Source organism: Microcoleus sp. AS-A8 (assembly GCA_039962225.1).
Lineage (GTDB): Bacteria > Cyanobacteriota > Cyanobacteriia > Cyanobacteriales > Coleofasciculaceae > Allocoleopsis.
The window spans coordinates 57,672-173,014 of sequence record JAMPKV010000013.1; the positions used below are offsets into that span (position 1 = coordinate 57,672).

The 115,343-nt window shown below is 46.7% G+C and carries 94 protein-coding genes and 4 pseudogenes (3 of these 98 running past the window's edge); 42 read left to right on the forward strand and 56 right to left on the reverse strand.

The features are described from left to right. A protein-coding gene (locus NDI48_20690; GenBank protein MEP0833587.1) for an acylase crosses the window boundary here: on the forward strand, nt 1-576 show its final stretch. 1,446 nt of this gene lie to the left of the window's left edge; 576 of the gene's 2,022 nt are visible here — the last part of the coding sequence; the start codon falls outside the window, past its left edge; the stop codon is at nt 574-576. A gap of 438 nt (nt 577-1,014) precedes the next feature. Beyond that, on the forward strand, nt 1,015-1,230 hold the full coding sequence (locus NDI48_20695) for a hypothetical protein (GenBank protein MEP0833588.1): 216 nt from the start codon (nt 1,015-1,017) through the stop codon (nt 1,228-1,230). A 461-nt stretch (nt 1,231-1,691) separates the two neighbouring features. On the opposite strand, the gene NDI48_20700 is transcribed toward NDI48_20695, so the two are convergent. Both NDI48_20700 and NDI48_20705 read right to left on the reverse strand, forming a co-directional pair. Next, nucleotides 1,692-2,789 (reverse strand): HAMP domain-containing histidine kinase, encoded by a 1,098-nt coding sequence (locus NDI48_20700; protein MEP0833589.1) that lies wholly within the window; start codon nt 2,787-2,789, stop codon nt 1,692-1,694. Between the two features lie 70 nt (nt 2,790-2,859). Beyond that, entirely contained in the window at nt 2,860-3,012 is a 153-nt protein-coding gene (locus NDI48_20705; protein ID MEP0833590.1) for a hypothetical protein, read from the reverse strand. Here NDI48_20705 and NDI48_20710 point away from each other — a divergent pair. The 3 genes from NDI48_20710 (at nt 2,989) to NDI48_20720 (ending at nt 5,071) form a co-directional block, all read left to right on the forward strand. After that, nucleotides 2,989-3,675 carry a Uma2 family endonuclease gene (locus tag NDI48_20710; GenBank protein MEP0833591.1) on the forward strand — a complete coding sequence of 229 codons (687 nt, stop codon included), beginning with the start codon at nt 2,989-2,991 and terminating at the stop codon, nt 3,673-3,675. The genes NDI48_20705 and NDI48_20710 overlap by 24 nt on opposite strands. 116 nt (nt 3,676-3,791) lie before the next feature. Next, a complete protein-coding gene (locus NDI48_20715; protein MEP0833592.1) occupies nt 3,792-4,040 on the forward strand; it encodes a helix-turn-helix domain-containing protein in 249 nt (82 codons plus the stop codon). Between the two features lie 44 nt (nt 4,041-4,084). After that, complete coding sequence (locus tag NDI48_20720) at nt 4,085-5,071, forward strand: site-specific DNA-methyltransferase (GenBank protein ID MEP0833593.1); 987 nt, start codon at nt 4,085-4,087, stop codon at nt 5,069-5,071. Nucleotides 5,072-5,089: 18 nt separating this feature from the next. Here the strand turns inward: NDI48_20720 and NDI48_20725 are convergent, their stop codons facing one another. Next, entirely contained in the window at nt 5,090-5,683 is a 594-nt protein-coding gene (locus NDI48_20725; GenBank protein ID MEP0833594.1) for a restriction endonuclease, read from the reverse strand. A gap of 192 nt (nt 5,684-5,875) precedes the next feature. Between NDI48_20725 and NDI48_20730 the strand changes: the two are divergent. Beyond that, nucleotides 5,876-6,037 (forward strand): annotated as a pseudogene (locus NDI48_20730) (Uma2 family endonuclease). A gap of 26 nt (nt 6,038-6,063) precedes the next feature. Here the strand turns inward: NDI48_20730 and NDI48_20735 are convergent. After that, nucleotides 6,064-6,765: a response regulator gene (locus NDI48_20735; protein MEP0833595.1), complete on the reverse strand. Its 702-nt coding sequence runs from the start codon at nt 6,763-6,765 to the stop codon at nt 6,064-6,066. 258 nt (nt 6,766-7,023) lie between these two features. Between NDI48_20735 and NDI48_20740 the strand changes: the two genes are divergently transcribed. Further along, on the forward strand, nt 7,024-7,848 hold the full coding sequence (locus NDI48_20740) for an EI24 domain-containing protein (protein MEP0833596.1): 825 nt from the start codon (nt 7,024-7,026) through the stop codon (nt 7,846-7,848). Nucleotides 7,849-7,906: 58 nt separating this feature from the next. Here the strand turns inward: NDI48_20740 and NDI48_20745 are convergent, their stop codons facing one another. Next, nucleotides 7,907-8,455 (reverse strand): NUDIX domain-containing protein, encoded by a 549-nt coding sequence (locus NDI48_20745; GenBank protein MEP0833597.1) that lies wholly within the window; start codon nt 8,453-8,455, stop codon nt 7,907-7,909. 36 nt (nt 8,456-8,491) lie between these two features. Here NDI48_20745 and NDI48_20750 point away from each other — a divergent pair, with 36 nt between their 5' ends. Then, nucleotides 8,492-9,529, forward strand: a complete 1,038-nt coding sequence (locus tag NDI48_20750; protein ID MEP0833598.1) for an aldo/keto reductase — start codon at nt 8,492-8,494, stop codon at nt 9,527-9,529. A gap of 414 nt (nt 9,530-9,943) precedes the next feature. After that, on the forward strand, nt 9,944-13,672 hold the full coding sequence (locus NDI48_20755) for a CHAT domain-containing protein (GenBank protein ID MEP0833599.1): 3,729 nt from the start codon (nt 9,944-9,946) through the stop codon (nt 13,670-13,672). Between the two features lie 118 nt (nt 13,673-13,790). Here the strand turns inward: NDI48_20755 and NDI48_20760 are convergent, their stop codons facing one another. Both NDI48_20760 and NDI48_20765 read right to left on the reverse strand, forming a co-directional pair. Beyond that, a complete protein-coding gene (locus NDI48_20760; protein ID MEP0833600.1) occupies nt 13,791-14,315 on the reverse strand; it encodes a chemotaxis protein CheW in 525 nt (174 codons plus the stop codon). A gap of 128 nt (nt 14,316-14,443) precedes the next feature. Then, complete coding sequence (locus tag NDI48_20765; protein ID MEP0833601.1) at nt 14,444-18,391, reverse strand: response regulator; 3,948 nt, start codon at nt 18,389-18,391, stop codon at nt 14,444-14,446. Nucleotides 18,392-18,477: 86 nt separating this feature from the next. Here NDI48_20765 and NDI48_20770 point away from each other — a divergent pair, with 86 nt between their 5' ends. Then, nucleotides 18,478-18,687 (forward strand): hypothetical protein, encoded by a 210-nt coding sequence (locus NDI48_20770; GenBank protein MEP0833602.1) that lies wholly within the window; start codon nt 18,478-18,480, stop codon nt 18,685-18,687. Here the strand turns inward: NDI48_20770 and NDI48_20775 are convergent. The 4 genes from NDI48_20775 to NDI48_20790 all read right to left on the reverse strand — a co-directional run bounded on the left by NDI48_20775 (nt 18,680) and on the right by NDI48_20790 (nt 24,419). After that, entirely contained in the window at nt 18,680-21,460 is a 2,781-nt protein-coding gene (locus NDI48_20775) for a methyl-accepting chemotaxis protein (GenBank protein ID MEP0833603.1), read from the reverse strand. The genes NDI48_20770 and NDI48_20775 overlap by 8 nt on opposite strands. 232 nt (nt 21,461-21,692) lie before the next feature. Next, the gene (locus NDI48_20780; GenBank protein MEP0833604.1) at nt 21,693-22,241 is read right to left on the reverse strand and encodes a chemotaxis protein CheW; all 549 of its coding nucleotides are present in this window, start codon (nt 22,239-22,241) and stop codon (nt 21,693-21,695) included. Between the two features lie 506 nt (nt 22,242-22,747). Continuing rightward, complete coding sequence (locus tag NDI48_20785) at nt 22,748-23,113, reverse strand: response regulator (GenBank protein ID MEP0833605.1); 366 nt, start codon at nt 23,111-23,113, stop codon at nt 22,748-22,750. Between the two features lie 91 nt (nt 23,114-23,204). Beyond that, nucleotides 23,205-24,419, reverse strand: coding sequence for a response regulator (locus NDI48_20790; protein ID MEP0833606.1), 1,215 nt, complete (start codon nt 24,417-24,419; stop codon nt 23,205-23,207). 1,086 nt (nt 24,420-25,505) lie between these two features. Here NDI48_20790 and NDI48_20795 point away from each other — a divergent pair. Further along, nucleotides 25,506-27,053, forward strand: a complete 1,548-nt coding sequence (locus NDI48_20795; GenBank protein MEP0833607.1) for a DEAD/DEAH box helicase family protein — start codon at nt 25,506-25,508, stop codon at nt 27,051-27,053. Nucleotides 27,054-27,430: 377 nt separating this feature from the next. On the opposite strand, the pseudogene NDI48_20800 reads toward NDI48_20795, so the two are convergent. The 5 genes and pseudogenes from NDI48_20800 to NDI48_20820 all read right to left on the reverse strand — a co-directional run bounded on the left by NDI48_20800 (nt 27,431) and on the right by NDI48_20820 (nt 36,704). Beyond that, nucleotides 27,431-27,541, reverse strand: a pseudogene (locus NDI48_20800) (calcium-binding protein). 213 nt (nt 27,542-27,754) lie between these two features. Further along, nucleotides 27,755-28,375, reverse strand: a pseudogene (locus tag NDI48_20805) (M10 family metallopeptidase C-terminal domain-containing protein). A gap of 1,265 nt (nt 28,376-29,640) precedes the next feature. Further along, a complete protein-coding gene (locus NDI48_20810; GenBank protein ID MEP0833608.1) occupies nt 29,641-34,914 on the reverse strand; it encodes a CHAT domain-containing protein in 5,274 nt (1,757 codons plus the stop codon). A 213-nt stretch (nt 34,915-35,127) separates the two neighbouring features. After that, nucleotides 35,128-35,895 (reverse strand): hypothetical protein, encoded by a 768-nt coding sequence (locus tag NDI48_20815; protein MEP0833609.1) that lies wholly within the window; start codon nt 35,893-35,895, stop codon nt 35,128-35,130. Nucleotides 35,896-36,062: 167 nt separating this feature from the next. Next, nucleotides 36,063-36,704 (reverse strand): pentapeptide repeat-containing protein, encoded by a 642-nt coding sequence (locus NDI48_20820; protein MEP0833610.1) that lies wholly within the window; start codon nt 36,702-36,704, stop codon nt 36,063-36,065. Nucleotides 36,705-37,023: 319 nt separating this feature from the next. Here NDI48_20820 and NDI48_20825 point away from each other — a divergent pair, with 319 nt between their 5' ends. Then, complete coding sequence (locus tag NDI48_20825; protein MEP0833611.1) at nt 37,024-37,713, forward strand: ABC transporter permease; 690 nt, start codon at nt 37,024-37,026, stop codon at nt 37,711-37,713. 84 nt (nt 37,714-37,797) lie between these two features. Here NDI48_20825 and NDI48_20830 read toward each other — a convergent pair whose 3' ends face one another. Then, nucleotides 37,798-38,325, reverse strand: coding sequence for a GNAT family N-acetyltransferase (locus NDI48_20830; protein MEP0833612.1), 528 nt, complete (start codon nt 38,323-38,325; stop codon nt 37,798-37,800). Nucleotides 38,326-38,375: 50 nt separating this feature from the next. Then, nucleotides 38,376-38,975 carry a tRNA isopentenyl-2-thiomethyl-A-37 hydroxylase MiaE gene (locus tag NDI48_20835; GenBank protein MEP0833613.1) on the reverse strand — a complete coding sequence of 200 codons (600 nt, stop codon included), beginning with the start codon at nt 38,973-38,975 and terminating at the stop codon, nt 38,376-38,378. 400 nt (nt 38,976-39,375) lie between these two features. Here NDI48_20835 and NDI48_20840 point away from each other — a divergent pair, with 400 nt between their 5' ends. After that, nucleotides 39,376-40,122 (forward strand): serine/threonine protein phosphatase, encoded by a 747-nt coding sequence (locus NDI48_20840; protein MEP0833614.1) that lies wholly within the window; start codon nt 39,376-39,378, stop codon nt 40,120-40,122. Between the two features lie 157 nt (nt 40,123-40,279). On the opposite strand, the gene NDI48_20845 is transcribed toward NDI48_20840, so the two are convergent. Continuing rightward, nucleotides 40,280-41,128: a M48 family metallopeptidase gene (locus tag NDI48_20845; GenBank protein MEP0833615.1), complete on the reverse strand. Its 849-nt coding sequence runs from the start codon at nt 41,126-41,128 to the stop codon at nt 40,280-40,282. Nucleotides 41,129-41,547: 419 nt separating this feature from the next. Here NDI48_20845 and NDI48_20850 point away from each other — a divergent pair, with 419 nt between their 5' ends. After that, nucleotides 41,548-42,072, forward strand: coding sequence for a DUF4330 domain-containing protein (locus NDI48_20850; GenBank protein ID MEP0833616.1), 525 nt, complete (start codon nt 41,548-41,550; stop codon nt 42,070-42,072). Nucleotides 42,073-42,174: 102 nt separating this feature from the next. Here the strand turns inward: NDI48_20850 and NDI48_20855 are convergent, their stop codons facing one another. Further along, a complete protein-coding gene (locus NDI48_20855; protein ID MEP0833617.1) occupies nt 42,175-43,089 on the reverse strand; it encodes an alpha/beta hydrolase in 915 nt (304 codons plus the stop codon). Nucleotides 43,090-43,509: 420 nt separating this feature from the next. Between NDI48_20855 and NDI48_20860 the strand changes: the two genes are divergently transcribed. Both NDI48_20860 and NDI48_20865 read left to right on the forward strand, forming a co-directional pair. Next, the gene (locus tag NDI48_20860) at nt 43,510-44,091 is read left to right on the forward strand and encodes a hypothetical protein (GenBank protein ID MEP0833618.1); all 582 of its coding nucleotides are present in this window, start codon (nt 43,510-43,512) and stop codon (nt 44,089-44,091) included. A gap of 142 nt (nt 44,092-44,233) precedes the next feature. Beyond that, nucleotides 44,234-44,947, forward strand: coding sequence for a hypothetical protein (locus NDI48_20865; protein ID MEP0833619.1), 714 nt, complete (start codon nt 44,234-44,236; stop codon nt 44,945-44,947). Between the two features lie 93 nt (nt 44,948-45,040). Here the strand turns inward: NDI48_20865 and NDI48_20870 are convergent, their stop codons facing one another. Further along, complete coding sequence (locus tag NDI48_20870; GenBank protein MEP0833620.1) at nt 45,041-45,511, reverse strand: hypothetical protein; 471 nt, start codon at nt 45,509-45,511, stop codon at nt 45,041-45,043. 113 nt (nt 45,512-45,624) lie between these two features. Between NDI48_20870 and NDI48_20875 the strand changes: the two genes are divergently transcribed. Together NDI48_20875 and rpoD are read left to right on the forward strand one after the other, a co-directional pair. Beyond that, nucleotides 45,625-46,329, forward strand: a complete 705-nt coding sequence (locus NDI48_20875; GenBank protein MEP0833621.1) for a polysaccharide deacetylase family protein — start codon at nt 45,625-45,627, stop codon at nt 46,327-46,329. Nucleotides 46,330-47,234: 905 nt separating this feature from the next. Continuing rightward, on the forward strand, nt 47,235-48,356 hold the full coding sequence (gene rpoD, locus NDI48_20880) for an RNA polymerase sigma factor RpoD (GenBank protein ID MEP0833622.1): 1,122 nt from the start codon (nt 47,235-47,237) through the stop codon (nt 48,354-48,356). A gap of 286 nt (nt 48,357-48,642) precedes the next feature. Here the strand turns inward: rpoD and NDI48_20885 are convergent, their stop codons facing one another. After that, nucleotides 48,643-48,795 (reverse strand): chlorophyll a/b-binding protein, encoded by a 153-nt coding sequence (locus tag NDI48_20885; protein MEP0833623.1) that lies wholly within the window; start codon nt 48,793-48,795, stop codon nt 48,643-48,645. Nucleotides 48,796-48,983: 188 nt separating this feature from the next. Here NDI48_20885 and NDI48_20890 point away from each other — a divergent pair, with 188 nt between their 5' ends. Both NDI48_20890 and NDI48_20895 read left to right on the forward strand, forming a co-directional pair. Beyond that, nucleotides 48,984-52,286 (forward strand): glycoside hydrolase family 15 protein, encoded by a 3,303-nt coding sequence (locus NDI48_20890; GenBank protein MEP0833624.1) that lies wholly within the window; start codon nt 48,984-48,986, stop codon nt 52,284-52,286. A gap of 137 nt (nt 52,287-52,423) precedes the next feature. Beyond that, nucleotides 52,424-52,798: a DUF1257 domain-containing protein gene (locus tag NDI48_20895; GenBank protein MEP0833625.1), complete on the forward strand. Its 375-nt coding sequence runs from the start codon at nt 52,424-52,426 to the stop codon at nt 52,796-52,798. 142 nt (nt 52,799-52,940) lie between these two features. On the opposite strand, the gene NDI48_20900 is transcribed toward NDI48_20895, so the two are convergent. Both NDI48_20900 and NDI48_20905 read right to left on the reverse strand, forming a co-directional pair. Continuing rightward, entirely contained in the window at nt 52,941-54,551 is a 1,611-nt protein-coding gene (locus NDI48_20900; GenBank protein MEP0833626.1) for a diguanylate cyclase, read from the reverse strand. A gap of 278 nt (nt 54,552-54,829) precedes the next feature. After that, nucleotides 54,830-55,186 carry a hypothetical protein gene (locus NDI48_20905; protein ID MEP0833627.1) on the reverse strand — a complete coding sequence of 119 codons (357 nt, stop codon included), beginning with the start codon at nt 55,184-55,186 and terminating at the stop codon, nt 54,830-54,832. Between the two features lie 453 nt (nt 55,187-55,639). On the opposite strand from NDI48_20905, the gene NDI48_20910 reads away from it, so the two are divergent. Then, a complete protein-coding gene (locus NDI48_20910; protein MEP0833628.1) occupies nt 55,640-56,371 on the forward strand; it encodes a thermonuclease family protein in 732 nt (243 codons plus the stop codon). A 217-nt stretch (nt 56,372-56,588) separates the two neighbouring features. Here NDI48_20910 and NDI48_20915 read toward each other — a convergent pair whose 3' ends face one another. The 3 genes from NDI48_20915 to NDI48_20925 form a co-directional block, all read right to left on the reverse strand. Continuing rightward, entirely contained in the window at nt 56,589-62,066 is a 5,478-nt protein-coding gene (locus NDI48_20915; GenBank protein ID MEP0833629.1) for an AAA family ATPase, read from the reverse strand. A 470-nt stretch (nt 62,067-62,536) separates the two neighbouring features. Next, the gene (locus NDI48_20920; protein ID MEP0833630.1) at nt 62,537-62,791 is read right to left on the reverse strand and encodes a lipopolysaccharide assembly protein LapA domain-containing protein; all 255 of its coding nucleotides are present in this window, start codon (nt 62,789-62,791) and stop codon (nt 62,537-62,539) included. 61 nt (nt 62,792-62,852) lie between these two features. Then, entirely contained in the window at nt 62,853-64,292 is a 1,440-nt protein-coding gene (locus tag NDI48_20925; protein MEP0833631.1) for a phosphoglucomutase/phosphomannomutase family protein, read from the reverse strand. 357 nt (nt 64,293-64,649) lie between these two features. Here NDI48_20925 and NDI48_20930 point away from each other — a divergent pair, with 357 nt between their 5' ends. After that, nucleotides 64,650-65,198, forward strand: a complete 549-nt coding sequence (locus NDI48_20930) for a hypothetical protein (GenBank protein ID MEP0833632.1) — start codon at nt 64,650-64,652, stop codon at nt 65,196-65,198. 284 nt (nt 65,199-65,482) lie between these two features. Here the strand turns inward: NDI48_20930 and NDI48_20935 are convergent, their stop codons facing one another. Together NDI48_20935 and NDI48_20940 are read right to left on the reverse strand one after the other, a co-directional pair. After that, a complete protein-coding gene (locus NDI48_20935; protein ID MEP0833633.1) occupies nt 65,483-65,635 on the reverse strand; it encodes a hypothetical protein in 153 nt (50 codons plus the stop codon). A gap of 119 nt (nt 65,636-65,754) precedes the next feature. Next, a complete protein-coding gene (locus NDI48_20940) occupies nt 65,755-65,934 on the reverse strand; it encodes a hypothetical protein (GenBank protein MEP0833634.1) in 180 nt (59 codons plus the stop codon). A gap of 264 nt (nt 65,935-66,198) precedes the next feature. Here NDI48_20940 and NDI48_20945 point away from each other — a divergent pair, with 264 nt between their 5' ends. Further along, entirely contained in the window at nt 66,199-68,319 is a 2,121-nt protein-coding gene (locus NDI48_20945) for a protein kinase (GenBank protein MEP0833635.1), read from the forward strand. Then, the gene (gene tsaB, locus NDI48_20950; protein ID MEP0833636.1) at nt 68,319-68,996 is read left to right on the forward strand and encodes a tRNA (adenosine(37)-N6)-threonylcarbamoyltransferase complex dimerization subunit type 1 TsaB; all 678 of its coding nucleotides are present in this window, start codon (nt 68,319-68,321) and stop codon (nt 68,994-68,996) included. The genes NDI48_20945 and tsaB overlap by 1 nt, the downstream gene beginning before the upstream one ends. Nucleotides 68,997-69,183: 187 nt before the next feature. Here tsaB and NDI48_20955 read toward each other — a convergent pair whose 3' ends face one another. After that, the gene (locus NDI48_20955; protein ID MEP0833637.1) at nt 69,184-69,330 is read right to left on the reverse strand and encodes a hypothetical protein; all 147 of its coding nucleotides are present in this window, start codon (nt 69,328-69,330) and stop codon (nt 69,184-69,186) included. A gap of 664 nt (nt 69,331-69,994) precedes the next feature. Between NDI48_20955 and NDI48_20960 the strand changes: the two genes are divergently transcribed. The 4 genes from NDI48_20960 (at nt 69,995) to NDI48_20975 (ending at nt 75,799) form a co-directional block, all read left to right on the forward strand. Further along, entirely contained in the window at nt 69,995-71,605 is a 1,611-nt protein-coding gene (locus tag NDI48_20960) for an efflux RND transporter periplasmic adaptor subunit (GenBank protein ID MEP0833638.1), read from the forward strand. A 110-nt stretch (nt 71,606-71,715) separates the two neighbouring features. Beyond that, nucleotides 71,716-74,871, forward strand: coding sequence for an efflux RND transporter permease subunit (locus NDI48_20965; GenBank protein ID MEP0833639.1), 3,156 nt, complete (start codon nt 71,716-71,718; stop codon nt 74,869-74,871). 185 nt (nt 74,872-75,056) lie between these two features. Then, nucleotides 75,057-75,476, forward strand: a complete 420-nt coding sequence (locus NDI48_20970) for a XisH family protein (GenBank protein ID MEP0833640.1) — start codon at nt 75,057-75,059, stop codon at nt 75,474-75,476. Beyond that, complete coding sequence (locus tag NDI48_20975) at nt 75,461-75,799, forward strand: XisI protein (protein ID MEP0833641.1); 339 nt, start codon at nt 75,461-75,463, stop codon at nt 75,797-75,799. Before NDI48_20970 ends, NDI48_20975 begins: the two co-directional genes overlap by 16 nt. Before the next feature lie 168 nt (nt 75,800-75,967). On the opposite strand, the gene NDI48_20980 is transcribed toward NDI48_20975, so the two are convergent. Together NDI48_20980 and NDI48_20985 are read right to left on the reverse strand one after the other, a co-directional pair. Continuing rightward, nucleotides 75,968-76,270, reverse strand: a complete 303-nt coding sequence (locus NDI48_20980; GenBank protein MEP0833642.1) for a hypothetical protein — start codon at nt 76,268-76,270, stop codon at nt 75,968-75,970. A gap of 156 nt (nt 76,271-76,426) precedes the next feature. Then, the gene (locus NDI48_20985; protein ID MEP0833643.1) at nt 76,427-76,672 is read right to left on the reverse strand and encodes a helix-turn-helix domain-containing protein; all 246 of its coding nucleotides are present in this window, start codon (nt 76,670-76,672) and stop codon (nt 76,427-76,429) included. Nucleotides 76,673-76,793: 121 nt separating this feature from the next. Here NDI48_20985 and NDI48_20990 point away from each other — a divergent pair, with 121 nt between their 5' ends. Next, a complete protein-coding gene (locus NDI48_20990; GenBank protein MEP0833644.1) occupies nt 76,794-77,042 on the forward strand; it encodes a hypothetical protein in 249 nt (82 codons plus the stop codon). A 122-nt stretch (nt 77,043-77,164) separates the two neighbouring features. Continuing rightward, a complete protein-coding gene (locus NDI48_20995) occupies nt 77,165-77,518 on the forward strand; it encodes a hypothetical protein (GenBank protein ID MEP0833645.1) in 354 nt (117 codons plus the stop codon). Between the two features lie 263 nt (nt 77,519-77,781). On the opposite strand, the gene NDI48_21000 is transcribed toward NDI48_20995, so the two are convergent. The 10 genes from NDI48_21000 to NDI48_21045 all read right to left on the reverse strand — a co-directional run bounded on the left by NDI48_21000 (nt 77,782) and on the right by NDI48_21045 (nt 85,482). Continuing rightward, complete coding sequence (locus NDI48_21000; protein ID MEP0833646.1) at nt 77,782-78,507, reverse strand: DUF2259 domain-containing protein; 726 nt, start codon at nt 78,505-78,507, stop codon at nt 77,782-77,784. Nucleotides 78,508-78,715: 208 nt separating this feature from the next. Beyond that, nucleotides 78,716-78,916 carry a hypothetical protein gene (locus NDI48_21005; protein MEP0833647.1) on the reverse strand — a complete coding sequence of 67 codons (201 nt, stop codon included), beginning with the start codon at nt 78,914-78,916 and terminating at the stop codon, nt 78,716-78,718. A 365-nt stretch (nt 78,917-79,281) separates the two neighbouring features. Beyond that, nucleotides 79,282-80,103 (reverse strand): hypothetical protein, encoded by an 822-nt coding sequence (locus tag NDI48_21010; protein MEP0833648.1) that lies wholly within the window; start codon nt 80,101-80,103, stop codon nt 79,282-79,284. Between the two features lie 79 nt (nt 80,104-80,182). Further along, nucleotides 80,183-80,581: a heme utilization protein HuvX gene (locus NDI48_21015; GenBank protein ID MEP0833649.1), complete on the reverse strand. Its 399-nt coding sequence runs from the start codon at nt 80,579-80,581 to the stop codon at nt 80,183-80,185. Nucleotides 80,582-80,670: 89 nt separating this feature from the next. Further along, nucleotides 80,671-81,627: a PhoH family protein gene (locus NDI48_21020; protein MEP0833650.1), complete on the reverse strand. Its 957-nt coding sequence runs from the start codon at nt 81,625-81,627 to the stop codon at nt 80,671-80,673. Between the two features lie 249 nt (nt 81,628-81,876). Continuing rightward, nucleotides 81,877-82,287 (reverse strand): KH domain-containing protein, encoded by a 411-nt coding sequence (locus tag NDI48_21025; GenBank protein MEP0833651.1) that lies wholly within the window; start codon nt 82,285-82,287, stop codon nt 81,877-81,879. Beyond that, nucleotides 82,262-82,510 carry a 30S ribosomal protein S16 gene (gene rpsP, locus NDI48_21030; GenBank protein MEP0833652.1) on the reverse strand — a complete coding sequence of 83 codons (249 nt, stop codon included), beginning with the start codon at nt 82,508-82,510 and terminating at the stop codon, nt 82,262-82,264. Before rpsP ends, NDI48_21025 begins: the two co-directional genes overlap by 26 nt. 112 nt (nt 82,511-82,622) lie before the next feature. Further along, a complete protein-coding gene (ffh, locus tag NDI48_21035) occupies nt 82,623-84,068 on the reverse strand; it encodes a signal recognition particle protein (GenBank protein ID MEP0833653.1) in 1,446 nt (481 codons plus the stop codon). Nucleotides 84,069-84,305: 237 nt separating this feature from the next. Further along, nucleotides 84,306-84,956, reverse strand: coding sequence for an ABC transporter permease (locus tag NDI48_21040; protein ID MEP0833654.1), 651 nt, complete (start codon nt 84,954-84,956; stop codon nt 84,306-84,308). A 127-nt stretch (nt 84,957-85,083) separates the two neighbouring features. Beyond that, the gene (locus tag NDI48_21045; GenBank protein MEP0833655.1) at nt 85,084-85,482 is read right to left on the reverse strand and encodes a response regulator; all 399 of its coding nucleotides are present in this window, start codon (nt 85,480-85,482) and stop codon (nt 85,084-85,086) included. 184 nt (nt 85,483-85,666) lie between these two features. Here NDI48_21045 and NDI48_21050 point away from each other — a divergent pair, with 184 nt between their 5' ends. After that, nucleotides 85,667-88,027: an NACHT domain-containing NTPase gene (locus NDI48_21050; protein MEP0833656.1), complete on the forward strand. Its 2,361-nt coding sequence runs from the start codon at nt 85,667-85,669 to the stop codon at nt 88,025-88,027. 172 nt (nt 88,028-88,199) lie between these two features. Here NDI48_21050 and NDI48_21055 read toward each other — a convergent pair whose 3' ends face one another. Continuing rightward, nucleotides 88,200-88,565, reverse strand: a complete 366-nt coding sequence (locus tag NDI48_21055; protein ID MEP0833657.1) for a hypothetical protein — start codon at nt 88,563-88,565, stop codon at nt 88,200-88,202. Between the two features lie 254 nt (nt 88,566-88,819). On the opposite strand from NDI48_21055, the gene NDI48_21060 reads away from it, so the two are divergent. Then, nucleotides 88,820-89,164, forward strand: a complete 345-nt coding sequence (locus tag NDI48_21060) for a hypothetical protein (GenBank protein ID MEP0833658.1) — start codon at nt 88,820-88,822, stop codon at nt 89,162-89,164. Between the two features lie 73 nt (nt 89,165-89,237). Here the strand turns inward: NDI48_21060 and NDI48_21065 are convergent, their stop codons facing one another. Together NDI48_21065 and NDI48_21070 are read right to left on the reverse strand one after the other, a co-directional pair. Then, complete coding sequence (locus tag NDI48_21065; protein ID MEP0833659.1) at nt 89,238-89,852, reverse strand: class I SAM-dependent methyltransferase; 615 nt, start codon at nt 89,850-89,852, stop codon at nt 89,238-89,240. Further along, on the reverse strand, nt 89,849-90,646 hold the full coding sequence (locus NDI48_21070; protein MEP0833660.1) for a tryptophan-rich sensory protein: 798 nt from the start codon (nt 90,644-90,646) through the stop codon (nt 89,849-89,851). Before NDI48_21070 ends, NDI48_21065 begins: the two co-directional genes overlap by 4 nt. 634 nt (nt 90,647-91,280) lie before the next feature. Here NDI48_21070 and NDI48_21075 point away from each other — a divergent pair. Beyond that, entirely contained in the window at nt 91,281-91,844 is a 564-nt protein-coding gene (locus NDI48_21075; GenBank protein ID MEP0833661.1) for a cyclic nucleotide-binding domain-containing protein, read from the forward strand. Nucleotides 91,845-92,101: 257 nt separating this feature from the next. Here NDI48_21075 and NDI48_21080 read toward each other — a convergent pair whose 3' ends face one another. Continuing rightward, nucleotides 92,102-92,305: a hypothetical protein gene (locus tag NDI48_21080; protein MEP0833662.1), complete on the reverse strand. Its 204-nt coding sequence runs from the start codon at nt 92,303-92,305 to the stop codon at nt 92,102-92,104. Nucleotides 92,306-92,529: 224 nt separating this feature from the next. Next, entirely contained in the window at nt 92,530-95,379 is a 2,850-nt protein-coding gene (locus NDI48_21085) for a penicillin-binding protein 1A (GenBank protein ID MEP0833663.1), read from the reverse strand. 414 nt (nt 95,380-95,793) lie between these two features. Between NDI48_21085 and NDI48_21090 the strand changes: the two genes are divergently transcribed. From NDI48_21090 to NDI48_21100, 3 genes are read left to right on the forward strand one after another with little or no spacing between them, the layout of a single operon-like run. Next, nucleotides 95,794-96,054 carry a SemiSWEET transporter gene (locus NDI48_21090; protein ID MEP0833664.1) on the forward strand — a complete coding sequence of 87 codons (261 nt, stop codon included), beginning with the start codon at nt 95,794-95,796 and terminating at the stop codon, nt 96,052-96,054. Between the two features lie 32 nt (nt 96,055-96,086). Beyond that, nucleotides 96,087-97,724, forward strand: a complete 1,638-nt coding sequence (locus NDI48_21095; protein MEP0833665.1) for a B12-binding domain-containing radical SAM protein — start codon at nt 96,087-96,089, stop codon at nt 97,722-97,724. Nucleotides 97,725-97,753: 29 nt separating this feature from the next. Then, nucleotides 97,754-99,112 carry a hypothetical protein gene (locus NDI48_21100; GenBank protein MEP0833666.1) on the forward strand — a complete coding sequence of 453 codons (1,359 nt, stop codon included), beginning with the start codon at nt 97,754-97,756 and terminating at the stop codon, nt 99,110-99,112. A 32-nt stretch (nt 99,113-99,144) separates the two neighbouring features. On the opposite strand, the pseudogene NDI48_21105 reads toward NDI48_21100, so the two are convergent. The 4 genes and pseudogenes from NDI48_21105 to NDI48_21120 all read right to left on the reverse strand — a co-directional run bounded on the left by NDI48_21105 (nt 99,145) and on the right by NDI48_21120 (nt 104,593). After that, nucleotides 99,145-101,262, reverse strand: a pseudogene (locus NDI48_21105) (tetratricopeptide repeat protein). A 355-nt stretch (nt 101,263-101,617) separates the two neighbouring features. Next, on the reverse strand, nt 101,618-102,214 hold the full coding sequence (locus NDI48_21110; protein MEP0833667.1) for a Uma2 family endonuclease: 597 nt from the start codon (nt 102,212-102,214) through the stop codon (nt 101,618-101,620). Nucleotides 102,215-102,351: 137 nt separating this feature from the next. Next, entirely contained in the window at nt 102,352-103,551 is a 1,200-nt protein-coding gene (locus tag NDI48_21115) for a caspase family protein (protein ID MEP0833668.1), read from the reverse strand. A 268-nt stretch (nt 103,552-103,819) separates the two neighbouring features. Further along, nucleotides 103,820-104,593 (reverse strand): carbonic anhydrase family protein, encoded by a 774-nt coding sequence (locus tag NDI48_21120; GenBank protein ID MEP0833669.1) that lies wholly within the window; start codon nt 104,591-104,593, stop codon nt 103,820-103,822. Between the two features lie 440 nt (nt 104,594-105,033). Here NDI48_21120 and NDI48_21125 point away from each other — a divergent pair, with 440 nt between their 5' ends. After that, entirely contained in the window at nt 105,034-105,891 is an 858-nt protein-coding gene (locus NDI48_21125) for a prohibitin family protein (GenBank protein MEP0833670.1), read from the forward strand. 64 nt (nt 105,892-105,955) lie between these two features. Here the strand turns inward: NDI48_21125 and NDI48_21130 are convergent, their stop codons facing one another. Together NDI48_21130 and NDI48_21135 are read right to left on the reverse strand one after the other, a co-directional pair. Then, a complete protein-coding gene (locus tag NDI48_21130) occupies nt 105,956-107,071 on the reverse strand; it encodes a glycoside hydrolase family 3 protein (protein ID MEP0833671.1) in 1,116 nt (371 codons plus the stop codon). A gap of 55 nt (nt 107,072-107,126) precedes the next feature. Beyond that, nucleotides 107,127-108,791: a DUF111 family protein gene (locus tag NDI48_21135; protein ID MEP0833672.1), complete on the reverse strand. Its 1,665-nt coding sequence runs from the start codon at nt 108,789-108,791 to the stop codon at nt 107,127-107,129. 105 nt (nt 108,792-108,896) lie between these two features. Between NDI48_21135 and NDI48_21140 the strand changes: the two genes are divergently transcribed. Next, on the forward strand, nt 108,897-109,550 hold the full coding sequence (locus NDI48_21140; GenBank protein ID MEP0833673.1) for an L-threonylcarbamoyladenylate synthase: 654 nt from the start codon (nt 108,897-108,899) through the stop codon (nt 109,548-109,550). A gap of 94 nt (nt 109,551-109,644) precedes the next feature. Here the strand turns inward: NDI48_21140 and NDI48_21145 are convergent, their stop codons facing one another. After that, nucleotides 109,645-109,782: a hypothetical protein gene (locus NDI48_21145; GenBank protein ID MEP0833674.1), complete on the reverse strand. Its 138-nt coding sequence runs from the start codon at nt 109,780-109,782 to the stop codon at nt 109,645-109,647. A gap of 372 nt (nt 109,783-110,154) precedes the next feature. Between NDI48_21145 and NDI48_21150 the strand changes: the two genes are divergently transcribed. After that, nucleotides 110,155-111,393, forward strand: a complete 1,239-nt coding sequence (locus NDI48_21150) for a HetZ-related protein (protein MEP0833675.1) — start codon at nt 110,155-110,157, stop codon at nt 111,391-111,393. Between the two features lie 418 nt (nt 111,394-111,811). Then, nucleotides 111,812-112,522, forward strand: a complete 711-nt coding sequence (locus tag NDI48_21155; protein MEP0833676.1) for a PHP domain-containing protein — start codon at nt 111,812-111,814, stop codon at nt 112,520-112,522. A gap of 83 nt (nt 112,523-112,605) precedes the next feature. Here NDI48_21155 and NDI48_21160 read toward each other — a convergent pair whose 3' ends face one another. Together NDI48_21160 and NDI48_21165 are read right to left on the reverse strand one after the other, a co-directional pair. Then, a complete protein-coding gene (locus tag NDI48_21160; protein MEP0833677.1) occupies nt 112,606-113,742 on the reverse strand; it encodes an acyl-CoA dehydrogenase family protein in 1,137 nt (378 codons plus the stop codon). A 70-nt stretch (nt 113,743-113,812) separates the two neighbouring features. Then, nucleotides 113,813-114,145, reverse strand: coding sequence for a nucleoside triphosphate pyrophosphohydrolase (locus tag NDI48_21165; protein ID MEP0833678.1), 333 nt, complete (start codon nt 114,143-114,145; stop codon nt 113,813-113,815). Between the two features lie 465 nt (nt 114,146-114,610). On the opposite strand from NDI48_21165, the gene NDI48_21170 reads away from it, so the two are divergent. Further along, nucleotides 114,611-115,343, forward strand: the 5' portion of a protein-coding gene (locus NDI48_21170) for a glycosyltransferase (GenBank protein MEP0833679.1). Its footprint extends 20 nt past the window's final position; 733 of the gene's 753 nt are visible here — the first part of the coding sequence; it begins with the start codon at nt 114,611-114,613; its stop codon lies beyond the right edge, outside the window. Continuing rightward, nucleotides 115,335-115,343: the 5' end (the start) of a polysaccharide deacetylase family protein gene (locus NDI48_21175; GenBank protein MEP0833680.1), read on the forward strand. Its footprint extends 771 nt past the window's final position; 9 of the gene's 780 nt are visible here — the first part of the coding sequence; the start codon lies at nt 115,335-115,337; its stop codon lies beyond the right edge, outside the window. Before NDI48_21170 ends, NDI48_21175 begins: the two co-directional genes overlap by 29 nt.

Below are 115,343 nucleotides of genomic sequence, written 5' to 3' on the forward strand. Positions count from 1 at the left end.
TTAGCGAATCAGGCGGCTGATGTCTTGCAAGCTTGGGATCGCAACGCGGATGCCGAGAGTCGGGGAACCGCACTCTTCGCCGCTTGGGCACGAACCATGCCTGCTCAAAACCGATACGCCAATCCCTGGAACGAAAATTCTCCCCTCACCACACCGAACGGTTTGGCTGACCCTGAAGCTGCCGTCAAGGTGCTGGAAACTGCCGCAACCACGGTAAAATTACTCTACGGAGCTATGGATGTGCCATGGGGTCAGGTGGCTCGGCTACGGTATGGGAAGGTGGATTTACCGGCGAGTGGTGGCCCAGGCATGTTTGGCATTTTTCGGGTGATCGATGTAATCCCTTCTTCAGCGGATGGACGCTTCCAATCCTTTGCGGGTGATACTTATATTGCCGCCATTGAGTTTGCTAATCCTATCCGGGCAAAAGTTCTGAACACTTACGGGAATGCGACTCAGCCAAATTCACCACATGTTGGCGATCAACTGGCTTTGTATGCCCGCAATGAAATGCGACCCGTTTGGCGTACCCGCAAGGAAATAGAAGAACATTTGGAATCGCGCCAAGTTTTTTAGTCTGTCCTTGTATTTGTTGGTATAGCCGCGTTTTCCAACATGGTGTTGGCGAATTCGGATAAATTCTGTAGGGGCACCCCTTGTGAATGCGCTGATTGTGGGTGCCCTAGATCTCGGTATAGGTAGGGCAGGCACAAGACCTGCCCCTACAGCCCCTAATTTTGTGGCGCTTAGGGTCTGACCCCTCGTGAATTGACCAACAGCTTCTTTCTCATCCCTAGGGCTTAGTGCAAGATCTGAGTCGATTAACTTTCTTTTCTCCATCAAAACCTCGCACTGTTCCACCCCATCTGAGGATTTTGGGTAAGCAACCGCTGAAGAATTAGCGGGATTATTCCCTTGAAGCCGAAAGAATTAATACAGCCGTCCAAGTCATGAACCTGTGCCGCAGAAGATGAATGATTCAGGCGTGATTTATTTTATGAGGAGAGATAAATAATGACGATTAATTTTAACCCCAATCTTCTTCCTAACGATGGTCCTAGTGATGAACTGATTGCTGAAAAATTAGGAGCTTTATTGCTGGGCGACCCCGATGCATTTCAGGAGGAGACCGAGTTGCCAGCAACTAGAGGATGGGATGCAGCAACCTTTAACTTGATTTTTGACGAAGATGAAGATGAGGATGAGGAAATAGAAGTGGAAGCGGCATGACTCTACCCCCAGAGAGTGGCTTGTTTCCAGTGAAAGCATTATCTTTCAGGATAATGGGTTAATACTGATGGTAGATACAATCCCCATCTGCCTAGGCGGTGGGGGAGTTGAAGTCGTCGCTATTGGAGAATCGTTATGTCAAAAGAGAAAAAGAGCAACAAAGAAACTAAAAAGCCTAAAAAAGAAACTGATGGGAGTAAAAAACAAAAGAAAGACCCCAAAAGATATGATGGGCTGTAACACGCTGAGCTAGACAAAAGTACACCCTTTCACAAGAAGCAGGTAGCAGGAAAGAAGCGCGATTAGCTGTCATCCAGCGTTCAAGGGGCGATCGCACAACTGGGAACAAGAGCGATCGCCTTCCCCAATTCGGTAGGATGAGCATAGGTTTACCCGAACTGCGGCTGTATGGTTAAAACACCCTCTCAGCATTGGACAATTCCTCCCCTGGAAAATGGGGATTAACAGGGTAATTTAGGCAACTTAACGATAAAGCTTGTCCCCTTGCCCTCCTCACTTTCCACTTCAATCGTCCCTTGATGCGCCTCAATAATACTCTTTACTAAAAATAATCCTAATCCCCATCCCGTTTGATCCTCCGCAGAGGTGGTTCGACGAAATTGTTGAAATAGGATGGATTGAGCATCTGAGGCTATCGGATTGCCTTCATTATGGATAGTAAGGCTGATCTGCGTTTCAGTTTGCTGGAGCGTGAGTGTAATCGGCGTGCTAGGAGCACCATATTTCACAGCGTTAATTGCTAAATTTTCAATCACCCGCCGTATTTCTTTACGGCTGCAATAGCTCCTGATATCAGAATCACAGACTACAACAAACCGCTCTCCATAAGTGAAGCTCAAATCCTCCACTACGTCTTGGACTAGCCTGTCTAAATAGCATTCTTCAAATTCAAGCTTTAAGCCCTGTCCTGCCCGCAGCCGACTCGCATCGAGCAGATTTTGAATCATCGAATCCAGCCGATCGATCGAACTGATCATCCTCGCTGCCACATCAACGTGGGTATCTCCTCGTTCAAGCCGACGCAGAATCAGTTGAGTTCCCATTTTTACAACATTAAGGGGGCCTCTCAGATCGTGAGTTAACGTCACCATAAATAACTCTTGAATATCTTGCAGCGTCTGGGAGAATTGAGTGGCAGCGTCGTTAACGGCTTGCTCAATGGAGCCGATAATGATGTCTCGTTCCCTCACTCCTAAAGGTGCTTCTTCCTCTAAAACTTGAAAGATTACTTGACGGAGGATGTGGTACTCGAAAATGAGTTGACTCATGGAGTAGTCAGCATAGCCCGCCCGTTCATGCCCATGCTGCTTGCCAATGCGAGTGCTTTGTGCCTTATCGGCTTCTATTCGGACAGGTGTCCTGACAATCCTGTTTGAGAGTTCATCTACCAGTTGGTTTAAGTACTTAGGTAGTGAATTTTGCAAGACAAGAGAGTCCTGATGCATCGATGCAGCAACTTCATCACGCGCCCGCCGCTCCCACAGTTGCATAATTCTTTCACCATTTTGCTTAAGACGGTCAGAAGCAGCGTTAGACATAGATTGCAGGAGAACCAAAACGAGGAAAGAGTCAGCTTTAAGCTCCCTGAGATTGTAACAATATCTTGATTCAATTCCAGCCAGACTTAACCAGCATTGAAGCTTGTTGCATCAGCATGGCGGGAGGTAGCTGTGAAGAAGCGCGATCGCCTTCCCCAATTCGGTAGGATGAGCATAGGTTTACCCCAACTGCGGCTGTATGGTTAAAACCCCTTCCCAGCATTGGACAATTCCCCCTTTAGAAAATGGCGATCGCTTAAACCGTTACGAATTCGAGCGCCGCTACAATGTCATGCCCAACTTGAGAAAAGCCGAGTTAATCGAAGGGATTGTCTACATACCTGCTGCTGTGCGCTTCAAGAGTCACAGTCAACCTCATGGTTGGATTGTGGCATGGCTAGGAACCTACGAAGCTATGACTCCCGGTGTTGCTTTGGGAGTCCAACCAACGGTGCGTCTCGATATCGACAACGAACCACAACCTGATGCTGTACTCCTAATCATGCCAGAAGTCGGTGGGCAGTCACGACTGAGTGAGGATGATTATATTGAAGGTGTTCCAGAGTTGGTTGTGGAAATTGCCGCTAGCAGTGTAGCCATCGACCTTCACGCTAAAAAACAAGCCTATCGCCGTAATGGTGTCAAGGAATATATCGTCTGGCAAGTGTTCGATCAAACAATTAGCTGGTTCTATTTAGAAAAGGGTGAGTATCTTGATTTACCCACTGATACCGATGGAATTATCAGGAGTCGAGTCTTTCCTGGGTTGTGGTTAGCGGTTTCAGAGTTATTAGCTGGGAATATGCAGCATGTCTTGGCAGTTTTACAAGAGGGAATAAAATCTCCTGAACATGGGGCATTTGTCCAGAAATTAGCTAGCGATTAATCAGCCAATTGTGAGGTAATTTTGATGGGTCTTTCTTGCCAAACTTGAGTGACGCTTGAGGGTGCAGTAAGTAAAAAACTTATTTTTGGGATTTCAGGAATTTTCAATCTATCGTTATGACAAACTTCAGTTCAAATGACAGCACCGAATTACTCTCTATAGCCCAAACTGCAAAGCTACTAAGTGTTACTCGTCAGCGAGTTCACGACTTAATTAAAAATGGTCAGGTTATAGCTCGTAAACTTGGACGTTATTATTATATAGAGGCTGGTGAAGTAGAGAGATACAAAAATCAGCCTACCGGAAAACCTTATCAACCACGTCGTACAACTTCTCAAGAAAACTCTATTGACAACTGTCAATAGAATTCGTAGACTCAAGCTATACTAAGGTAATCAAGGTTCAATGAATGCTCCCTTTTCAACTGATTGCAACTAATGTTGCCACTCAACAAGGGCTAAAACAGGTTTATACAAGTGAGTATGGCGTTTTATATCAGGGAGACTGCCTTAAACTGCTGTTAGCACTACCTGATGAGTCTGTGGATCTCGTATTTGCTGACCCACCCTTTAATCTTGGCAAAGAATATGGTGAAGGTGTCAGCGATCAGATGGAGACAGATAGATACTTAATCTGGTCACAACAATGGTTGAGTGAGAGTATTCGGGTACTAAAAGAAGGTGGCAGTCTATTTGTATTCAACTTGCCTAAGTGGTGTATAGAGTACGGTGCATACCTCAATCAGCAAGGAATGTTGTTTAGGCATTGGATTGCTTGCAGAATGCCGAAAGCTTTTCCTAGAGGTAAAAAGATGTCTCCTGCTCATTACGGACTACTCTATTACACCAAGGGGCAACCAGCAGTTTTCAACAAAGTTTACACACCTATTCAAGTTTGTCGGCATTGCGGCGGAGAAATTCGTGACTATGGTGGTCATCGAAAAAAACTCAATGAGAAAGGGATTAATTTGATGGATGTTTGGGATGCGCCAGAAGATGTTTGGGAGGATGCTCATGAAGCTGATCCTACTGAAGTTTTATGGGCGTTGGCAGAAGAAATGTGGGCTGATATTCCACCAGTTCGGCATCGTCGGCACAAAAAACGAGTTCCAAACGAACTCGCTCCCATTATGCTAGAGCGAATTATTGCAATGGCATCTAATTCAGGGCAAATTGTAGTTGATCCGTTTGGGGGTTCAGGTACTACATTTTATGCAGCAGAAAAACTACATCGTTATTGGATTGGTTCAGAAATTGGAGACATAGATCCAGCCGTAGAACGACTGACTGATCTAGCTAACGGAATTATGGAGCAATGGGAATCGGCAAGGGGAAGTAAGAAATTGAAGCCATGCAAAGCAACGGCATCACAACTGCAAATTCCTTTCTCTACATAGCTTTTCTTTTAGACAAACTCAGACCAATGCACGACCGTCTGTTCCCTTGGTAATCGTTGGTACATTGTTGTCTACCCGATCGTGTTCAATCACAAAGATTGCCAGGAAACCTGCTTCAATCCGAACTGCCCGCCAAACATCAAAGTATGGCTCTAGTTCTTCATAGTTACCGATTCGATCCGTTAGGTAAGGATAAATTTTTCTACTGGGGAGTACTAACGCAGCACCCAGAAAAACACCCCGTAGTAATCCAAGCATTATTTTATTAACAGATCGATGGCTTGAGGAAATATTCCCAGTTTCCCACTCAAGAGCGAAAAGATGATTATCAATAACCTTTGTTGCATCTACTTTTCCTGGCGATTTGGTTGCATAGTTAATTGAAGTTTCAAGTCCCCACGCAAATCGATCCTTCAACGCAGTCATGCAAGCTGCTTTAATGGGTTTAACACCATTTCCATGCTTTTTGGGATTGATTGTAAAGTCGGATGTCCCAGGAGGATGCACAATCAAAGAGATAGCATCACGAATTTCAGCACGAATGATAGACCAATCGCTTGATTCTTCAAAACTGCCAACACTGATTAAAGAAACCTCTTGAACAATCTTCATACTGACTACTTACCTAACTTCGCTACGCAAGAGTAGTGCAGTTTTGCCTGTTTATTCTGAGAGTTAAGCTTAGTTTCTACATTGTTCTACAGATTTACGGTGGTTTCCGGTGGTCTCTTTCTTACCCTCACCCTCCTTTGATTTCGGTAGGATGAGCATAGGTTTACCCCAACTGCGGCTGTATGGTTAAATGTACTCCTGATCATGCCAGAAGCTGGTGGGAAGTCGCGACTGAGTGAGGATGATTATATTGAAGACGCTCCAGAGTTGATCGTCGAAATTGCCGCTAGCAGTGTAGCCATCGACCTTCACGCTAAAAAACAAGCCTATCGCCGTAATGGTGTCAAGGAATATGAAGAATTAGCCTCAGCCTTCAGGAGTCACAAGGGCACTTGAAGACTGGAGTGACCTATTTTCTGACCTTTTCTTTGCCAAGAGGCAGCCTTCATCACGCCACGATTACTCATTTCCTTGCTGATAGTTGAAGGATTGGCCAAGCCTTGCAACGGCTGGGAACGTCTCTTGGTGGATTGCCATTTCTCCTTACATCGGTGGTTGCCTGATAGTAGAAAAGCCCTGACAACTTCTGTTAAGTCAGTGAAACAGAGAGTTTTGAAAATGTAGGCGATCGCGCCTAAGTTCATGGCTTGGTCTTTCTTGTCCACATCGCTAATTATCACAATGGGTATGTGTATCAGTTCAGGCTGCCGCTTGATCCAAGACAGTAAGCAAAGACCGGATAGATGAGGCATTGTTACACTGATCAGTATCAAATCAGGTAGGGGATAACACTGCTGATTAGCCTCATTTTTTTTGCCCTTTAGGTAATTTATCGCTTCCTCTTTGTTCTCAACCAATTTGACGGAAAGACCTAACTCTGTACCTTCACCAACCGATGAAATAGGAGGGTAAGAAAGGTCTATTTTGTTCAAACTAGAGGAATTATAATTCGCCGTCTTTTCCATAGGCTTTGACCAAGCCGCGAATAAGTTAACCTTATTCAGGAGACGCTTATTGAGGGCACGCTGAATCAGAAATTGATCGTCAGGATTATCTTCGACTAACAGAATGGTACTATTCATTCGCACCCTCAACTTGGAGATGATTATGGAAGATTCAGCAACCTGGATTAATAAGTAACAATCACTACAAAGAATGAGTGTTCTTACCGCTCTCTTGTAACCTAAAGGTTGTTTTTATCTCCAACCTCTGCTGTAAGAAGGAGGTCAATGTTAAGTCAGGGAGTGATTCTGGATACACAGAACCCATGACAATGGCGTCAATTCATGCGCTAGAGTCGGGGCGTTATCAACTGCAACACCTGACTTAGCAACGGAATTATGTGGAAAGCATTGAGTGGATTTGGATTGCTGACAGGGGCGACTTACCCGTTTCGGGTTCTAGCGGTTTTCAGGCGCACCCCCCGTCTCTGGGGGTATGTCGCTATACCGATTCTGGTCAATTTTATCGTCGGTGTTGTCCTGTATACGGGATTACTCTTCTTTGGTTGGGACAGCGTGGCGTATCTCATGGGAAGTCTGACTCATTGGATAGACTCCCTCATCACCCACCTTCCAAGATGGCTGGGTATTTTAGATTATTTAATTATTGGTATTGGCTGGTTGCTGCGTTTGCTACTGGTAGTCGGATTACTGCTGCTGACTGGCTTTGTACTCGTGCAATTTGGAGTGTTGCTGGGTGCGCCGTGGTATGGTCAACTTTCTGAGCAGTTGGAGGAACTTCGCACAGGTCAGCTCCATATAGTAGAAGTGGGCATTGTGCAAGATATTGGACGAGCCATCTTATTTGAGTTGAAAAAACTGGTGCTAGCTGTGGGCGTGGGGATTGTATTGCTCCTGTTGAACTTAGTACCGGGAATTGGGACGTTAGCCGCTACAGTCGGTGGCTTTGCACTGGCGACAACCCTTGTCTGCCTCGACTTTATGGATGCACCCCTCGAACGCCGACGCCTGCGCTTTCGGGAAAAGCTGAGAATTGTATTCCGCAGTTTACCGGCGAGTGCTAGTTTTAGTTGGGTTTGTTTGGCACTGGTGAGTGTGCCACTGTTGAATCTTCTAACAATTCCGCTGTGTGTGGCATCGGGAACGTTGTTTTTTTGCGATCAGGTTTTACCGGGTGGCGTAGGCGATCGGGTTTTAAGCTAACGCGCATTTATAGCAGAACGCAGAAGGCAAAAGGCAGAAGGCAGAGGGAAGAAGGGAATTACCTAGACTGACTTTGCCACTCTAAAAGTACCGCTCGACACTGGAGGCAAGTTAAATCTTGAAGTAAGCTGCGAATGCCTTCCGATGTCGTGGGATAGGTAGCTGCCAAAAGTTCAGGGTTTACCGATATTGTCGGGTCTATTTCTGCTACAAAACCGTAGAGTTTTTGGTTGGAGAACGAACTATTAATCGCCCAGCCGCTAGGGTTAAGGAGAGTAAGGTGTGCGATCGCATCCTCCGTTAAGCCCAATTCCTTCTCTAAAATTTTCGGCACCACCGTTTCTGGTGTTCGCCCCTCACTGACGCGCCCACCCGGAAAATCGAGCGTCGCTTCTCCCAATCCAGGGCGATAATTCAGCCGGGGAAACAGTAGCTGACCGCCCTGAAGGGTCAAAATAACTACGGAATCTGTTTTTTCCACCCGCCAATAATCTATAACTTGCTGGCGATCGTCTTCTAGATGTTCACCCAATAGCGTGAACCAAGGGGAACGGATTTCCAAAAAGCGGTCTAGGGTTTTCCAGTGCTGTTGGCGAGTTTCATCCATAATATTTTTCAGTAGATTTATCCGGTATTGAGGGTAATGGAATATAAAAAACTCGGCGATAGCGATTTGTTAGTATCTGAAATCTGCTTGGGAACGATGACGTATGGTCATCAGAACACGATAGAGGACGCCAGCCAGCAACTCGACTATGCGGTTGCCCAAGGCATCAACTTCATCGATACTGCCGAGATGTATCCGGTACCGGGACGTGCCCAAACTCAGGGGAAGACAGAAGAATATATTGGTGAGTGGTTAGTTCAGCAGCCGCGAGACAAACTTATTATCGCCACCAAGGTAGCAGGCCCCTCCTCTCGCTTAAGTTGGATTCGAGGGGAAAAACACCAAATTGACCGTCCCAACGTCGAGCAAGCCGTAGAGGACAGCCTCAAGCGTTTACGCACAGATTACATCGACCTCTATCAAATTCACTGGCCCGATCGCTATGTTCCCCTATTTGGTGCACCGGATTACGACAAGGCGCAGGAACGAGATACGATACCCATTGCCGAACAACTGGAAATTTTTGCCGACCTGATCAAAGCGGGTAAAATTCGCTACTTGGGTTTGAGTAATGAGACACCTTGGGGGGTATGTGAGTTTTGCCATTTAGCGAAACAGTTGGGATTGCCGAAAGTCGTCTCGATTCAGAATGCTTTCAACTTAATGAACCGGGTGTTTCAGATTCACCTTACCGAAGCGTGTCGGTTCAATAATGTAGGTTTGTTGGCTTATAGTCCTTTGGGATTTGGTGTTTTGACGGGAAAACATCTAGGTGGCAAAGCGGGAAATTCTCGGATGGCTTTGTTTCCGGGATTTGGTCAGCGCTATGACAAAACCAATATGATGGAAGCGGTAAGGGCTTATGTGGAGATTGCCCACAAACATAACCTGACGCCGGCACAGTTAGCGTTGGCATTTGTGCGATCGCGCTGGTTTGTTACCAGTACCATTATTGGGGCAACCACGATGGGACAGCTTAAGGAGAATCTCAGTAGTTTAGAGGTGACGCTGGATAAAGATATTTTGGCAGAAATCGATACGGTTTATGCTCGGTATCCTAATCCCACTCCATAAGCGATAAGTCTTCGATCATCAACGGTTTGCACCCATCACGCAGGAAAATATTCTCCCCTTGTTTCACCTGCTTCCCCGGTCTGTTTTCAAGTCAGGCGCTTCTCCTAAAATTAAACATCTCCCCTAGGTTAGGTTAACGCTCTTCCCAATATCAATTCATCGATTAAACTTTGATGGGTTTTGCTATTGCTCTAGCCAACCTACAAATCTGAGCCTTCGAGTACCTTGTAAGCTTTCGGGTGCATCCTGCTGGGGAAATATATCTCCTCAGCTCAAGGTGGAATGAAGTATACAGATTGGCGCAAATTGCGTCTTGATTCTCGTGGAAATGCCCCCTAAGCGGGCACTTTTTGGGTGTAGCTACGACTTGATTCTTACCCTAACCAAAAGGTGGCTACCAAAGGAGATTTAATTATGATCAGAAAAATCTTTACACACAATATTCATCCCTGCCCTAACTTTTTCCGAAAAAAGAATAGGGCACAACAGGAAAAAATCCTGGCTTTTTTTCTATTGCCTTTGGCTTATTTTTTTTTACCTTCTTTAGTACGGGCACAATCCATTGTTCCAGCGGCTGACGGCACTGGCACGGTTGTAACGCCTACTGGCAATCAACTCGACATCACGGGCGGACAAACCTCCAGTGATGGGGCAAACCTTTTCCACAGTTTCTCTCAATTCAACCTTAATCAAAACCAGATTGCAAACTTCCTCTCCAATCCATCCATTCAAAATATTTTGGGTCGAGTCAGCAGTGGAGAGGCTTCCATTATTAATGGTCTAATTCAGGTTACAGGGGGTAATTCCAACTTATTTTTGCTCAACCCCGCCGGCATTGTTTTTGGTTCTAATGCAAGCCTAAACGTACCTGCGTCTTTTACTGCCACTACGGCTACAGGTATGGGTTTCGGCAATCATTGGCTCAATGCCACGGGTGTTGCTGACTATCCAGCACTCGTCGGGACGCCCGATACTTTTGCTTTCAATACCTCCACCCCTGGCGCAATTGTCAATGCTGGCAACCTGGCAGTGGGACAAGGACAAAACTTAACTCTTTTAGGAGGTACGGTAGTCAGTACCGGGCAACTATCTGCCCCCGGAGGACATATCACCGTCGCCGCCGTACCAGGCTCCCATTTTGTGCGCCTGAAGCAACCTGGAAGCGTACTGAGCTTGGACATTCAACCGCAGACGGGCAGTGGTAGTCAACCGGAGAACTGGACTTTACCCATTGCCTCTCTACCGGAACTGCTCACGGGTGGCAATGTCGGAAATGCCACGGGATTAACGGTCAACAGCAATGGAACCGTGCAACTCACGAGTTCCGGCATGGCTGTAGAAACTGGGGATGTGGTAGCGCAGAATGTAACCGCTCAAACGGCAACACTATCCGCTAACCGCAATTTAACCTTAGTGGAAAGTCAACTCGTTACGTCTGGGAATATGACCCTTTTGGCAAAGGATACGGTACGAGTGCGGGATAGCGTGACAAATCCGTTTATGGCTCAGGCAGGGGGAAAACTCTACATTCAGGGCGATCGCAATATCGATATTTTGGCACTCAACCATCCCCAGACTCCGTTTACTAGCGGTGGTCAACTTAGTTTAGTCAGTAATGGTGATATTTCCGGCGATGCTCACTTTGCCAGTAATGGCTTCTCGATTCTCAACTTGGCAGGCGCTCCTGGTAATTTTGTTAGCCTTTACGACCCTATTATTAGTTCAAATGGTGATGTCACGTTTGGAAATTACACAGGTACCGCACTTAAGGTAGAGTCCACAGGCAGCATCACGGCTGGGAATATCAGAATTACTGGCCCGGATACGGCTTTGTTGGCGGGTTCTGATCCAGATATTCCAATTTTGCAGAATAGTCCAGCCCTAATTTTGCGAGCGGGTTTGACGACCTTAGCCAATTCCCCGAATGTTCCTACTCAAGTAGGGCAAACAGCCTTTACCCCTTCTGGAACCTCGTCATCTCCGGCAACTATTACTGTCGGGAATATCGACACCTCGAATCAAGGTCAAGGCAGTGCTGGCCCTGTTATATTATCGGCTCCCGGCAACATTACCACCAACAACATTACTTCCAACGATCAGGGACAGGGCGATGCTGGTTCTGTAACGTTGACTAGCACCCAGGGCAACATTAGCACAGGTGATATACTTGCCAACGATCAAGGCCCAGGCGATGCGGGTTCGATCACGCTGAGGGCTGGAGGTACGAATACCATCGGCGTCCCCAATGTCCAGAATCAAGGTCCTGGTAATAATGGCACTTTGTCCATAGTACCCAGTCCGAATCCTTCACCCAGTCCCAGTCCCTCACCCAGCCCCAGTCCCTCACCGAGTCCGAATCCTTCACCAAGTCCGAGTCCTTCACCAAGCCCAAGTCCTTCCACCAGTCAAAATCCCATACCCGTTCCCACTCCGTCACCCACCTCAAACTCTTCAACAGGCAATACAGGTAGTGGTGGCTCAACCAACAATACAGGTAGTGGTAGCACAACCAGCAATACAGGTAGTGGTGGCTCAACCAGCAATACAGGTAGTGGTGGCTCAACTAGCAATACAGGTAGTGGTGGCTCAACCAGCAATACAGGTAGTGGTGGCTCAACCAGCAATACAGGTAGTGGTAGCTCAACTAGCAATACAGGTAGTGGTGGCTCAACCAGCAATACAGGTAGTGGTGGCTCAACCAGCAATACAGGTAGTGGTGGCTCAACCAGCAATACAGGTAGTGGTAATGTCAACTCGCCTGGAGGGGATGCAACGAACACCGATGCTAGAACGGAAGAACCGACTCAACCGAGTACTAATGCAGATCGCAACAATGTGGATGCTACGTCGGCTTCCACGGAGGCTGCATCACAAATGTTTTCCCGGCTGGAAGGGCTTTTCTCGCAACAATACCAGCAGTATTTGGACTTACCTGCTGATACACCAGTTTCAACCCTGGCAGATGCCCGTAACATTCTCCTGAATATTGAGCAAGCCACTGGCGTGAAACCGGCACTCATCTATATCGCGTTTGTACCCCAGAATCCAAGCCGTGAGAATCCTGCTTCGCAAGAGTTGAGTCAGGAAAATCCTCCCTCCCAGAGTAAGAATAGCGATCGCTTAGAATTGCTGGTGGTGACGGCTCAAGGAGTGCCGATTCGCAAGCCGATTGAGGGAGCGACGCGATCGCAAGTCATGAAAGTTGCAAATGAGTTTCGTTCGGAGGTAACCCGCTCCCGCAGGGATAAGAGCTATCTAACTCCAGCGCGACAACTCTATCGATGGTTAGTGGCTCCTGTGGAAGCCGATTTACAAGCGCGAGGCATTGAGAACGTGACAATGGTGATGGACATGGGCTTGCGTTCTCTTCCCATTGCCGCTCTCCATGATGGTCAACAGTTTCTGATCGAGAAATACAGCGTTGGCTTGATGCCCAGTCTGACGCTGACGGATACCCGCTACAAGGATATTAAAAACTCGCAGATTCTAGCGATGGGGGCGTCGCAATTTGTTGAGCAAAAACCGTTACCGGCTGTGCCGCTAGAATTATCCACGATTACTGATTCTGTATGGCAAGGCGAATTCTTTCTCAACGAGGCATTCACCCTAGAAAACCTTAAGGCACAGCGACAACAGCAACCGTTTGGGATCATCCACCTGGCTACTCATGCTTCTTTCCAAGCGGGAAGTCCCAGCAACTCTTACATTCAACTTTGGGACAGCAAACTGCGGCTGAACCAACTACGACAATTAGGCTGGAATAACCCACCCGTCGAGTTATTAGTCTTGAGTGCCTGTCAGACAGCGTTGGGGAATCATGATGCTGAATTAGGCTTTGCAGGGTTAGCTGTGCAAGCTGGGGTTAAGTCAACTTTGGGCAGTTTGTGGTTTGTGAGTGATGAGGGAACGCTGGGGTTAATGACAGAGATGTATCAGCAGCTAAAGCAGGCACCGATTAAAGGAGAGGCATTGCGGCAAACACAACTGGCAATGCTCAAAGGACAGGTGTATTTCAAAGGGAGCCAATTAGTCACGAGTCGTCAATCAGTGCCTCTTTCAGGAGAACTCGCCGAGATAGGAGACAAGAGTTTTGAACATCCTTATTTTTGGGCTGCTTTTACGCTCGTTGGTAATCCTTGGTAATGCTGTTTGTGGCTAGAACAATGGATTCAAAACTTACACCAATCGGCTTTTAAGGAGTTATGTCGAATCCGTTGGCATGGGAATCATATTTTTTTAACCGATGCAAATGGAAATGATATTACAGTTGAGCCGCAAGTTCTTGGAAAATTGGCAGGAGTCGGTCAACATCCAGGACAAAAATAGTGAGTGGTGTTTCATTTTGGGGAATAACTGCCACATGACTCGCGACATCTAGCGTATCCGCCCGGCGGTAAGATTCTGGTAAAACACGAATCATTGCTCGTGGAACTTCCATTAAAGCGGGAGTCTCCACGACTGGAATTCCATAGAGTTCACTTGTGGTGTTTTGCACAACTATCAGATAACCGCTTACGTTAGATTCGCTGAGTTGACTAGCTTTAAAAAAGCGCTGGTGCAAATCTATAACTGTAATTTCACCCTCGCCTAAATGGGTTACTCCCACCGCACCTAATCCACTCCCATAAGTGGATTTGTGATTAACGACTTTGTAAACTGACTCAATTCGCAAAGCCAGATTTAGACGCCCTATGTTGAAGACAATGAGTTTTACTAATGATGCGGTTGTCCTTGTTCTTGAAAGCTCAGACTCACCAGATTGTAAGTGAATTAACTGATTGCTCATAGCTAATTAGTGATTGGTCATGAATGATACTAAATTTGGGTTAGCTGGTAATTGGTGCTAATTTCATTAACTATTACCCATTACCTATTATCATAACGCTTAAGGGGGTGATAGGAAACGATTGGGTATTAAACAGGTATTGGTTCAATTGTTCGTTGACCCATGAGCTGCTTAATGGCTACTAAAAACTCTTGTTCTAAATAAGGCTTAGTAAAGTAAGCATTAGCCCCTAATTGCATGGCTAACCATCGATGCTTATCATTACTTCGGGAGGTCAACATAACAATTGGAATCTTCGAGATTTGAGGGTCTTGGCGGCGATGGCTCAAGAATTCAAAGCCATTCATATTCGGCATTTCAATGTCACAAATCACTAATTCTACGGATGAACTTTGCTGCAATCGTTCGATCGCTTCCCGCCCATCTCTGGCTTGTAAGACTCGGATTCCAGCTCTTTCTAAGCTGAGAGCCAAGGTTCGTCGCAGGGCAACGGCATCATCCACCACCAAAACCGTTGGCGTTTTAACCGTTGTGTTAGGAGGCAGGCTGTTGCTGAGTGATGCACTTCCCTGTGCGGCTGACTCCATCACCATCGCCTGCTGATTCAATTCTGTCGTTGTCACCGTTGCTGCTGCACTTTGGGCTAAGAGTTGATCGAGCAGAACCGTTGCATCAATCACAGGAATCACACTGCCATCCCCCAAAATGGTACAACCGTAGGTTGAACTGGGAGGTGCGATCGCACTTCCAAAGGGTTTAATGACCAGTTCTTGCTCGGTTACCAACCGATCCACTTCTAACGCCACAAAGGTATGTTCCTGGCGCAGGACTAACATGGGCGATGCCCAACTCTCAGGCGTGGGTACGGCAAGCAATGAGCGGCTGGGAGCCGTTTCCGGTAAGGGACAGGCATACCCCAAAAGGTCAGTGAGTCGATAGGTGGGCACAATTTCTCCGCGCCAGTGCAAAAATTGTTGGTTTCCTGAATGCTTAATCTGCTCTGGTTTGGGAATGACAATTTCTTCAATACTGTCGGACGGCAACGCCAATGCTGTGGAGCCACTGAAACAAACGAGTAATTTGGCAATGGTTAAAGTTAACGGCAGGCGTAAGCTAAACGTGGTACCTACTCCCGCCTCCGAAGAAACCCCAATCGTGCCTTTTAGCGATCGCAATTGCGATCGCACCACATCCAACCCTACACCTCGTCCCGAAAGCTGACTCACTTCGCTGGCGGTGGAAAATCCTGGCTCGAAAATTAAGTTGAACAAGCGACTAGCGGGAATCATGCCCAGTTGTTCGGTTGACACCAATCCTAATTCCACCGCCCGACGACTGATCCGTTCGAGATTTAAACCTTGGCCATCATCCTTAACTTCAATGATGGTTTGACTGCCTCGGTGGTAAGCTTTAATTTCAATTTGACCTTGTTCCGGTTTCCTCAAGCTGCGTCGGATGTCCCTCGACTCGATCCCATGATCGAAGGCATTCCGAATTAAGTGCAGCAAGGGATCGAAGAGTTTTTCCAAAACCGCTTTATCCACCAACACACCCGTACCATTCAGTTTCAAGCTGATCGGTTTGTGATAAGTGGTCGATAAATCACGCAACATCCGAGGAAAACGGTTGAGCACTTCCCCAAGCGGCAACATTCGCGCCCACATGAGCTCATCCCGCAATTGGGTTAGCATTTGTCGCTGTCGTTCCAGCGTCTGATCCGTCGCTTTCGCAAACAGGACAATATCATCAACCGACTCTTCAAGCTGCATCATCTCTTCCAAGAGTCCTTGCAACTCAGAGTGTACGGCTCCGTAGTTGTCCAATTCCAGAGAGTCAAAATCATCAAAATCGGATCGGCCAACCTTGAGCGCTTCCAACGGATCTAAAATACGTGATTGTGACCCTAGATTGTGACGTTCTGGAGCAATCAACATTTGGTCTGACAAGTTCTGCAATTGACCCACCAAATTTTGCACACGGGAGAATCGATTCAGCAGTTCTCGAACCGATCCCTGGAGTTGCTCATTTTGCAGCGAGAGTCCATTACGGTTAATCGCAAGCTCACCCACTAAATTATTCATCCGTCCCAAGCGATCCACGTCAACCCGCACCGATAGGTTAGGTGTGGGAGCGACTTCACTCTTCGCTCCGGTTGGAGAATTAACCGTTGTCGCATCTGGAAGATTGATTTTAGAACTGGGTGTCAAGCTATTGGCACTCGCCTGTGACGTTGCGCTTGGCGCGATCGCTTCTGTCCCTGATTCAACAAGCTCAAGTGCGGGTAAACTCTCAAAGATTTGCTCAATCTGGTGAATCGCTACGTCTAAAGTTTCTGGTGTTGAACTGAGCTCAATCTCTTCTGAAGTCTGTTCTTGAAGTGCATCGGATGTCGATGTCAGCGGGACGATGGCGCTTGCAGTTGGAGCTTCTATCTCTACAGGAATGAAAGCATCCCCAAAAATCTGCTCTAACGAAGGAATTTCTGCTTCCGCCTCTTGCGTTATTCCTGTCGCTTCAACCCATTCAACCTCTAGGATTTCGCTGTCTGGCGTATCTGTATCCGCTTCAAGAGCGATGGGTTCATCTAGAGAGTGATCAAAGGCTATCGTTGTATGGTCAACAAATGCTCCTGAAATCGCCAGATTTTCGGCTTCATCAGTCGCCTGTGTCTGTGCCACTATTTCCGGCGTTGTGAGTCGCTTACTCTTATGTGTTTCAGGAGTAGCAATAGCCCCGCCAAAGATGTCCTCAAGTGAGGGAATAGGCTCTTCTATTTCTTCATGGGTTAGCTCGAATAGTGAAGAGATGCTATCTTCGCTGGCTTCAAGACTCAACTCGAATAGTGAAGGGATAGTATCTTCACTGGCTTCAAGATTCGACTCGAATAGTGAAGGGATAGTATCTTCACTGGCTTCAAGATTCGACTCGAATAGTGAAGAGATAGTATCTTCACTGGCTTCAAGACTCAACTCGAATAGTGAAGGGATAGTATCTTCACTGGCTTCAAGATTCGACTCGAATAGTGAAGGGATGCTATCTTCACTGAGTTCAAGATTCGACTCGAATAGTGAAGGGATGCTATCTTCACTGGCTTCAAGATTCAGCTCGAACAGAGAGAACAAGTCGTCTTCAACGGGTTCAAAGCTCGGCTCAATGATGGAAGGAATGGCTTCTTCACTGGCTTCAAGATTCAGCTCGAACAAAGAGAACAAGTCGTCTTCAACGGGTTCAAAGCTCGACTCTAGCTCGACAATCGACTCAGCTATGGGGGTAGCGGTATTGGCTAAGGTGACTAAAGCTGGAGACGGTTTAATCTCAACCGAAGAGCGAGTCCTAGAATTCCTACCTGCCAGTACGGCAACTCTTGCCAATTGAAAATCTACCAACGCTAGTTGGGTAATCTCTAAAGCGCTTTCAGGGTGAGCATTCAGAGCCGCTAGGGTGGTTTGAGCGATCGCGCCAAAATCGGGTAGGTTGAGAAACTCGGCAAACCCCGCAAACACTTCCGCTTGTGCCCTCAGTTCTCCCGCCACTTCATAGTTTTGGGGATTAGCCACAACAATAGTCAGGCGTTCTATTCCTTGAGCCACATCTACTTCAAAAATTGACTGAGTCATATCCACGCCCAAGTCCGCTGAACTCGGCATGTAAGTGTCTGCTTGGCTCAATTGCTCACTAAAGCGTTCCTCAAGCTGGGCAAAGATGGGTTCGGCTAAGTCAAACGCTTGCGAGGGGTCAAAGTAACCGGTTTGAATCTGCTCCATTAAAGGAAGACGCAGACAGTCATACGCTTGCAACAGTTGACTTTCCAGGCCAGTATCAATGTTCAACTCATCGCTGTAGAGTACCTTGAAGATATTTTCTAATCGGTGAGCGAGGGTGGCGATCGCTTCGAGTTCTACGCTAGCGGCTCCACCTTTAATCGAGTGGGCAAATCGCATCAAGTTGTGAACCCTCGCTGTGTTTTTCTCCTGCTTCAGGGTTAGCAAACCTGATTCAATCGCCTGTAACAGTTCGGGAGCCTCTTCGATAAAAAACTGATAGGCTTGGTCGCGGATCTCAGGATTAAGTGCCATATAAAATGTTGAATATTGGAATGTTGAATATTGGAATGTTGAATGTTAAATGTTGCAGGTTGTAGGTTGAATGTTGGAATGTTGGAATGTTGAAGTTGGAGACCTGTAATCTGTTAAGCTATTCCACCTTTAATTTGCAGGGGCAGGACGGGCAGGATGCCCATCCCACAGAAGTTTTAGCACTAACGATAGTGCTTGCCCAGATATGGCTCAGCTTAATCCTAATTCTCTATAGCGAAATGGTAGAATTTGCTAACATTCAACCTGCAACATTCAACCTTCAACTTGCTAACTGACTTTGAACTGACCCACTTCCGTTTCTAGGGCTTTCGCTACTTTTAGGAGTTCCTCGAATGAAGAGGATACAAAGGTGGCTTCCTGGGATGTTTTTTCAGCGATCGCGGCTACGTTGGTCATGGTTTGGGTCACGGCTTGGGAGGCTTGCGACTGCACAACCGTGGCTTGGGTAATGGATGCAACCAAGTCACTAATCTTGGAACTGACGGCGGTAATTTTGTTCAGACTCTGGCGGGTTTCATCCACGAGTCGGGTACCCATGACAACCTGCTCAGTACCTGCTTCCATGGCGGCAACCACCTCATTTGTTTCCCCTTGAATCGCAGCGACGAGTTTTTCGATTTCGTTCGTGGCTTCCGCTGATTGCCGTGCTAGCGATCGCACTTCATCCGCAACCACCGCGAAGCCTCGTCCTTCTTCCCCAGCGCGTGCCGCCTCAATACTGGCGTTCAACGCTAGCAGGTTCGTTTGTGCGGCGAAGGTACTAATCAGGTTAACGACGGTAGAAATCTTTTGTGAAGATTCACCCAAGTGCTTGACTTTTTTAGCGGTTTCTGCAACAGTTTCTCGGATCGCCAGAATTCCGTCCACTGTACGGTTCATGGCTTGGTCACCTTCTTCCACGGTTTGAGACGCTTCAACTACAGCCTCTAAGGCTTCCTCCGCGTTGGCAGCAACTAATTTCACCGATTGCGCCATTTCTTGCGCCCGCTCTAGAGCCAATGCAATTTCTTCGGCTTGGCGTAAGGCTTCCGTCGATAGCGATTGAATCGAGGCTTCATTACTACTGGTCGTTTGGGCCACCTGACTGGCGGCTTGTTGCACTTGAAGCACGATTTTCCGCAAGTTACCGACTGTCGCGTTGTAGGAGTCAGCGATCGTACCAATTTCATCCGCCGTTACCTTCGCCCGGATGGTCAGATCCCCTTTACTAATCGGGTCTACTTCTTGAAGCAAGCTCAGAGCTCGTCGTTGTAGACCTTCTTTGAGTTGGCGCTGTTCTTGGGCTAGTTGTTCGGTTTGTTCAAGCAGGAGTACACGGTCGAGGGACAGACCCATCTGAGCCGCTAATTGTTGGAGGAAGTTAAGCTCTGAGGATTGCCAATTATGGGGAGTTTCGCAGTGGTGAGCCATCAACAAAGCATAAGGCCGACCTTCATTGAGAATCGGGACTTCCACACTGGCTTTGATTTCCAGACGTTCCATCATTCTCAACTGCTCTGACCCAAGATTAGCGTTCAGAATGTTATTCATTGGCTCGATACTACCCTCGATATACGCTTCGAGCTGCTGTTCTGACACAAAAGAGTGATCAATTTTGGTCAGCAGGGCACTCGGCCAACCTCTTGCCACCGATTCAGCTACGATTTCTCCATCCCCATTCGGGTTGAAGCGATAGATCACAATGCGATCAACCTTCAAACTTTTACGCGCATCATCCAAAACCTCACCGAAGAGATTATTCAATTCTTGCGAACTTAGGGCACGAGAACCAGTCACTTTGGTCAGTAGGAAGGCTCGTTCAGCGGCGAGTGTTTGTTCTTGTACGAACGTCTGTAGCTGTTCCGCCATCACGTTAATGTTCGATCCCAGTTCAGCAATTTCGTCTTCCCCGTGAATGTCTAGGCGGGTTGTCAGTTCTCCCTGACCAATTTTGCCCACCGCGCCTGCGGCTGAGAGAATGGGACGTACCGTGCGGTTAGTGAGGAAAACTGCGATCGCACTCACCAAGGCGGCTGTTACCGCAGTACCAAGCATCACCAGCAAGAGTAATTGTTTTTGAGGCTCAAAGGCGATGTTTGTGGGCGTTGCAATGATCGCTTCCCAGTCAAGATCGGGTAAGCCTTCTAGTTTTCCAAACTTGGCATAAGAGAATACCTTTTCTGTCTTATCCACCTGATCATTAAAGACTAAGGCATTGGGCTGATTGGACGCTTGCAGTTTGGATAATTCGGGAAAAACTGCCCTAGGTTCTAGCCTTTCCTTTTTCTTTTCCGACCCGATGAAAATTAAATTACTAGAAGAATCAATCAAATAATATTCGTCTCCCTCAGTATTGAAGTTTTTGATCAACTCATCTAAGCTTTCCATCGGCATACGCATTCGCAGAATAGCAATCGTCTTACCTGTGACTTGATCTTTAACAGGTGCAGCAAATTGAATAACATACCTATCAGAAGATTGCGATGTTTGTGGATTGCTAATGACAGGCTGATTGGTTTTGAGGACGGTCTGGAAATATTCTCGATCGCTGTGGTTCGGTAAAGGCTCACCTTTGCTTTGGATTAACACGTTGCCCTTTAGATCAAACAAGGCAATGCTGTCATATACCTTATAAGACTCTAAAAAGAAATCTATTTGTTGTTGCTTTTCTGCTAGAGTCGTGTTTTTACTGACGCTAGGATTTGTAAAAATCGCGTTAGTGGAGAGTACCAATATATCGCCATAACGTTCACGGATGAAGCGTTTGACCTTGTCTTCCACACCTACGGCACGTTGTACTTTGTTACTAGTAATTTGCCGATTCATGGATTGACCCGCAAAGTAATAACCCGTTACTCCAGTCAGCAATACTGGGATAGTACCGAGACTAATCGCCAATATTGCCGCTTTAGTTCGCAGACTACTCCAGCGCCAACCCTCTCGTTTGCGCTCGGAAAAAGGCGCTTTGGGAATCAATAATCCAGGCTCGTTGATACCTGTATTATGAACTGGAGAGGCATGATTTCCAGCCGTTCCACCTTCGACCTGAAGAGTCCTAGAAGATGGCATACGACCATTTGTTTCATTTTTTGAAGAATTAGGAGAAGTCTGAGTCATGGAACACACCTTATCAAATATAGGAAATTGTTAGTTCGTGGTTTAACGAGCTAAAAATACATGCAAATTCAACGCTCAATTTGAGCTAGATTTGATTGAAATATTGGGCTAGAATTTAGATGAAAAACCTAATATAGAGGAACCCTATTTCGGATTTGATTCATCAGTCTTCAATTGTTCAAATTCATTTTGGCATTGCTCCAATAATGGCTTGACCATCTATGACAACTAGCATTTCGCCGTTTGGTTTCAACCAGTAACCCCGTAAAAATGGAGCGAGTTCAGGAGTAACCGTGGATGCTGGCGGCGATTGAATCCAATCGGGGTTACACAACTCGATATCTTCTACACGATTAACCACAACGCCTAACATTTCGCTTTTCAACTTATTCGACCCGGACTGATTGGAACGAGCTTGTAGTACGATAGCTCGATAAATTGAACTACTATTGGCTTGTTGATGCCAGGGAGTAAGACCTACTAAATGACCTAAATCCACCATCCAAAGAATTTCTCCACGCCAATTGTAGACACCCATTACCCAGGCAGGCATGTGAAAAATCGGTACAATTTGCCCATTAGGAATCGTCAGCACTTCAGTCAGTTGTTCCATGGGCAATAAGGCAGTTGTATTGGGCATCAGATGAAACCGTAAAAACTGCTGGCTGGCTTTTAAGGAAGCTGTTTCAGTCGGTAGTAATAGAGAATCTGGAACTGATAAAGAATCAGGCATTGATCCAAGAGGAGGTTAGCGTAACGGGACACAGCCCAAGGTGTAGCAAAGTTTTAGGGTAAGGAGTAATACGAAGTAGCGGCCTTTAAAGGCCATGCAAAGTCATGGGTAGCAAGGATGAACGATGGAGTACAGATCGTGAGAATATGAGGCGTGAATTCTTGCCAATTACCAAGTCAATAACATGATGCTTGAAGCAGAAACTGGATACAGGGTTACAATTTTATTCTTCGCACAAGAGAGTTAAATCTCATGTCGATATCTGTCACAGCCAAACCCACCCAAGAGAGAGGGTAATTGATTTACCTCTCCCCCTTCATTAATAGGTTAAATCTGAAGGTTGCCCCAAATTAATTCCACATTTCTCAAGAGCTTGTTTGTAGTTTTTTAGCTTTCCATCGTTAGTAATTAGGAATTAGGGCACGCTTGATAAATTCCTAATTACTAATGACTTATGAGTTATAACTACGAATTAGAGCACAGAGGAATGATTTCGAGACGATACCTTAGTTTTTGATCAGTTGTTTAACGGTGCGGACGAATTCTTCCTGATCGACTGGCTTAGCCAAATAGGCATCTGCTCCCTGTTTCATTCCCCAAAATTTATCCATTTCCCCTCCTTTCGTGGAGCAAATGACAATGGGGATGTTGCTAGTCGCAGCGGCAGCTTTGATTTCACGACAAACTTCAAATCCACTAGAGCCTGGTAAGACAACATCTAGAATGATGATGTCGAGTTTCTGGTTGTTCAGTTTGGCTAGAGCTTCTTCTCCACTGTTAGCGGTCACAACATTGAGACCCCCTTGCTGTAAACAGCGGGTGAGAATTTGCATATCGGTCATGGAATCATCAACAACTAGAGCTGTACTCATGATATTTTCCTCAGTAATTAACAACAGAAATTAAGGAAAGATGACAGAAAGGTTAGTCGGTTGGATGTTCAAATTTAAAATCTTCAACGTTCTAACCTTCAACCTTCAACCTCGGATCACCCTGTTTTAAGTGCTTGCGTAGTACGCCTAGCACTATCCCAGCATCTATTGGTTTGCTGAGAAAATCTGATGCGCCAACAAGCTTGGCTCTAACCCGATCAACGATGCCACCATTGCCCGTCAAAATGACGATCGGTGTATCACGGAAACAGGAAAGCTTGCGTAATTGAGCGCAAATTTCATACCCATTGGCATTCGGCATGACTAAATCTAAAAAAATCAAATCCGGCTTACGGGCTAACAGGATAGCGAACGCCCGCATCGCATCATCCACACCTAAAAACCGATACCCGGCTGCCACGAGTAGGGATTCCATCGTTTGCCGAACTAAAGGACTGTCATCGACACAGGCAATCAGTGACCCTGTGGATTCTCCCAACGCACGCGGCGTTTCAGGAATGGGGGTATCAACCGGACTGGGCAGATCCGAGATGCTAATCAGTTCCACTAACTCCAATTGAATGTAGGGTAGGAGTGAACGGGTGACTTGCACGATATCTTGCTTCATCTGCATGGCTATGTCACGCAAGGTGCGTTGCCCATTGAGCAGTTGAGTCAGCTTTTGATAGACCGCTTCTGAGGTGCGTTGGCGCAGTTCTTCGGGTTTTTTGATGATGGGTGCGGCGTTGGGAGAATAGTCAGCAATTGTATGATTGTGCCAAACTCGCCAAGACGGCTGAACTTGTGCGATCGCTTCATGTATATCAATCAATACGAGGGGTGTTGGTAGCGAGTCATGTTGATCGATTTGATAAATGACGCGCATAGCTTGCACTAAATCGAACAAAACCTCCGCAATCACGGAGCGAATCATCTTAGCTGTTTGCTCTTTCGTGATTTTTTGCTGTGCAACCCATAAACTCAACAGTTGATATTCCCAGCAAAGTCGAGAATCTGTAGTGTTAAGGCTCCTCAGATCTTGCTGTAGGCTGGAGCGATGAGCCAGCAACTGAGGACAATGAGCTTCTAAATTTCTTTGCCACCGCCGTACTGAATGAATACCCCCTGTCGCATACATTATATGACCCAGGTACAAATAAAAAACCCATTGCTCTTCCTTGGAACTTGTGAACACAAGCTGACCACTAAACCGCAGCCGCTTCAAACTTTCCAGGAATCGGATTTGCTTGCCAGCCGTAAATAAGCTAGCCGAGGCCAGAGGAGGAGCTTGTTGAACATTTCTCACTACACATTCTCCCTAACGAGTTGACTGATAACGTCCTGAAAACTCATAGCTTTGAGGTATTTTAATGACTCGAAGACGCACCTAGCCTACATCCTGGTCACCTTAAAAGAAGACTTTTTCAGCAGAAAAGAGAGTGAATTTTCACCACTACCTTGAGACACTACAAGTGAGAACGTAACCAACAAGGATTTCAAGTATCGGGAACCAGCTTTTATCTCTGTACGATTGCAGGACTGAAGTCAAGAGATTGTAACCCTCTAGATGTAGCCGTTGAGGAAATCTTTTGAGTTCGGGCATCTTTTGGGGAATCCTCAGATTTTTCCTCGGAGAAATTCTGAAACTTGTATAGAGTGGTCTAGGCTCTGACCCCTTGTCATCATTATTTAAATCTATGTCATACGCTTTCGCAATACTCGTATTACAAAAGCTTCTCTACATTTCTATCATTAATGGGTATCAATGTCGATTGAAATTTGTAACTTTATAAATTCTTTTTTTCCTTGCCGAAGTTTTTTTGAAATCCTTATCAAACGAAATTTTAGCCATGACGTTAATTGAATAAGGTGTTTAACCCTCACCCCGCATGGCTTTTAGAGATATGGCTAAAAAAATAATTAGTGTTTAATTAACGAAGAATATTTTATATTGCCGAAATAAAATTAGCCGCTCCTTGTTCCCAATCAAGGCAGTAATACAAATTCAATAAGTATGAATTAATACTGATACAAATTTAATTTAAAAAGTCAGCATGTAATATTTTCGCAACTTTATCTCTTCTGTCCGGATAATTTTCAATTCAAAAATTATTCTTCTCTAAAATTAGAGCTAGTCTAAATGAATTGTAAAACTCTCCCCTCTCTTTCTCTGTGTTCTCTGTGTCTCTGTGGTTTATTATTTTCACAAAGGATTTAGACTAACTCTAATGATCTCCTCCCCCACTCCCCCTCCTTTCACCGCCTTGCACTAGGGGTCTAGCACTGATGGGTAAGATGTAATACAACGCCTGACGACTGCACTTGTAGCCCCTGCTCTCCACTAAAATAACTGGGGAATCACTCACTGGGGAATTGGGAAGTCGCAGCACACATGGTTCGTACCCCTACTTTAGCGTTCGATCGGGGCACCCTAATTTTGCATCCACCGCCACGGGGGAAAACCTGGGTGGATTATGCGACTTGGGATGACCGAGTGGAGAAGTTTCGCATCCCTGCCATGCACTATCGCCAACTGGTGGAAGCCTTGCAAGCGGAAGGGACTGACTTTAACGATGAGGCAAAGGAATTTTCTCCCTTAGAATTAGTTCCCAGCTTTGAGATGGAACCTTATCCTCATCAGACAGAAGCGCTTTTAGCGTGGAAACAAGCAGGGCGTCGAGGGGTGGTGGTGCTGCCCACCGCCGCCGGGAAAACGTATTTGGCGCAACTGGCGATGCAGGCGACGCCCCGCACCACATTGATTGTGGTACCAACACTGGATTTGATGCACCAGTGGTATGCTCACTTAACCGCCGCTTTTCCGGATGCAGAGGTGGGATTATTGGGGGGCGGTTCGCGGGATAAAACCCCGATTCTGATTTCCACTTACGACAGTGCCACCATCCATGCGGAAGCATTGGGCAATCAGTATGCCATGCTCGTGTTTGATGAGTGTCATCACTTACCCACTGACTTTTACCGAGTGATTGCGGAATATGCGATCGCACCTTACCGTTTAGGACTCACTGCCACTCCCGATCGCTCCGATGGGCGTCATGGGGACTTGAAGGGGTTGATTGGGCCAGAAGTCTATCGCAAGTCGCCGGAGGACTTGGCGGGGTTGGCATTGGCGGATCACAAATTAGTGCAGATTAAAGTGAAGCTGTCCCAAAAAGAACGCGATCGCTATAATACCTGCATCAAACTCCGCAATGAGTTTTTAAGGGACTCCAAGATTTCCTTGGGCAGTCTGGATGGCTGGCAAAAGTTTGTCATGGCAAGTGCGCGATCGCAAGCGGGACGCAGAGCTATGTTAGCCCATCGGGAAGCCAAAGAAATTGCGTCCGGTACCGATGGTAAGCTCAGGATTCTCACTGATTTACTGGCTCAACACTACCCAGAACGGATTCTTGTCTTCACCAACGATAACGCTACCGTCTACCGCATTTCCCAAGACTTGCTGATTCCAGCCATTACCCATCAAACGCCAGTCAAGGAACGACATGAAATCCTCACTCGCTTTCGGGAAGGAGAATACAAAACCTTAGTGGCATCCCACGTTCTCAATGAAGGGGTGGATGTCCCCGATGCTCGTGTGGCAATTATTTTATCGGGTACGGGTTCCAGTCGCGAGTATATTCAGCGCTTGGGTCGAGTGTTGCGTAAGGGTTCTGAGGGACATAAACTAGCGCTGCTTTATGAAGTTGTGGCAGAGGATACCAGTGAGGAAGGGACATCTCAACGTCGGCATGGTGCGGAAGGGAGGAAGGAAGCACCAAGCCGCAAAGCAACAGAAAAGCCGAAGCCCAAGCTCCGGCAACTAGAATTAGATATTTCAGCTTCTTCCTCGATTTATGACGTGAATCGTTCAACAAGGTATAAAGCAGCCGAGTCAACTGATCCGTGGAAAGAAGAAGATGCACCCGAAGCGGAATCATAAGACAATTAAGTACTGCCTCAATCCCCAATGTTGTTTAGAAGTCTTTGATTGAGCGATCACGATTCAGTCAACCGTGACTAGGCAGCAACAAGAATGCTACTATTCGTCAGAGTCAGTCCAGTAGTGAGGCTGGCAAACTGCACTTGTGCGCTTTCCCCTACACCATCCATGTCAAAGAACAGTCCTCCTGTAGAGGAGTCATAGATGAAACGATGGTCAGCCGTTGTAGCAGCCGAACCGAGCCAGAATTGACTTTCGGCTAGCAGACCGGCGATTAGTTGACCTCCAAAACCACTGGCAGACACTTGAAACAAGTCACCCTGTTCGATGGTAAAGTCGCTGATGATGTCAAACTCGTCGCCAGTGGAGCTAAAAGCAAACGTATCGGCGTTCAGTCCACCCGTCAGGATGTCGTAACCAGAGCCACCGATGAGCAGATCGTTGCCTTCGCCACCATCAAGGTTATCGTTGCCCCCTTCTCCTCGGAGGGTATCGTTACCTGCGCCACCAGACAACACATTAATCCCACTATTTCCTGTAATCTCGTTGTCAAGGCTATTACCTGTGGCAGCCGTCGTGCTGGTGCCTGTAAAGATCAGGTTCTCTATGTAGTCTCCTAGAGTGTAGGTAACGGACGAGTAGATGGTATCAATTCCCTGATCAGTATATTCGATGACCACATCCCCGACGCTGTCAACAATATAGCGGTCATTACCAGCACCACCGTACATACTGTCATTGCCGGTGCCACCATCGAGGTAGTCATCGCCAGCCCCACCATAGAGGGCATCATTACCAGCACCACCGTACATACTGTCATCGCCACTGTCACCACTGAGATAGTCATCGCCACTGTCACTCCACAGGTAGTCATTACCATCTCCACCACTGAGCGTGTCATTGCCGTTTTCACCGTAGAGCGTGTCGTTGCCATCTGCACCCCAGAGATAGTCATTGCCATCCCCGCCTCTTAGGAAGTTGGCGACGCCATTGCCATAAATTGTGTCATTACCGCTACCACCAGTGGCATTTTCGATCGTCACGCCATAAGCGATCGCGACATTATCTTTGGCATCTGCTGAACCTCTTGCCCCAATGGAGCTGAAGTTGCCTGCATTCAGGTTGATAAAGGCGTTCCGTGTCTGGTTGGCAGCACTGATGGTATCAGTACCGCCCCCATCCCAAATGGTTTGCAGGAAGGATTCATTGGTTACCCAGCTATAGATATTGTCTCCGGTGCGCGTACTGGTGTTTGCACCGTACAGATATTGAATAGCGGCAACATCAAAAAGTTGTGGAGTTTGCGGACGTACTCCTGGCATGTCTGGGTGCTGGCTATATGACAGGTTGGAGTACTTGTAGCTATCCTGTGAGGTTGGTAGATTGACTGAGCCATCGTGTGGATGCTTCAAGCCCAGAGCATGACCAATTTCATGGAGTAAGGTACCAAAGTACCAGGTACCGGGCGTCAAATTAGAGGCAGAGTTACTCATCCAGACATCGCCACCACTGGGAGCAGAAGAGGGGTAATATGCCCAACCGGCTGCACCGGGGTTCGTGGCATAGCCAAATCGCATTGTTCCCCCACCACCAGCATCAGAAACTTCAACAAAATTGATGTTGGCGACATCGGCGTAAAGTTGTAACGCTTGCCGAGTAAACTCTCTTTGCTCTGCTGTGAAGGTGTTAAAGTTAGTCCAGTTGGCAGGAGCATAGGACGGCCGACTTTCCATAAAGCTAAAGGTAATCGTCACAGGTGTGCCGAATGGACTGCCAGAGTTCCAACGCGGGCGATTAGCTGGGAGCAGAGCATCAATGTAGTTAGGCAGGTCGCTGATCGGCTGAACTAAGGTATTATTGGCAGCGTTACTCGGCTGAAGGTCATGGCTAGAATGTCCCAGCGAGTCACTATGGTGATGATTACTGCTACCAATCAATGGGTCAGCGTCACTGTTGTCAGTAATACTATCTGTCTGTAACGTGCTAATACCATTGTCAAAGTGATCGTCGATCAACTTAGGTGTACCTAATCCAGGATTGAGGACATCATTAATCCCATAATTGATCAAGGGAGTACCAGCCTTTAAGTCTCCGAGCAAACTATCGGTATCTTCCTTCCCAATCTGACAATTAAACATGCCATCACTATTTGTAGACATAAATCTTCCTTGGGTAAGTAATAGTTGCAGCGTAGGATTTGCATTGGCTATGCCGGCAAATAGCCAAGTTTTTAATTTTTAGCTGCTACTTATTGGTCTGAATGAGATTTTATTTTTACGCAGAATTTCCTTTTTATTTACATTAGTTTACAAAATTAGTAGAGCGGCTTTCAGCTATTAGGTCTTGAAGACTCTTTTACTCAGTTCGATATTTTTAATATTTTATAATTATAGAAATAAAAACAAAAAAAGTAGGAACTTCTCACCGAGAGGCTTAACATTTCCGTGAGCGTCTCCTACTAAGTTGCATTCTTATTTAAGGGTGCCTTGGAATTGCACCCTTTCTAGTACAGGATAAAACTCGCAGTCTCAAGAAACGTTTGAGTGACTTGAGTCGATTTTGCCGTTCTTCTGAGCGGTATCAATGATTACCAAGGATTACCAATCATCGTGAAAGCACTCCAGTAGTAGGGATGGGAAAATTGGTTATTTCCTACACGCGCTAGAGTTGGCGGCAAGGGGAAGCTACCCGTGCTGGTCATCAGCTTTCCTTCCTGTAATTGCACCTCTCCATTGAGCATTGCTAATTGAGTTTGCCGTAGGGCTTCGGCTTTAATCGGAGCCTGTTTTAATTGGTTGTAAAATTCAGCCATTAAGCCCAATGTTCCTTGGTCATTGACATACCACAAACTCCCCAAAACCGACTTCACTCCAGCTTGCGCGGCTAACCCCGCAAATCCGAGTTCTATCTGTTCATCCCCTAAAGCTGTGCGACAAGCACTTAAAACTAATAGTTCTACAGCCGGTTTATTCAAGGCTAGTTTTCGTAATTGATCGAGGTGCAGTTGGCTATTCCAAAACTGAATATAGGACTTTTGGGGATTACTGATTTTAAACTCAGCATGGGTGGCTAAATGGATAATGCCATAGGAGGTTTCCTGTCGAGCGGCTTGAAGATTTTCGAGAGTAAAATAGTTATTTAGGTAAGATTTTCCCGACCATAACTTGCCGACAATGGTCGATATTTCCATGGGTACAGCAGGTAAAGGACTTTGCCCCACAAATTGTGACGCCCCCATTGCCAAAACCGAGGTATTCTTCACATTGACATAGCGAGTATCGGTGAGCGAAAGACTGGGCATTAAGCCAACGCTATATCGTTCGATGATGAAATTTTGACCATCGTGAAGCGCCGCTAAAGGGATGCTGCGTAATCCGGTGTCCATGATGTAAACCAGATTTTTGATCTTCCGTTGTTGTAAATCCTCCTCAAGAGGAGCCGTTAGCCACCGATACATCTGTTGAGCGGGAACAAGGAAGCCTGAACGGTTAGTGCGATCGCTCACTTGAGTGCGAAATTCCTGCGTCATTTGGGCAACTTCGGCTCTTGTTACATTCACGGAGCGGCGAATGGGATTTCCTTCAGCCGTGATCAGAATCAGTTCCAAGCGATCCTGCTGCCGAGAGGCGGCGCTAACGTTAACATCAGGCGTCAGCGAACGGAACAAGTTGGATTCAATAGCTTCTCCCCCGGCGTTGCTGTTTCCTTTCTGTGTGGCGGGGACTGGGGTAATGGTCGAAGGAACAAACACTGCATAGATCAGCGCGGGTTTAATACCCGTGGCACTCTCGACTTCGCGTAGCAGGTTACGCGCTTGGGAGAGAGTGACGGGACGAGTCTCACCCAATCCCAGCCCTTCGGCAAACTCGTCGCTCAATGATTGGTCAATCTGCAAAGCCCCTAAGTCATGGTTGGGAAGCAGTGGTAGTTTCTCTAGCTCTTCTCGAACTGGAAGCTGCCCAATGGGATTGATGGTTTGTTTAGAAGTAGGAGGAGTGGAGTGTGGTTGAACAGGAGTGAGGGATGGAGTCGATACCGTAGGAGCGGGGGTGGGGAGAGCAGCAGGTGGAGTCGGCAAAACAGCAGGTGGAGTCGGCAAAACAGCCGGCGGAGTCGGCAGGGTAAGGGGTGGGTTAACACTAATAATCCGAATATTGCCTTGCGTATAGGTGAAGGGAAAGGAGGCAAGCGGCGCAATTGTGAACTCGCCACTCGTCAGTGTTCCCGCTGTACCGTTCAGGGTGGCATTCCCCACATCAAAGGGAATAATTCCCCCACCTCCATGTCGAATGGTGATATCACCGCCACGATTTCCGCCAAGAGTAGAAATACTAACCAATTCCCCATTGGCAGCCTTAAAAGTACTGATGGCTCTGAATACACTTTCCGTGGTGATATCCACACTACCGCCTTGGGTGCCTCCCTGGGCATTAATTGAACTCACTTGAATAGCACCAGAAGGCTCAAGGATGATATTGCCACCTTGTCCAAACGCCCCACTAGTATTGATTTGACCCGCTGTAATTTGAGTCTGGGCGTTCAGGGTGATGTTGCCACCATCGGTTAGTCCCGATGCGTTGAGGTTTCCGGTGGTAATGGCTCCGTTATCACTTTTCAGGGTAATATTCCCACCTTGAGTGATAGAAGAGCTGGAGTTCAGTGTCCCCGCACTCGTATTAATGTTGCCGAACAGACTGGTTAGGGTAATGGCTCGACCCGGATTGATGATATTGCCCGTGGTAATCTCTTGGTTGGCTAACAGGCTAATGGTGGCGTTGTTCGTTCCAGTTAAGGTAAACCCGCTGGTGTTGATTGAACCCTTGCCAACGGGCGATCGCAAGATCACTGGGTCATTAAATGTTGTATCCCCAGCTAAGATAATGGCACCGCTCCCCGATGCACTGCCGATGGTGATGCTGTTAAATCCAGGCTGTAAGGCGGCGAGATCACGGGCTATTAGATCTAACGTAGTCAAGCTATTATCGACACTCCCTCCCAGTATGATCGCGCGATCGGGAGTCAACGGCTGAAGTATTAAATTACCCGTTCCCGACACCGCCTGGAGAAAGTCAATGCCGTTGGCATTCAAGGTAAGATTATTTACCCCGGCGGCGAGAGTGCTGTTAAATACCAGGAATCTAGGAGTATTAATCCTGGTGTCGCCAATGAGCGTGACGGGATTGTTGAATCTGTAGCCATTGAGAAAGGTATACTCGCCCGCTAGCTGAATCATCCCGGTGCTATTCAGGGTTAAGCTGCCGAGGGGTACACGCTGACCAATCCCATTAAAAGTAATGGTGCCATTGCCGGAATTTACAATTAAGTTTTGCGCCCCAGTCGTCGTCCCATCCAGTGAGCGATTGAAGGTGATGTTGCCGTTAGATGCCGGCCCGGTGGAATCCAGGGTAACTGTGGGCTGATTGAGCGTGACATTGCCCGTCAAGCTGATATTGCCACCGCTTTGGCTGTCGCTGGAAGTATTGATGGTGCTGCCACTGAAGCTAATATTGCCACTACCCGCGCTTAGGGTCACGTTAGCGCCGTTGCCACTGGTGCCCTGGTTAGATTGAGAACTCGCGTTAATCCCAACAGTGCCACTAATGCTAATATCGCCACCTGCATTCAGGGCGATCGCTCCAGCATTACCCGCGTTGCCCGAAATTGCACCCCCCAGTGCTTGGCTCACAATTCCCTCCAAAGGAGTATTGACGCCAATGTTCCCCTGAGGGGCATTAATTGTCAGATTCCCGGAATTACCCGCATCCCCAATTCCATTCAAATTATTCACAAGTGCGGGAAGGAACAGCAGGCTGGTGGTAATGTCTCCCTCTGTGGTTGTGAGACTGATATTCCCAGCATTGCCAGTCCTAACGCCAAAACCATTGGTTTGAGAGCGAGTATCGATCACATCAACAGCAATGCCCTTACCCGCATTCAAAATCACGTTCCCGCCATTACCGGCAGAAGCGGTAGAGTTCCCTGGTGTCTGGGAGTCGGTTTCAATCGTCCCCGTGATGTTAATCAGCCCAGAGGCATTGACAGTGATATTAGCACCATTGCCAGAACTGCCCGTTCCCGGCTCAGAGTCAGCCCTGAGACTCACGGCATTGACATTGCCATTGGTTGCGGTGATGTTGATATTACCCCCTGGGTTGCCCGCCCCATCGTTGGTGAAAGTGGCGATGGTTCCAGCGGTAACACTCGCGCCCGAAATCGTGATATTTCTCCCCGCTGCTGTGATGGATTGGGCTTGATCCATCGCAAACGACCCAACTTGATTGTTATCAGCATCGGCCTTAAAAGTAATCGTCCCACCCGGACTGGCAAAGTTTAGTGACAAACCAGGGGCGATGGTAATGTTATTGGTTGCCTCTAGAAGAATATTGCCCGTTTGAGCGGCAAGGACACCAGCGGAAAGGGTGAAGTCCACCGCCCCCCCATCGCTAGCGAAAATTGCCCCTGCTAGGTCGTTGGCATTCGGAACATTGGCATTGAGTTGGTTATCGTTGGCACCTGTAGGGACAATAGTGATATTGGTTGGGTCGAACAGAATCGTGCCACTGATTCCCTGAGTTGCACCCACATTCACCTGTCCCTGGAATGCCAAATCTTGCTTACCCGAAATTTCTACAAAGCCCCCATTCCCGGAATTGGCACCGCCACGGGCGCTAACCTGACCGGAAAAACCTGTTAATTGGTCTGCCCAGGCGATCACACGACCACCATTGCCCTGGAGTAAGGCATCAGCCTGGATGATGGAATCAGCACTGATGAAGGTGCGAGAGGCATTGGGTACAGTGCCTAACCCTTGGAAATCACCGCCAATCCTCACCGTGCCACCCCCATAAGCACCAGAGGCGTTGAGGTTGGCACTGATCACACCGACTTTGTTGCCGAAAACATTGATCGAACCACCCACCCCTGCGAGTTCTCCGCCTGGGTTCGGGGGGCTTAGGGGGGATGAAGCATTCAGGGTACCTGAAGCAAACACAGTACCAGAGTCTGTTGGGATAGTTGTTCCAGAATGGCTCAGTTGTACCGTACCGGTTGGGGAAACACTCAGCCCTGTCTCTAGGCTTGCTGGTACTCCCGTGAGTAGAGTGGGTAAATTGAGAGGTGTAATAGAGAGTAACTGCCCAGCCTGATTCCTGGGTGCTTCAATCTCCAAACTCAGCAAATGTCCGGTTTGGCTAATCCGAACCCAACTCTCACCGGGGACAGCCGCGAGTGTAATCGTCCCAGATGGTGCGGTTAGTTGCCCGGTATTGATCACAGTGCCACCCAGTAAGGTTAAATGCTGTCCTGGGGAAACTGTGAGATTACCTGCATTGATCACGCTTCCAGGTTGAGCAGAGTCAAAGGCAAACTGACTGGGAGTGCCGATTAAGCTTGGGTAATCATTCCCGCCTACAGCGTTAAACCAATTCTTCTCACCAAACCCAATACCCGTAGCTGTCGTCGCCATGAAGTCAGAGGGTACATTCAAACTCGCCTGGGCACCAAAAACAATCCCGGCTGGGTTGAGCAAATATAAGTTAGAATTACCTCCTGTGACTTGAATTAGACCATTAATGATAGAAGGGTCACCTCCGACAACCCGCCCCAGAATATTGTGAATAGAAGGTTGTGAGAGAAAATTAGCAATCTGGCCTTCTGGGAGTCCAAATTGCTGAAAACTGTGGAAGAGATTGCTCCCATCTTGAGAAAGGGAACCGCCCTGGATCTTCAATTGATTCCCGTCAGGAGTGATAATGGTGCCAGTCCCATCCGCTGCGGGCACGATTCCTTGGGCGTGCAGGGTCTTGTGAGGGAGAGCAGCAGTCAACCCGAAGACGGCAAGTGTTAGGAGAACTTTTTTCATCGTTTAAATCGCTGCACTCAAATTTTAGAGCACTAGCGACATTAAGCCTTCAGACCCCTTTATAATACTTGCGTTTCTTACACAATTCTTTCTTTTAATAGATTGACAAAATAAGTCAGATTTATAATACCTAAATTCAATATCATCTGAATCAAATCAGCGCTTTAATACGCTCGCCAGTTGTGTAAATCCTGTCTTCAAAAAGCGATGCCACTAAAAAAACAGTTCACTTAATAATCGCCCCAAACTTAGCCCTGACAAGCAGGTTCCCGCCATAATCATAAAGGTATGGGACTTACTAAAAGACTGGAGTAATTCCTTCCTCGCCTTCGATACAGCCGCCACAATAAACCCAGCGACAGCGCCAGCGACAGCCCAAGTCCAAACGGCAGCCCCAGCTAAAAAGGCAAACCCCACCCCAACAGCTACCCATACCACGCCCCCAACAACAATTCCAGCTAACGCCTCAAACACGAACCAAGCCCAAGCCCAAGCCCAAGCCCAAGCAATCACCACAATCACAATAAAAAACTTACCCGCGCTCATCGCCAACGCGACACGTCCAGCCACCGAGCCAAATACAAACCAAGTTACAGCCCCAGTCCCAGAAAAAACAGCCATCGTGATGGCACTTCCCAACCGTCCACGCGGCAACGAAAAAGCCACATGCCGGGATATCGCCCAAAGAACGAACCAAGCCACAGCCCCAGCCATTCCAGCCCCAGCCACAGCTCCAGCCGCCCCAGCCCCAGCCCTCGCCACAACCACAAGTCCAACCCAAGCTATAGGCACAAGCCCAACCCAAGCCTCAACCCAAACAAACGGCATGAGTTTTGCCCAAGAGCCAATGGCTTCAGCTAGCACGAAAGCAACAGCAAAGGCTATAGCCCACAATGGGGTATTGACGAAAACGAAGCCGGCTGTGGCATACCCTAAAAAGCTGCTTAACAGCTCGCTCTCAGGAATAGATCTGCGTTTCATAGCTGGCCGTGTTACCTATCTCAAAAGAATAAAGCTCATCAGCTGAAAGCTCTGTCTATGCTAGTTCAGATATTGCAAAGGACAAGTGGGTAAGTAAGACTTTAGAGATGTTTGCATCCAAGTTGCCTGTATTGGACTTCAACAGATTTAAAAACGAATAGCACCCTTTACAGACAATCTCGATTCGATACTTCTCCATCGGGCATAATTGTTTTACAAATCAGCGCACACCTCATGTTGGCTCCCCCCAAATTGGCATCACTCAGGTTGGCACCGAACAAGTTAACACTTCTCAAATTGCTCGCCATCAAGTTGGCTCCTGTCAAATCGGCTCCACTTAGGTTAGCACTCCTCAGGTTGGCACCAAATAAGTTAGCCTCTCTTAAATAAGCGTGATATAGGTCAGCTTCTCTTAAGATGGCACTACTGAGATAAGCATGATACAGATCGACCTGGCCTAAAAGCGCACCACTCAGGTTGGCATGATATAAGTCAGCTCCGCTCAGATTGGCACCGTTGAGAATTGCACCTTTAAGAATCGCACCATGGAGTATGGCACCACGGAGTACGGCACGATTCAGAAAAGCGCTACTGAGGAGCGCACCGCTCAAGACAGCTTGACTCAAAATGGCACCTCCCAGGTTGGCATCACTCAAATCAGCACTCCTCAGGTTGGCATCAAACAAATCGGCACCCCTGAAGTCGGCACCCCTGAGATCGGTATCGCTTAGATTAATCCCTTCTAGATTAGGAAAATCAAAAGATCTTTCTCCTGCCGCATAACGCTCCAAAAGTTCGATAGCATTCATATATTTGTTTTGAGGAGTTGACTCTAACTGAATTTTTCCAAAATCCAGTCCCAAACCTAAATGGGCGTCATTGTTGCTCTAGGAGTTAGCATCCAATTCCCCGCATCTGTGGCTGGATGCTGGGATTATAAAAGGCGATCACGTCTCGCAATTCCTTTTTTGAGTTGAAATTCAACCGGACTAGAATCGTTGACTCTAATATATAATTGCTAAGTTTCCTAACAGTGAGTTTTGGAATTTAAATTTACAATCCTTATTTTCATTCGATTTATCAATCACAAAGATGGCATTTTTCTATAGGTTAAATCAATAAAAACTCATGAATACTTTAATGAAAGCGATGGAATATGCGAGTAGCCATCTAGATAAATTGATTGCCGCTATAACTCAACATTTATTCCTAGTGGGAGTCCCGATGGCAATTGGCTTAGGGCTGGGTTTACCCTTAGGCTTTCTCAGTTCCCGATCGCGCTCAACCTCAACGATATTAATTAACAGCTTTAATGCTTTACGGGTGATTCCCAGTTTGGCTATTTTATTTGTTGCCATTCCCTATTTCGGACTCACCTTTACTTCAGCAGCGATCGCACTCACGATTTTGGTCATGCCCCCGATTCTGATCAGTACAGATGTGGCGTTTCGGAGTATCGAACCCACCCTTCAAGAAGCCGCCAAAGGCATGGGAATGACACCCCTACAAGTGATACAGCAGGTGGAAATTCCCCTAGCCTTACCTGTGATTATCGCTGGCATCAAAACGGCATCCGTAGAAGCGATCGCTAGCGCAACACTCGCTGCTTTTATTGGTGTTGGGGGGTTAGGTAGCTTTATTGTGCTGGGCTTTGCCCTTTATGACAAGGCCATTCTGCTGGTGGGCGCGATTCCTGTGGCGGTATTAGCACTCATAGCAGAGGTGAGTTTGAGTGTTCTACAACGATCATTACAGCCACCAACAGGCAAGTCATTGATTTTCAAGCATCATGAGCAAGTGGAATCAACCCTAAATTAAGTTAACCAATGAGTTAAACCCATTCCTGTGTAAGGGCGAGACAGGCTTTGCCCCTAGCCTGTAGTCTATGCATCTTTTGAACGGCTATATTAACTTGACATAAACGCGATCGCACCGCTTTGTCTCCACACCCGTTGCGGGTTGATAACCACTGCTTTCGTATAACTTAACGCCTTCTTTGAGGACACTAGCTGTTTCAATCCAAATTTCCTGGAAGCCTCGATCTGCGATCGCGTTTTCTAACTGCTGTAACAAATATTTCCCCAACCCTTGCCCCCGTACAGGCGAAGCCAGATACATTTTGCGAATCTCGACGGCGTGATTTCCTCGCTTGATCGGGTAGTAAGCACCTGTTCCCACTAACTGTCCCTGTTGTTCTACCACCCAAAACTCTCCCCCTACCGCCGTGTAAAAGGTTTCTACCTCTAAAACATCTCGGTCAGCCCCAGTAGGCTCCCAAGGCAAGCCATATTCCGTCAGAGCATCTCTGATAATGGCGGCGGCGGCTTCGCGATCGCGAGGCTCCCAGGCACGAATCAAAAAGTCTTTGTAGAACGTTTCCTGTCGTATTTCAGCATACGGGTTGGGGTTGTCTGTATCACTGACGGGCATATCAAACTCTATTTCAAATGCAAATGTTGAGGAATGCGGTTGCCCTGAAGTTAGCTATGAATTCTTGGCTCAGGATGCAGCGTTGCCAACAACTCACTCTCCTGAATCGCCAACTCCTCCAACCGCGCTTTCACCACATCCCGCTCAAAATAAGTATCCGCGAGCACCCAGTAAACTCCATAGTGCCTCGCCTCAGAGGCCATCAAACTCCGGTAAAATTCAGCTAACTCGCGATCGGGGCAGTGAGTCGCCAGTAATCCCAAACGCTCATGAGAGCGAGCCTCAATCAAACCTGAAACCAGCAATGAATCCAACAATCGCTCCGGTTCAGTCCGACGAACTAAAGCCGTCAATCCCCCACCATAGGGAGGTGCTGAAAGGGGAGCCAAAGGAACACCGCGTCGTTCCAGCCACTGGTTAACCAGCTCAAAGTGTTCCAACTCCTCACGAGCGATCGCCGTTAGCTGACGAACCAGTTGCGTGTTGGATGGGTAGCGAAACATCAAGTTTAGAGCAACTCCCGCCGCCTTACGCTCACAATGAGAGTGGTCGAGTAAAATTATGTTTAGGTGAGTGAGTGCTTGCTCAACCCACTCCCAACGAGTAGGCTGCTTCAGGGTGTTAATAACTGACAGTGTGGAAGAAGACACAGTTTTTCAGGGAATCAACTCAACTTAGAACAGGACAAAGGCTTGCTACTGTTACGGATACTCTTCACTTTAAGGCACTTGAGCTTGAGGAACTATCTTGACAGCTTAAAAGTCTTTCAATCAAAGGCACACATCACCTGCCCTTAAATGCATCTTTTTAGAATACAGGGTCTGGTGCCAAGCAAGACCTAACACTTACAGATTCTCTCTTGGAATCAGAAATTCGGCTGTTGGTTCCTGTTTTAACTCATAAATAATTACTTTGGCTGAGAATCGTCCAGAAGAATTTGGGCATACTGAGAACAGTAAGTATGCCTTGGTGATCGTGACGACACTGACGCAAGCTAACTTCTAAGGGTGCTGCCTGGTATTGGTGCAATTGGATATTAAAAAAGCAAAAATGACCCATCGTCGTATTGTTATCGGTGACGTGCATGGTCACTATGACGCCCTGATGTCCTTATTGGATGCGATCGCCCCTACTGGCGACGACCAAGTTTATTTCCTCGGTGATTTGATTGACCGGGGGCCTCACAGCGCTAAGGTAGTGGAGTTTGTGAAAGAAAGCCCCTACTTCTGCTTGTTGGGTAACCACGAACAAATGTTACTCGATATTTTGGGTGATGGAGAAATCTATGGCCCTGCGCTGCAAGCATGGCTGTACAGTGGCGGTCACAGTACCGTTAACAGCTATGGCGAGGCAGGTGTACGCCAAGATCATATTGAGTGGATGCGGACGCTACCCACCTATATGGACTTAGGAGATACCTGGTTAGTCCATGCCGGTGTCCATCCCCGAATTCCCCTAGAGAAGCAAACCTCGGAGCAATTCTGCTGGATTCGTGATGAATTCCACAGTATGCCACAGCCTTACTTCCCCAATAAACTCATTATCACAGGTCATACCATCACCTTTACCCTGCCTGGAGTGCTTCCTGGCAAACTTGCCCAAGGTCGAGGTTGGCTCGATATCGATACGGGTGCTTATCATCCCAAAAGTGGCTGGATGACCGCTGTAGACCTCACCAATTCCCTGGTGTATCAAGCCAACGTCTTTCGCCGCCGCCTGCGTAAATTACCACTGGCGGAAGCGGTGACACGGGTCGAGCCTTCTAATATCCTTCCACGCCGCTCCGCGGTACGCTAGTGACTACGGCTGCATTGGAATCAAAAGGCCAAAAGCCCATTTATTCAAGGTTTAAAACCCCTGTCTTGAGGCAGGGAGTTCCCATTTGGAAATCAGAATTTTGAATTCATTGTGACATTCCCGTCCCTTAGCAGAGACGGGTTTTACAGGGCGGGGTCTATAACAGAGCGCGTATTTTGGTTTTGTAGGCGGTTGTATTTAAGCCATCTCCTGCATTTGCCCCTTGCGAGCCAATGGCTTGCTGTAGCCCTTGAATTCGATCTGAGGTTGCCGGGTGACTACTCAAGAAAGTAGGAACAGAACCTCTGGCCTTCAGCAGCTTTTCCATAAAGGAAACCATCGCCGAGGGCGCATAGCCTGCTTTGGTCAAGTTTTGTAATCCCATTTGATCGGCTTCAAACTCGTCCTTGCGGCTGTTGGGACGCTTCAAAGCTAGTTCTACTCCAATATTGACCATCGTATTGCGGTCTAGTCCAGCCGCTGACGCCACGCCTCTGGCGATCGCCGCCTGCCGCATTTGCCCAATGGAATGACGCCCAACAATATGACCAATTTCATGGGACATCACACTCGCCAACTCAGCCTCATTGTCTGCGGCGGCAATCAAACCCGCATTAACATAAACAAACCCCCCCATTGTGGCAAAGGCATTGATACTCTTATCATTAACCACCTGAAAGGTATAAGGAATATCAGGGCGTTTGCTCTTTTGTGCCAAGCGCTGACCAATGTCATTGACGTAGCGATTAATTTCAGAATTACGATAGAGCCTAATCTCGCTGCCGACTAGCTGGCTATTAATCTGCTTACCAATTTGAACTTCCTGATTATTGGAAATATTGGATAGCTGGATGACCTGAATCCCGTTAAGAATGAGGTCAAACAAAGAGGCTTGCGATGCTTGGGCGATACCCACGACAAGACTCAACGCCAAGACGAAGGATACTACAGGAGATAACAGGCGATGCCGATAACGATAGGACAGTGAGGACAAAAACTTAAACATGGCGAATACGGCTAACACAGCTATATTTAATCAGCTTAGAAAACAAGGACGTTCTTTGGGGGCGTTTAGTTGCCATCTCGGTCTGATCCTGTCACCGATGGTCAAGGCTATCCCAAAAAGTCGTTGAGTCGTAGGAGGCGTTACGCTGTCCCCAAAACCTAGACTAGCCACGTCGGTTATATCCCAATTTTTCGGATAGGTCTATTGTTCCCAAACCCATCATCGAGTCTGGTAAACCCATACTCTACAGGACGAGAATTTATGCCGCAAGGCAGACCCTATCCTGCTGATCTGTTATATCAGTCGTGGTAACTTATCACAGGACTGTCATCATGAGCATCTAGCTAGCCTTTTCATCAATTGTGCTAGAGAATGCTTCTTGGATGGTTTGGTTGGCAAAGACACACGCACGACGTTTCATGGCTATTTTGGATTCTAAAGGACGTTTATTTGGTAAGGTGAGCATTCTCGACGTGGGTGCTACCTTGGTGATTTTATTAGTGATTGTCGGTATCTTTTTCTTTCCCGGCACCACCGGCTCTGTGGCACAAATGGGCGGTGCAACGAAACCCGTAGAAGTGGATTTGATTGTTCGGGGTCTTTCTGTGCGCGATCCCGACGCCTTACTCAAGCAATTTGCGGAGAAAAAGACGACCAATATCATCATTCGCAATCAACCCTACGGTCAGGTTGATATTAAGTCTGTAAAGACACTGCCATCCATGTTAGCGGTGCCACAGCCGGATGGCACGGTCAAAGAGCTACCCGATCCGAGGTCTAACTCTTTTAGTACTGATATGACGATGACCTTGGTTGGTAAAGGACAAATTACCAAAGATGGCCCAGTGTTAGGTAATAACAAAATTAAAATTGGCACGCCAGTGGAGTTGGAGGGCACGGATTACAACTTCAGAGCTAGCGTCATTGAAGTCAGAGTACAGTAAAAAAAGTTGAAGGATGAAGGAAGAAGTAAGGGGTCTCTGGTCTAAGAATTGGTCATAAGCTTAGCCTGTAGCTCACTTCTATACTGCATCCTTCATTCTTTTCTAATCCCCAGTCCCGGAATTAAGAGATTTTAAATATCGCCGGATTAAACCAATGGTTACCGCAGGCAGTTCTAACTGAGGTGTCAACCCAACATCGTCAAGAGGTTGAAAAATGCGAATAGCTTTTGGATTGAGTGAGGCAAGGCGTTGACCAATTTCTGGCCCTGTAAATTGGGACTTCTGTCCCCAGATCATGGCCGTGGGGGTAGTCAATTGAGGAATGTATAGCGACAAGTCAAAGCATAAATCTCCCCGCACAAAGGCCAATGCAGCATATTCGGCGTTAGGCTGCTGAGCTGATTCTAAATAGGCGTTAACGATTTCTTCATAAACTCGGCTGCTCTGGGCAAATTGCCTACCTTCCAAGAAACTGCGAATACCCGCGCTGTTGGCAACACCTGTGCTGTAGATGATACGGTCAAGAATGGGGGTGCTGACCAACTGTGCAAAAAAGCTGCGCGTGTAGTTTTCCCCAAAATCTGATAGTCCTGCGGGTGTAGTGAGAATCAGACATTTAAATAGCTCAGGACGAGCAATCGCCGCTCGGATCGTAAAGGCGGCGGTCAGAGAAGAAGCAACGACTGATGTTGGTGCTGTACAAGTCTGTTCAATGAACTCTATGATTGTAGTAATGTAGTCATCTATTTTGTAATTCCGTTCAGGGTGCGCTGAACGACCCCAACCAATTAAATCGGGTGCAAGAATTTTATACTCAGTCGCAAAGGCTGGGTATACCTTTGACCATTCATAGGCAGATGAACCACCGCCAAAGCCATGCAAGAACACTAAGGATGGCTGATCTGTGGGGTCGGCGGCTTCGGGTTCCTGCCAAGGTTCCCCCTCGGCGGTGTAATACACCATTCGTCCCAGCGAGGTCACCACGGAGTGCTGCTTAAAACCATTTGGCTCAATCATGCCCAAACCTCATCACTACTGTCATCATCCCTGATTTTGGCGTAAGACCACTTCTTACTCTTGGTTGATTCTTGGACACAACTAGAGTTGGGGAACTGGGAAGACTCACATTTCATCAAAATATTTTAGAGGAGTGGGAGCTTGTCCTAAAAAAGTACGAACTCAAATCAGTAATTCTTTAAAAGACTTTTGTAGTCTTGATTGTCTGCTTTTTTCCGGAACAGTATTTTCCTGCCAAGGAAAATAAATCAGAATAAATAAAATCCTTCCGCAATGGTGATTTGAGAAGTTAGATGATGCAAAGATGTTTCTGGATTGAGGGATGGCTGGCTCACGTAAAAACAAAAAATGTTCGCTGGTTCCGCGTCAACTCCGTTGACGGTCAGGCGGTTTTTGAGAAAGTGCGTTCATATTAGTGTTATGGCAATACAGTGCAGTATCCAGTTGAATGAAGTCAGCGATTCTAATATTTTTGAGTCGGACACTGACTTAAAGGAGCCGCAAGCCGTAATTGCTTCTCCCGATTGGGACGTAGCTGAATTTGACTCTAATTTAGTCGTGAGAAGACCTTCTAGCGTCTGTCTTAACCTGGAAGACTTAAATTGCTTTGAAGTTGTGGATCGCCAGTTTCACCACTACGGGATCACCTTTGAAAATGCGATCGCTCTACAGCCCTCAAACCCAGCCTATCCCCCACCTCAGACGGGGACGACGGTACTCATGGGAGCGCCTAAAAGTGGTTGGCTGGAAGTGACATTTTTACACCCTGTTCATCAGTTCTGCTGCCATGTCACCAGTTCTCAGCGGATGCTGCTGTCTGCCTACGATCACCAGAACAAACTCCTGATTCGGAAGTCTCTGAGCAAAGCCAACTTAGCCGGTTCTGATTCGCCCGTTCCGCCCAATGCCTCATTCCGAATTGAGGTACCCCATATTTCTCGGATTACCTTCTATGCCTTTGATGGTCAACTGACTCTATCTGACCTAAGTTTTTCTTTTTAAGCTACATATTGCTACCGTTTGGGACGATAGTGCCTCCCAGTCTGCTAATCGATCGAACTGACCCGCTTATCGCCTATGATTAATTTGATTACTGGGGTGGCAGCAACTCCTCCACTCAATTGAAAGCGTTGAAAATCGGTTGATGGCAAAAGTCAAAGGTCGAGCGTTTAAGCCGCTTTATCTACAACAGTTACGTGAACCTGGGGGCTGGGTTGTTGGTCTAACCCTCGTTGTAGCAATGCTTTTTTGGCATTGGAAGCTTCTGCTGGCAACAAGTATCGGTGCGTTGGTCATGTTGCTAGTCTACAGGATGCAAGAGTGGGACTGGCAACGTTACTGGTCGAGTTTAAGCCAGTTTTTGAGGGGGTATAATCAGCCATTAACTCGAGCTGTTGGTAGTGGTGCTATGGCTACCCTCAGTACCTACATGATCATTTCCATTTGGGTTGACTCTGATAGCCCTTGGATTGCAGCTAGTACAATAGTTCAAATTTTGGGCAACCTCACCATTCTCACCCTCGTAGTTTGGCAGACGCTCAACCGCCCAGCGAGTCAGAATGTAGTTAACCTGGATCAGATGCTTAGCGGTCTCACCGACGCTAACCCAGTCAAGCGCTTAGTCGCAGTGCAACAACTAACCCAGTGGGGAACAGACCCCTTCTTACACCTGTCAGAGCGCTGTGTTGTCGCTGATTGCTTTCGCTTGATGTTAACTCATGAGCAGGAAGCCGTCATTCGAGGAGCAGTTCTTGATGGTCTTCAGGTACTAGACAATAACCGGATGTTAGGAAAAGGTACTCAGCCTTTGCAAGTCCCCATGGTTTTGAAGCAGTCTGCTGACAAACTCCACCGCTAATCAATCCACTGCTAATCCCTGGAATAAAGTGGAGATTAAATTTTACTTTGCCCCCTCCTGCTTCAGTGAGGGTTTGGACGGGGTTATTGACGATTACTGTATCGGCTCAGCTTTGGTGACAGAGGCATTGTTAACTCCCAGAGTGAGCTGCAAAGGTTTACGGGAAGGATAGGCTCTAGCAACCTGTCGGTAAACATCGTAGTTGGTCGGTAGCGTTACCGTCTGCCCATCTTGTTGGTAAGTCATTTCGTATTTTACATTACGTAATATTTCGGGTTTGCTAAATTCTTCCCCAGACATTTGCCGTTGTTCGACTTCATTGATACTGGGTCGTGGCGGCAGTGCAGACCACCACAAGCCTTTGTCATCGGGTCCAATCACAGCCTCTTTGGGTTTCTCGCCATTGCGGTTGAGTAGGGAATTTGAGGCGAACTCTTCAAAACGCGGCTGCTTTTCATTTGCAGGGCTAGTGAAATACTGGACTTGCCAAGTCATAGCGGTGAGTGCAGTTGCTTCATACTGATTAGTAGTCACCGTGTCACAACCGCTGAGAGTGACTGCCACACAGCAGCTCACCCAGAACAAAAAGAGCTGGCGATACTTTAGGTAACGGTTGACGCTGAAATTAAGACTCTCTAACTCCACCTGACCTCTAGTAACTCAGAAAAAACAACCGAATGCAGCTTGCTCCGCTTTACCCTATTGTGTACAAAATTCTGAAACCGTTGTTTCCCAGTTGTCTTTGGTCAGGAACGACCGCGTCACGAACCATCGCCCTGACCTTTGATGATGGCCCCCATCCGCAGTACACCCCAGAACTCCTGCAAGTTCTAGACCACTACAACATTAAAGCGAGTTTTTTCTGGCTGGGGGCTTGTGTGCAGCGGGCACCTAGCATTGCTCAAGCCGTTTATCAGCGGGATCACTGGATTGGGTTACATGGATATTACCATGACTCCTTTGCCTTGCTCTCGCCGGAGGCACTCCAGCAGAGTTTGGCGAAAACTCAAGAAGCGATTTGCGCCGCGCTGGCGACCGCTACACATGACGCTAAGGCTTGTCACCTCCACCCAGACCGTATTCGAGACGTTCGCCCTCCCAATGGTTTGTTTACCCCCCAGACTTTGAGTTTATTGCACCAGTGGAATTACCGACCCGTCATGTGGAGCGTTGTACCGGAAGATTGGGAGCGCCCTGGCATTGATGTCGTCGTGCAGCGAGTTTTACAGCAGGTTCGCAATGGGTCGCTGATTGTCTTACACGATGGTTACTGCGGAGGACAAGATGTGGCTGAAACAACGGCTCAGTTAATCCCTCGGTTGTTAGAGCAAGGTTATGATTTCATCACGATCGACCAATTATGGCAACTTTCTCCTGCCTAAGGCGAAGTAATTTTTGTCATCTGGGGGATATTCTCAAGCTTTTTTAATCTGGATCTTGACGCAAGTGCTAAGTTTGTGTGTTAAAACAGTTGTTTTACGGATGTCTTACACAAACGCATCTTTGGTTGAAACTTTATCGGTCTCCAGTTAGAGAAAAATGTCCCCACGTCGAAAATTTTCGCTAACGTAGTCACAGAAGAGGTCAAAAAAGAACATTTGTACCAAAAAACTCGTGGCACTATGGATTTCCAGCTCTCCCCTTACTGTCATCTATCCGCTGAATTCATTAAAATGGCTTAGTGTATTTCAGCTATTTATCTGGGGTCATCAAGATTGAAGCTAGAGTAGATTTAGGAAAGATTGGCCCCACAAGGAGAGACTACTCCAATTTCCGACCCGAAGAGATACCCGAAAAGTAGCGACAACCCTCACATTACATTTGATAATGATAATGATCTCGAATCAGCTTGTGAACACAGCATAGGAGAATCGGAACCTAGCTAACACCAGCCGATAGAGTTTTTGGCGCAAGCCCCAGGACAAGGTAACTCAAGCAAAATGAATTGACTATGGGTGCATTAATTCCAGTGAGATTAGCTTTGTGTAAAAGCAATTTGTAAATTAGATTCATCACCTTTGAGATTGAAGCTAAAAACCTAAGTCCAAATTTGGTAATTAAGGCTACAATCAAAAAGTCTCAAGAGAAGCCAGAATTCAAACTTACTGTAAGCGAGCATTCGCGAGAACGTTGAGGAGCGAAAGTAGATGCCGAATCTAACGGGTCGAACTCAGCGATCAAAGAAGACCTAGAATGCTACAGAAAGTGACTCACTGGCTACGCTATGTAAGTAGATTAACAAACACTATCTACTGGTCTTTAATTGAAGGAGCATGAGGAAAAAGGCATGACCCAGGCAAACGACGTACTCGCAACACTAACTCAACCCGAAAGCGAGTTTGAATTCTTGATCGAGGATGAAGCGAACCGAGACGAGCTGGTGGACGCTCAACCGGATGAGGAAGACGGTAAGCCTGGAAAGGTGCGCTCTACCCGTCGTCGCGCACAAGCAAAGAAAAAACACTATACAGAAGATTCAATTCGCCTGTATCTGCAAGAAATCGGTCGAATTCGGTTGTTGCGGGCAGATGAAGAGATTGAACTGGCTCGTAAAATTGCGGATTTATTAGAGTTAGAGCGTGTACGCGATCGCTTGTCTGATCAATTAGAGCGAGAGCCACAAGATAGCGAATGGGCAACCGAGGTGAACATGCCTCTGCAAGCCTTCCGTCACCGCCTTTACGTAGGGCGGAGAGCGAAGGACAAAATGGTACAGTCTAACCTGCGTCTGGTTGTTTCCATTGCCAAAAAATACATGAATCGAGGTCTTTCATTCCAAGACTTGATTCAAGAAGGCTCTCTAGGTTTAATTCGTGCCGCTGAGAAGTTTGATCATGAAAAAGGCTACAAGTTCTCCACCTATGCAACTTGGTGGATTAGGCAGGCTATCACCCGTGCTATAGCCGATCAGTCCCGCACGATTCGCTTACCTGTTCACCTGTACGAGACAATCTCGCGGATCAAAAAAACTACTAAAATCCTCTCTCAAGAAATGGGTCGTAAGCCCACCGAAGAAGAAATTGCTGATCGCATGGAAATGACCATCGAGAAGCTGCGATTCATTGCCAAATCTGCCCAACTTCCCATCTCCCTCGAAACACCGATCGGTAAAGAAGAAGACTCCCGTCTTGGAGACTTTATTGAAGCCGATGGCGAAACTCCAGAAGATCAAGTTTCCAAAAATCTGCTTCGGGAAGACCTCGAAAGCGTTCTTGACACCCTTAGCCCCCGCGAACGTGATGTTCTCCGCTTACGTTACGGGTTGGATGATGGACGTATGAAGACCCTGGAAGAAATTGGTCAAATTTTCAACGTCACTCGCGAACGAATTCGGCAAATTGAAGCCAAAGCGCTCCGCAAACTGCGCCATCCCAATCGCAACAGTATTCTCAAAGAATACATTCGCTAAATAGCTGGTCACAAGACTGGTACAAAAAGAGAGGAGCGACTTTAATGCCGCTCCTCTTTATTAATTATTAATTAATCCTGTACAATAATCTATTACACATTTAACTTGCATATAGGCAACCGCTAAAATCCTGATCCACATAGGGGTTTGCTGTTTTAACGTTTGACTTTTGACTTTGCTTATAGCCTTGCCAAAACAGCAAATTACCAACAAAAAAGCTGGGTTCTTTATTAATAAACACCCAGCGAATGAATTGAGATTGACTACAGATTGGACAATTAGGGAATTACAGCAAACCCCAGAAGTGCAATACACCTTGACCTGTAACGAACTCAGTAATCAGAGCGGCAACGAAGCCAATCATGGCTAAACGACCGTTCCAATTTTCTGCTTGAGGCGTAAAGCCGAATTTGGCATCGTTGCGAGATTCGCCTTGCATAGTTTTTGCTCCGTTGGTAACTTGTGTAAACTTGTATGTAAACTAATGTAACCAATGGTTGGCAAAACGGCAAGCCTCTGTTTTTGCAATCTGAATAGATTCTGTTTAAGGTATGGATAAAGGTTGAGATAGGTGATTGCCTACAAGAGCCGCCGCTCTAAATTCCGAGACTTATTAAGAAAGGGATTATGTCTATCATCGCTTCCCAACTACCCGCTCGATTAGATTATTACTACCACCAAATCAAGGCGGTCATCCTGAAACGCCAAAACCCGATGACGGGTTTATTACCAGCCAGTACGGCGATTAATGCCCACGGCGACTACACCGACGCCTGGGTACGGGATAACGTTTACAGTATTTTGGCGGTTTGGGGACTAGCCTTGGCTTACCGCAAGCTCGATGCAGATGGTGGGCGTACCTTTGAACTGGAACACAACGTTGTCAAGCTGATGCGGGGGCTGCTGTTCTGCATGATGCGGCAAGCTCACAAAGTAGAACAGTTTAAAGAAACCCAATCGCTGATGGACGCCCTGCACGCCAAATACAATACCAGCACGGGCGACGTGGTTGTGGGCGATGACCAGTGGGGTCATTTGCAACTGGATGCAACCTCCCTGTTCTTGCTGATGCTGGCTCAGATGACGGCATCAGGGCTGTACATCATCTATACAATCGACGAAGTTAGCTTTGTCCAAAATCTTGTTTATTACATCGGTCGGGCGTATCGTACACCCGATTACGGCATCTGGGAGCGAGGGAATAAGGTCAATCATGGCAATCCTGAACTGAACGCAAGTTCGGTTGGGATGGCAAAAGCGGCATTGGAAGCGATTAATGGGTTAGATTTATTCGGTGTTCGGGGTTCAGCGGCGTCTGTGATTCATGTATTACCCGATGAAATGGCGCGATCGCGAATTACACTAGAATATCTTCTGCCCCGCGAGTCGGGTTCCAAAGAAACAGATGCGGCTCTTTTAAGTGTGATTGGATTCCCCGCCTTTGCCATAGAAGACGCCGAACTCATCGAACGAACCAAGAACGACATCGTCAAGAAGCTAGAAGGGCGATACGGTTGCAAACGCTTCCTGCGGGATGGTCACCAAACAGTTTTAGAAGATACTACACGCCTGCACTACGACCCCTGGGAACTGCAAAAGTTTGAACATATTGAGTGCGAGTGGCCTTTATTTTTTTCCTATCTGGTGCTCGATGGGCTTTTTCGGGGAGACACCGAGCAAGTTCAAAACTATCAAGCGCGTTTAGAAAGTTTGTTAGTTGAGCGAGACGGACTCAAACTGCTACCCGAATTGTATTACGTACCCCAGGAGAACATCGAAGCAGAGCGGCAGTCTCCTCGTAGCCAGAGGCGTCTTCCTAACGAAAATGTGCCTTTGGTGTGGGCACAGAGTTTATACTATTTGGGTCAGATGCTGAGTGAAGGACTAATCGCACCTGGAGATATTGACCCCTTGGGGCGTCATTTATGCATCGGGCGTCATCAAGATCCGGTGGTGCAAATTGCTCTACTCGCAGAGGATGAAGATTTACAGACTCAACTAGCCACTTACGGGATTGCCACGCAAACCCCCAAACAGGTAGAGCCGATGCAGGTGCGTCAGGCGATCGAGCTGTCAACGGTTTATGCTCAAATGGGGCATTGTGATGCGCTTTCGTTAACGGGACGCCCGGTGCGACGGTTGCGGAGTCTGACAACGTCGAGAATCTTTCGGATTGGGCAAGAAACAATTGTGTTTCTGCCTGCGTTTTTGGATCAGCAGCAGTTTTATCTGACTCTGGATTACCATTTTCTGGTGGATCAGATTAAAAGTGAACTCGCCTACATTCAGCGCCACTGGAGTGAACTCGGTCGTCCAACGATGACGCTGTTGTTAACTCATACCATGTGGGAAACCAGCCGGGAAGCGATGGAGAATAGGCACAGAGGCAGAGAAGGCGAAAATCTCTCAATTTCCCATCCAAAATCCCAAGATTCACCCCTTTTAGAGTTAATTCAGCAACTAAAAGAAGGTTGGTGTGAAGGTGTTCGGGTCAAGCTAGGGCGTCTCAATCAATTGTTACTCACGGCTGGAATCGAACGCATCGATTTTCTACAAGAGTTTGAATTTACCCAATCAGCGGTTAAAGATGCGATTCCACGTCAGTATTACTTAACTAGTCGTCCTGGACAACATGGGCCATTAGGACATACTCAGGAATTTTTACTGGAGTGTGAAACAAATCTGGGGTTATTGCTGGACAGTTTGCGGGAATCGGATAACCTCTACGAACAAATCGAGTTGTTGCGTACTCTGAAACGTCTGCGGGGATTAGATTTCGATACGGGATTTGGGGGGCCAGGGCCACGGGTGACAGTGGCGGATTTGCTGAATGAAGTTTATCTCAAAGCGGGTACTGAATCGGTTTCTCCTTACTGGGCGGTGGTACGTCAAGCCGCTGGTTTGCTGAACAAGGCGGATATCAGTTTGTCGGATGCAGTGACGGAAATGTTGGTGCGCGGTAAGCAGATTACCGTGGGAAGAGCTTATAGTGAGGCATCGCTGATTAAAAATCCAATGTCGCACTTGGAACTTCAAGCGAAGATTGATGAATTCTGTCGGGAAGATATTCGCGATCGCGTTTTGACCCAAGAAATTCTGATTTATTTGGGTACCATTATCAAAGCAGAACCCTCTTTACTCAAGGGTTTGCTGACGCTACGAGTGGGGTACCTGATTCTGCTATTAACCAGCGAACTGGCGGCTGAAGTAGGGGTGACTCAGGATGAAGCCTATGAGCGACTCATGCACTTAAGCCCATTTGAAATTAAGATGCGGTTACGCTCTTGTATCGCGGGATATGAGGGCATGAACCAAAAGCTGCGTCAACAAGAATCATTGCACGTCAAGCGACTTGATCGCGAGATTAATTGGGGTGTCTTATCGGGCGAACGGGAGGAGACGGAGGAGACACCCACGGTTGGCAGTTGGGTAAGAAAGCGGCAGTTAGATGGTGCAGCCGGTCGGGTTCCCAAAAACTTCTATCCTAGTGTTTGGCTAGTGATGAAACATTGTAGGGGTTTGGTGATTGGGGATAAGTTGGAGCGTCGGAATCGCTTGGATAGCGCTCCGATTCTCTCCGAGATGACACCAGGGGAAAAGAATTTTGCCTTGCGGGTGGAGCATTTGCTCAATAAGATTGAAGCGCCAGAATATCGCCAAGTCAATATTGAGGCGTTGATGGAACTGGCGGCGATCGCAGAACGCAATCCGGAGTTACAAGTGGAAGAGTATATTGTGTTCGATGTTCTCATCGGTCATGCTGTACGCTTGGCCTGGTTGGAGCGATTTCCCGAAAAAGCAGATCGATATGATGAGTATAAGGCGGCGGCTTGGCGTGCCTTTTACGATACCTCACCCACTGAGTGTGCAGGTCATATCCTGAAGGCGTTCCGTTTCTTAACTCAGGTGGGACAGGCGACGGCTGTTTAGAGCAAAAACGGGGATTAGGGAAAAGAGCGATCGCACTTCCAGGATGAGGCAGATTACCATAGAACTAATCCCCGTGATTCGGGAAGAGATTGCCAAGCATCAAGGCAAATTCAATTAATCCAACATCCAAAATCGATATGTCTCATTTCACAACCATTAAAGTTCAAATCAAAAATGGCGAGATGCTGCATCAGGCATTGGAAGAATTGGGATACAAGGTAGAGTGCAACAAAAAAGTCAGGGGATACCTCGGAGACACCGCCAAAGCTGAATATGTGATCCGGCAGGATAATGGGTATGATTTGGGCTTTCGTCACGATGGTGAAACTTATGAATTAGTGGCGGATTTCTGGGGCGCGAGAATTGATCAGAAAGGGTTTATTAACTCGTTGATGCAAAAGTACGCCCACAAAACTCTAATGGCATCCGTGCAAGAGCAAGGGTTTAATGTGGAGCAGGAAGAAACCCTGGAAGATGGCACAGTGCGAGTCGTTGTGGGACGGTGGGTGTAGTTCGCTGTCGTCGATGCTGACATGTGCTGATATTTAGGGGGTGAGGGAGTCACCTCACTCTCCAATATCGAAAATTCTTATTTTGATGGTAGGGTACGTTAAATAATATCTAGAGACTCATCTTTTCGGCGTGACATGATAGTTAGGGGTCTAACGAGCGTGAATTAACCTCTAATTTTAAAGCTGAGGTAGAGGCAACCGCCACGCGATCGCGTCCCAATTTTTTCGCCTGATATAAAGCCGTATCGGCTGCCTGGATGATGGCTTCACCCGTCAAACCTTCCGCTGGAAAGCACGCCACTCCCAGCGAAATTGTAATTCTATTAAGGAGTTGATCTCGATACTCCACCTGAAGTTGCTTCACTCCTTGTCGCAGTTGCTCAGCTCGATGCCGACTATCGGCTAAAGAGGCATCTGGCAAAATCAGAAGTAATTCCTCACCTCCATAGCGGCAAGCAATATCTGAACTGCGGATATTGATTTGCAAAAAACTCGCCAATTCTCGCAAAACTTTATCTCCCGCCTCATGCCCAAATGTGTCGTTAAATTGCTTAAAGTGGTCAATATCAATCATAATTACACCCACAGGTTGCCCCTGACGCTGAGCGCGGAAAATCTCCCGTTTCAGGGATTCTTCCATGTAACGTCGATTGAATAAACCCGTCAGGGGGTCGTGAATGCTCTCATGTTTTAAAGTCTCCCGGAGTTTTAAATTACTGATAGCCAGACTTAGGTGTTCCGCCACCGTCACCGCTAATTTTTGTTTCGTATCAGTTAAGTGCCCTTGTTTGAGTGAACTTAAATAGAGTAGACCCAACACTTTTCCCTCTGCCATCATCGGCACACATAGGGATTCAGCCGGAGCAGGATCAGCCAGAATATGTTGGCACCGTAATTGAGAATGAGTATGCTGCACAAAACGAGAGCGACGCCGTCGTAGTGCCCAACATTCCTTCAAAGAGAATGCAATTTGACTCTTGAGCGCGAGTCCCCAAGTTGCTACCGCCTCTAACTGATTTTGGGTTGAATCCAGCAAAAATACACCGCCCGAACTACCGAGAAAGATCGGCTGTACTAGCGTGGCTAGGGCACTGTAGGCATCTTCAAGCGTCACGCAGGTTTGCAAAAAATCACTCATTTTGGCCAACCGCGCCATTTCTTGATTGCGCTGTTCCAGTTCGTCTACCCAGCGGACGAGCTTCTCGTTAGCTTGTTGCAGTTCGGTTTCACTCCGGCGCAGTGCGGCTTCGGCTCGCTTGCGATCAATCAATTCCTCTCTTAAGAGTGCATTTGATTCACACAGTTGAACGGTTCTCTCCAGCACTCGTTTTCCTAATTCTTCATGAGATTGACGTAGAGCCTCCTGTAAAATTTTGCGTTCTGTAATGTCACGGCAGCTATAAAGTCGGGTTCCCCCCTGAATTTTTACACGTTTCACATTAATCAGGATCGTGTGGATTCTGCCAGCTTTATCCCTAATCGTCCATTCAAGATTGCAGATTTCTCTGGAGTGCTTGAATGTATCAAGCTCACAAAAGTCATTTCCTAACAGGTTGGCAATATTCCCCAATTCTTGAGCTTCTTGGGAAGAATAGCCAAAAATACATTCTATATTCGGGCAAATATAAGTAAATGCTCCAGTCTCATCCGTAATTAAAACCGTATCAGAAAGATTGCTCAGGATAAGTCGGAGGAGTTTCTCGGATTCCCGTAGCTTGGCTTCAAATTGGCAAGATTTTGCCTGAATACTCATCAGTTAAGGTTTTTTAGAAGAGCTTGATCTTGATGATAGGTGCAGCTCAGTATATTTTCCAACTCAATTATTTGGTAAATCTTAAATCTTTTCTAACGTTTTTTGTAGGCATGTTGAAAAGCTAATAATCAGGTGCAAAAATAAAACATCCCCCTCGAAATTCATTTCTGATGAGGGGGAATGAATCCTGATTGCATTCAACTCAACGTCTATTACTCAATTGAAGTTCTTACACTTTTGTCAAAATTGCTTAGCAGAGTGTAAGACTTGATCAGCCCTTAGCCGAACCAGTGGGAAGGCATAGAGCAAGAATCAACTTCTTCAGTTGCGGTTCGACTGATACATTCAGATTTTTGTTGAATGATATAAGCGATTTCTTGGCGAAGTAGATTTTGAATATGTATCTTCTCCTCTGGAGAAAGTTGCAAACGCTCAGAATCACTGGATGCTTCTCCAGGGTGTTCTTCAGTCGGATGCCAATTTGATAACTGACTCAGGACACGAGTGAGTAAGTTACGCCGGAATTCCCAATCATTCAATGCTTTTTGATAGGGATAATCCGGATACGTCTCTAATACTTGATCAAGAATTTCATTAATCCTCGACAACATTAAATCATCAATTGTTTTTTCCATTGTTGACTCCGTTTATAAAAAATGTGAATCCTTGAAAATCCAGGAATTTTTTTTAGGTTAATAAATAGCCTTAAAAAACTAAAAGGCAGGCTCAAGTCCTGCAATCTTTTGGTTAATTAAGTCCCAGAGCTAAAGACCCTTGACTCACTGATTTTTTCAAAGATTGTAAAGGTTTTTTAAGGTTTACTTTATCTACATTAATTATCTCTTACGGAGAAACTCTACCTTGATAAATTTACAAATTTTTAAACTAAAAATAATGATTACACTGGCAAATAAATGGCATTCAATCCCTCAGGTAAGACGAATGACACTGACATAAGGGGCGATCGCAAAACTCTCTCTCCCAGCCAGGGCTAGAACCGTTGCTACGTTGGCACCCACAGCTGAGGAACATCAAAACTGATCAAGACTGGCTCGTCAAGCGTTACTCAGGTGCAGGTATGGCACTGGTTGCCGAGACAAGATTGGGGAACGGCATCGGGGTTGGATTTGGGTCGAGTCAGAACTAGGAGGAGGAACTACTGGCGCAGTAAGATTAAGATTAACGAACCCATCTCCAAAAACTGCATCCGGCGAGTGAATAATTTTCGACCCATTCAAAAGCTCATGTTTTTTCGATTGATACCCAAATCTTTTCTATGGCTGAGTGCCACTATCCTAATTATTACTTTAGGAGGATGCGAATCACTTCAAAGCCTATTTGGAGGAGGTGGCTATACCGTAAAACGAGTGTCTGATGGAGACACAATCACCGTTACCGACCCCTCTGGCAAAAATATTAGCGTGCGTTTCGCTTGTGTGGATGCACCGGAAGTTCCTCATAAGGTAGAGGAGAGAAAAAGCAGAAAATTGGTGGATAAGACCCAATTTAAGTGGGGGGAAAAAGCCCAGCAGCGAGTGCAACAATTGGTCAAGCAAAGCGGTGATCGTGTTAAATTGACTGTCACTGATACAGATCAATATGGACGTAAAATCAGTGAAGTTCGTCTCACCGATGGCACTTTTATTCAGCAGGTTTTGGTAACTGAAGGACTCGCGCAAGTTTATCGACCCTACTTAAAAAACTGTCCCAGTGCAGCCCTTGTAGAGGCGGCAGAAGCAGATGCCAAGAAGCGGCGTGTGGGAGTTTGGGGTGATAAAAAATATACCTCGGCTTGGGAGTGGCGACGGAGCAATAAATAATACCTAATCCGTTTTGATAACCCCCTTATTCCCAAAGGAAGGGCCGGAGTTCATACGCGGATGGGGAAGAGGTTGTTTAGACGCTTAAAAAAGGGGAGTACAAGTCGCATTGGGTATAAGCAGTTGCAGGTTGAAGGTTGAAAGTTAGAAAATTTAAAATTTTAACGTTCAGCCTGACAACTTGGCGCGATTGAGACTCATAGGACATCAGCATGTATTAATCGTTGATTTGACAGCGTTGCCAATAAATTTGAGCTACCTTATCCATTGGGTTTAGACGTAAACACTCAGAAAAAAGTTTTTCGGCTGCTCTCCAGTCTTGGGAGGTATAGTGAAACAAGGCTTCTTTAAATAGCTCTAGAGTTGCTAACTTACCTTCTTTGATTTCAGGTAAATCTGCATCAAAGACTTCATACACTGTCACTAACTCAGATTTTCCCTTAACTTTTACTTGGTCTATCCGGCGAATTTTATAGTCAAGTGGATTGCTCAAACGCGAAAAAGTTTGGTGAGTAATTAATAACGGTATGCCATAATTTTTCGTCAGGCTTTCCACACGGGAGGCTAGGTTTACCGCATCACTAATGACTGTACCATCCATCCGATTGGAGCCACCCACAGTTCCCAACATTAAAGAACCTGTATTGATGCCAATCCCAATTTGAATCGAGCCATAATCCCATTTCATCCGGTTTTGATTATATTCACTGAGGCGATGCAGCATGGCAATTCCCGCTTTGAGGGCATTATCAGCCGCACCACTAAACAGTGCCATAATTGCATCTCCAATGTATTTATCAATAAACCCTTGATTTTCACGAATTGCGGGTTCCATACGAGACAAATAACTATTAATAAATTTAAAATTCTCTTGAGGAGTCATACTTTCCGATAGGGTAGTGAAGTCACGAATATCGGAGAATAGGACTGACATTTCTTGCTGAATTTGGTCGCCCAGTTGCACATCAACAATACTTTCTTTTTCCAGGAATTGTAAAAATTGACGAGGAACAAAGCGCTCGTAAGCTGTATTGAGTTCTGCCATGTTACTGTAGAGACGGGCATTTTCAATGGAAATTGCTGCTTGAGCCGACAGCATACTTAAAATCTCTATTCGCTCCGGGGTAAAAGCACCTGTGGTCAGATTATTTTCTAGACAAACAATGCCACTGAGCTTCCCCTGATTAAGCAAGGGCGTACAGAGAACTGACTTGGATTGATGAGTTTGGATATAGGAATCATTAATAAATTGACCCTCACGGGTAGCATCATTTAAGACAACGCTTTCTTGAGTTCGGGCAACATAATTAATTAGAGTGGACGAAAGGAGAGGTGTCTGATTATATCCTTCTACTGATTCAATGGGGATTGATTGCAACACGGTAATTTCTTCAGAATCTATCTCTCCAGAAGCTTCAATCCGCAGTTGACCCTTGGTTTCTAAAATCAGAAAACCCTTTTGTGCTCCTGCATTTTCAATCAGAATTTTCATCAAGCTTTCCAGCAACTTATCCAATACAATTTCACATGAAATCGCTTGTGTCGCTTTCATCACTGTGGCTAAATCCAGTGCCTCACCCGAACTGGGATTAGTCGATATTGAGATAGATCTACCATTTTGAATTCCGGATTTTGTTGCCGCCAGTAACTGAGGATAATTTTCCTCCAAATCCATGACCTTGCGAGTAGCTCCCCATTTAAGATAGGAATAACGTGCCTCCTGTATATAGGCTTTGCTAATCAAGTCTTTGTTTTTGGATAGATAAAACTTGGCAGCTAGTTCATAAGCCAAGGCTTTTTCTTGGATATAGCCATTTTCGTTGGCTCCTGCTATGGAGTAATCATACCATTCTATTGCTTTAGCCTCTTGGCCTAGAACCCTACAGCGTTCTGCCTCCACCAGGTAAAATTTATGCAGGAAATTGGCTGGAGAATAATGCGCCCATTTCTTCATTTTTTTCTGGTTAGCTCTCACTTTCCGTAAGATGCGCTTTTGTACAGACGTTTTGCTGGAAGGATAAATAGCCAACAGCGCCAAAGAATCGTAAAAATGGAAAAGAGGAACTGTTACCACTCCTAAGCCACCATCCAAATATCTTTCGGTTATGGCAGCATTTTTTACAGCTTCTTGGTATTCGGTAAATAGATAGCAAAGAACGAGTTTGTTGAAATATAAGATAAAAATTGCTGTTCTATCATTCGCTTCTTGATGAAGAGGCAGCATTTTTTCTTCATCATAGGCTTCGCCGATTAAACGGCACTGATGTTCAGTCCGGCCTAGTAAGGTAAGGACTGTCTGTCGCCATATTTTCAGCAAATAGAGTGTTGTTTCTTGCTTAAGTTGAGCGACAACCTGGCTATAGATTGCCATCTCTTGTTCAAGCCCACTTAGTTCCTTTCCGATAAAATAGCCATGATAAACGTAAGCATTGATCGATAAAGCTGCAAACTCTAAATCTCCGGTTTCTATTCCACTTTCATAGGAATCCATCAAAGCGGGTAAGGTTTCCCCAAGATGCTCTTTCCAGTGTCTAATCAGGTTATTAACGACTAAGAAAGTTTTTGCCTTGATCTTTTTGGCATTGAACTTATCAAGCAAGCTGAGCGCAAGTTTGCCCAATTGATAGCCGGAATCAATGTCTCCTACCACTCCGCTGAGAATTGAACCGTAAGTGGCATAAGCAAAGGCAGACTCTGAAGTATTGCCATGTTTGACCGACAAGTTTACCCCTTTAAAGACAAGCAGTGGCATCAATTCAGGAACGGCTAAATAGGCAGCAGAACCTACACTCGACATAAGCCGCATAGCTGCCAACACAAGTGGATCGGTCATTTCCGGCAGGTCTATTAAGTTTTCAATTTGTTTCCATAATAAAGTTAATTTCGTTTTAATAAGACTGAGTATGATATTCGATGTTGTAGGTTTTTGCGGAAACTGCAATCCCAAAAAACAAAGGATTTCTATCCCAGTATTTATAGCTTCTAATAATCGATTTTGTGCTATAAAAGATTGGATTTTAATTTCATAAATTTTAACTTTGTCTAGCAGTGTTGTAGCGTGCTGAAGCACCACTTCAGCTAATCTTTCCATTAGCTCAAAGTTAGTGCTGAGGTACGCGGCTTCTGCTGCTTCTACATAAAGTTCGAGTGTCAGGTTATACTGCCTCTGCCAGCTAGAGCCTCCTTCGCTCCCCCCCTTAACAAGAGGGGATTGAGGGGGGTTAAGGAGTTCAATACCAAAAATCAGGTATTTAAATGCAGGTTCATACGCCACCGAAGCTTTGGCTTTTTTGCCAGCCATGAGGTTTAATTGGGCGAGTTCATCTCGTTCTGATTGGTGGCTAATGAGTTCAATGCCTAAATTTAGTTGATTAACGATATCAAATATTCTCTCTTCCCGCTGATGAGCTGGGATGTTTTGCAGAAGGAGTTGTCCTACTTGTCGATGGATACGAATCCGACAATGCCGTCCCCCTAAAGCGTCAGAAATCAGAGAATATACGGCTTGCTGAATTCGGTCATGGACAAACTTATAGGTAACGGGAATCAGCAATTGGGAACTGGAAATTAGTGATTGTGTGTTTGAAGCTTGACGTTTCCCCTCCTGCTGTTCCCAGCCTCTAATGACCTCATAGGCATCACTTATCGGAAAAATTAAGCCCTCAGTAACAGCCGGGTGTAGGTTTATCGCCGTTTCTTTTTGCGATTTTTCTGAGACAACCGCTAATGTTTTTAGATCAAACTGATTTCCAATACAAGCGGCTAATTTTAAGCACTCTTGCGTAGATTCGGGTAATTTTTGGATCTTGGCGGCCATGAGTTCGACAACATTATCGGTAATTCCCCGCGCTTTAATTTGTGCTAAATCCCATTGCCATTCTCCCTGCTCTAACGTAGACTGAGGAGGTATAAAATTGAGTAAATTTTCGGTATAAAGAGATTTTAAAAACTCATTCATAAAGAAGGGATTACCCTCTGTTTTTGCCAGCACTAATTCGGCTAGCGGCCAAGTGCGCTTACGGGGACAGTTTAGGGTATCGGAAATGAGCTGATTTACTGTAGGCAAGTCTAAACGTTTAAGAAAAATTTCATTGACAATGGCTCCATTATCTTTTATGTCCTTAAGAGTAAGCCTCAATGGATGAGCAGCGCTAACTTCATTATCTCGATACGCGCCAATTAAAAACAGTCCGGCTTGGGAAGAAGTCATCAGCAATTCCATGAGCTTTAAAGATGGCCTATCTGCCCACTGCAAATCGTCTAAAAATATCACTAGGGGATGTAAGGGACTGACAAAAACTTGAATAAAGTTTTGAAAAACGAGATTAAATCGATTCTGCGACTCGGTGGCTCCTAAAGTTGGAACTGCCGATTGTGAACCAACAATCAGTTCTACTTCAGGAATTACATCAATAATCACCTGTCCATTAGCACCAAGAGCCTGTAATAATTTTTCTCGCCATTGCTGAAGCTGAACTTCACGTTCGGTTAACAGTTGACGGACTAATTCAGCCAACGCTTGAATCACCGCACTGTAGGGCACATTTCGGTGAAATTGTTCAAATTTCCCTCGAATGAAATAACCCCGCCTTTGAGTTATCGGTTTATACAGTTCTTGTACTAATACGGATTTCCCAATCCCGGAATAACCCGCTACTAGCATCATTTCAATTTGAGATTTACGATTGGGAATTTGAGATAAAAAAAGTTCCGATTTCTCTTCCTCAGCGTTCATCTCTCCGCTAGCAACCCGCTCAAATGCCCGGAGTAAAACTTCAACTTCCCGTTCTCGACCATAGAGTTTTTGGGGAATCTGAAACCGATCTGAAATATCAGCAGTAGCTAGGATAAATTCTGATATCTTTCCCCTCTCCTGTAATTGATTCCAACACTCTGCTAAATCCCTATGAATCCCCCAAGCACTTTGATAGCGTTCCTCCGCTGTCTTCGCCATCAATTTCATCACGATATCTGAAATCGGCTGAGGAATATCTGGAGCCAGAATATGGGGAGGTACAGGCTGTTTCGCAATATGACAATGGACTAACTCTAGAGCATCCTGTGTCTGGAAAGGGAGCTGATGAGTCAACAGTTCATAAAAAGTGACTCCTAGGGAATAAAAATCCGTGCGGTAATCCAAGGAACGGTTCATTCTTCCGGTTTGTTCCGGAGAGATATAAGCTAAAGTGCCTTCTAAAAGTTGAGGACTGGTGAGGGAAGGGTTTTCCCGTGCTAAAACGGTAGAAATGCCAAAATCAATGAGTTTAACTTGTCCCGTTTGAGGGTTAAAAACTAGATTTGAGGGATTAATATCTTTATGAATAATATTGTGATGATGAATTTGTCCTAAAGTTTGAGTAATTTGCAGGGCAATAGGCAGAAATTCTGATAAAGAGAAGGGTTTTTCCGAGAGCCATATCTTCAAGGATTCTCCACCAAAATCCTCTACTAGCATCACCAGAGTGTTGTGATAGTTTTGTAAGTCGTAGACTTTCACCACCCCCTCTATGTTGAGTGTCCGCAGAGTTTCATACTCTTGTCGGTAGTGAAACAGTTGGCTGGGGGTAGGATAGTCCTCTTTGAGCAGTTTTAATATAATTGGTTGCTGATCAAATTGCCTTAGTCCTCGATAAACTAAGGAATTAGCATTTTCATGAATTTGTGCAATAACAGTGAAGCCAGGAAATTTAATCATTTTTAAGCTCTTGATTTTTCAATCGTGAAATCTTGCCAACCTCTTCTGAGAATGGGCAGGGGCAGCAGGGGAAATAGATTTTCACCAAGAGGTGGCGGCGATGCCGCCATGATGCCTAACCTGATAATCGGGAGTGGAGATTCAGGAAAGAGATTTATATCATTTATAATTATGAACTCGCCTTGCTGGAGTCTCGGCAAAAGTTAAGTTTTGCTACTTAGCTATAATACTTATCGCTCTTTGTGTGGCCCTTTATGCAAGAAGGATTAAAGTTAGCTCGTCCAGGAAGTTCCACGTTTTAAAAGTCTGATGCTACAAAGTTTTCAGCCTATTAGCGCCCAACCCAGTTATTATTTGCCAGTTAGATTGGAGGCTGAATGAGGCTACTAACCTACGTTCTAAACTGTTACTCTAACAATTTGTAAATTATATTCGCTTTGAATTTTTCCTGACTCCCACGTTCCGTGGAATTAAAAATCCTCTTCTTCTTCGTAATATCTCTCCCGTTGTCCATCAGCAAGTTGCCATAACACAGGCGCGATGGCTCCAGCAATCGCCCCAATCCCTACACTAAAAGCCAGAACAATGCCTAAGGGCATTTGTATGGTTTGAAACACGAGGAACTTGAGAGATATCGACGTAATGTTTTGGATGGAAAGAATCGCGATCGCAGCAATCCAAGCCGCTAGGATAATGGAAGTCAGTAAATTAGCAATCGTTTTCATGATTAAAATCGCCGATAAACGTGGATGCTTGTCATCCACGTTTATCTGGGTGTAGGTAGGGTTAAACTTCTACAGGTTCGAGTCGGTTAATGATCAACTCCATAATTTCAGCAATCTGAGCTTGTTTTTCGGGAGAATTCGTCTCCATGTAAACACGCATCAAGGGTTCAGTACCCGATGGGCGCAACAACACCCAACTGCCGTCTTCTAAATAGAGTTTGATGCCGTCTTTACGACCAATTTCCTTCACTTTGATTCCCGCAATGTCACCGGGGGGATTTTTAGTGAAGGAATCCAGAACGGCAACCTTGTGGTCATCCTCTAAGTGTAAGTCGAGACGCTTGTTGTAGAGAGGGCCATCGGCTTCTGCGATCGCTTCTTCCACTAGCTGACTTAACGGCTTCCCTTCATAGGCGATCGCTTCAGCCACCAGCATATCCGCCAAAATCCCATCTTTTTCCGGGATATGGCCAATAATGCTCAATCCTCCCGATTCCTCACCCCCAATCAGTACCTCAGTTTCGCGCATTTTCTCGCCGATGTACTTGAAGCCGACGGCTGTCTCGTATATTTTTAGGCCATACTTAGCGGCAAAGTTATCCAGCAGGTGGGTTGTGGCAACCGTCCGGACAATGGCACCCGTCTTGCCTTTATTTTTAATCAAGTGACGCGCCAGCAACAGCAGCACCGTATTGGGCGTGAGAACATTCCCCTGTTCATCCACAACACCAAAGCGATCGCTATCCCCATCGGTCGCTAGGCCCAAATCGGCTTTATCGCTTGTCACAGCCTCAACCAGTTCCACCAACTGTTCGCCCTTGGGTTCCGGCATCCCCCCCCCAAACAACACATCGCGAGTGGTATGGAAGGACTCCGTTTGACAACCACAATGTTCTAGAACAGTATCCAAATAACCACGAGAGGTGGAGTAGAGGGCGTCGTACTTCACCTTGAGTTGAGCACTGCGAATCCGCTCAACATCCAGCAGGGTATAAATAAACTGTAAATAATCGGGTTTGGGGTCAAACGTAGATATCTGATTGTTGTTCTTGCCCGTCGGCGGTGCATCATCAGCCCCTTCAATATTGGCAACAATCGTATCCGTAATTTCGGGTGTCGCAGGGCCGGCATAATCCGGGATGTACTTAATGCCGCAATAAGGTGCAGGGTTGTGACTCGCGGTAAACATCAATGCGCCAGCAGAGTTCAGGAGACGCGCATTGTAGGCAATAACCGGCGTTGGGCAATCCCGATCCACAATTTTCACCGTCCAGCCTAAGTCTGCCAGAATTTCGGCGGCAGTCTGAGCAAACTGGTCGGCAAGAAAGCGGGTATCGTAGGCCACTAAAACCGGTCGGTCTTTGGAATAGGCTGTTTCTAGATAACTTGCGATCGCCCGGGTTACCTTACACACATTTGAGAAGGTAAAGTCATCCGCGATGATCCCGCGCCAGCCATCGGTGCCAAACTTAATTTTTTTGTCGCTACTTGCTGCACTCATTTCGGCTACTTTCTCTAAATTCAACTCAATCTTAATCGAAGCCTATCGAGTTATGAGGATACGGCTCAGTCTGTTATTAAATTGCCGAAACCAGAAAATTCCCCCCCTTCTCCTGCACTCCATCACCAAAATTGATGAGATAATCAAAAAAAAGCCGCTCTACCGTGCCATTTCCTCAATTCAAATGGTAAATTAGCTGCATCAGGAGTTTGATGCACCCAATGTCTGACGGTATGCTAGGCTGTATCATCTCTCTCCTGTAATTGTCCCTTACTATGTAAGCCTGCATAGCCCCAGCGACCCTGCCCGTTCGCTTAAGCTACTGGGAGTACCCTATTATCGGAGCCGTAAGCCATCGTGATCCAGACTGAAACCCCAACCCTACATGCGGTTCAAGCTGAAGTTTCTCGTCTGCGAGAAGAGTTGCAACTGAGAGACCAGCTAGTGCAGCAGCTGTCTCAAGAATTATTTCGTCTCGTCAAGGGCAACGCTAACTTCACTCCTCCGGCGGAGGTTTCAGAGCGTCACCAGGCGCAAATGCGTGTATTACGCGAACAGCTACAAGATGTTGAGCAGCAGGTGACGTTCTACCAAGACCAGATTACCACCCGTGATGATGAAATCTATCAACTGCGGCAGTCGGTGCAAGAATTAACCGAGCGCTCGCGGATGTTAGAACAGGTCGTACAAGAACTGCCCAAGATTTACCGCCAGAAGTTTGCCGAGCGCATGGTGCCGGTACGGGAGAAAGTATCGATGCTACAGCGGGAAAATCGCCAACTCCACGCTGAGTTACAAAGTGTCAGCTATCGCCTCGCTGTGAGAAGCCGCAACATTACACGGGTTGATTTACCCACGTTTGCACGCCCAAGCGGTGGCCCTATTCCTACCTTTGGCAGTATTTAGGGGTCTAATTATTGTCGCCGCTCAGCAAGAGTAGAGGCCGAAGTGATCGCACGCCAGGGGAAGCTCAGATGGTGTTTAGACCCACTCGGCCCCTTTCTGCTCAAGCCTGTGATCGCCTCACAGTTAGCGCCGATGGCATGTACTGGCATAGGGGACGGCTTAACGGGTCAGTCAATGATGAACTTGACAATAATACTCCTAAATGAGCTAAAAAGAGCCGATATTCCCAACCGATTGTGAACCGATCAGAAGCGATCTCGCTCTCAATCATCAATTACCTTTATTTAATACCCATTCTCTGGCATACCCGGATTTTTCCGCCTCGCCAGTTCAATCAGTCGTTGGGCGACATCCCAATACCCTTCTACCAGGGTGATGAGTCGGTGTTGTATGGCATCCCAAGTAGCGGGAAACACCTCTATAGTCTGTGTGACCATTCAGCCGGGGGACGGCTGTTATCATCCATTGTGATACTGATAGAATGGCCACTGGTTCGCAGGTCAAAACGATCAAGATTGGGCCGTTTGATTTGTTGTGAGTCACATGACACAGGACTCTACGAGTCAAGCGCCGAATTGTTCGCTTCATCAGATTCAAACTGGCGTCGAACTCTTTCTAGGCGTTGAGTAATCCGATCAATTCTTTGCTTAACTTTTGTTGGGTCAATGTTTGACCACATATCCGGACGACAAAACTTGTCCTGATCCTTGTCCTTGTTCTTGCGGCGGTAATACACGTAATACCTCAAATGTCAAGACTAATTAATTAAATTTTCATAAACTTTTAGTGTTCTCACGTCATTCAGAAGATAGAACTACCTGTCACTCCCCCAGGGGAAAAGCCAACTTCAACGCGACTGACCCGATTTGGGTTTAAACTTGCCACAGGGGAATGTTGGAACCTTTCCCAGGCTAAAGCGTTCAAAATCCTAGATTGTATAACAGAGGGCAATTGTGAGCAAGAAAGATTATATTCAAGTAGCAGCTGATTTTTCTTTGGTATGAGCTACTGCCTGAATCCTGATTGCCAGAAGCCTCATAATCCCAGTGATGGTAGGTTTTGCCTAAGGTGTGGGACAAAGTTACTATTAGGCGATCGCTATCGATCCATCGAAGTGATGGGTCAAGGACGCTTTGGCAGAACGTTATTAGCTTTGGATGAATGCAAACCATCCAAACCGAACTGCATCGTTAAGCAGTTTTTCTCCCAAGCACAGGGGACTGACAACCCAGAAGAAGCGGCGCAGTTATTTGAACAAAAAGCTGTACGGTTGGAAGAATTAGGCACCCATCCTCAGATTCCTGAATTACTCGCCCATTTCACCCAAAATCAGTATCACTATTTAGTCCAAGACTTTATCGATGGGCAAAATTTAGCCCAAGACCTAGAATCTCATGGAGCTTTCAATGAATTCCAGATTCGGGAATTATTAAGAGACATACTGCCAGTCTTACAGTTTATCCATGAAAGAAACGTGATTCACCGAGATATTAAACCCAAAAATATTATTCGGCGTATCACATCAAGCATCCAGACCCCTGCCGGCGGTATCTCCTCCGAGCTAGCAGAGATAGGGGGAACAATAGCGAATCCACTGGTTCTCGTCGATTTCGGAGCCGCTAAATTTGCCACAGACACTCTTTTGCCACCCACAGGCACCGTCATTGGCACCTCTGGATTTGTTGCTCCAGAACAAGCTCTGGGCAAAGGCACATTTGCCAGTGACATTTACAGTTTAGGTGTCACCTGTATCCATCTGCTGACTCAAAAAGGCCCGTTTGAGTTGTACTCAGTCAGTGAAGGCGGTTGGGTTTGGCGAGAGCATGTGAGCAATCCCGTCACTCCGGGGTTAGGGCGAATCCTCGATAAGATGTTGGAAAATGCCACAAAGCGACGTTATCAGAATGCAGGGGATGTTCTCGATGACTTGAATCTTTTGGAGAGTGCATCCGCCGCCGCCACAATTTCTATAACACCGTCAAAATCGAGTTCCCAACTCAAGTCATCCGTTCCAGTTCAAACCGAACCATTGGTTGCAACGGAACCTGAGTTACAAGTTCCATCTGAACCTGAGCCATCGGTTGCAACAGAACCTGAGCCATCGGTTGCAACAGAACCTGAGCCATCGGTTGCAACGGAATCTGAGCCAAAGCCTCTAGCTATAGCCGAGCCAGCCTCGATACCTGTATTTCAGAATTGGAAGTGCGTCCAGACTCTCACTGGACATTCCGATGGAGGTTTAGATTGGTACGCAGGGGTGACATGCATCGCCTTCAGCCCTAATCAGGAATGGATTGTGAGTGGCAGTGAAGACCACACTATTAAGGTATGGGAACTCAGTACTGGCAAAGATATTCACACCCTTGCTGGACATGCCGGGTTTTTTGTGAGGTCAGTCGCAATCAGGCCCGATGGAGAGCTCTTAGCAAGTGCCGGTGACGACATTATCAAGTTATGGGACTTGAAAACAGGGGAAGAAATTCGTACCCTGTCGGGGCATTCATCCATCATTCAGCGCCTTGTTTTCAGTCCGGATGGAAAGGTGCTCATTAGTGCTGGGAATGACAAAACGATTAAGATATGGAACCCGGACACTGGGGAAGTCATGCGAACGCTAGGTGGGAACCACTTAATTGAAGCACTTAGCATCAGCCCAGATGGACAAACCATCGCGAGTGCGGATGGAAATCTTAAAGCTAAGGTGTTTAAGGTCAAGTTGTGGAACTTCAATACCGGAGAAGAAATCCGCACGTTTTCTGGGCATTCTAACACCATTCGTGGTATTGCTTTCAGCCCGGACGGGCAACTCCTCGCCTCCGGCAGTTGTGATAAAACCATCAAGATTTGGCAGGTGGAGACGGGGGAATTGCTTTATACGCTCACGGGTCATTCGGGTTGGTTTGCCGCAGTGAATTCTGTTGCCTTTAGTCCTGATGGAAAAATTCTCGCGAGTGGTAGTGATGACAAAACCATTAAACTCTGGAATCCCGCAACCGGAAAAACAATACTGACTCTTTCGGGGCATTCTAAGGGTGTGAATTCAGTTGCCTTTAGTGCAGACGGGCGAACCCTAGCGAGTGGCAGTGGGGACAAAACAGTGAAGATTTGGCGGTGTGATTGATGCCCAGAAGCCTGGAGCCAAACAAGTACGGTTTGGCTCTTCACAGCAGCAGCACTGAGTTAGGTTTGGCCTTGAGCAATTTTGCCGATGAAAGTCGCTGCCAAACTTGGAATTTAGGTCGGGATTTATCGACTCATTTACATCAATATCTCGCTGAGTTTCTCCAGCCACAAAATTGGAAAGAATTGGCGTTTATGGCGGTAGCTAAAGGGCCAGGGAGTTTTACCAGTACTCGGATTGGCATGGTTACGGCTCGGACATTGGCACAGCAATTGGATATGTCGCTATGGTCAATTTCGACATTGGCAGCAGTTGCTTGGCACCAATATCGGGAGTTAGGAATCCCGGAAAATTCACAAACAATCCCAAATCGAACACTCGCTCTACAAATGCCGGCTCAACGGGGTCAATTATTCGCGGCTATCTACCAGCCATCTTCATCGAACTCAGGACTGACTCCGCTGTTTCCCGATTCCGTGTTGACTCCGGAGGAGTGGCAAAAAACTTTAGATCAGTGGCCAACCTCCTATCAGCTCATTGATATTCCTGCGGATAGTGGATTGGGTACCTCGGTTTCCAGTTTGTTAGAACTGGCTTATTTGGATTGGCAACAGGGCAAGCGCCCTCACTGGTCAGAAGCATTGCCATTTTATGGTCAGCATCCGGTAGGAAATTAATGCCCTTTGTTCAATCATTGTGCATAAGTACCCTGTCCTCTAGAGATATCAGCAGGTAGTTACAAATCCTTCAAAGTCAAAGTCCAAGCCCCTCTGTCCTACCTAGAGGGGCTTTTTTCCGTTTATAAGCTGCGGCAAGGATTGGAAAACCTCAAGCAGACAACGACCAGAAATCCATCACGGCGATTTACTCTATGGTCGTGGATGCTTCTTCTGGTGGGCCAAGCTCGTCAGCATCACAGCCAATACAGTACCACCCGACTTCAGAATCTTCAGTCAGTTTGATTTGAACCAAATCGGCTCCACATCGGTGACATTTTGGTACGTCCATCATTATGCTCCCTGATAATTTAGCCTATCTTTAACCTTACTTTTTCCTTGAACCACTTTTCGTAGTGATTTTTCTGGATAATTACATCCTACTAACGGGTGAACCGATTGAGTGAATTATCAATCATCCTTTTGGATGAACTAAATTGGTGAGGTAAGAGTGCTCACACTCGCAATAATGTGGAACTATCCAAACACAGCCATGCTCTACTGAGTGAACAACAGCAGACGGTCTACTGCCTTTACGGCAAAGTCCTCAAATGCTGTACGGGCGGGTTTACACGCTTGACCAGTTGCCTCCGCCTGGGCGGCTGAAGTTCAACCCGCCTTTACCTCCGAAAGGTTTGAGAAATAAGCGCTCTTGCACTAGAAACTTGAGTTTTGTACTCAGCCGGGAGCAAGGACACCAGTTCTGTCGTCAGGGTTCTGTGCCAGTAGACACTGACCTAAAATTTAATTTCTCTTCAACTAAAGAAACAAAGCGCAATCTGCTTGCAAGAGATTTTTAAGTTTTCACCATATATCCCGAATCCCTAAGAGCCATACCAGAGATATAGATTTGCCTTAAGTCGTTGCTGAAGTGGATTTTAGGATAACTTAAAATAAGGATAGCAAAAGAAATTTATCTTTACATATAATCCTGCTCACCGATTGACAGGGGGACAACAGTGACCAATAAAGTTCCAGACCAAGAACCATCTCAGTTAAATGGCTCTGCGACAGTCGCTGAGTCTGCCCTCGAAGAGCGGCATTTAGACTCCTTCCCTTTACCTATAGCCGAACCTATAGCCGAACCTATAGCCGAACCTATAGCCGAAAAAGCACCTCGAACCTGGCTATCCGGCGGGCGGGGCATGTTAATCGGCATAGGGATTGGGGTCGTGCTAGCGGTTGGCGGTACACGCTTACTGAGTTCTCAACCCACGAAAGCTCCTGCCAAGTCCCCTGAAGCGACCCCCTCTGCTGCACCCGTCTCCGCTCAAAGCGTCACTGTAGCAACGGTAGAAACCACTCGCGTTCCTCGTATCTTAAAAGCCGACAACGGAAGTGTTGCCGCCTTTGAGATGATTCCGGTGTCGTCCCAAGCGACGGGATTACAGATTAAGCAAATCCTAGTAGACCGGAATGACTTTGTGAAGGTGGGGCAAGTGATGGCACGGTTAGATGATGCCATTCTCCAGGCACAATTGACGCAAGCCAAAGCCTCCGTTGCCCAAGCCGAAGCCCGTTTGGCAGAACTGCGGACGGGGACACGAAAAGAGGAAATTGCTCAGGCACAAGCTCGTTTAGACCAAGCCAAAGCCCGTCTGAGTCAGGCGCAAGCTAGTATTCCTAGACAGATCGAGCAGGCTCAAGCCCAAGTGGAATCAGCGCAAGCGCGGTTAACACTAGCGGAAAATCGTTACAAGAGCTATCAATCTTTGGTCGATCAAGGGGCTGTTACCCGCGATCGCTTTAATGAGACGTTCAGTGAGTATCGCAGTGCTCAAGCCAATTTATCGGAAGCCCAACAACGCTTACAACAAGCCCGAAATACAAATAACCCAGAAATTGACCAGTTAGCGGCTTCTGTGAGAGAAGCCGAACAGGAACTTCAGCAACTGCGTGCAGGTTCCCGTCAAGAGGTGATTACTCAAGCCGAAGCCCAACTAGCTCAAGCGAAGGGACAACAGCAAGCGATCGCGGCACAACTGGGAAATACGAAGATCGTGGCTCCTGCGAGTGGTCAAGTCGCTGAACGCAATGCCCGTGTGGGCGAGGTCACCTCAGCCTCACAACCCCTGTTCAAGATTATCGACAAGGGGCGCTTGGAACTGATATTGAAAGTTCCCGAAACTCAACTGCCGCAAATTAGCCTAGGGCAAAGCGTCAAAATCACGTCTAACAAGGATAGCAAGCTCAGTCTTGAAGGGAAAGTGCGAGAAATTGACCCTGTCGTTGATGAACAGTCTCGTCAGGCAACAGTCAAAGTTGATTTGCCTGCGACGGAATCTTTAAAACCTGGGATGTTTTTACGGGCAGCAATTACCACCTCCTCGGCATCCGGTCTAACGGCACCCGCCAAAGCAATACTACCCCAAGCTGATAGCAGCATGATCGCCTATCGACTACAAGGAGATGGCACGGTTAAGGCACAGCAGGTGCAGGTGGGAGAACCGATGCCCGGTGAGCGAGTGGAAATTAAAAGCGGTTTATCCCCAGGCGATCGCATCGTAGTCAAGGGTGCCGCTTACCTCAAAGATGGCGACAAGGTCGAGGTTGTACAGAGTCAAAAGTGAGATTAGAAGATTGAATGTTAGCAGGTTTTCAACTTTCAACGTTCAACTTTCCAACGTTCAACCTGATAAATTGCCTCTTCCTAATCTAAAATCTCTGCATCGAAATCCTTATGTCTTTCAACCTCTCTGCCTGGTCAATCAAAAAGCCGGTTCCGACGCTGGTTTTGTTCTTAGTTTTAACGGTAATCGGCTGGATGTCTTTTACCCAGCTAGGGATTGATTCTAACCCCAACATTGATATCCCAACGGTTTCGGTCACCGTAACTCAGCCAGGTGCTGGCCCGACGGAATTGGAAACTCAGGTGACAAAGAGAGTTGAAGATGCGATCGCGGGTTTGGGGAATATCGATAATATGATTTCAACCGTTAACGATGGGGTTTCCAGTACCGTCGTTAACTTTGTCTTAGGCACGGATAGCGATCGCGCCACCAATGACGTGCGAAATGCGATCGCCCAAATCCGCCAAAACCTCCCCCAAGACATTAACGAACCCATCGTCAAGCGTCTAGAATTTGCCGGTGGCCCGATTATGACCTATGCCGTCACGTCTGAACGGCAGTCTGTCGAACAATTGAGTTACTTGGTTGACCAAACCATCAGCCGTGCCTTACTTGCAGTGCAGGGAGTCGCCCAAGTGCAACGGGTGGGCGGCGTGACGAGAGAAATTCGCGTCAACCTCGACCCCAGTCGCTTGCAAGCCCTGGGGATTACTGCCACGCAAGTTAATGACCAAATTCGCGCCTTTAATGTCAATTTACCAGGGGGACGGACTCAATTAGGAGGGAGTGAACAGAGTATCCGCACGCTGGGCAGTGCGCCCAATGTGGAGGTGTTGAAAAGCTATCAAATTTTGCTGCCCAATGGGAGTTATGTTGCCCTGTCCAGTTTGGGAGAAGTGGACAATGGCTATGCGGAAGTGCGGCAGGAGGCACTGTTTAACGGTAAACCCGTGGTGGCTTACCAGGTGTTGCGGAGTACGGGTAGTACCTTGGTAACGGTGGAAGAGGGGGTACGAAAAGCCGTAGAGGAACTGAAAAAAACCCTTCCTCCAGATGTTAAGCAAGAACTAATCTTTACACGAGCGGACTACATCCGGGAATCCTATCAAAGCACGATTGATGACCTGATCATGGCGTCCGTGCTGGCTGTGGTGGTGATTCTCCTATTTTTACGCAACTGGCGAGCCACCTTGATTACGGCGGTGGCGTTGCCGTTATCGATCCTTCCGACCTTTGCGGTGCAGAAGATGCTGGGTTATACCCTCAATAGCATGACCTTGCTGGCATTGGCACTGGCGATCGGGAATTTGGTGGATGACGCCGTTGTGGAAATTGAGAACATGGAACGCCACATGGATATGGGCAAAAAGCCCTTGCAAGCGGCGTTGGATTCTTCGGCGGAAGTCGGTTTAGCGGTGTTAGCGAGTGCAGCAACGATTATTGCTGTGTTTATGCCCGTTGCGTTTATGGGTGGCGTTCCGGGTCAGTTTTTCCAACCGTTTGGGGTGACGGTTGCCGTTTCTACGATCTTCTCGACTTTGGTGGCGCGTACCGTCACCCCGATGATGGGGGCTTTTTTAATGAAGGAAAAGAAAGCAAAGCCAAAAAAGAACTCTCGCTACTACGGTTTTCCTCATACCTTCCGCGTGCGCTTTCAACCGTATCGTAGTTTGTTGACATGGGCGTTGCGGCATCGACTGACGACTGTTGCCATAGCCCTTGCTTTCTTCATCGGCAGTTTGATGCTAGTCCCCTTGATTCCCAAGGGATTAATCGATAGCGGCGATTTTGGTATTTCCACAGTTTCTGTTGAACTACCTCCCGGTTCGACTCTGAACGACGCAAAATCCGTTGTTCAAGAGGTAACACAGCTGATTCAGCCCAGCCCAGCCATTAATAGTGTGCTGGCGACAGTCGGTTCCGGTAGTGGCAGTGATGGCAGTGGTGTGAATAAAGCCACTGTGTTTGTTCAGCTTAAGCCCAAGGAAGAGCGGGATATCTCCCAGTTAAAGTTTGAGCAGGGGTTGCGTCCACAATTTGCCAAAATTCCAGGAGCGAGAATTAGTTTCCAGAGTCAAGGTGCAGTGGGAGGGAGTAAGGATTTATCCATCCTCCTTAAGAGTGAAAATCCGGAAGCATTAACGACGGCTGCCAATGCATTGGAAAAGCAGATGAGAACGGTGCCGGGATTGGTGGAAGTAAGTTCTAGTGCCAGTTTGGTGAAGCCAGAGATTCTAGTTGTTCCCGATCCGGCGCGTGCCGCTGATTTGGGAGTGACGGTACAGGCGATCGCACGCACAGCCTCTCTTGCCACGATTGGAGACAATGAAGCGAATTTAGCGAAGTTTAATCTCCCCGATCGGCAAATTCCCATTCGCGTGCAAATCGATCCAAAGGCGCGGGAAGATATTGACACGCTCAAGAATCTCAAGGTGCCTGGTCAAAATAACACCCTAGTTCCCATCACGGCGGTGGCAGATATCCGTTTGGGCAGTGGGCCGGCACAAATTGACCGCTATGACCGATCACGTCAGGTTTCGGTGGAAGCCAACTTGCAAGGCACTTCTCTGGGCGATGGTGTCGCGGCGGTGAAAAAGCTACCTGCGATGAATCCGCTGCCGCCAGGAGTGGTGGAGCAATCTGCTGGTGATGCCAAGATTATGGGTGATATTTTCGCTCGTTTTGGCGCAGCCGTGGGGCTAGCCCTGATGTGTATCTATGCCATCCTGGTTTTGCTGTACAACAATTTTCTCCACCCAGTGACGATTATGGCAGCGTTGCCCCTATCTTTAGGTGGGGCACTGATTGGCTTGCTGATTGCTCAAAAGGCGTTAGGGCTATATGCGTTGATTGGGATTGTTTTATTGATGGGGATTGTGACAAAAAACTCAATTCTGCTGGTGGATTACACGTTAATTAACCAGGAGGAGGGCAAGTCGCAGTATCAGGCGGTGCTTGATGCTGGGTTGTCTCGTCTGCGACCGATTTTGATGACTTCCCTCGCTACAATTGCGGGAACAGCCCCCCTCGCGCTGGGCATTGGTGCGGGCGCTGAGGTTCGTAGTTCGATGGGAATTGCGGTGATGGGTGGCTTTACAACCTCCACGCTGCTAACGCTGGTGGTGGTGCCGGTGCTGTTTACTTATGTGGATAATTTGCAGCATGGGATTGTCAAGCTATTGAGTGGCGGGAGCAAGCGTCGCCAGGTAGCTGTGGCGGGGGCGAGTGGTGAGGATAGTAATGGAATTGTGACTCGTAACGACTAGTGGATATGGCAGGATTTGCATTTTTCCTGCGATCGATCGATGACTAGCTGACCAGGACTTACCCATTTTCTGGCTTAATACACTATCTTCGTAGGGGCGACGCAGGCGTCGCCCCTACAGGTAGCGCATCAGGGGACCCAACTCGCCATTTGAGTTAAGATTGGACTAGTTTAATAGCTACCGTAATGGCTGCTAAAGATATTTTTCATGAGGCTGTTAGGAAAGGTCTTGAAAAAGAGGATTGGCTAATTACTGATGACCCGTTGAAGCTTCAGGTGGGTGGGGTTGAGATGTATGTTGATTTAGGAGCAGAAAAGATTATTGCGGCTGAGAAAGATGGGGAAAAAATAGCCGTTGAAATTAAAAGTTTTATTGGGCCGTCCAACATTTCTGAATTTCATACAGCTATTGGGCAGTTTATCAATTATCGTGTGGCTTTAGAAGAACAATATCCCGCTCGCACTTTATATTTAGCTGTTCCTCTAGGAACTTATCAAACCTTTTTTTCTCTTCAGTTTATTCAAACTGTAATTCAACGCTTTGAAGTTAAGGTTATTGTTTACGATCCAGCCAATGAGGTGATTTGGCAATGGCAAATAAATTAGAGACTTACAGAGCTTATGTTCAGCAAGCGTTAAAAGACTATGCGAGTCTGGGTTCACCGGATGATGATGTTGAGACTCAGCTAATTTTTGATACTGAGGGCGATCATTACCAGTTAGTTTACGCGGGGTGGAAGAATCGACGCCGGAGGTATGGGTGTGTTTTGCACCTAGATATAAAAGATGGGAAAATCTGGATACAGCATGATGGAACAGAGATTGGGATAGCCAATGAGTTAGTTAAGTTGGGTATTCCGAAAGAGGATATTGTTTTAGCGTTTCACGAACCTTTTGTTAGACCCTATACAGGGTTTGCAGTCGGTTAAATTTGTGAGGGTTGTAGAGCGTTGGTTCATTAATAGTAAGGGCAATACTTTTCGCTCTTCGATTGCCCCTCAATGGTTTTGGGGCAGGCACAAGGCACTGCCCCTACGAAAAATCAATGTTTTTAGAACTACTAAGCTGACGAACTCAAGCTTATTAAGGTAGTCAAATCATTGATTATTTGTTTTTTGATGACCTACAGTTTTTTTCTTAATGCCAACTCTTGAAAGTGTAAACCACAATGTTATTGTTCCTAATATAAAAAGCAACGATGAGTTACTTATAGTAATAGATCCTATTTTTTCAACATACATATTCCCCCATCCCATCAAAATCAAAAAACCACCAAACATCAGCCAAGCACTAGAGATAAAACCTGCCCATAGCTTTGATAGAATGGTAGTTTCATCAGAATCTACTATTCTAGAGGGTAGAAAAATTTCTACTATTTTTTGGATGTCTTCAGCCTTCATGGAAGTTCTATCTTGTCACACAACAATTCAAGCTTATTTAAAAAAAGGTTTGTTGTCTTCGTAAAATTCACTGAAAAATTCTTACTGGAACGATTACAAATTCAGTAATAACACGTAGCTCTGATATCTGATTTTAGCGATCGCTCCCCTCATCCCCTACGACTGACTCTCATCGTTAAACGAATCATCCAGATACAGCCGAATAAACTCCTCTGCTGCCGCAGGGTCAATCTTCTGAAGTCCCCTCCTAATTTCAAGGATTGCATCACCGGATGGGTCTCTATTTTCATTGACCCAACGGTTAATACTGGAACGCCCAGTACCCATCGCCACTGCCAACTTATTTTGGCTAATGCCGTAGGCATCCAAAACCCGCTTTAGCACTGTACCCGCTTTTCCCATGCCTCTGATTGTGTCAAAGGCTCATGACCTCGTAAATGTTGACAAAGATCGACATCTGGATAAAACTAATAATGTCGCACTTTGTCAACATCACTGTCACCAGAAAAGCAGGTAAATCCCAATGACAGAAGACTTTATTCCCGACCAAACTCCCGACCCTGAAACGCCTCACCCAGCCAACACCCCATCAGAACCCAACCGAGTCCCCCTCAAAATCCTGGTCATCAGTTCCCCCAAAGTTGTCAATAACACCATTCACACCTTCTATCGCCTGGGATACGCCGAAGTGAGCGAATGGAGCAAGCCACAACCCACCCAAAATCCAGGCGAAGTGATGAGCGTCCTCAGCCGCCGTGTCCAGCTCAACTAAAAGATTACCCCCCTCAATCCCCCCGCAACGGGGGGAAGCAAGAATTATATCTGGCTCCCTCCGCGTAATAAGGGTAGTGGGGAGGGGTTCTTACTAAATGCTCCCCCAATCCCAAAACAACCATGCAACCCCTACGCCACCGCATCAACCCCCAAACCTTTGTTATCACTCTCCGGCAAATCGCCAAACACCTGAAAATTAACCAAGAACGCATCCTCAACTGGGAAAAATGGCATAACGTCCTCTGGGTGCATATCCAAGGATTAGGAGGTTACTTCATCAGTTACCGCAAGTTAGAACAGTGGATTGCCGCTTGCCGTACCCTAATCCGCTTCTGCCCAAATCTAGAAGCCCTCAACGCTCTTTGGTTACTTATCCTGCAAGAGGCTCAACGATATGCAGAAGAAGCACTCTCTCGACTCGAAGCAATCTGGCAGCAACGACACACTGATCTATGCGATAGCCAACAGATATAACACTCCAGTGAACCTATCCCCACAAGCGATGAACTTATGCCGTCGGGTGAGGAAAAGGAAAAAAGCGCGATCGCTACTCTGTAGAATTACCTTCAAGGCAACGCACAGCATAAAAAAATGCCCTCCTGCATTCACTCAAGAGAGCATTTGTGCATTCGTAAATTGAACTGCTGAGCGGGCTGATTGCCTGCTTTATGTCAGCCTACCAAGTTGAGGTGACATGAAAGTGACAAGGATATGGCAAATCTGCAACAGAGTACCGCTCATTGAGTACGCAGTCTCTCAATCGGAAAACTCTGTACAAACGTTGTCTGTACCAGTCCCTCATAACTTGGTTGCGTCATGTCGATCAAAACCACGGCGTTACGGCGATTGGGCGATAAGCGCACTTCTCTAATCGCATATTTCTGCACGGCTTCGCGGTAATTGTTTAAATCTCCAATGGTCAGTTGACGATAATTGTAATTAACCACCAGCCGCATCGAAGCCCGCTCTGTACCAAACGTGCCTCCAGCTTCAACGGCAGGAATATACTTTTGCTCTAAAGTAATCTGCAATGGCTCTTTTGGGTCATTAATCAGGAATTTATACGTCTCGCTGCTATCGGGATTGGGTTGGCGAGCAATCATGGGGAGTCTGATTCCGACTTTAAGTAGAGTCAGCTGCAAGTCATACCTAAGCTGTGCAGTTCGTTTGAGTATGTCATCTCCAGCCGCTTTCGTGGTTAAATTTGAGGCTGAGAGATCATACTCCGTTTTCAGACAGCCATTCCTCACGCAGGAGTTGGTTTCCAAATCGACCATTTGAATTTGTGCGGTTGGCACTTCTGTAACAGTGTTGCTAAAGCTTTCTAGATAAAGATAGTAACGGCTATCTGGAGAGAAGCCAGACATTCGTCTAGAAGCTCTCAACGCACTGGCTAATCCCTCGGAGCTAACCAGAAAGGCGATCGCCACAAACGAGAGTGAAGCCAAGGACAAACGTTTCATATTGGGACTGAAATCTTCTAAAGGATGAAAGAATTTTTACACTTCGTACTTCATCCTTCCCAAAAAAAATTCAAGGCATTCTTTTTAGGAAAGAATGCCTTGCTTCGTATTCATGACTGATTCAAGGGAATGATGTTTCTAATTTTAGAGTTACAGGCACCTAATAGTGCAGTGAAACTCGTCGTCAATTCTACACTTGTGAGTCACTTTAGCTGAGTGAAGCGCCACTGCGATCATAGCTAGAGCGGAAGCTAGGATGCGCCTTACCTTGAATATGATTCCAGTACTCTGTCGCATCGATATCCATACCCACTTCAGCAGCCGCACGACCAAGCATAGATTGCTGACGATTTTTGATGAGGTGATGGTGACGCATCATCAGGGCACGAGCTTGTTCTTGAGTAGACATAATTGGGATTCTCCGATTGCTTTAGTAAGGTTTAATTGAATTATTTTCTCTTGACTCCTCAACTATAACAAAAAATTCTGTAGCAAAATATACGAAACGCTGATTTTAATAAATTTTTACTCTTTTTTCTTAAATGCATAAATGTCATACGCTGTCAAGAGAGTAAAGCCGACTCAGCCGCGACAACCCTCAACACAGGCTGGATTTCCAGAAAACCTTGTAATACCAAGCCGCCGAGCAGCCCTTCTTGCTATCGAGTGCAGCGAATCAAATTGATGAAAAAATTGTTACAACTTGTGTACTTACGGCGCAGGGAATTGGGCACAAGAGTTGAAAGTTAGCAAGTTGTTCGGCAAACCTGTTGGTTATTCTACAGGCTTAAGCTCTAATCGATAGCGATAGAGAGCCACAGGTTGCTCTAAAGCTTTGAAATAATTGGGATCTTGGGGAGAGAGATAAATGGCGGTGATTTGGTCAGCCTCAATCACTAAACTAGGTGACGGCTTTAGCTGATAGGCGGTTGTCGTTTCCACCTGATTGAAATAAGGTTGAGGTGTTCCCCGAAAGAATTGGTTGGAAACTTCAGTACCAATAAACTGATCGAGGGCTGGAGTTTCAGAGGCTCGACCCGTAACGATCGAAATCAGTTGCAGCCCGGTTTGCAGAAACGTAATTTGGCGATTAGGAGAATTGGGATCGACTTTTACCGATTGAACTCTGGCGTCGCCTAAATAAGCTTTCGCAATATTCAATCCATTAAATGCCCGGTCTGCGACTACTTTAGGAGTTTCTTCAGGGCGGGATAACTGCGATTTTCCGGAACTTTGCAGGGTGAAGCGAGGAAAGCGAGTGGCGATGACAGAGGCTTGAGGCGTAACAGCTTGAAATCGCACCAGAAAGTTGACTGGCTCATTTAGATAGCGGCGATTGCTTTCAAACCCTGGTGTTACTACATCTGGCGCTAGAGGGGCGACTTGCTCGACTAATGTGCTCGTCACGTTCCAGGTTCCTTGCATCCAATCAGGATAAATCAAATCTTCCTGGGGTGTAGTAACAGGAGGTTTATTCTCCCAATTAGGAAACTGCGCCAAACGGTCAGCTAACTGACCTGCTCGTGCTTCACCGCTCCAAATCAGTAAGATTAGACTCAGGCATAATCCTAAAATTTTTCTGATAATCACTACCACAATTGAGTCTATTTTTTCTCAAATACCCGACTTCCTGAAGAGGTCGGGTATCTTGGCATTTCCGAATCATTGAGGACTGCTATAGAGCTTCAGGTTGCCAAATTTCTCCGTATTTTTCTCGCAGGGATTGCCACGCTTCTACCTGTCCTGGTTCGTATTCTCCGGGCTTACCCCATTGCAGAAATGCACTGAGCGCAGGTTCGTCTTTCTCATCCAGAAAGCGAATCGCATAGGTCGTGAAATTGCCTCGTTTGGCTTCACCTGTTTCAAATTTGACCTGTTTAATTGCATCCATATTCAGGTGAAACTCTAAGGTATCTTTATGCATATTGGCATACTTACCCTTAGGCAACTCGGCATAAAATATCTTTTCAATTGTAGTCTTGACCTCCAAAACGGCTGCACTACTGGTAACAATGAGACGTAATGTTCCGAGGGTTTCGCAAGCTTCTAAAAATTCTTTCAGGCTAGTCGTCATAAAAATAGGTTGGGATCAAGATTGAAACGGCATACGACAATGAAGGAGATGAGAAGAAAGTGTGACTTCATTCCCTATTCTCCAATTCCCTATTGCTCATGCTGTTCGTAAGCGGCGACGATTCGCTGAACGAGGGGATTCCGGACAACATCTTTAGTCGTCAGTTTGCAAAAGGCGATGCCTTCAATGGAATGGAGGATTTTTTGAGCCACAGCCAATCCAGACTGCTGATTGGGTGGTAAATCCGTCTGAGTAATGTCGCCTGTAACCACCATGCGAGAGCGAAAACCCAGACGTGTCAGCACCATTTTCATCTGAGCCGGCGTTGTATTTTGTGCCTCATCGACAATCACAAAGGCATTGCTGAGGGTTCGTCCTCGCATATAGGCTAGGGGGGCAACTTCAATCACCCCTCGTTCCATCAAACTCGGAACTTTTTCTGGATCGATTAACTCGTAGAGTGCATCGTAAAGGGGTCGCAGATAAGGATTAATCTTTTGCTGCAAATCGCCGGGTAAGAAACCCAATTTTTCTCCAGCTTCTACCGCCGGTCGGGTCAAAATTAAGCGCTCGTACTGATTCGCCAGGAGCGCTTGAGCCGCGAGAACAACAGCAAGATAAGTCTTCCCAGTGCCGGCCGGTCCCACACAAAAGGTCAAGTCGTGGGTTAATACAGATTTGATGTACTTTCGTTGTCCGAAGGTTTTAGCGCGAACAATATCGCCTTTGCGGGTACGAGCCAGAATATCTTGCTGTAAATCCTGTAACTCATCTGAGCGATCAGTATCTAAAGCCTGAAGGGCGGTTTGGATATCCACCTCCGTTACCGCTTTGCCCTCGTTCCAGAAGGATTTTAGGGATCGCACCAAGGATGAAACCCGTTCAACTTGTTTTTGGGTTCCAGAAATTAACAGTTCTTGCCCTCGCAGCACCAGATTCGTTCCAGTTAGCCGCGAGAGCGTTTTCAGGTTTTCTTCCCGCTCTCCCGCCAGTGCGATCGCGCTTTCGTTATTTGGTAGCTGAATAGTCTTTGGTACTTCACTCATGCCGACAATGGCTCTAAAAGTTGAAAGTTTTTGAGGTATTAGGTGTGAAAAGTTGGTCAGTTGAATGTTGCAAGTTTGGCAGACAACTTAAAATTCTCTAACCAACCCCAGTCTCCTGCTTAATAGAGAGCAGCACGAGAGCCTCTACTATTGGAGAACGGTTCCGCTTGAGCGCATGTTTCGCCAACACCGCCTGGTAAACGGCTTTCAAACCTTCAACCTTTTAACCTTTAACCTTCAACCTTTTGATTAAGAGCGAGATCTAGGAGCGGGTTTAGACGTTGGTGGGCGGTGAGATGTAGCTCTTTTTGCAGCCGGTTTACTACTTGAGGAACTCTCTCGCCGGGAACCTTCATTCGGGTCTTCGTAAATATCCAGATGGACAAATTGACCAGCCGCCTGAGCGGCTGATTGAATGACCGTCCGAATCGCTTGAATGTTGCGTCCTCCCCGACCAAACACGCGTCCCTTCTCTGACCCGTCGAACGCCAACCGAATCCATACCCGCTCATTGGCATTGGATTTCTCGCAGTCTACCTTTAGCGAAGTCGGTGACTCTAAAAACGGCTCGAACAAAAATCGCACAAGACCGATATAGTCCGGGCTAGCATTTTGAGAGGAGGCGGAGGGTGTTTCAGGCGTGGACTTGTTCGAGAACATTGGCTTTCCTCAGAATATCACGCACTGTATCAGTGGGCTGAGCACCATTTTGGAGCCATTGGACAATCTCTGGAACTTTGAGCCGTGTTTCATCTGTTCTGGGATTGTAGAAGCCCAATTCTTCTAGAGGGCGTCCATCGCGACGTGCATTACTTTGAATTGCGACAATTCGGTAGCTGACCTCACGCTTTTTGCCGTATCGTTTTAATCTCAGTTTGACCATATTTAGGAATAATTCACCTGTTTGATTTTAAGCGATCTCTGGCTCTAAGGTTGGAACGTTGGCAGGTTGGCAGTTGTATCGTGCAACTTTTAACCGGTTAGCATTCAACGCTTCAGAGTTGACCAAATCCCTTTTTCTTTTTTTCCTTCTTCTTTTTCTTGGAAGAAGCACCTCCGGAGTAACCGCGCCAACCCGGTTGGGAGGGGGGATTTCCGCCCATGCCGCCAAACATGCCACCCATGCCTGCCATTCCTGGCATTTGACCTCGGCTCATTTGCTGCATGAGATTTCTCATTTTAGTAAATTCACTCACCAGATTGGTGACATCTCTCTCGGTATAGCCCGCACCACGCGCAATCCGGCGTCGGCGAGAGGGAGAACTCGCTAACAAATCGGGATTGCGGCGCTCTTCAGCGGTCATGGAGTTAATCAGCGCTTCAGATTGCTTGAGTTTCGTTTCCCCTTGTTGCAGTTGGTCAGCACTGAGCTTGCCCATCCCTGGAATCATCTTCATCAAGCCGCCCAAGGAACCCATATTCTTTAATAGGCGCATCTGCTTTAAGAAATCGCTGAAGTCAAACTTTGCCGTCAGCATTTTCTCCTGCATCTTCTCGGCGTCCGCTAGGTCGATTTCCTCTTGGGCTTTTTCGACGAGCGTGAGGACATCTCCCATACCGAGAATTCGTGATGCCATCCGGTCAGGATAAAAGGGTTGCAGCGCTTCTACTTTTTCCCCAACCCCGACAAATTTAATCGGCTGACCCGAAACCCGCCTGACCGAAAGGGCTGCACCACCGCGTGTGTCACCATCTAACTTGGTGAGGATGGCTCCCGTAATCCCGATTTGGTCATGGAAGGTACGGGTGAGGTTTGCCGCCTCTTGACCCGTCATGGAGTCCACCACTAAGAGGGTTTCATGGGGTTGAACGGTTTGCTTAATCCGGGCGAGTTCCCCCATCATGTCTTGGTCGATTTGCAGACGTCCCGCCGTGTCGATAATTACGGTATCAACACCCGTTTCCTTCGCCCGCGCTACGCCTTGACGCGCAATCTCAACGGGGTCAGCATCCGCACCCAGTTCAAAGACTGGGACATTAATTTGTTGTCCTAGGGTGACTAGCTGGTCAATGGCGGCAGGTCGATAAACGTCTGTGGCGACCAACAGACAGGTGCGGTTTTGCTTTTGCAGATGTAACGCCAGTTTGGCGGTGGCGGTGGTTTTCCCAGTTCCCTGTAACCCTGCCATCAGCACAATCGTCGGTGCTGTATCGGCTTGGGCTAAGGGAATATTGGTTTCCCCCATCACCTGTACCAGTTCGTCGTAAACGATTTTGATGAACTGCTGATCGGGACGGACACCAGAGAGTACTTCAGCTCCTTGTGCCTTAGTTTCTACATCTGCAACGAAATCTTTAACGACTTGCAGGTTAACATCTGCCGATAACAGAGCGCGACGGACTTCTTTGAGCGCCTCTTGGATATTGGATTGAGAAATTTTGTCCTGGCCCCGTAATTTCTTCCAGGCGTCTTCTAAGCGTTCGGCTAGGGCATCAAACATAAATCAATTTTTTTAAGGGCTATCTTTAACTAAGGGTAGTATTCTTGGCAACCTTTTGACAGGTTAGGGAATGACCGGGCAATTTCTGGAATTGAGTTCGCTCCCTAGTGCAGACTGGCAGAAATAAGCCACCCGTTTTTTATAGGTGTTTCTCCCATCCTCATCGGAGATCCAATCCCCCAATCCCCCCTCCTTTCATCTGGCTGGTGGGAAACTTTCGCCACTTGGCACGAGGCTCTACACGGCACGGGCACGAGAAACTGGCTGTATTTTCCGTAGCGGACTAGACATTGATTCTAATCCCAGCAGAATTCCATTGAGGACGAAGGCTAAGAGTGCCACGACAATGGCTCCAGCAAAAATCTTATCGTTGCGACTTTGGGCAACGCCATCAAATAGTAGTACTCCCAATCCCCCAGCACCGAACTTTGCGCCGATGGTTGCGATCGCTACAGCTACAATCGTCGCTAAACGCACACCGGCTAAACAAATCGGTAAGATCAGCGGCACTTGTACCTGCCACCAGCGTTGCCAAACATTCATTCCCATACCGCTGGCGGCTTCCAAAATTGCAGGCTCAATCGCTTGCAGTCCTACCGAGAAATGGCGTACCAAAATCACTTGGGTATAGAGAATCATGGCAATCACCACTGACTGACGATTTAGACCAAAAATCGGGACTAACAGGATAATCAGCGCCAGACTCGGTATGGTGTAGAGCGTTCCGAGAAATCCCAGCACTGGGACACTTAGCCAATGGTAGTGAGTCACCAGTAAGGCTAAGGGGAGAGCGATCGCGATCGCAATGAGTAGGGCTATGCCAGTCATCTGGAGATGCTCTAGGACTAACCCAAACATCATCCCAGGATTTTTCAGGATATAGCTCATGGGAATGCCAGGATTTTGAATTAGCGATGTTGACTAATAAATGGGGAGGGATTAAACCCTCCACGAAGAAAGTCAACAACATCATTCTATTCGCCCAGTTCTTCGTACCCTAGCGCAGCATTCCTGATTAGTCTTTTGGCAGCATTGCCAGAATCTGATCTACAAATTCTTGCTGATCGATCACGGGTTTGGGGATGAACCCATCTGCGCCACTCACTTTGAGAAAGTTTTCGCGATCGCCCTCCATCACGCTTGCTGTCACCAGAATGACTGGTACTTTCGCTGTTTGAGGATTGGCTTTGAGCATTTGAGTAATTTTAAGACCATCCATTGCCTTGCCTTTGTAGCGGCTGTTACGCAGATCCACATCCATCAAAATAATGTCCGCTTCTCCGGAATCGGCAATTTGCATTACTTCCTCCACATTTTCAGTATGCTTCACCGCTAAGCCGCCTCGCTTACGCAAAATCTTAGAAAAAACGATAACGTTGGACGGCTCATCTTCTACAATCAAAACAGTGTTCATCAGAATTTTATTCCTATAATTCATTTCAAATCCAGATAATTCCAGCATGACAATCGTACAGTAGCGTTATGTTCGAGTAATGTTCAGGTAATGTTTGATTTTGGTCAATTTATCAACAAACTTTACATAACTGTTAAACTTTACAAACTCTTCACACAAGTTTCAAAAGCTTTGTGAGTGAACGATGGCAAGGCAATCCCTCTCAGCCTCTGAACAAGGAATTAAAAAAGCTAAACAAGCATTCAGGCGGACTGAATTGACTCAGGCACTGCTCGCTGATGAAATCGGTCTCAAGACTCGCTCATCAATTTGGAAATTTTTCAAGGGACAGTCAATTGAGCTTTTTATCTTTAAGGCCATCTGCTCCCGGCTTGAACTGGACTGGGAAGAGATTGCTGCACCTCAGATAGTTAATCAAGAAGACACAATCACTATCGATATTGACCCCCTTGTGCAATATCTGCGCGAGAAGGTACGCCCTAGCATTCAACAGCGCTGTGGCACCATACGGGTACTTGATATGACCCAGCCCATGGGTTTAATGGATATCTATACTAATGTTAATCTTTTGCAGCAACTAACTGGGGATAGACGGCTGAAAATTACTCAACTGTTAAAAGATTTCGACCCAGAAGTACACAGCTTTGACCGGATTGGACTGAGTAGAATTACCGAAAAACGCATCTTAGGGGTAGAAGCTGTGAAGCAATACCCTAAGCTGATGGTATTAGGAAAACCTGGTTCCGGAAAGACGACGTTTTTGAAGTATCTGGCGAGCCGGTGCAGCTCAGGAGATTTACTAGGGAATTTTGTCCCCATTTTTATTGCCATTAGGGATTTATCTGAGTCAAATAATCAACCAAATTGCCTTGAATATATAACTCAATTTTTCTCTGTGCATAGCATTCAACCCCATCAAATTTCTGAAATCCTTAAACAAGGAAGGGCATTAATTTTATTTGATGGATTGGATGAAGTTAGAGAAATCGTTGCCAATCGCATCATTAAGGAGATTCGGGATTTTTCGGACCAGTATCATAGGAATCAGTTTGTCATCACCTGCCGAATTTCAGCCCATGAATATATGTTGGAAAACTTCACAGAATTGGAAGTAGCCGACTTTAATTATAAGCAGATTCAATCATTTACTACGAAATGGTTTCAGACCAAAGAGTCAGATTTGGATAGGGCTGATCGATTTATCGAACAGATGCAATTAAATCCACCGATTCGGGAACTAGCCACAAATCCTTTGCTGCTGACGCTATTACTATTAGAGTTTGAAGATTCGGGTGACTTTCCCACTGATCGGGCAGAATTATACAGACAAGGCATTGCTACCTTGTTAAAAAAATGGGATGCCAAACGTGGGGTTATGCGTGACCAAGTCTACCAAAATCTATCGCTGTCGCGCAAGAAAGATTTACTAAGTCACATTGCTCTGGCTACATTTGAGCGCAAGGATTTTTTCTTTAAAAAGAAAGATTTTGAACGGTATATTGCTGAGTTTATCCGCCATCTACCCCATGCTCAAACTGACCTAGAATCATTACAACTAGATAGCGAGGTTGTACTGAAATCCATTGAAGTGCAGCATGGGTTATTGGTAGAGCGAGCGAGGGATATTTATTCCTTTTCCCATCGCACATTTCAAGAGTATTTTACAGCAAGAAAGATTGTAAAAAGTTCCGATCCGCAAGCGTTAGAGAAGGCTTTGAACGGTTTAGTGAGCCACATCACTGAGACAAGCTGGCGAGCAATTTTTGTGCTAACGGTGGGAATGTTGCAGTCAGCGGATTACCTGTTGCAGTTGATGAAACTGCGGATTGATCAGCTTTTAGCCACGGACGAAAAGCTGCAACAATTTCTGATCTGGGTCAGTAAGAAATCTCTTGGGGTCGAGGTGACCCATAAAACGGTGGCTGTGCGTGCATTTTACTTTAATCTCGCTCGCGATCGCCATCCTCAGCACGATCCGAAGCGTTACCGGGACTCTGAGTTGATACGCGCCCTTGACTATGACCTGTTTATTCTCCTGCGGTTGGGGAATATTAGGGCACGGGATGTCGGTCTAGATGATATCCTGGCTCTTGCGTGCGATCGCCTATGGCGCTGCGCTTCGCACAATCGAGCCATTGAACTGGATCTAACGTATTATCCTTATGCCTTTAAGGGGGCATTTTTCCTGGCTTGTGAGCGTGCCCCTATCCTAGATCCGAATCTAGGGCAAGCGCTGCAAGAACTTAAGCAGCAACTCCCTGATTTAGATAGTAACGAGCGGAAGTTTAGGCAATGGTGGGAAGTTGAAGGTCAAGCTTGGGCTAAACGGTTAAGAGATATATTAATTAAACATCGAAGTCTCGCTCATGATTGGCAGTTCAGCGAGGAGCAAAAGAAATTGTTGAAAGCTTATTACGATGCCAATCAGTTATTGGTGGATTGTCTTAATAGTGATTGTTACGTCAGTCGTGAGGTACGACAGCATATTGAGGATACCCTATTGTTACCTATGGCTGAAATTGAGAATAGGAAGCACAGTTCGTAAACCGATGATGATGTATTCCAAATACAGAAGCGATCGCCTTTAGAATGATGTAGAAAAGCGATCGCTCTTATTTCAGAGTATTTTCCTATTTTGTAGAGGTGAGTTTAGGCACTCTATTGGTACACCTAACCCTGAATATCCCAACAAAATTCGTTCTTCCCGCTCAACGGTTCTACTGCTTGGGTTGAGCTTGCTCGATTTGCCGAAGTTGATCCTGTGTCAAGATACCTCGAATGGAAGTTAGATAAGATTCAAAAATCTGCTGAAGTTGCGTTTTCTGCGGGTCTGACAGATTTGTCAGCCCCTGTGGCCCCTTCTTTTTGAACTCCTCCATTTGCGCGGGTGAGAGCACCTTGGAAATTTTAGAGATAGTTTGCTCTCGTATGTCTTTAAACTTAGCTTGCTGTTCTTGACTTAAAACGATTTCGCCACTAGTCGGCTGTGATTGTTGTTGAGCCATAGCCGCCATTGGAGTGGCAGCAATAGCCGCTGCGACAATCACTCCCATAATCAGCGGCATGATTTTGAGTGTTTTCATTCTAATCTTCCTTAGTTTCAATTAGCTCGGATATCCCGATCAACAGTCTTGCAGTTCGCATATCGTAGAGCTTTTCTGCCATGATAGTCGAGATTGAGTTGAGTAACAAAAAGTGATCGTTAGAAATCTTTGTTAAACCGCTCATACATCCTTGTAACATCCTACTGTCTGGTCATCCAATCGGGTGAGTCTCCTCCAATCTGGCTGTCTCACAATAGTAAGTAAAAGGACACAGATACAGGGGCATACGCGTAATGAAACTACATTTTATCCCGATAACACTGGCGATCGCTTTATCGCTTAATACAGCTTGGCTTGTGGGTGAATCGACAAAAGTAGTCGCGAATGAGAGATTTGGTTTAAGTCCTTCTGATGCTAATCGACTCGGTCGTGACTTAGCTCCTTCTCTTCCACAAAACCCATGGCAACAGAGGATGAACCAAGAAATTTCATGCCTTCTAGAAAAAAATAGAGCTTCGAGAGAATCTTTCTGCAAAACTGAAGCATCTTTCCAGAATAATGTCGATATACAGGAAGAATTGAAGCCTATACCTCAGCTACAGCCACACAATCTTAACCCATCTTCAATAAAGCGTTAGAGCGATGACTCAGTATCAGAACGTGTTAATATTTAAGGCCATATTTTAGTCGTGAAGTAGATTTTTTCGCCAACTAAACGGGCTGACTAAAAATCGTCAGCAGAACTGAACCGAGAAGATAGTAATGCCCCAAACACTCGAAACCTGCGGCTGCACCCAATTGCTCTCGTCGCTGTGGGCTGTAACAGCGAATACCGCCGGGAGAAAACCCGAATAAGCGATCGCCCGTTTCTTCTCTAACGGTATTGTCAGCTAGGTAGAAACGTCCACCGGGACGCAGTACCCGATTCACTTGGGAAACAACCTGTTGAGGATTGGGGTAATGCAGAAAGCTGATGGTATTAAACACAGCATCAAATTCACCTTCCGCAAAGGGCATGGATTCAGCATTACCCTGACGATAAGTGAGTCGAGTTCCATGCTGGTTGCGCTGTTGCGCTTGACGCAGCATTTCCGTCGATAAGTCTAACCCCGTACCTTGAAGTGTGGGAAATTGGGTGGCGAGGCGATGCAGCAGACGACCTGTACCACAACCGAGATCGAGGACATGGGGTTGATGGGGTAATTCAACGTATTCTAGCATCCGTTTGTGGACAGCCTGGTAAAATATCGTCGTAAACAGGCAGTCGTAGTTGGGTGCCCAGCGATCAAAGAATTTTTGCTTGTTGTGGAAAACATTACTAGTCATGGGGATTGTACGCGGGAATTTTGACGACGTAGTAAGCTGAACACGAGTAATAAAATGAGAGCAATCGCTAATCCTCCGGCTGTTGTTGTAATCAGCAGGATGTTACCCTGACGCACGGCAATCGCGATGAAAGCCCAAACAAAAACCAGGACAAAAGCTATATCCCTGTGCCCAATGGTAACGATAGCGGCGATCGCTCCACCGGCAACTAATGCGATCGCTGTCCACAGTTGCGAGTCAATTCCCCAACCGTTCCACCCTAGGCTGTAGAGTGTTGATGCCACATTGACGATAGTCGCCACACTAATCCAAGCCAGATAAATACTCAAAGGAATGTGAACCAACCACTTTTCTAACCTTGAAACTCGGTTTGTGCCAATCCCCAGCCGCTGATAAACTCCGATCAAGGGCAGCAAAATTCCTAGCATCGCCAGCACTGAGAGAGTGAACCATTGGTACTGAAAGACCCATACCCAGGCAATTTGAGCCAAGCAAGCCACGACCAAAAGATACCCCATCCGCCGCAGACTAGGGTTTTGTGCTTGGGCAGGCAGTACCTGATAGACGCCGAAGCTTAGCAAACCTAGATAAATCAGTCCCCAGATGGCAAATGCATAGTTTGCCGGAACAATCAAAACCTCTCGGAAGAAGGTATTGGAAATTGCGCCAATCGTGAGTCCGTTGAGTGGGGCGACGTTCGCCCAAACATTCATGCCAAAGGCGGCAAGGATAGCTGCCAGGTTAAGGAACTGTCTGAGTTTGTCTCGGTCTAAGGATGTAGTAGATTGTTTCATAACCCAAGAAAAAATTGGTCAACTGAAGGCAGAATGCTCTCCCAACTCTCTGGTCTGCTTCTCAATCCCTCAAATTTATGATAGTGTTGGTCAATTAATGAGGGGTCTAACCCTTCATGCCTCAATTGGGCATTTGGGCGTGAACTCTCTGCACAGCGATCGCTGTGCAGTCGCGAGTTACGTTAGGGTAGCTGGCGTGTTAAGGCGAACTCCCGATTGAAACTCTTGCGATCCGTTAGGCACGGCAGATGATCGAAAAGTTGGTTTGATAGTCACTGTGTCGAGACAAAGACTCCCCCTAGATGTGAGGGCTGAAAATCCCCAGGAATCGCCCCAGTACTTAACAGTATTCTTTGTTTGTGGGGTCGCCTTTAACCTATCACCTCTCCCCTTTCGAGTATTGCCCTAGGTCTAGGAAAGATATCCCTAGGTTCCCCAAACTTAGCTCAGTACTTTCCTCGATTTTTAACAAATGTTAAAGATTTTTCTGGTTTTTGGCAACCTGAAGACTTGTGTTCAACCATAATAGTTATCTAAAGACTTCAAATCTAAGATAGGGAAACAGCGTATTCAGGGTGTGTCAGGAAGTTGCCACACTGCTCCTGCTACCACAACTAGAAACAGAACCAACGTTATGAAAAAGGTCTTTTTTTTACTGGGTGAACTAGTGGACGAGGACATCGATTGGATGATCTCAACAGGTCGTCGCGAGGAAGTGCCTGCGGGAACAGTACTCATCCAAGAAGGTCGGCCCATCGATACACTTCTGATTCTCCTGGAGGGAACGCTGTCGGTGTCTGTTGCCGCCCTAGAAGGCAAGACGATCGCTCGCTTAACCAGTGGTGCCGTTGTGGGCGAAATGTCCTTCGCTGATGCCCGTCCCCCGTCGGCGACGGTTCAGGCTGTAGAAAATTCCTTGATTTTAGCGATTCCTAGAGCGAGTTTGGTGGAAAAACTGAGAGAGGATGAAGGATTTGCGTCCCGTTTTTATCGGGCGATCGCCATTTTCATGTCCACCCGACTACGGGGTACAGTGCGATATTTGGGTTATGCCAAAGGTCAACTGTTGCAAGACGATAGCACCTCAGCCGATGACCTATCCCCCGAAATGCTGGATAATGTTCCCCTTGCCAAGGCTCGATTTGATTGGTTGCTCAGGCGCTTGAGAAATACTGATTACGCCGCCCTCCCTGAATAAAACCTAAGCTCGGCTATAGAATTGTTTCAGGATTGTTGACCCGTTAACAATCCCCTAGCATACTTATGCTATTACGTCAATAAAACGACGATTCTTGGCAGGATAAGTAATTGTGGTCATGAATACCACAAGTTGAGTCAAGATCGATTGAAGGTTTTTTAATGAAATACTGCCTCCAAGCTGTGTCAAGAGGCAGGAATCAAGAATGCTAGTTGTTCTTAGCAGATTGACTCTGTTAACTAGTCATGATGGGGTTTTTATAAGCCAGGATTATCTTTCTTTTCTACCTTGGGCACAATATCAGGACGCTCTTTGTTTTCCCAACCGGGAGGACGCTTCGAGTTGTACCAGGCAATTGAACCAATGGTTACAGCCGCAATAAAACCTACAACGTACACCAGGGTAAAAGAAACTGGAAAATGCGGAGCCGCGTCTACTCCTAAATCCATTAATAAATGCATCGTTTGTAAACTCCTTATGGTATTTTGGTTATCCTACCAAAACATAGAGAAGCTTCTATCACTCTTGAGTTGGATCTGCCTGATTGAAGCCAAGAGGGACAAAAAAAGAAGGCTTCAAGGCTCTGCCCAAAAGGCTGAACTCACCACTGTCTCTAGACTCAGCCATGCTCTCCCTCTTTTCAGGGAGGGGGTGACAAACTTTTGCTCCTATTGCACTAGCTTTATTACTGTGCGGCTGGTGCCGGTGGCTCTGGGGGAGGCGCTGGTGCACTAGGAGCTGACTCGCGAGCAGGTTGTGATACTTTTCTAGACGCTGGAGGAGCTGGAGGAGCCGCTGATGGTGCGGATTCATACCTGCGTCGGCGTCGTCTGGGCGTGGGAGCTGTTGATGAACTTGATTGATCAATCCTTTGGGAAGAGCGCCGCCTTCTGGAGGATGAGCGGGTGGAAGTCGAGTTGCTGGACTCTGTGGCATTGGAATCTGAGCTTCTGGAGCTTGAGCGCCGAGAACTGGAGCGCCGAGAACTGGAGCGCCGAGAACTTGACTCGTTGGAGTTACTATCTTCCCTATAGCTTCGCCGACGCCGAGAACTTGACTCGTTGGAGCTACTATCTTCCCCATAGCTTCGCCGACGCCGAGAACTTGACTCGTTGGAGCTACTATTTTCCCCATAGCTTCGCCGACGCCGAGAACTTGACTCGTTGGAGCTACTATCTTCCACATAGGTTCGCCGCCGCCGGGAACGTCTTGGCGTTTCTGATTGACTCTCATTGGAGCTTTGAGAGGCCGATTGACTCTCACTAGATCTGCGCCGCCGTCGCCGCCGCCTCGAAGAACTGTCGTCTGAAGAGGTATTTTCGGAAGCATTAGAGCGAGAACTACCGCTAAAACTTGCCTCTGTTCTATAGCGCCTTCTAGAGGTGCTTTCTGAATTCCTTTCGGACGCGCTATCAGAATCCGAATCCGAATTAGGAATCGCTCTGGTTATCGCTCGTTTGGGTCTAATGGGTTGGGCTTTAATCGTGGGCTTGCGGTTTTCTATTTGTGTCGGGCGGTCAGGAAATTTCTCAACTTCCATATCTTTGACCACCTTTTCCATAAACTGATGCCAGGTATAGGCGGCTGTACTACTCGCGCCAGAGGTGGGTTTGTTGTCATCATTGCCGAGCCAGACACCAGCTACCATCTGGGGAATGTAACCAATAAACCAGAGGTCGCGAGCCTCGTCTGAAGTGCCCGTCTTTCCAGCAACCGGGCGATTATCGAGCTGAGCCGAACGACCCGTACCATCCTTGACGACATTTCGCAGCATCCAAGTCATGGTAGCAGCCGTTTCTTGGTCAATCGCCCGCTCACTCTTAATTTTTTCCTCGTAAATAACCTTACCGTGCTGATCGAGAATGCGGTGAATACCATAAGGATTGGTATGCAATCCTTGGGTTGCCAGAGTGCCATAAGCACTGGTGAGCTCTAAAAGATTTACCTCAGAGGCTCCTAAGGCGAGGGAGTAAGTTGGGTGGAGTGTCGATTCAATACCCATTTTTTTTGCTACATCAATCGTAGGCTCCCAACCCACATCAATGAGCGTTTTCAACGCTACAACATTAATCGAATGGGTGAAGGCATCTCGGATATTGACCCAACCTCGGAATTTATCCCCATAGTTTTTCGGTGTGTAGCCATCGACGGTATAGGGCGCATCTAGGTAGCCGCGATTGGGAGAGATACCTGCGGCGACGGCTGTGGCGTACACAAATGTCTTAAAGGTAGAACCGGGCTGACGCTTAGCCTGAGTGACACGGTTAAATTGTTGATTATAAAAATCCTTGCCTCCCACCATGGCCTTAATCTGTCCGGTGCGTGGGTCAATGGCAACCAAAGACGCTTGCTTAAACCCTTGCCAGCGTCCTTCTCGTTTAACGGTTTCTTGAACGGCTTCTTCAGCGGCGTTTTGCCAGTTCACATTTAAAGTGGTTTCAATCGTCAATCCCTGCTGAGCTATTTTTTCTTTAGAAACGTACTTGGGGAGTTCTTGTTGAATGTAGTCGGTAAAGTAATTGGCTTTTCGTTCCAGTCGCTTGGGATTGCTCGGTTTTGTCACCACAGGCGTGGCAATAGCCTCATCCGCTTGTGCTTTCGTGATGAATCCGTTGTTTAGCATCCTGACTAGGACAACATCACGCCGCTCTTTGGCGATTTTGGGGTTGCTTAAAGGTGAGTAGTCATTAGGAGCCGCGGGCAACCCGGCAATCATCGCCATTTCGGGCAGGGTCAAATCTTTCATCGGTTTGCTAAAGTAGACCCAAGCCGCATCTGCAACTCCATAAGCACCGGAACCCAGATAAACGAGGTTTAAATACCGCTCAAGGATAGTGTTTTTGTCAACATTCTTCTCAATTTTTTGCGCCATCAGCATTTCTTTGAGCTTACGCGCGACTGTTCGCTCCTGATTGAAGTAGACAATTCGAGCAAGCTGCTGGGTGATGGTGCTGCCACCTTCTACGACATCCCCAGCTTGAATGTTAGATAGTACAGCGCGGAGAATTCCCTGGTAATCGACCCCGTGATGTTTTTCAAAGCGCTGGTCTTCGGTCGCCAGAAAGGCTTGAGTTAAGGTTTTGGGAACTTCTCGAATTTTGATCGTCTCGCGGGTGGCTGGCCCAATTTGCTGGAGAATCTCACCATTTTCCGCTTTGATCGTAATCGTGTCATCTCGGACATAGGTCAAGAGATCGGCGGTAGAATCCGGAATACTGTTCTCTAGAGCTAGCCACCCGACACCCAACGCGATCGCACCACCTCCAACACCGATTCCCAACCAAAACCAAGGGCGACGATGTAGCTTTCTAGGTCCTGTGAACTGCTCAATGACCGGCGTCGAAACACGCTTGAGGCCGTTGAACGTGAGTGTTACACCCTGTTGGCATCGCGTCAATAGCCCATGACTCGATTTCGGTTGCCCTGTCTGATCTTGTTGCTGATCAGCAGACAGCGATTCCGGCTCGGATTCTGTTGACGCCGATGAATTGATCTGACTTGATAAGTCTTTATGCTTTGGGATGAACTTTGACACTTTAACTCCTCAGTTACACCACAAGCCGCCACAACTTCTTGCTTATTTTAGGGCTTGGGATCAAGATCTGCGATAGGCCGCGATTTTCTTTTTGATGTAATGTTAAATCCGATGCCCCAGAAGCCTCTATCTATTTAGGGAGCAAGGCTTTCCACAAGCTTGGGTTACCTTGGTTTGGCTGTGCCTTAACTTTTGACCCCCTTGGGTCGCTCAGCACTATTTTCTATTACCCTGTACAGCAGATAAACAAGAAGCTCCTTTTTTTTGCATAGGGGACTATTTCTCCGATACAGCTCTTCCTAACCATCGTCAACAAAATATCGTGTTCGATGATACATGCCAGGTGAGATTTTATCGGACTTCTCTCAAAAATACCATCATATTATTCTAGAAAGTGGGAGAGACAGCATCTAAATGGGCACACAATTCATCAATATTTTGGGATTAATCGCTGGAACACTGACAACAATCGCTTTTTTACCTCAACTGCTCAAAACATGGAAATCCAAGTCAGCTAAAGATGTTTCTTTAGTCATGATGATTACCTTCTCTGTCGGTATTTTTCTATGGATCATATATGGATTTGCTATTGGAGCGATGCCTATTATTGTGTCTAACGCCGTCACCCTGGTTTTGGCGCTACTGATTTTGGTTCTTAAAATTATATATAGGTGAAACAATTCCTTGATAACCCTCGTGCAACGCCTGTGACCTCTGCTGTTTTCGCATCTGAACGCCTTTTGTTTACACCCGCTACCCCCCAAGCGGGTGCCATTCCTACAATCTTTGCTTTTCCTAATGAATACAGCGTGGGCATTACCAGCCTGGGTTATCAAGTTGTGTGGGCAACTCTAGCCTCGCGCTCCGACCTGCAAGTCAGCCGTTGGTTCACGGATGTTCATGAACCTTTACCGGGACAACCGGAATTATTAGGTTACTCTCTATCATGGGAATTAGATTATGTCAACTTATTGAACTCCCTAGAAGATTTAGGAATTCCGTTGAGGTCGGTTGAGCGAGAGGATCACCATCCCCTCGTCTTTGGGGGGGGGCCGGTATTGACAGCGAACCCAGAACCCTTTGCAGATTTCTTCGATCTAATTTTGCTAGGGGATGGAGAAATTCTGCTGGGTGAGTTCCTAGAAGCTTACAAAGAAGTTCGCTCCGCTCAAAGAGAAACACAACTACGGCATCTAGCGCAGGTACCGGGAGTCTATGTTCCCAGCTTGTATGAGATAACTTACCACGACTCAACGGGCGAAATTCAATCCATTCAACCCGTAGAGGCTGAGATTCCCCCACGGGTGGAAAAACAGACTTATCGGGGTAATACCCTATCGGCTTCAACCGTGGTGACGGAAAAAGCCGCTTGGGAAAATATCTATATGGTGGAAGTGGTACGCAGTTGCCCAGAGATGTGCCGCTTCTGTTTGGCGAGTTATCTCACGCTACCCTTTCGGACGCCAAGTGCGACGGAGTCTTTGATTCCAGCCATTGACAGGGGGTTAGAGGTAACCAAGCGGATTGGCTTACTGGGAGCATCGGTAACACAGCATCCTGAGTTTGAAGTATTGCTCGATTACCTATCTCAACCGAGGTATGAGGATGTGCGGCTGAGTATTGCCTCTGTGCGAACCAATACAGTCACACCGAAGCTAGCAGAAACGCTCACTCAACGAGGGACAAACTCTATTACTATCGCGGTAGAAAGTGGTTCAGAACGGCTGCGGCAAATTATTAATAAGAAGCTAACCAACGAGGAAATTCTTCAAGCTGCCCTTAATGCCAAAGCCGGTGGATTAAAGAGTCTCAAACTCTATGGGATGGTGGGTGTTCCGGGAGAGGAAATGTCCGACGTGGAACAAACCGTGGCGATGATGAAACAGATCAAAAAAGCCGCTCCCGGTTTACGTTTGACTTTCGGTTGCAGTACCTTCGTTCCAAAAGCTCATACCCCATTTCAGTGGTTTGGGGTGAATTCTCAGGCAGAGAAGCGGCTGAAGTTTTTGCAGAAACACCTTAAACCCCAAGGAATCGATTTTCGACCGGAAAGCTATAACTGGTCGGTGATTCAAGCCTTGATATCAAGAGGCGATCGCAGATTATCCCATCTGTTAGAACTCACGCGACATTACGGAGACTCTGTAGGCAGTTATCGCCGTGCCTTCAAAGAGCTAAAAGGACAATTACCGGAACTGGATTTTTACGTTCATACTAATTGGTCAACGGATAAAGTATTGCCTTGGAATCACTTACAGGGGCCACTACCTCAGGGAACGTTACTCAAGCATCGGGATGCGGCAGTCTCTCAATTTGAGCCACCTCAAGTTGTGGGTATTGGATAAGAAAAATCGTCGGTAGTCAAAATTCTTGAATGGAACAATTCCCTAAAAATCAGACAGAACCCAGCTCTCATTCTCAGCCTTTACAAATTATTCGCAAACTCGGAAAATTTTCACAGTTCTGCCTGAATAATGGCTTGCTCTTTGCCCTACTCATGTGGCTGTTGAGCCGATTGCTGATTCTCGTCGCAATGTTCCTAATTGCTCCTTCCCTGCCAGTACCACCACGAGGGATTGCTCCAGAAATTGGCTGGGATGTCTTCGCTGGTTGGGATGGGGAGTGGTATCAGAAATTGGTCATGTCTGGCTACGAATATGCCGATGATGGCAAGCAACATACGGTTGCCTTCTTTCCCTTGTTGGCGTTGGTTATCCGGGGCGTCATGGCTTTTGGTTTGCCGTTTGAGGTGGCAGGGACACTGGTGAATAATCTGGCATTTTTAGCTGCCTTGATGCTGATTTATGTGTGGGTAGAACAGTGTCACGGAAAAGAATCGGCGCGGTGGACAATCGCCACTCTAGCCTGGTGTCCATTCTCACTCTATGGCACGGTGATTTATACAGAAGGGCTGTTTCTGTTGTTGAGCTCAGCTAGTTTACGAGCGTTTGAGAAACGGCACTATGCCTGGGTTGCCTTGTGGGGGGCTTTAGCGAGTGCCACGCGGATCACTGGAGTGATGCTAGCACCGACATTTCTGATTGTCGCGTGGCGAGAACGTCGAGGTGCGATCGCTTATGTGGCAGGGTTAGCCACCAGTGTAGGGACTTTGCTGTATGTTGCTTATTGCACGCTTCGTTTTGGAGACCCTTTGGTATTTTTGCATACACAGAAAGCTTGGGGGAGAACCGAGGGATTTGCGTGGCAGGGGTGGTTGGAGATATTGAGAAAGGTTGTGATTGGGTCGATTGATGCCACTACAGGTACGATTAAAGATCCTTCACATCCAGTCTTATTTGTTGGAATTTGCGTTATTGCCTTTTTGTTGTGGCGCTTTCGTCAAGCCATCGGTTCGATTAAAGTCGGCTATGGTTTTTGCCTGTTAGGGTTTGTGCTGTGGCTTTTGGGGGGTGACAGTTTGATTAAAGCCGTGATGGTTTTTGGCGGGCTGTGTTTGTTGTGGCGATTGCCCAAGGGGCACTGCCAAAGGCAATCGCGAACTCAACTCAGCCTCACGGTATGGGTTTATGGCTTGTGTGTCTTTGCTTTAATTTTGAATACTGGAAGGGTTGTATCTATTGATCGCTACGCTTACAGTATTGTCTCGTTAGCGATCGCGTTCGGCTTGTGGCTGGCTCGTTACCCGCGTTGGGGATACCCGATTATGGGATTTTTTGCGCTTTTATTAGTCACCTTCGCAATTCGATTTTCTCAGCAGCTTTGGGTGGCATAGTCTTACCGCCATTCTCCTTGCACCACAAAGGCAGCCCAGTAATAGCTGCGTTCTTCGCCTAATGAGTATTCCAACAGAATGGTATTGTCATCGAGGACTTGTTGCTGAATCTGTTGCAGGTTGAGGGGTTGGGGATACTTTAAGGCTGCATAACGGGGGCTGTTGACTCGGATTTGTCCTTCAAGTTGCTGCAACTGGGTGAGGAGGGTGGCAATTTGTTGTTTGATTTCGTTTAATTGTTTATCGGTGTATTGACCTTTGAGCAGTTGTTCTCGGTTGTATTCGGCAGCGCTGAGTTGCTGTTGGATGGTGCGTTCTTGTTGGAGGAGTTCGGGGTTAACGCCTTGGCGGATGTTGGCGTTGGCTTCGGTGAGGAGTTCTAACAAAGAGCGAGCACGGGCGCGTTCGCTGGCGTGGAGAGCTAGGGCGTCGTATCCTTTATTAGGGTTGGTTTTGTGCAACTGCATCAGCAGGTCGATATAGAACTCGTAATAATCCTGCACTGAGGCAAAATATGAGGCGCGGAGTTCTTGGCTACCTATTTTGGTGCGGAGGTTTTCAATAATTTTGATTGCAGCCTCCATCTGAGTTAAAGCTGAGTTGAGATTGCCTCGGTTGCGTTCTAGGTAGGCGACATTATAGAGAGTGAGGGCTTCCCCTGCCTTGTTGCCAGTAGCCCGACTCAAGGGCAAGGATTGGTTGTAGAATTCCAGGGCTTTTTGCTTTTCTCCTAATGCGTCGTAAACTAAACCGATGTTATTGAGAGTAGCCGCTTCCATTGCCTTGTCCCCAGTAGCCCGTCTCAAGGGCAAGGATTGGTTGTAGAATTCCAGCGCTGTTTGCTTTTGACCTAACGCGTCGTAGACTAAACCGATGCTAGTGAGGGTAACGGCTTCCTGTGTCTTGTTCCCAGTAGCCCGAGTCAAGGGCAAGGATTGGTTGTAGAAATCCAGCGCTGTTTGCTTTTGACCTAACGCGTCGTAGACTGTACCGATGTTATTGAGAGTAACGGCTTCCTGTGTCTTGTTCCCAGTAGCCCGACTCAAGGGCAAGGATTGGTTGTAGAAATCCAGCGCTGTTTGCTTTTGATCTAACGCGTCGTAGACTAAACCGATGTTATTGAGAGTAGTGGCTTCCCCTGCCTTGTCCCCAGTAGCCCGTCTCAAGGGCAAGGCTTGGTTCAAAAAATCCAGCGCTTTTTGCTTTTCTCCTAATGCGTCGTAGACTCGACCGATGTTATTGAGAGTAACCGCTTCCCCTGTCTTGTTCCCAGTAGCCCGAGTTAAGGGCAAGGATTGGTTGTAGAAATCCAGCGCTGTTTGCTTGTCTCCTAATGCGTCGTAAACTCCACCGATGTTATTGAGAGTAGTGGCTTCCCCTGCCTTGTCCCCAGTAGCCCGTCTCAAGGGCAAAGATTGGTTGTAGAAATCCAGCGCTTTTTGCTTGTCTCCTAATGCGTCGTAGACTGTACCGATGTTATTGAGGGTAGTTGCTTCCCCTGCCTTGTTCCCAGTAGCCCGAGTCAAGGGCAAGGATTGGTTGTAGAAATCCAGCGCTTTTTGCTTGTCTCCTAATGCGTCGTAGACTCGACCGATGTTACTGAGAGTAACCGCTTCCTGTTTCTTGTCCCCAGTAGCCCGAGTCAAGGGCAAGGATTGGTTGTAGAAATCCAGCGCTTTTTGCTTGTCTCCTAATGCGTCGTAGACTGCGCCGATGTTATTGAGGGTAATGGCTTCCCCTGCCTTGTCCCCAGTAGCCCGAGTCAAGGGCAAGGATTGGTTGTAGAAATCCAGCGCTTTTTGCTTTTCTCCTAATGCGTGGTAGACTGTACCGATGTTATTGAGGGTAGCAGCTTCCCCTGCCTTGTCCCCAGTAGCCCGTCTTAAGGGCAAGGATTGGTTGAAGTAATCCAGCGCTGTTTGCTTTTCTCCTAATACGGAGTAGATTAAGCCAATCTGATTCAGGCTGACAGCTTCTGATTGGCTATCTCCGACAGCACGATACAGGGCTAGCGCCTTTTCATATTTTGTAATTGCTTGTCGTAGAGATTCTGCTGTTCCTTGCTTCCGTAGTTGCTCTCCCTCCTGATAAGCTCGTTTAGCAGCGGCGCGAGTTGCGTCTTGCTCACTAGCTGCTGGCTGTTGGGCAATGCTTGATGATCCCCCCCAGCCCCCCTTTTTAAGGGGGGAGAAGCGTGTTGGGGTGGCAGCTACGGACTCTGACAACAAGAGAACACCGATAAATAGAGCTAAACTTCGATGAACTATCCCTGGAAGCGATACTAGATTGAGCAACACCGAGCGCGATTTCTTCCCGATAGAGTTCCTTGCAATCTGCCTAACCACCTCGTCGTCCATCACGGCACCTATTTCTCTTGCGTCTACTTTAATCGACAATACCGTGACACTCTATCTCTGAGAGTTTAGAGGTTATGCAGGTACACTAGCGTAGATCCCCGACTTTTTTAAGAAGTCGGGGATCTGAACGCCTGACTTCTGCTGTCAATCAACTTAAAATCCCGGTTAGAGTCAAAACAAACCCAGGCAACACATCTTCTCCTGACAATCTGGTGGGGTTGTCCAACACTTCCACATCTCGCCCCTGACGATAGATTTCAACTGTTCGGTTTTGGATGTCAATCAGCCAACCCAACCTAGCGCCGTTATCCCTATATTCCTGCATTTTGGTTTGCAGGGATTGGAGTCGATCCGAACTGGAGCGCAATTCTATCACCAAGTCTGGGCAAACATTGGCAAACGTTTGCTTTTGCTCATCACTCAGAGAATCCCACCGTTGCTGACTAACCCAGGATGCATCAGGTGAGCGATCACTTCCATTGGGTAGACTAAATCCAGTAGAAGAATCAAAGGCAATACCCCCCCCACCCAGTTCCTCAACCCATTTGACAAGTTGATAGGTAATCTTGGCATTACGCTTCCCTGTTTCCCATCCCGTCGGTGGATTCACAATCAATTCTCCTGTCGCTGTTCTTTCTAATCTCAAGTCTTGATTAGCCGTTGCCAGTTCGACAAAATTATCATGACTCAGGGAAAGCGTCAGATTTAATGGGAGGTTAAGCTGAATTGTTTCGGCTACTGTCATTTGGATTTTGGATGCAAGGATTGGGGATTTTCCCAGGAGGATGAATCTGGGGACTGGAAATTAAGTTTTAGGGTGGGTTACCGCTACGCCTAACCCACCCAATGCTTGTTACCTCATAATAATGAACGGCCTGAAGATTAATCTGCCTTCCGCAACAATGCCCCTGGTTGAATAGCACCCTCCACTGTCGCTACTCCCACTAAACCCTCACGCGATCGCAAAGTTACCTTCCCCTTATCGGTGATCGCATTAAACACTGTACCCGGTGCGATCGCACCCAACTCTACCCCACCGAACCACAACTTCGCTTCATTCCCCTTCACCTCAGTAACCACAGTATCTGCTGCCGGATTGGGGGTATTGATGAAATACATGGGTTGCTTTTCATACCCACTTCCCACCTTCGCTTCATAACGGGGAGTTTGGTCAAAGTCTTTAGGTATCTTAGGAACCACGTAGGTGATCGCACTTTCTGGTGTACCTGTTTGCTGCCAAAGATACTGCGTCAATTTGTAGGTAAAAGCGCCTGCATAGAAACCATTAAAACGTGCATCTGCTGCCGTTTGATTGGGGTTTGTTGCTGCCAAGACAACGCCTTTCGCAACTCCCGCTCGATACCGCCTGATATACTCTTCACGAGAAAGACTCAGACGTGACAACCACTTGTCTTGATAGGCTTTTTCTTCACGAGAAATCTGTACCTTTTCCCCACCTTCTCGCGCACGGACTTTAAATTTTCTAGTAGCAGCACCTGAATAGCAACTATCCAGAACAGCCGTAAAATTCTCACTCTTAACAGCCGACATCAACAGGAATAAAGTATGTCCCATAATGTCTTGTACAGTACCACCTTGGGCAGGATATTCATCGGGTAGGGAACTATCAATCGGAACAAAGGTACCATTGACTCCACTCTTATCCCGACTCGAACCCACGAAGATAGGATCGGGATCGAGAACGAGAGAACCATGCCCAGAGTAGTGAAATACGACTACATCCCCAGGCTTAGCTTGCTGAATTAAATGCCCTTCAAATGCGTCTAAAATTCCAGAACGAGTAGCTTTTTCATCAATCAGAGTATAAATATCTTTAGGATTAAACCCAAAACGGTGAATCAGCAGATTGCGCTGCAACTCTACATCATTCAAACATCCATCCAAGGGAGAAGATGAATACTGATTGATGCCAACGAGTAAAGCCAGTTTGCGAGGAGTACTTTGTGCTAAAACCTTTCCGTAGCGATTGCCCTGTCGTTGAATGTTAAGCTGATTTAATCCTAAGCTTGCCAGAGTAGACCCAGCAAATTGAAAAAACTGACGACGAGAAATAGGGTACATGACAGCCCTATTTCCGATAGTTTTTTAGGTGTTTTCACCTAGTATATAAGTCATCGGGGCACGATCTTTGCGTGCCATACCCTGCCAAGATATAACAAAAGTCTATTATCTGTCACCCAGATTTTCTCACCTTCATCAAATTCAACGCGCTAGGGAGAATTCCTTGAGCAATCTACCTACTGATTGAATAAATTATCGAGTAACTAGCAGACTAAATAGCTCGTCCTGTAATCTGCTATCAAGCTTCTTAGCAGAACGTCTAACAAATTCAAAAATTTTTGACCTTAACAATTCTTTGATTGAGAGGTTGAACAGGTCTAGCATTCCTACTATAAACCGATGTTAATTTGGCAATTTGCTCTGAGGATATCTCAATAGGAGTTCTCATCACATTCCAACTCACTCCTTCACTACAAGGAGGGGTAGTTAAGGAGCCAATGTAACTGTAATAAGACTTGTTGTCTGGTGGCAGAACACTAGCATTCACGCTAATACCCTGAACAAGTTTTTCTCCTTTCTGGGTAGGAATATGAGTCCATAACGTTTCAATGAAATCGTTGAGTTTACCTTCTTTCATAAAAACCCCAACGACTGCTAATTTTCCATCTTGACTTTTGTGAACTAAGTGAGCTTCCACCGGATATATTTTTCCCTCAACCGTATGTTCACTAGGTGCATGAAAATGAAATTGGAGCAGTTCATATCGTTTTTCATCAATTTCAATAAAACTTCCGAATTCATATTTTACTTCTATTCCATGACCGTTATTGATTACTCTGAATGGCGTATCTTTATAATTAAACTTAATATTTGATAATTCGGGTTCCTCGGATTTTGTAATATTAATTGGAGACTGCTGATTGCCTATTTTACACGTTAAAAATTCAGAACTTAACTCCCCCCAATGAATCGGGTTATCTTCGCCACTATAAGACCAATGAATTGGATTTGACAACGCGGGATTAGAAGGAGCAGAGCAAAGGATTACTACTGTTAAGAAGAATGCAACCAAAGGCACAAATAATAACTTTAAAGACTTCATTAGATAATTCTATATAGCTACTTAACGATTAGTGAATTTACACAAATGTAGTGATAGTTCAACCTATCTTAGCAATTTGATATTTTTAGGGAAAAACCCCTGTATATATTATTAGCATTATTTTAGGAAAACACCTATATAGAATTCATTATTTTATGTTTTTTTATTTTCCATAAAAAATATTAAATAAATTTAATTTTTAAGATTTGGATTGTACAAGAGAGGCGTTGGGATGAGTTTGTCGCCACGACTTTTTGACCATCAATCTTCTTGCAAGATTTGGGTAGGCTGTAGCCCAGTCCCGCAAGCAGCAGTCACTTATGTTAGGCTGCCAAATAAGACACCAGCAATGCTCAGCTTAAAATTCTGTAAAGTCGGCTGCGAGATTGGTAGGCTGGGAATAGTCCTCAGTGGCTTTAAATTATTCAGGAGAGTAGGACTTGAAGTATCAGAATTCACAGAATTGGCAAGCTTTATTGGGGGGGATTTTAGCCGCAGCCTTGATTCTCCTCACCTTTAGTTCGTTTGTCATTATCAACCCCGGACAAGCTGGAGTCTTGAGCATATTGGGGAAAGCTAGAGATGGAGCATTACTCGAAGGTGTTCACTTCAAACCACCTTTGATTTCAGCCGTAGACATCTATGATGTGACGGTGCAAAAGTTTGAAGTTCCGGCGCAAAGCTCCACTAAGGATCTTCAGGATTTATCCGCTAGCTTCGCCATCAACTTCCGCCTCGATCCAACCAAGGTGGTTGAGGTGAGAAGGAAACAAGGAACGTTACAAAATATCGTGTCGAAAATTATTGCACCCCAGACTCAGGAATCCTTCAAAATTGCAGCGGCGAGGAGAACCGTTGAAGAAGCGATTACCAAACGGGATGAATTAAAGCGAGACTTTGATATGGCTTTAGGTGAACGCTTAGATAAGTACGGAATTATCATACTGGATACCAGTGTCGTTGACCTCGCGTTCTCTCCGGAATTCTCCAAGGCAGTTGAGGAGAAACAAATCGCCGAGCAACGGGCGCAAAGAGCTGTCTATGTAGCGCAGGAAGCTGAGCAAGAAGCGCAGGCAGACATCAATCGCGCTAAGGGTAGAGCAGAGGCTCAAAAACTGTTGGCGGAAACCCTTAAAGCCCAAGGGGGCCAACTGGTGCTTCAGAAAGAAGCCATTGAAGCTTGGAGGCAGGGGGGTGCTCAGATGCCAAAAGTTCTGGTTATGGGTAGTGATTCTAAGAGCAGTGTCCCCTTCCTGTTCAACGTCGGTAATATTCCGGATGAAGCTACTCATCAGTAGCTAGTAGTAGAATACCTCGCGACGTACCTACAAATGAGATTCGAGTAGGATGCGTTGTGCTTAGTTACCCCATCGTTTCTGGCAACACAGCCGGCTGGAAAGAGCAAGCGATCGCGAGTTGAGCGTGTCGCAGTAGAGTATCTTGGTCGAGAGCATGAACGGAATACTGAGGCGTTACCTTTAAGAGCTTCTCTATTCGCGTCTTAGCCGCTTCGATTACAGATTCATCAAGGCTACCATTGCTCAGAGAATCAGCAAAATCTTGCGCGATCGCATAAGTGCGTTCAATCGATGAGGAAGGCAGGTTGCGGGATACAATCAACAGATCGCAACCTGCCTGAAATGTCTGTGCCACGGTGCCCTTATGACTCAACCGCTCTGAGACAGCGTTCATATCCAGGTCATCCGATACCACAACTCCCTCAAAGCCAAGCTCCTTGCGGAGTAAGGTTTGTAAGATAATTGGTGAGAGTGTCGCTGGCACATCTGGATCGATTTGGGGAAATAGGATGTGTGCCGTCATAATCAATGGAATCTGCTCGTTGATCAGCGCTTGGAAAGGGATGAGTTCACGCGATCGCAATTCTTCTACAGTTAGATTCAGTATCGGCAACTCAAGGTGAGAGTCCTGACTGGTATCTCCATGTCCGGGGAAGTGCTTAGCACATCCCAGAATTCCTGATTCCTGGAGTCCAAGGTAGTAGTCGTGGGCCGCTTGTGCGGCGGTTTGCGGAGTAATGCCAAAGGCACGAGGCCCAATGACGGGGTTGAGAGGATTAGAAAAAACATCGGCGACTGGAGACCAGGATACATTGATTCCGAGTGACTGGAGTTCTAGTCCCGTTGCCCGTGCTACCTCACGAGCGAGTTTTCCCAACAAGTAGGCATGAGGAAATCGGGTAATCGGCAGAGGTGGGCGAATCACAGAACCCCCCTCATGATCGAGGGTCATAAACATGGAGTCGCGTTCGCTATATTGTCGGACTTGCTCGCTGAGTTCCTTGAAGGTTTGCAACCAAACTTCATAGGGTTTGCCCATCTGAAAGTTCTTGCCGAAGAAGATTACTCCAACGGGTTTCAGTTCGCTGAGTACACGCTTATCGTCGTCATTTAAGGTAGTACCCGAAACACCCACAATCAGGTGATGTCCAAAGCGCTGAAGTTCTTGCAATACTGGCATAAAGTTTAATTAATAGTTTCTATATAATTGAAAACGGTTCAGGAGGGACTAAGCACTAATGGCAAAGTTTCGGAGACTCAAATTGCTTCCCATACTGGCGATACCAAGCTTGAAGTGCTAACTGATGAATCTCTCGCCATGAGCAATGTTTTAATCGGGCGACCAGAGCACAATCTTCGTATTCCGGTTGTACGTTAGTAATTATTTTTTGAGGAGAACTGTTGCTCCAAGCCACTTTGACTCGAATTTCTCCATACTTCGTCTGCACTTGCTGAATTTCTCTGGATAAAATTGTTCGTTGTTGGGTTAGGCGTCGGATTCCCAAAGTCGTGGTTTCGCGGAATAAGACGGCTTCACAAGCCTCGATATCTTGAGGATGGCAGATGACTGTGAGCAAAATCCCAGGACGAGATTTCTTCATGCCAATCGACTGAGTAAAAACATCCACAGCACCCGCCTTAAATAGAGTCTCAAATACATAACCAATTGCTTGAGGGCTGAGGTCATCAATTTGAGTTTCCAACACCGAGATAGTTTCTATGTTAGAAGGTTGCAGGTCTGTTGGAATTGAAGCTTGCAGGTCTGTTGGAGTTGAAGCTTGCTGGTTTGTTGGAATTGAAGATTGCTGGTTTGTTGGAGTTGAAGGTTGATTGTTAGAAGCTTGCTGGTTTGTTGGAGTTGAAGGTTGATTGTTAGAAGCTTGCTGGTTTGTTGGAGTTGACGATTGATTGTTAGAAGCTTGCTGGTTTGTTGGAGTTGAAGGTTGATTGTTAGAAGCTTGCTGGTTTGTTGGAGTTGACGATTGATTGTTAGGATATTCAGCTTTCAATTTTCCAACTTTCAACTCTTGTGATGATTCCCCAATCCACAGTCGCAGAATATTGGGAATCGGTAACTGGAGGGAACCCGCACCAAGACCAACCCGTTGGATGGTCATCGCAGGCGGGGAACCAAAGCAAGTGGCGAGAGTAACGGTCAGGGCTGCTCCCGTTGGCGTTACCAACTCGCGATCGATACCATTACTGTAAACTGGCACCTGACCGGATTCCCACAACTTCAGCACCGCTGGTACTGGCACGGGTAAGCGACCATGAGCGGCCCTGACGGTGCCTCCTCCAGTGGGGAGAGCCGAACAGTAAAGTTGGTCAATTCCTAACCAATCTAACCCCAAGCAGGTACCCACAATGTCTACAATGGCATCAGTGGCTCCCACTTCATGGAAGTGGACTTGCTCGGGTGCAATGCCATGTACCGCGCCTTCAGCCTCTGCCAACTTGCGAAAGACGGCAAGGCTCCATTGTGAAACTCGTGGCGGTAACGGGGCCGCTAAGATTAATTGCTCAATTTCCGGCAGATACCGTGTTGGGGCATACTGGGTGGCGTGATGAACGTGAGGAAGGTGAGGCTCTAATCCTGAGGTGCAACTTGGGGCGTGGTTATGCCCATGCTCGTGTTCATGGTTATGTTCTTGGGGATGTTCGTGTTCCTGATCAGGGTCGTGATGATCGTCTACTGACGTTAGCAAATCTACATAAACTTTTGTTGCTAACTGTCCGTTGCGGTGAACGCTTTCTACTCGTAACCGATACTCCGACTCAATCCCCAGACCTTTGAGCTTTTCAGTCAAATACTCTAAAGGCACACCTGCCGCCACAACAGCTCCTAGGCACATATCGCCAGAAATTCCAGTCGGACAATCTAGGTACGCTAGTTTGCTCATAGAGTCTTGCTTATGGAAGGGTCAATTACCTTGTCATTCATGAATCGTAACTTTTATTCATGTCTCGTAACTTTTATGATTTGACCGTTGAGAGAAAAATTTTTAATGGCTACTATCTATACTGTCCATCCGGAAAATCCCCAAATACGACGAATAGAGGAAATTAAGGAGGCCCTGCAAAATGGTGCTGTGATGCTATACCCCACGGACACCGTTTATGCGATTGGTTGCGACCTGAATGTCAAGTCAGCTGTAGAACGTGTGAGGCGTCTGAAGCAATTATCTAATGATAAGCCCCTGACGTTTCTGTGTTCTTCTCTATCAGATATTGCCCAGTATGCCTGGGTAAGTGACTCATCTTACCGTATTATGAAAAGTCTAATTCCAGGGCCGTACACCTTCTTGCTCCCGGCAACGAAGTTAGTGCCCCGGTTGGTGATGAATCCCAAACGAAGAACCAGCGGCATCCGCGTCCCTGCTCATCCAGTCTGCCAAGCACTACTGCGAGCGTTAGGAAATCCAATTATTTCCACCTCGGCGCATCTAGCGGATGAGAATGGCAAAACTCCAGTCATTGATTTGGAAAGGGCCAGACTATTCGACGAGTTTGATACTTTGGTAGATATCATCGTAGACGATGGCAACAAACCAGGCTTTCAAGTGTCTACCATTGTGGACATGACCGATGAGGAACCCGTAATCGTGCGGAAAGGTCTGGGATGGGAAGCTGCAACAAGTTGGGCATCTCTGGTTAGCTAATCGAGGGTGTAAAGGCACTGAACTCACAATTTTAGATTTTGGATTCTGGATGATGAAGAACCAGATGCGGCGACAAGCGCGTCGTTTCTTCTGATTAAAACTGGCACGAACCATTAAAGGGGTCAATTTTTAAGCCCTGTCCACGGTTGAAATCGGTATTCTCTAGAATCCAAAACCCAAAATTGGTCGGTTTGAGTGCCTGCAACAGAGTCAGACGTTCTTGTTTCCACACCCGTACTCCGTTCGCCGAAACGTAGACTTCAAGCGGGGAGTAGGGGATTACGAAGGCGTAGAACTCAATTGATCCACTTGTTGAGGTGTCACTGGGACAAACCGCTAGGAGTTTTCGGATGAAATCGGTTCAATGCATTTACATCAAAAGGTTACAGCGTTTTCCATGTCAGTCAGCCACAGTCTTAGTGGCAGGCAAAATATAGTGCTGTGGGAGTTCTGGCACTAACGCACCATTCGAGTTCAGGGTAGCAGCCTACATTCAAAGTGTGGAGAGCCACAGAGGGGGAGTATCCTAGCAGCCACCTCGCCAAACCCTCCCTCTGTTGAGTCTCGTCGCAGTTCATCAATTAAAGTCTTTAGGGGCAATACCATGAACGTCAAAACAGCTAATTCTATCCATCAAACTTCCCAAGGCCACTTCCACGCTCCGGAAATTCTCCCAGGAACTGAATCCCAAGCTCTCAAGGATATGTTACTGGAGGAAATGCGCTCATCCTTCAAGAGCAGTGGTTTGGTATCACACACTGGATTAGATTCTAGCCGCACGCACTCCGTGGTCAACCGGATTGTGCAAGAGGTGGAACGGATTTGCCGCAAAAGCGATCGCATTCAAACTTCCGGTGAAATCCGTTCCTGGCAACTGACACTGGCACGTCATCGCCTACAGAAGTGTCTATCATACTACAAACTGGGTTCAAAGCAAGGTCGTATCGAATTACATAGCCACTTGAGTGTGATGATTTATCGCCATGTGGCATCCTCTCAAGCCCAACTTAGCTTTTCCGCTCGGTACACCTTAATTGAGGACTTCTTGCAAGACTTCTATGCCGAGTCCCTCAAAGCCTTCCGGCGGGAAAATGAGGTGGAGGCCGATTACACCCCTCGCACCCAGATTGAACTTGCCGAGTACATGGCGTTTACCGAGCAGTACGCCAAGCGGCGCATCCAATTGCCTAACCGCAATAACCAGCAACTGATTGTACTCAGAGCGCAGAGCTTTGCTAAACGGCAACCGAGCGAAACGCCCCTGGATATCGAACAGGCGGTGGAGTTTGCCAAGGGAGAGGAAGCACAGGAGCACAGTCGCTCTCCTGCCATGCAGCAGGTCAGATTGCGCCTCGTTTCTGAAACCGTTGACCCCAGTGAGGCTGTGTTGCGCGATCGCGTTGTTGCCGAACTGGTACAGTATCTAGAATCTCAGGGTCACTCCGACTGTGCGGATTACTTAGTCTTAAAATTGCAAGACTTGGCAGCACCCGATATCGACGAAATTCTGGGTCTAACGTCCAGACAGCGGGACTACCTGCAACAGCGCTTTAAGTACCATGTGGAGAAATTCTCTCGCTCCTCCCATTGGAAGCTGGTACACCAATGGCTAGGGGCAGACCTTGACCAAAAGCTAGGCATGTCCTCTGAGCGCTGGGACGCTTTTGTCGGGCAACTCGATGAGCAACAGCAGCAGTTGTTGTCACTCAAACAGGGGCAAAGAACCGATAAAGAGATTGCCAAAGTTCTAGGCTGTACACCAAAGCAGGTACAAAAGCGTTGGACAGCTTTGCTGGAAATCGCTTGGAAGACTCGGAATTCATCCGGTAAAAGTGAGGAATAACGAGTGAGCAAGAATCACTTTCTGGTTAAGAGTTGACGGTGATCAATTAAAGGGGCTAAACTTTCAACTCTTAACTCTTGCTTACTCCTGTACCCAGCCAAACGAAAAGGATTACCTTCATTACAGAATTTCTGCTCAAGCCACTTACACAATTATTAAGTCTCAGTCATTTAACACTTCAAGCCCTAACTTAGAGAGCCTTTGGCAATATCTATGTCCGTAAAAAAATGACGAGTTGGCAACACATCTAGGGTATCTACTGCTAATGAATGCCAAAAGTCAATTACGACTAACTTTTGCTAAGGTTAGGTTAACAATTGAAAATATATATCGCTTACCTGACCTAGGCTGACAATCTCTCTCGATTGAAGGTAGTATCTCGTCAATTATCAACATATCCAACAACCAGCAGGCAGTTATGGTGGTCAAAATTGATCAAGCTTTAGCTTCACCCCAAATAACAGCACAGGATGCACTCGCGCTCAGGCAAGTCTGGGCAACCATTGGGCCAGATAGTTGTCCCTGTTCCTATAACTTTCACATGCACACTATCTATTCCGATGGTCAGCTAAAGCCAGAAGATTTGATCAAGCAGGCGATCGCCATTGGCATCAAAGGACTGGCTATTACCGACCACCACACGATTGGGGGCTACCTCGTCGCTCAAGGCTGGCTGGAATACTTGCATAAGCAATCCACTCCTGTCACACCCTATCCTCACCTTTGGACGGGTGTTGAAATCACAGCGAACCTACTCGGCACTGATGTTCATATCCTCGGCTATGCCTTTGATCCCAAACATCCCGCTATAGAGTCTTATCTCCAAGGCGAAGCACCTCGACATCGCGAAGCTCAGGCGGCAGTCGTGATTGCGGCAATTCAGCAGGCGGGCGGTTTAGCTGTTTTGGCTCATCCAGGGCGCTACCGACGCCCCGCGGTAGAGTTAATTCCCGCCGTAGCGCATTTAGGCATAGATGGGGTCGAAACCTACTACGCCTACGCCAACCCAAACCCCTGGCAAACCAGCCCCATGCAAACGCAGCAAGTCAAACAGTTGAGTGAGGCTTACAATCTGCTGAATACCTGCGGGACGGATACTCACGGGATGAATTTACTCCGGCGTCTATGACGAAGTGAGGAGTGAGGCGTCACGCAGGGATTAGCGGTGAGAAAAACCGCATCGCCTCTTGAACAATCAAAGGTTGAATACAATCACTCAAACCTATCTGAAACAACCAACTGAGCAAGAGTCGCTTCCATGACGGCAGTGGTTTGCCCCGAAACGGTAAATACCAATGCCTCACGATAGACTCGCTGTGCTGCATGATATCGGTAATTCGCTGCACCGCTAGAAACCGTCACCGCCGCACTCGCACAGCGTTGCGCGAGATTAATCGCCCACGCTCGCACTTGCAGGCGCTCTTCCCATGTCTGGGCGTCGGGTGGTAACGCCTGCATCATCGCAGATTGACAGTGAGTGAGTTCGGCGTCGAGAGCGTCAAACGCTTGCTTGATGAAGGGCAGTTGTTTAGCCTGGTAAGCCGCTTCAACAATATCAAGCCCTGCTCTGGCACAGCCCAGGGAATAAAAACCGTGATGCAGAACATTCTTTTTATCGTTCTCGTGAATTGCCCCTATGGGTTTGATAAAGATGACACGCTCTTGGGGTAAAAACCAATGGGTGAGTGTTGCCGTAACAGTATGGGTTGAGGACATGGCTCCCATTTGCATTGGCTCACTAAAGGTAATGGTTCCTCCAGTTTCTTGGACTGTTTCCACAAACGGGACAACACCATAAACCGCCCGACCATCCGGAAGTGCCGCACCCACAATAAAATCCTGAAAGAAGCCAAAACCCGTTACCCAAAGCACCTTTCCTCCCAGGTGATACCCGCCTTCTACGGGAATGGCTTTCATAATCGGGTCACCTGGGCGTCGTAGGTGGGAAAAGCCGATCCCCACTAATACCTCACCCTTGCTCATATAGGGCAGATATTGCTGTTTTAACGCTTCATTTTCACTGTTGGTGAAGAATCCTGCCGCACTTTGGTGTTGAGTTTGGAGAAAATTCAAAGCCCCCGAATAGCGGGGAACGAGCTGTTGGAAGTGGCGATAGGTGATTTCACTCACTTGTGCACCTCCCCAAACTTGGGGAACCCGTAGCGCGAGTAAGGAGCGCTCGCCCATACCCTGGAGCGCCTTTTTTAAAACCTCTGGATTGTCATCAATCTCTGAAGCCACGGGCGCAACAAACTCCCGAAGATAAGCCTCCGCAAGATTTAATAGCGCTTGCTGGTCTTCCTGTTCAATCTTATGAGCAACACCCTGATTCACGGTCGTTGATGACATCTGATATACCGTTTTGCTGTGAGCCCTATATCTCAGAACACGACCATGTCGTGCCCTCTGTGCCTCTATTTTATGAAGATGAAGATTCAGTCCACAACAACCGCAGGCGCTGGTCAAAGCCACCCCGTTCCGTTCGCTTGTGTCTTTGTTCCTTCACTAAGGCTTCGCGTTCAATCCCATACACTTTTAGGATTGCATCAATCACTTCTTGCAAGTCGGCTAACTCGCTCACTAAATTTTCCGGAGTCGCCACCACCGCTTCTTGAGCTTCTTCCAGCAGCTTTTCTCGCAATGCTTGACTAAACTCCGCCTCAGACATCAATGCTACTTCGCACTGCTTCCCTGCTTGGCGAATAATTTCCGGAATACCGTCTCGCACGAGCTTATTGTGTTCTTGGCGCATGAAGAAGCTAGCTCAAAACTGATGAGGACTAGGTAACAGGTACGGCAAAAGAGTAGGCCAGAAGGATGAAAGCAACACCCACAACGGCGCAAACGACAAGGGGGAGTAACTGGGAGAACAGATAGCTGTGAAAAATTCCAAGCATGTGTAAATCTCAAAGACTAAGTAGAGAGTATGAGTTCATGTTGTTCTTAAACACGGCTCACCACCTCTCTCTTTTGTCCCAAATCCGGCGGGAGTTGGCTGTTTCCATAGACTGAGTATATTTACGCATTAAACATAAGTCTAAATCCTTCATGCCTATTTAGGATAGTCTTTGAGCGAATCATTTTAGGCGAATTATTTTTTTAGGTGTCTCAAAAAAGGATTGACGGTAGGGTCAACAAAGTGTATTTTAAATCAAAAAATAAATAAAATAAAGATACGTCTTTGCGGCTGTGATGTCAGACGGGTGAAGTAAAATTCATGGTTAAAATATCAGTAATTTTACCTGTTTATAATGAATTAGAATGCATCAATGAAACCTTTGAAGCCGTTTTAGAATACTCTAAAATTCACACCGTTTATCAATTTATTTTTGTAGATGATGGTTCTACTGATGGCACCCAATATCTGTTAAAAACAAAAATAGCAGAGACAAAGCAAATTTATCCTATATCTCTAATTTATTACGAACAAAACCAAGGTAAAGGTTATGCAATAAAAAAAGGCTTAGAATCAACCTGTGGAGATTATATTTGCTTTATAGATAGCGATTTGGCTTATTCGTTATATCATCTAGATTTTCTGGCTGAGCAATTAAAGTTATTTGATGTGGTTATTGGCTGTAGGAATCTGATTCCTGATAATTTTAAACGAGTAAAACCCATGAGATTTTTGGCAGGAAAACTATTTAATTGGATGACTCAAGGTATACTATCTCTCAAATTTAGTGATGTTCAAGCTGGCTTAAAGGGGTTTAGAAGAGATGTGGCACAGACTTTATTCGAGAAACAAACGATAAAAAGATTTTGCTTTGATGTTGAGCTAATTTACTTAGCTCAAAAGATGGGATATACCATTGGTGAGATTCCAGCGTTTATTTCCAGTAGTCATTCAAGTAAAATATCAAAAGTGAATCTAGTTAAAGATTCATTGATGATGTTCCAGAGCCTCATTCAAATCAAAATTAATGATAATTTAGGTCTCTATGAAAAAG

Excerpts from the sequence above, each read along its gene's own strand:
- NDI48_20695 (MEP0833588.1), top strand. The coding sequence starts at position 1,015 with ATGACGATTAATTTTAACCCCAATCTTCTTCCTAACGATGGTCCTAGT.
- NDI48_20700 (MEP0833589.1), bottom strand. The coding sequence starts at position 2,789 with ATGTCTAACGCTGCTTCTGACCGTCTTAAGCAAAATGGTGAAAGAATT.
- NDI48_20710 (MEP0833591.1), top strand. The coding sequence starts at position 2,989 with ATGGTTAAAACCCCTTCCCAGCATTGGACAATTCCCCCTTTAGAAAAT.
- NDI48_20705 (MEP0833590.1), bottom strand. The coding sequence starts at position 3,012 with ATGCTGGGAAGGGGTTTTAACCATACAGCCGCAGTTGGGGTAAACCTA.
- NDI48_20715 (MEP0833592.1), top strand. The coding sequence starts at position 3,792 with ATGACAAACTTCAGTTCAAATGACAGCACCGAATTACTCTCTATAGCC.
- NDI48_20720 (MEP0833593.1), top strand. The coding sequence starts at position 4,085 with ATGCTCCCTTTTCAACTGATTGCAACTAATGTTGCCACTCAACAAGGG.
- NDI48_20725 (MEP0833594.1), bottom strand. The coding sequence starts at position 5,683 with ATGAAGATTGTTCAAGAGGTTTCTTTAATCAGTGTTGGCAGTTTTGAA.
- NDI48_20735 (MEP0833595.1), bottom strand. The coding sequence starts at position 6,765 with ATGAATAGTACCATTCTGTTAGTCGAAGATAATCCTGACGATCAATTT.
- NDI48_20740 (MEP0833596.1), top strand. The coding sequence starts at position 7,024 with ATGTGGAAAGCATTGAGTGGATTTGGATTGCTGACAGGGGCGACTTAC.
- NDI48_20745 (MEP0833597.1), bottom strand. The coding sequence starts at position 8,455 with ATGGATGAAACTCGCCAACAGCACTGGAAAACCCTAGACCGCTTTTTG.
- NDI48_20750 (MEP0833598.1), top strand. The coding sequence starts at position 8,492 with ATGGAATATAAAAAACTCGGCGATAGCGATTTGTTAGTATCTGAAATC.
- NDI48_20755 (MEP0833599.1), top strand. The coding sequence starts at position 9,944 with ATGATCAGAAAAATCTTTACACACAATATTCATCCCTGCCCTAACTTT.
- NDI48_20760 (MEP0833600.1), bottom strand. The coding sequence starts at position 14,315 with ATGAGCAATCAGTTAATTCACTTACAATCTGGTGAGTCTGAGCTTTCA.
- NDI48_20765 (MEP0833601.1), bottom strand. The coding sequence starts at position 18,391 with ATGGCACTTAATCCTGAGATCCGCGACCAAGCCTATCAGTTTTTTATC.
- NDI48_20770 (MEP0833602.1), top strand. The coding sequence starts at position 18,478 with ATGTTGAAGTTGGAGACCTGTAATCTGTTAAGCTATTCCACCTTTAAT.
- NDI48_20775 (MEP0833603.1), bottom strand. The coding sequence starts at position 21,460 with ATGCCATCTTCTAGGACTCTTCAGGTCGAAGGTGGAACGGCTGGAAAT.
- NDI48_20780 (MEP0833604.1), bottom strand. The coding sequence starts at position 22,241 with ATGCCTGATTCTTTATCAGTTCCAGATTCTCTATTACTACCGACTGAA.
- NDI48_20785 (MEP0833605.1), bottom strand. The coding sequence starts at position 23,113 with ATGAGTACAGCTCTAGTTGTTGATGATTCCATGACCGATATGCAAATT.
- NDI48_20795 (MEP0833607.1), top strand. The coding sequence starts at position 25,506 with ATGGTTCGTACCCCTACTTTAGCGTTCGATCGGGGCACCCTAATTTTG.
- NDI48_20810 (MEP0833608.1), bottom strand. The coding sequence starts at position 34,914 with ATGAAAAAAGTTCTCCTAACACTTGCCGTCTTCGGGTTGACTGCTGCT.
- NDI48_20815 (MEP0833609.1), bottom strand. The coding sequence starts at position 35,895 with ATGAAACGCAGATCTATTCCTGAGAGCGAGCTGTTAAGCAGCTTTTTA.
- NDI48_20820 (MEP0833610.1), bottom strand. The coding sequence starts at position 36,704 with ATGAATGCTATCGAACTTTTGGAGCGTTATGCGGCAGGAGAAAGATCT.
- NDI48_20825 (MEP0833611.1), top strand. The coding sequence starts at position 37,024 with ATGAATACTTTAATGAAAGCGATGGAATATGCGAGTAGCCATCTAGAT.
- NDI48_20830 (MEP0833612.1), bottom strand. The coding sequence starts at position 38,325 with ATGCCCGTCAGTGATACAGACAACCCCAACCCGTATGCTGAAATACGA.
- NDI48_20840 (MEP0833614.1), top strand. The coding sequence starts at position 39,376 with ATGACCCATCGTCGTATTGTTATCGGTGACGTGCATGGTCACTATGAC.
- NDI48_20845 (MEP0833615.1), bottom strand. The coding sequence starts at position 41,128 with ATGTTTAAGTTTTTGTCCTCACTGTCCTATCGTTATCGGCATCGCCTG.
- NDI48_20850 (MEP0833616.1), top strand. The coding sequence starts at position 41,548 with ATGGCTATTTTGGATTCTAAAGGACGTTTATTTGGTAAGGTGAGCATT.
- NDI48_20855 (MEP0833617.1), bottom strand. The coding sequence starts at position 43,089 with ATGATTGAGCCAAATGGTTTTAAGCAGCACTCCGTGGTGACCTCGCTG.
- NDI48_20860 (MEP0833618.1), top strand. The coding sequence starts at position 43,510 with ATGGCAATACAGTGCAGTATCCAGTTGAATGAAGTCAGCGATTCTAAT.
- NDI48_20865 (MEP0833619.1), top strand. The coding sequence starts at position 44,234 with ATGGCAAAAGTCAAAGGTCGAGCGTTTAAGCCGCTTTATCTACAACAG.
- NDI48_20875 (MEP0833621.1), top strand. The coding sequence starts at position 45,625 with ATGCAGCTTGCTCCGCTTTACCCTATTGTGTACAAAATTCTGAAACCG.
- rpoD (MEP0833622.1), top strand. The coding sequence starts at position 47,235 with ATGACCCAGGCAAACGACGTACTCGCAACACTAACTCAACCCGAAAGC.
- NDI48_20885 (MEP0833623.1), bottom strand. The coding sequence starts at position 48,795 with ATGCAAGGCGAATCTCGCAACGATGCCAAATTCGGCTTTACGCCTCAA.
- NDI48_20890 (MEP0833624.1), top strand. The coding sequence starts at position 48,984 with ATGTCTATCATCGCTTCCCAACTACCCGCTCGATTAGATTATTACTAC.
- NDI48_20895 (MEP0833625.1), top strand. The coding sequence starts at position 52,424 with ATGTCTCATTTCACAACCATTAAAGTTCAAATCAAAAATGGCGAGATG.
- NDI48_20900 (MEP0833626.1), bottom strand. The coding sequence starts at position 54,551 with ATGAGTATTCAGGCAAAATCTTGCCAATTTGAAGCCAAGCTACGGGAA.
- NDI48_20905 (MEP0833627.1), bottom strand. The coding sequence starts at position 55,186 with ATGGAAAAAACAATTGATGATTTAATGTTGTCGAGGATTAATGAAATT.
- NDI48_20915 (MEP0833629.1), bottom strand. The coding sequence starts at position 62,066 with ATGATTAAATTTCCTGGCTTCACTGTTATTGCACAAATTCATGAAAAT.
- NDI48_20920 (MEP0833630.1), bottom strand. The coding sequence starts at position 62,791 with ATGAAAACGATTGCTAATTTACTGACTTCCATTATCCTAGCGGCTTGG.
- NDI48_20925 (MEP0833631.1), bottom strand. The coding sequence starts at position 64,292 with ATGAGTGCAGCAAGTAGCGACAAAAAAATTAAGTTTGGCACCGATGGC.
- NDI48_20935 (MEP0833633.1), bottom strand. The coding sequence starts at position 65,635 with ATGGTCACACAGACTATAGAGGTGTTTCCCGCTACTTGGGATGCCATA.
- NDI48_20945 (MEP0833635.1), top strand. The coding sequence starts at position 66,199 with ATGAGCTACTGCCTGAATCCTGATTGCCAGAAGCCTCATAATCCCAGT.
- tsaB (MEP0833636.1), top strand. The coding sequence starts at position 68,319 with ATGCCCAGAAGCCTGGAGCCAAACAAGTACGGTTTGGCTCTTCACAGC.
- NDI48_20955 (MEP0833637.1), bottom strand. The coding sequence starts at position 69,330 with ATGATGGACGTACCAAAATGTCACCGATGTGGAGCCGATTTGGTTCAA.
- NDI48_20965 (MEP0833639.1), top strand. The coding sequence starts at position 71,716 with ATGTCTTTCAACCTCTCTGCCTGGTCAATCAAAAAGCCGGTTCCGACG.
- NDI48_20970 (MEP0833640.1), top strand. The coding sequence starts at position 75,057 with ATGGCTGCTAAAGATATTTTTCATGAGGCTGTTAGGAAAGGTCTTGAA.
- NDI48_20975 (MEP0833641.1), top strand. The coding sequence starts at position 75,461 with ATGGCAAATAAATTAGAGACTTACAGAGCTTATGTTCAGCAAGCGTTA.
- NDI48_20980 (MEP0833642.1), bottom strand. The coding sequence starts at position 76,270 with ATGAAGGCTGAAGACATCCAAAAAATAGTAGAAATTTTTCTACCCTCT.
- NDI48_20985 (MEP0833643.1), bottom strand. The coding sequence starts at position 76,672 with ATGGGAAAAGCGGGTACAGTGCTAAAGCGGGTTTTGGATGCCTACGGC.
- NDI48_20990 (MEP0833644.1), top strand. The coding sequence starts at position 76,794 with ATGACAGAAGACTTTATTCCCGACCAAACTCCCGACCCTGAAACGCCT.
- NDI48_20995 (MEP0833645.1), top strand. The coding sequence starts at position 77,165 with ATGCAACCCCTACGCCACCGCATCAACCCCCAAACCTTTGTTATCACT.
- NDI48_21000 (MEP0833646.1), bottom strand. The coding sequence starts at position 78,507 with ATGAAACGTTTGTCCTTGGCTTCACTCTCGTTTGTGGCGATCGCCTTT.
- NDI48_21005 (MEP0833647.1), bottom strand. The coding sequence starts at position 78,916 with ATGTCTACTCAAGAACAAGCTCGTGCCCTGATGATGCGTCACCATCAC.
- NDI48_21015 (MEP0833649.1), bottom strand. The coding sequence starts at position 80,581 with ATGACGACTAGCCTGAAAGAATTTTTAGAAGCTTGCGAAACCCTCGGA.
- NDI48_21020 (MEP0833650.1), bottom strand. The coding sequence starts at position 81,627 with ATGAGTGAAGTACCAAAGACTATTCAGCTACCAAATAACGAAAGCGCG.
- NDI48_21025 (MEP0833651.1), bottom strand. The coding sequence starts at position 82,287 with ATGTTCTCGAACAAGTCCACGCCTGAAACACCCTCCGCCTCCTCTCAA.
- rpsP (MEP0833652.1), bottom strand. The coding sequence starts at position 82,510 with ATGGTCAAACTGAGATTAAAACGATACGGCAAAAAGCGTGAGGTCAGC.
- ffh (MEP0833653.1), bottom strand. The coding sequence starts at position 84,068 with ATGTTTGATGCCCTAGCCGAACGCTTAGAAGACGCCTGGAAGAAATTA.
- NDI48_21040 (MEP0833654.1), bottom strand. The coding sequence starts at position 84,956 with ATGAGCTATATCCTGAAAAATCCTGGGATGATGTTTGGGTTAGTCCTA.
- NDI48_21045 (MEP0833655.1), bottom strand. The coding sequence starts at position 85,482 with ATGAACACTGTTTTGATTGTAGAAGATGAGCCGTCCAACGTTATCGTT.
- NDI48_21050 (MEP0833656.1), top strand. The coding sequence starts at position 85,667 with ATGGCAAGGCAATCCCTCTCAGCCTCTGAACAAGGAATTAAAAAAGCT.
- NDI48_21055 (MEP0833657.1), bottom strand. The coding sequence starts at position 88,565 with ATGAAAACACTCAAAATCATGCCGCTGATTATGGGAGTGATTGTCGCA.
- NDI48_21060 (MEP0833658.1), top strand. The coding sequence starts at position 88,820 with ATGAAACTACATTTTATCCCGATAACACTGGCGATCGCTTTATCGCTT.
- NDI48_21065 (MEP0833659.1), bottom strand. The coding sequence starts at position 89,852 with ATGACTAGTAATGTTTTCCACAACAAGCAAAAATTCTTTGATCGCTGG.
- NDI48_21070 (MEP0833660.1), bottom strand. The coding sequence starts at position 90,646 with ATGAAACAATCTACTACATCCTTAGACCGAGACAAACTCAGACAGTTC.
- NDI48_21075 (MEP0833661.1), top strand. The coding sequence starts at position 91,281 with ATGAAAAAGGTCTTTTTTTTACTGGGTGAACTAGTGGACGAGGACATC.
- NDI48_21080 (MEP0833662.1), bottom strand. The coding sequence starts at position 92,305 with ATGCATTTATTAATGGATTTAGGAGTAGACGCGGCTCCGCATTTTCCA.
- NDI48_21090 (MEP0833664.1), top strand. The coding sequence starts at position 95,794 with ATGGGCACACAATTCATCAATATTTTGGGATTAATCGCTGGAACACTG.
- NDI48_21100 (MEP0833666.1), top strand. The coding sequence starts at position 97,754 with ATGGAACAATTCCCTAAAAATCAGACAGAACCCAGCTCTCATTCTCAG.
- NDI48_21110 (MEP0833667.1), bottom strand. The coding sequence starts at position 102,214 with ATGACAGTAGCCGAAACAATTCAGCTTAACCTCCCATTAAATCTGACG.
- NDI48_21115 (MEP0833668.1), bottom strand. The coding sequence starts at position 103,551 with ATGTACCCTATTTCTCGTCGTCAGTTTTTTCAATTTGCTGGGTCTACT.
- NDI48_21120 (MEP0833669.1), bottom strand. The coding sequence starts at position 104,593 with ATGAAGTCTTTAAAGTTATTATTTGTGCCTTTGGTTGCATTCTTCTTA.
- NDI48_21130 (MEP0833671.1), bottom strand. The coding sequence starts at position 107,071 with ATGCCAGTATTGCAAGAACTTCAGCGCTTTGGACATCACCTGATTGTG.
- NDI48_21135 (MEP0833672.1), bottom strand. The coding sequence starts at position 108,791 with ATGAGCAAACTAGCGTACCTAGATTGTCCGACTGGAATTTCTGGCGAT.
- NDI48_21140 (MEP0833673.1), top strand. The coding sequence starts at position 108,897 with ATGGCTACTATCTATACTGTCCATCCGGAAAATCCCCAAATACGACGA.
- NDI48_21150 (MEP0833675.1), top strand. The coding sequence starts at position 110,155 with ATGAACGTCAAAACAGCTAATTCTATCCATCAAACTTCCCAAGGCCAC.
- NDI48_21155 (MEP0833676.1), top strand. The coding sequence starts at position 111,812 with ATGGTGGTCAAAATTGATCAAGCTTTAGCTTCACCCCAAATAACAGCA.
- NDI48_21160 (MEP0833677.1), bottom strand. The coding sequence starts at position 113,742 with ATGTCATCAACGACCGTGAATCAGGGTGTTGCTCATAAGATTGAACAG.
- NDI48_21165 (MEP0833678.1), bottom strand. The coding sequence starts at position 114,145 with ATGCGCCAAGAACACAATAAGCTCGTGCGAGACGGTATTCCGGAAATT.